The organism is Polaromonas sp. YR568, assembly GCF_943371715.1.
GTDB lineage: Bacteria > Pseudomonadota > Gammaproteobacteria > Burkholderiales > Burkholderiaceae_C > Polaromonas.
In genome coordinates, this window is the sequence record NZ_CALRVW010000010.1 from 1 (window position 1) to 111,985 (window position 111,985).

Genomic DNA, 111,985 nt, shown 5'->3' on the forward strand with positions numbered 1-111,985 from the left:
CCCAGACCATCGGGTCGCCTTTCTTTTGGGTACTTTTCTTTGGCGAAGCAAAGAAAAGTGCCTCGCCCGCCGGGGCGAGTCCCGGCCAGCAGGCATACCCAGCGGCACGAGCAAACCAACATGGATCCCGGATCAAGTCCGGGATGACAAGTACGAGGAGGATTTAGCTATAAACTTCATAGCTGCCTCCGCCCGTATTCATGGGGCAAAAGCCGCAAAACACCAAGATCAAATCTCGATCTTGCTGCCCAGCTCCACCACCGAGTTGTTCGGCAGGTTGAGGAAGTCCGCCGCGCCGCTGGCGTTGTGGTGCATCTGCGCAAACAGCTTCTCGCGCCACGGCGCCATGCCGCTGCCTATGGTGGGCACCACCACGTCGCGCGAGAGAAAGTAGCTGGTGGTCATGTTGTCCAGCTCGCAGCCGCGTGTGCGCATCTGCTCGAGCGCCTTGGGCAGGTCCGGGTCATTCTTGAAACCGTAGTGGATCACCACCTGCCAGCAGTTGTGGCCCAGCGCCTCGATCGCGAGCCGTTTGTCCATGCCTACCCAGGGCACCTCGTGGTTGCGCACCGTGACAAACAGGTTCTGCTCGTGCAGCACCTTGTTGTGCTTGAGGTTGTGCAGCAGCGCATTGGGCACGGCGCCCGGCTCGGCGGTCAGGAACACCGCCGTGCCTTCCACGCGGGCCGGCGGGCTGATGAATACCGCTTCCAGGAAGCTGGGCAGGTCAATGGCGTCGGCACGCAGTTTCTCGTTGAGCAAGGCCCGCCCCTGCTTCCAGGTCATCATCAGCGTGAAGATGATCCCGCCAATGACCAGCGGAAACCAGCCGCCGGCAAACAGCTTCATCAGGTTGGAGGCGAAGAAGGCGAAATCCACGACAAAAAAGACACCCGTGGCGGACAGGCAGAGCCACAAGGGGTACTTCCAGCCATAACGGATCACATAGAAGGTCAGGATGGTCGTGATCAGCATGTCGGTGCAGACGGCGATGCCGTAGGCGGCCGCCAGGTTGCTTGACGAGCGGAACATCACCACGGCCAGCACGATGGTGACAAACAGGCCCCAGTTCACCAGCGGAATGTAGATCTGCCCGGTGTCACGCACGCTGGTGTGCTCGATGTTCAGGCGCGGCAGGTAACCCAGCTGGATCACCTGCTTGGTGACGCTGAAGGCGCCCGTGATCAGTGCCTGCGAGGCGATCACCGTCGCCATGGTGGCCAGCAACACCAGCGGCACCAGCGCCCAATCCGGGGCCATCAGGTAAAAGGGGTTTTTCACGGCCTCGGGGTTGCTCAGCAACAGCGCGCCCTGGCCGAAATAGTTCAGGGTCAGGGCGGGCATGACCACGGCAAACCAGGCCAGGCGGATCGGCTTCTTGCCGAAGTGGCCGAGGTCGGCATACAGGGCCTCGGCGCCCGTCACGCACAGCACCACCGCGCCAAGAATGATGAAGGTCGTCCCCGGGTTGAACCACATGAACATCACGGCGTAATGCGGGCTCACCGCCTTGAGAATGATCGGATTGGTGATGATCTGCGCCGCGCCCAGCAGTGCCAGCACGGCAAACCAGACCAGCGTGATGGGGCCGAAAAACTTGCCAATGCCGGCGGTACCGCGCTTTTGCACGGCAAACAGCGCAAACAGGATCACCAGCGTCGCGGGGATCACGTATTTTTCGAAGGCCGGGGAGATGACCTCCAGACCCTCAACCGCAGACAGGACCGAGATGGCCGGCGTGATCACGCCATCGCCGTAAAACAGCGAGGTGCCGAAAATGCCGATGATCAGGAGGATGCGCCGCAGTTCCGGCTTGTCCTTGACCGCCTGCGAGGCCAGCGCGAGCATGGCGACCAGCCCCCCCTCGCCGTTGTTGTCGGCGCGCAGCACCAGCAACACGTACTTGATCGAGACGATCACGGTCAGCGTCCAGAAAAAGATGGACAGGATGCCGTAAACGTTTTCAGGGGTGAATTCGACGTGCCCGGAGCCGAAGACTTCCTTGATGGCATACAGGACACTGGTTCCGATGTCGCCGTAAACGACGCCAACGGCGCCCAGAGTCAGCGCCGCAAGTGATGATTTTTTACTGGACACAAAAAAATTCCCGCTTGGGCTGGATCAGTCAGGTGCCAGCGGCGGGAAGGGTTGCCATGAGGAACGCTATTTTGCGCCTCGTCCGGCACTTGGCAAGTCAGCGCAGACCCCTAATCGCGAGAATCCGGCATTTTGTTGCACTGCAACAACTTGTAACTGCGGCGCAAAGCGGCCGCCTTTTCCCTCCGCCTGGAAGGGCGCCGAATTCGCTCTTTTTTTGATAGCTGCCTGCGCCCGTCCCCATTGGGCTGGGTGGCAAAAAGGCATGAAAAAAGGGCCGCTCGGGCCCTTTATCAGTCGTAGACCTCGGCGTCCGGGTCGGTGGCTTCCAGCTCGTAACTGGCGGCCAGCATGGCGAGCCGGCCGATCACGCCGTACATGTAGAAGCGGTTCGGCCCGCTGGAGCCGGGTTTGACGCCCGGCTGCGGCAGGCGGCCGCTGTCGGCAAAGGCCAGCGGCACGAAGCTGGCGCCGGGGGCATTGAGGTTCTCGTCGATGCCGCGGTCGGCGTGCACGCGGTAGAAGCCGCCCACCACGTAGCGGTCCATCATGTAGACGACGGGCTCGGCCACCGCGTCGTTGATGCGCTCGTGGGTCTGCACCCCTTCCTGGATGATGACCTCGGACAGCTGCTGGCCGTCCTTGGTGGTGCTCATCTTGTTTTTGGTCTTGCGGTTGAGCTCGTCGAGGTCTTTCACGTCGCGCACCGTCATGATGCCCATGCCGTAGGTGCCGTTGTCGGCCTTGACGATGACAAACGGCTTTTCGTTGATGCCGTATTCCTTGTACTTGCGCTTGATCTTGGTCAGCAGGGCATCGACGTTGGTGGTCAGGCAGTCCATGCCCGTGCCTTCGGCGAAGTTGACCTCGCCGCACTTGGCGAACATCGGGTTGATCAGCCACGGGTCCACGCCCAGCAGCTTGCCGAACCGCTTGGACACCTCTTCATAAGCCTGGAAATGGCGCGACTTGCGCCGCACCGACCAACCCGCATGCAGCGGCGGCAACAGGTACTGCTCGTTGAGGTCTTCCAGCATGCCGGGAATGCCGGCCGACAGGTCGTTGTTGAGCAGGATGGTGCAGGGGTCGAAATTTTTCAGCCCCAGACGCCGGTCGGTGCGCACCAGCGGCTCCAGCGTGATCTGTTCGCCGGTGGGCAGGGTCAGCGTGGTCGGCTCGGTGATGTCCGGGCTCAGCGAGCCAAAACGCACATTGAGCCCGGCCTGGTGAAAAATCCGCTTGAGCTGCAGGATGTTGGCCAGATAAAACGTGTTGCGCGTGTGGTTTTCGGGGATGACCAGCAGGTTGCGCGCCTCGGGGCAGATCTTCTCGATCGCCGCCATCGCCGCCTGGACGGCCAGCGGCAGCATCTCGGGCGTCAGGTTGTTCCAGCCGCCGGGGTAGAGGTTGGTGTCCACCGGCGCCAGCTTGAAGCCGGCGTTGCGCACATCGACCGAGCTGTAAAACGGCGGCGTGTGCTCCATCCACTCCAGGCGAAACCAGCGCTCGATCGCCGGTGTGGTGTCCAGGATGCGCTGCTCGAGTTCGTTGATCGGGCCGTTCAGGGCAGTGATGAGATGCGGAACCATGCGGCCCTCTTTATAAGTATTGGAAGCGAATTCTAGGAGGTGGAGGCGATCACGCCGCATTCAAGGCGAGGCACCTAGCCGTCAGCCCCGGGGCCGGCCACCGACCGACGCGGGCTATTTTGCGCCCTCGACCAGCCAGTGAAATAGCGCTCTGGCGGTTTCCGGGCTGATCCGCTCGTGGGCATCGATGTGCTCCAGCCATTCGCCCTGGCGCCACTTGTCCATTTGCTTCTGCTCGCTGGCCGCATCGCCCTTGAGCCCCGCGAACTTCGCGGCAAGCTGCTCGAAAGCGGGGGCTTCGCCGCGGCGGTAGGCGCCGTGGCAGTTGTAGCAGCCCATGTCGACGGCCAGCGCCGAACCTGCCTGGCTCGCCATCGGCACGGCGAGAAGCGCGGCCAGGAGAGCGGCCTTCACAGCCGCACCTCGCCGTTGCCCAGCACCACGTATTTCAGCGAGGTCAGGCCCTCGATGCCAACCGGGCCGCGGGCATGGAACTTGTCGGTGGAAATGCCGATTTCGGCGCCCAGGCCAAACTCGAAGCCATCGGCGAAGCGGGTGCTCGCATTCACCATGACGCTGGCCGAATCGACCTCGCGCAGAAACTGCTGGGCATGCATGTGGTCGCGCGTGAGGATGGCGTCGGTGTGGTGGCTGGAGTACTGGTTGATGTGGGCAATCGCTTCGTCCACACCGGCCACGACCTTGATGCTGATCACCGGCGCCAGGTATTCCTCGTACCAGTCCTGCTCGCTGGCGGGCTGAACCACGGCCTGGGGCACGCCTGCAAGCATCGCCGAAGCTTCGGCGTCGCAGCGCATCTCCACGCCCTTGGCGGCGTAGATGGCGCCGATTTTCGGCAGGAAGTCCGCCGCCACGCCACGCGCCACCAGCAGCCCTTCGCTGGCGTTGCAGGGACTGTATTTACTCGTTTTGGCGTTGTCGGCCACGGCCACGGCCATGGCCATGTCGCAGGGATCGTCCACATAGACATGGCAGTTGCCGTCCAGGTGTTTGATGACCGGCACTTTCGCGTCGCGGCTGATGCGCTCGATCAGGCCCTTGCCGCCGCGCGGAATGATCACGTCCACATACTGCGGCATGGTGATCAGCAGGCCGACCGCCGCACGGTCGATGGTGGGCACCAGCTGCACGGCGTCTGCCGGCAGGCCGGCGTCCATCAAGGCCTGGTGCACCAGGGCTGCCAGCGCCTTGTTCGACTCGATCGCCTCGGAGCCACCGCGCAGGATGCAGGCGTTGCCGCTCTTGATGGCCAGCGACGCGGCTTCGATCGTGACATTCGGCCGGCTTTCGTAAATCATGCCGAACACGCCGATCGGCACACGCATCTGGCCGACGCGGATGCCGCTGGGCTGTTGCTTCATGCCGATGATCTCGCCGATCACGTCCGGCATGGCGGCGAGCTGCTCGCAACCCGCGGCCACCGTGGCGATGTCCTTGGCCCCCAGCTTGAGGCGGTCCAGCAGGGGACCGGCCAGGCCGGCCGCCGCCGCCCGCTCGTGGTCGCGCTGGTTGGCCGCCTGCAAGGGCGCGATGTTCTGCCGCAGCAAGCCGGCCAGCGCCAGGAGCGCTCTGTTTTTGATAGCTGCCGGCGCACGCGCCGTCTGGGCCGAGGCCGCTTTTGCCTTGGAACCCATGACCGCCATCAGGCCTGCCAGTTCGGCGTCGGTTTCGCTGCTTCGGGTCAGCGTGTGGGAAAGATCAGGCGCGTTCATGACCCTATTTTGCCCGTATTCATGCGGCGGGGAGCACGGCCGTCACTTCCCGGCGGGCACGCCGCGGCGCTGCATCATGTCCTGGCTCATGGCCCGCAGGGCGTCGCCCGTCAGCGTGGCCTGCGCCGCGGGATAGGCCAGCTGGTCCTCGTCGGCCAGGTGGCGCACGTACAGTGCGGCAAACCGGTCCAGCGCCGCGGTCCGGGCGGGGTCCAGCGGCGTCCAGTCCGCAGCCGGGCTGTCGGCAACGGCCTGCAGCACATGGCGCGCCGCGGGCCAGGCGGCTTCCATGTCGCGGTGGTCTTGCAGCAGGCGCTGCACCAGGGCGCGCAGGGCAGTGTCCGGCCCGGCCAGCAGCGGCGGGAACACGTGGAGCTCCTCGTCCTGGTGGTGCAGGGGCGCGGCGAGGTCGAAGTAACGCATCACGTCTCGCGCGGCCTGCCGCGCGGCATCGTCGCAGCCGTGAGCCAGCAGGTGCTGCTGCAGGCGTACCTGCAAGGCCAGCATGCGCTCGACCCGCTCGTGGCAGGCGCCCAGCATCTCGAACGGCGCTTCAAAACCCGCCCCGGGCGCATGAAAGCCGGGCAAGGCCCCGGTTCGCGCACTGCGGCGCACCGTGCCCATGTCAGCCGAACTGCACCGGCTGGCCCTGCGGGTCAAACGGGATGAAAGCGCCAATCTGGCCCTGCTTGATGGACTCGACCATGCGCTGCAGCGGCTCCTCGGCATCTTCGGTGGTGGGCGCGCGGTTCACCGAGCCCCCCAGCGCAGCCGCAAACACCAGGCCCCAGTTGTGGCCGAACTGGCTGGACTCCTGCACCAGCGCAGCAAACGAGCTCAGCTCTTCCGGCCGCTTGTCGACACACATCAGCGGCACCAGCGCGCCGCCCTGGCCGGCTTCAAAACGCTCGCGTTGCACCGGCGTGCTGTCCTCGGGCAGCTCCACGCCGGTGAACACAAACAGCAGGCGCTGCGGCTCGGGCTGGGCCCGGGCTGCCTGCAGCAGGTCGTCAAAACTCAGAATGTCCATGAATCCATCCAGTCACAGGGAATAAAAAGAATCCGCTGGTTCGCGCCCCGGCGCGTCCCCGTCGGCAGAAAGGCTGCTTACAAAATCCGGCGGCGCAGGGCGCAGGCGCGCGGGCTTGCGCGACTGGGCCGTGCCGATGCTGACAAAACACAGCGCCTGTTCGCTGGCCGCCAGGCCAAACAGGGTGCGCAGGCCGGCAGACTTCAGCGCCTTGCCGCTGGTCAATGCCGAACCATACCCCAATGCGGTGGCCAAAAGCAGCATGTTCTGGATCGCACAGCCGGCGGACACGGTGCGTTCGGCCAGGTCGATCTCCGCATCGCCGCGCTGGCCATCGACGATCACCAGCATCAGCAAGGGGGCACGGTGCGCTTTTTCGCGCGCCTGCGCCAGCTGTTCCGCAGTAGCCTGGGCGTCACGCGCCATCAGCGCCGCACCGAACACCTCGGCCAGCCGCGCGCGCGCCGCCTGCGGCACCAGCACCAGGCGCCAGGGTTGCAGTTGCCCGTGGTCAGGCGCCGTGGCCGCCGCGTTCAGGATCATGCCGAGCTGCTTCGCGTCGGGACCGGGTGCCAGCAGGCGCTTGGGCAAAATGGTCTGGCGTGACTGCATCAGCGTCGCCGCCAGGATGGCGGGATCCTGGTCTGGCGCGGTAGATAGTGGCAATGGGGCCGGGACGGCAAGCAGGTTCATCTTGAATACTCCCCTCAGCCGGGCCGCGCGTCAGCACGCAGGCGGCCATACCAGTTGCCCAGCCGCACACCCCACACCCCCATGACGCCGGCCCACAACAGGGCAGCCGCCAGCAGCAGCCAGCCCGCGAGGGCCGTTTGCGCGGCAGCCGCAATGCGCAGCAGCGTCGCGGCCTGCAGCAGCCAGAACAGCGTCCAGATCAGGTTGTCGGCCACCAGCGCACGGCCGCTGTGGCCACAGGACACCCGCGTGACCATGGCCAGCATCAGCGACGCCAGGCAGCCCATGGTCAGCGCATGCAGCGAGCCGAGGGCCAGCACCGGCGCGTCCTGCACCATGCCCAGCCATTGCGACACGCCCCCGAGCACCAGCGCCACGCCGAGCCAGAAAAACCCGATGTGCAGCATGGCCAGCAGACGGTTCTTGAGGCTTTGCACCAGCCCCCAGACGACAGCGAGCCAGAGCAGCACGCTGCCCGCGGCCAGCTCGAAGGCCCCGCGGGCCACCCGCCAGAATGTGCCCGCCGTGCCTTGCAGCGGACCGTCCAGCTCGACCCACACGGCCACGACCTCGGCGACCGCGACGGCCAGCATCAGCCACAACACCCAGAACGGGCGCCACGCGTCGATGCGCGGCAGGGCGCTGGAGGTAAAAAACGGAATCATGCGGTGCGCCACCGAGACATAGACCACCACCACAAACCCCCACAAGCCAGTGAGCACGCAGGCGCGCGCCACGTCGGGCTCGCCCAGCAGCAGGCTGAGCGCCAGCCCCGCCAGACTCAGGCAGCCCACGATACAGGCCACACCGACCGTGCGCGCATGCACCTGGTCGTCGGCCCGGCTGCGCAGGATCAGCCCCCAGAACAGCGCCGTCACCCAGGACAGCCCCGCGCCGGCCAGCATCAGCCCGGCCAGGGCCGTCAGGCCATGCAGGTGCGCGCCGGCCAGACACAGTAGCCAGCCGGTGACCTGCAGCAGCAGTGGCCCGCGCAACTGGCGGGACAACAAAGGCGGCACGCCCAGCCATTTGGGCCCGGCCGTGAACAGGAAACCGGAGAAAAACAGCGGAATGAAACCAAAGGTCATGACCGCACCATGGGCCAGCGAGGGCGACAGCGCATAAGGCAGGCTCAGCGCGGGACTGAGGCGGTCCAGCTGCACCAGCGCCCACCAGCTACCGGCGGCCACCAGTACCACCATGGCCAGGAAAAAACCCAGCCGGTGCGGCGCCAGCAGCAGATGGATGGCGCGCCAGCGGCGGTCCACCCCGGCCCGCTCGCTGGCCGTAGGGCGGCCCGGCCTCACCCGCAGGGCGATGACCGGGCGCTCACTCATCCGCAAACGCCCAAGTGGCCGCACTGGGTGCAGTAGTCGCAACCGTCCTTGCGGATCACCGCGTGGGCGCCACATTCACTGCACTTCTTGCCCGCCATCACCGGCGGCGCAAGCGCCATGTCGACCTGGGGCTCCACCACAGGTGCTGCGCTGGCCACGCCCTGCCGGGCGCGGCGCGCAATGATGTTCTGCACCGCATAGGCAATGGCCGCAACTTCCGAGTCGTGCCACAGCGGCACACGTGTGCCGTCGGCCTTCTCGTAGGTGCCGAGCCGCACCGGGCCCCGGTCCCAGGCCACCTTGCGCATGTCGCTGAGCGCGCGTTCGAGGAAACCGCCACGCGCGGCCAGCGACAACATGCGCATGCTGGAGGTGATCCACTGCTGCGACTCGCCGCTTTGGCCCACCGGCATGAAAAATTCGATGGCCCGTTCGACCGTGCCCTCGCCGCTGGCCGACGGCACCGGCAGAAAAGACACCACGATGTACAGCGTCTTGTGCCCTTCCTGCGTCCAGTAGTCGACCTTTTCGGCCACCGCCGACAGGGCGCCCTTGGGACGGCTCTCGATCACCGTGCGCATCGGATCCATGGGCACCGGCGCGGCCGGCGCGGCGGCGGGACCCGGATGGGTTTCCAGCACCGAGCCGAGAATCGCATTGGGCCGGTAGGTGGCCAGGCCCTTGAGTTTGGCGCGCCAGGCCTGCTGGTACAGGCTCTTGAAATCCTCATAGGCGTAATCGGCCGGCACGTTGACGGTTTTGGAGATCGCCGTGTCCACAAAGGGCTGCACGGCTTCCATCATCCCAATGTGGCTGTCCGCCGACATCTCGAGCGCCGACACAAAGTAGCCGGGCAGTTTGTCCACGTTGCCGCCGAGTTCGCGGTACAGGCGCCAGGCATGGTCTTCCACCGCGTATTCGGTGGTGCTGCCATCCGACTCGCGTTTCTTGCGCCGGTACATCCAGGAGAACGGCGGTTCGATGCCGTTCGACGCGTTGTCGGCAAACGCCAGGCTGACGGTGCCGGTCGGTGCAATCGACAGCAGGTGGCTGTTGCGGATGCCGTTGGCGCGGATGGATTGCTGCAGTGCGGCCGGCAAGCGGCTGGCAAAGGTGCCGGCGGCGAGATACCCGTCGGCGTCGAACTTCGGAAACGCGCCTTTTTCCTTCGCCAGCGCGACCGAGGCAGCGTAGGCTGCATCGCGCATGGCGACGGCAATACGCGCCGCCATCTCGCGGCCCTCGGGCGCGTCGTAACGCAGGCACAACATGGCCAGCGCATTGCCCAGGCCGGTGAAACCGACACCGATACGGCGCTTGGCGGCCGACTCGGCCTGCTGCTGCGGCAGCGGCCAGAAGGTCACGTCGAGCACGTTGTCGAGCGCACGCACCTGGGTGGTCACCGACTTCGCAAAAGCCTCGAAATCAAAGTCCGGCACGCCATTGAAGCCGAAGGGGTGGCGCACAAAACGCGTGAGGATGATGGGGCCGAGGTCGCAGCAGCCGTAGGGCGGCAGGGGTTGCTCGCCACAGGGATTGGTCGCCGCGATGTCTTCGCAGTAACGCAGGTTGTTGTCCTGGTTGATGTGGTCCAGGAACAGGATGCCGGGCTCGGCAAAATCGTAGGCCGAACGCATCACGGTGTCCCACAACTCGCGGGCCGCCACCGTCTGGTAAACCCAGAGGCCGTCGGCACGCTGGAACGCGCCCTGCGCGATCAGCGGCGCGCCGGGTTTGGCCTTGTGCACCAGTTCCCAGGGCTGGTCTTCGGCCAGGGCGTGCATGAACGCGTCCGGCATGCCGACCGACACATTGAAGTTGTTCCAGCGGCCGGGCGTGCGCTTGGCGGTGATGAACTCGTGCACGTCCGGGTGGTCGATGCGCAGCACGCCCATCTGCGCGCCGCGCCGCGAACCCGCGCTTTCCACCGTGGAACAGGACTGGTCAAAAACGTTGATGTAGCTGCACGGACCGGAGGCCATGGACGCTGTCGCCTTGACCTCGGCGCCGCGCGGCCGGATACGTGAAAAATCGTAACCGACGCCACCGCCGCGCCGCATGGTTTCGGCGGCTTCGCGCAGGGCCTCGTAAATTCCGGGGTAGCCGCCGTCATCGACGCCCTGGATGCAGTCGCCCACCGGCTGCACAAAACAGTTAATCAGCGTCGCCTGGATGGAGGTGCCGGCCGCACTCATGATGCGGCCGGCACCGATGGCGCCGGCGTGCAGGTTTTCGAGGAACAGGGCCTCGTGTTTGGCGCGTTCCGCTTCCGGCTCGACCGAGGCCAGGGCCCGCGCCACGCGCCGGTACAGGTCTTCCACACCCGACTCGCCGGGCTTGAGGTATTTTTCCTTCAGCACGTCCTGGCTGATGGGTTGGGTGGCCGTCAGGTCCTGGGGCCGCCCGAATTGATCGCGTTTCATGCTTGTGCTCCTGCGCTGGACGCTGCCGGCCGAACGCCGCCGAGCAGCCACTGCATCAATTCTTGCACCGAACGGATCTGGTCACCAAACGGCAGGCGGGCAGCACCACGAAAGAAAAGGCCTTTGCGCGTATTGCCGTCAAACGCATGGCCGAGTTGCTGGTCGATGCAGAACTGGCCCATGCTGGCCACACCGTCGCGCAGGCCGCAGTGGGCCAGGCAGTCAAACGACATGTTGCATTTGGCCTTGACATGGGCCGCCGCCTGGAGTTTGGGCTCGAGCCGGATGTATTTGTCCAGCCAGGGCGTGCGCACCGCGCGCGCCGGCAGGCCCGCCACACTGACGAACTCCACCATGTCTTCCGGCTTGGCTTCGGCCAGCACCTTCTTGAAGGCGGGATCGGCATCACACTCCTGGGTCACGGCAAAAGCCGTTCCGAGCTGCACGGCGGAGGCGCCCAGGGCCTGCAGGCGCAGGATGTCGTCCCGGCAGTTGATGCCGCCGGCGGCAATCAAAGGGACCTCGCGCTCGATGCCCGCCGTCTTGAAGAATTCCAGCACCTGCGGGATGACCACCGCGAAGTCAAAACGCGAATCATGCAGGTCCGCGACCTTTGCCGCGCCCAGATGACCGCCCGCCAGACCCGGGTGCTCGATCACGATGGCATCGGGCAGTCGCCCCTTTTTCTGCCACTTGCGCACCAGCAATTGCACGCCCCGCGCATCCGACAGGATGGGGATCAGCGCGACTTGGGGATAGTCACGCGCCAGCTCCGGCAAATCCAGCGGCAGGCCGGCGCCGACCACCAGGGCATCGGCCCCGCTGGCCAGCGCTTGGTGCACGTAATCCTCGTAGGCGCCGAGCGCCTTCATGATGTTCACGGCAATCAGGCCGCGGCCCTGCGCCAGCTGGCGCGCCCGGCGGATTTCCCGGTCCAGCGCCTCGAGATTGGCCGCATTGATCACGGCTTTCGCATCGGGCTCCTTGTCCAGGTGGCCCGTTTTGGCCATCAGATCCGGATGCAGGCGCCGCAAGTCCACGGAAGACACCGTGCCGACCCCGCCCAGGCGGGCCACCGCGCCGGCCAGGCCACCGGCCGAGACACACACGCCCATGCCGCCCTGCACCACCGGAACCAGCTCCTTGCCGCCAATCTGCCAGGGCCGCAGGCCCGAATCGTGGGCAAGTGTCTGCAGGATCGCGGCGGCGGCCGCCGCCGAATCGACACTTGCCTGGACGGCCAGGTCAGTCGCTAATGATTTGTCCATCGTGCTCCACATAAGGTTGGTACGGGCCAGTGCCGCTGTTGGAGGCTATCGCAGCAGGCACAAAACTTCCTTGCCGTACATCAAAGATGTGGATTTCACCGTCCTCAATCACGTAATGCCAGCCATGCAGCGTCAAGGTGCCCTTCTCGACTTCGCGCCGCACCATGGGGTAGGCCATCAGGCGCTCGAGCTGCAGCACCACGACACGCTGCTCGGTGCGGCGCAGGGCCTCGGGGCTGGCCTGGACCGGCAGCAGGGCCTCGGTGGCCAGCTTGAGCCAGGCCTGCAGGGCCACGGCTTCCTCGGGCACACCTTCGTAGGCGGCCCGGATGGCGCCGCAGTGGCTGTGGCCGCAGACGATGATGCGCTCGACATGCAGGCTGAGCACCGCGAACTCGATCGCCGCCATCGTGCCGTGCAAGCCATGCGAGCCATCGTAAGGGGGCACAAACGCCCCTACATTGCGCACGATGAAAAGCTCGCCCGGGCCAGCACCGGTCAGCAGGTAGGGCACCACGCGCGAATCCGAGCAGCCGATGAACAGCGTCTTGGGATGCTGTCCCTGCGCCACCAGGTCCTGGAAGCGCTGCTGGTGCAGCGGAAAATAGTCGGAATGAAAACGCCGCAAGCGAAGCAGCAACTCGTCCGCGCTTGCGACGTCTTCGGTCATTGGACCAGCGGCGAATCAGCCCCTTCCAGGGCAATGCCTTCGACCTCCGCCTCCCCCACAAGCAGGCTCATGTACTGGTGCAGGGCCCGGGCGCGCGATTGCATGGTCAGCAGGGCCGCGATGCGCTCGCGCACCTCCTCATAGGCGGGCTGGGTGCCGCTGCGGCGCTCCAGCACGTCGATGATGTGAAAACCGAACCGCGTGTGGAACAGGCGTGGATGCACGCCGGTGCCGGTTTGCGCATGCTGGAGGTGAAACAGTTCGGTCGCCAGTTCGGGCGCGCAGTCCTCCGGCGTGATCCAGCCGAGGTCGCCGCCCTGCGCGCTGCTCGGGCAGTTGGACAGCTCGGTGGCCAGTTGTGCAAAACGTCCGGGAGCCACCCCCTTGTGCGACAGCTCCAGCAGGGCACGTTCGGCATGCACGGTCAGCGCCTGGACGTTGACGCCGGGCGTGACGGCAAACAGGATGTGCCGCACATGCAGTGCCTGGCCCACCAGAAACTGCGCCTTGTGGGCTTCGTAATAACGCCGACCTTCGTCGTCGCTCGGCTGGGGACTGACCACCTGCCGGTCCACCATGGCCTCGATGATTTCGCGGTCGGCCTGACCCAGTTCCGGGGTCGTCAGGCCGGTGTGGCGCGGCAGCAGGCCTTGCGACACCGCCTGCTGGCGCAGCAGTTCGGTGTAGGCCAGTTCGCGCAGCGTGGCCGTGTCCGGGCGCTGCCCCGGTGCATGCAGGGCGATGCCATTGACCAAGGCCGTGGGCTGAACTGGCTGGTCGGCTGCAGGGCCGCACTGGCAGGAACCACTGCCGCAGCCCTGGGCGGCGACGGGTGAAGAAAGCGTTTGTGTGGTCATGGAGGGTCCCTGGTTCATGGTGAGGGTTCAAGGAGCACCGGGCGACTTGGCCCGGGCAACACCCAGGCGGCGGCTGCGCACGACCTGGTAGGGACGGAAAATGTAAGCCACCGATCCGAAACCGCTCCACACATGCACCAGGCGGCTGAAGGGGAACAGCAGGAAGATGGTCATGCCGAACACGATGTGGAACAGGTAGGGCCAGGGCAGGACGGCCAGGGCTGCAGAGTCCACCTCGCGCAGGGTGAGAATGCGCTGCGCCCATTCGGCCAGGATCAGCATCACGCTGCCGTCGGCGTGTCCCCACGAATACGGCAAGGTGATCAGGCCCACCACCAGCTGTGTCCACAAAATCAGCAGGATCGCGAGATCGGTCTTGTGGCTGGTGTAACGGATGCGCGGATCAAACACGCGCCGGTAGATCAGCATCGACAGGCCGATGAAACAGATGATGCCGGCAATGCCGCCCGCGTAGATCGCCATGCGCTGCTTGGTCGCGGCGTCCATGAAAAAGCCATACACCGCGTGGGGTGTCAGCAGGCCGACCAGATGGCCGAAGAACAGGAACAGGATGCCCACGTGGAACAGGTTGCTGCCCCAGCGCAGCAGGCCGGTGCGCAGCAACTGCGACGAGTCGCTTTTCCAGGTGTACTGGTCGCGGTCGAAGCGGATCAGGCTGCCGAGCAGAAACACGGTCAGGCAGATGTAGGGATAGACACCAAAAAGAAATCCGTGAAGTCCGGGGCTCATGCTTGTACTCCTTGGGTGGGCCGTGCCTTGCGTACGTGCGGCACGATGTGAATCGGTTGCGGCTGGTCCGGCCTGGCCTGGCCCTTGGACGAACAGCCGTCAAAAACCACCGGCTCTTCCCAGACCGCATCGACAGGTTCTTCCGCCGCGATCTGCACCGGCTGGGCCTTCTCTCCGGCCAGCTCCAGCAAGGCGCCCAGCACGGAGGCATAGGCACTCTCGCGCTGCTGCAGGGCCGCAAAAATGGCATTGAAGATATGCGCCATCTCGGCCAGAAATTCACGCGCCTCGCGCGGCGGCTGGGTCGAGGTGAATTCGAGCACCACCGGCAGGAAGTCCGGCATCTCGCCCTCGGCCAGGTACATGCCGGCCTTCTCGTAGGTCTGCGCCAGATCGATCATGGCCGGCCCGCGGTCACGCGAGTCGCCGTGCACATGTTCGAACAGGTGCAGCGAGGTGGCGCGGCCCCGGTCGAACAGCTCGACATAAGCCGCCTCGGTCTCCAGAGCCGGCGCAAGCGCGAGCGCTTCGATCAGGGCATCGAGCTCGGCCAGCCGCAGCGGCGCCAGCGCACGCTCTTCGTGCAGCGCCTCGCTCAGTGCGCCCAGATGGCCGCGCAGCTCGGCGTCGGGATAACCGAGCAGCCGGGCCAGCACGCGCAGGCTCTTCGAAGCCACCGCGGGGGTGTTGTTGAAAAGTGCCATGGTTCAGACCTCCACCTTGATGGGAATAGTGCGTTTCTTGTTGCCGCCAAACAGGCTGACATCGCTGGCGCCGTCGGAGCAGCCATTGCCGAAAGTGAAGCCGCAGCCGCCACGCATGTCGAACGCGTTCTCTGCGTATTCCCGGTGGGTGGTCGGAATCACGAAGCGGTCTTCGTAGTTGGCAATCGCCATGATGTGGTACATCTCCTCGACCTCGGCCACGGTCAGCCCGGCCTGTTCCAGCACCGCCAGGTTCTGCACCTGGTCCACATGTTTGCTGCGCTGGTAGGAGCGCATCGCCAGCATGCGCTGCAGGGAGCGGATCACCGGCGCCGTGTCGCCGGCGGTCAGCAGGTTGGCCAGGTACTGCACGGGAATGCGCATCTGCGCGATGTCGGGCAGCTCGCCGTTGATGCCGATCTGGCCGGCGTTGGCCGCCGAGGTGATCGGCGACAGCGGCGGCACGTACCAGACCATGGGCAGCGTGCGGTACTCGGGGTGCAGCGGCAGCGCCACCTTCCATTCCACAGCCATCTTGTAGACCGGGCTGCGGCGGGCGCCTTCCAGCCAGGCCTCGGGAATACCGTCCTTGCGCGCCTGTTCAATCACCTTGGGATCGTTCGGGTCCAGGAAGATGTCGAGCTGGGCCTGGTACAGGTCCTTGTCGTCTTCCACGCTGGCCGCTTCCTGGATGCGGTCGGCGTCGTACAGCACCACACCGAGGTAACGGATGCGGCCCACGCAGGTTTCGCTGCAGACGGTCGGCTGGCCGGCTTCAATGCGCGGGTAGCAGAAGGTGCATTTCTCGGCCTTGCCGCTTTTCCAGTTGTAGTAGATTTTCTTGTACGGGCAGCCCGAGACACACATGCGCCAGCCGCGGCACTTGTCCTGGTCGATCAGCACGATGCCGTCTTCCTCACGCTTGTAGATCGAACCCGAGGGGCAGGAGGCCACGCAGGCCGGGTTCAGGCAGTGCTCGCACAGGCGCGGCAGATACATCATGAAGGTGTTTTCGAACTGGCCGACCATGTCTTTCTGGACCTGGTCGAAGTTCGCCAGGTTGGCGTCCTTGCTGCGCTTGGAAAACTCGCCGCCGAGAATCTCTTCCCAGTTCGGGCCCCATTCGATTTTTTCCATGCGCTTGCCGGTGATCAGGCTGCGCGGCCGCGCCGTCGGCGTGGCCTGCATCTCGGGCGCCGACTGCAGGTGGTCGTAGTCGAAGGTGAAAGGCTCGTAATAGTCATCGATCTGCGGCATGTTCGGGTTGGAGAAGATGCGCATGAGCAGCTTCCACTTGCCGCCCTGGCGCGGCTCGATGGATCCGTCGGCCTTGCGTACCCAGCCGCCGTTCCACTTGTCCTGGTTTTCCCACTCCTTGGGGTAACCGATGCCGGGCTTGGTTTCGACGTTGTTGAACCAGGCGTATTCCATGCCGGGCCGGCTGGTCCAGACGTTTTTGCAGGTGACCGAACAGGTGTGGCAGCCAATGCACTTGTCCAGGTTCAGCACCATGCCGATTTGTGCGCGTACCTTCATGCTGCTTCTCCCATTTGTTGTACAGCGAATGCCCGCTCGTCATCGCGCGGCGTGTCCAGCCAGTCCACTTTGTCCATCTTGCGCACCACAACGAATTCGTCGCGGTTGGTGCCTATGGTTCCGTAGTAGTTGAAGCCCCAGGAAAGCTGCGCGTAGCCACCAATCATGTGCGTCGGCTTGAGCACGATGCGTGTCACCGAGTTGTGGATGCCGCCGCGCTGGCCGGTGATCTCCGAACCCGGGGTGTTGACGATTTTTTCCTGCGCGTGGTACATCATCACCATGCCGGGCTTGACGCGCTGGCTGACGACAGCCCGTGCGGCAATCGCGCCGTTGACGTTGTAGGCTTCGATCCAGTCGTTGTCTTCCACGCCGATCAGCTTGGCATCATCTTCACTGAGCCAGATGATGGGTCCGCCCCGGCTCAGCGTCAGCATCAACAGGTTGTCGGTGTAGGTCGAGTGAATGCCCCACTTCTGGTGCGGCGTGATGAAGTTCAGCAGTATCTCGGTATTGCCGTTGGTACGGATGCCATGCACCCCGGCGGTGGCCTTCAGGTTCACCGGCGGCCGGTAGCTGGCCAAACCCTCGCCGAAAGCCAGCATCCATGGATGGTCCTGGTAGAACTGCTGGCGGCCCGTGAGGGTGCGCCATGGGATCAGTTCATGCACATTGGTGTAACCGGCGTTGTACGACACGGTTTCCGATTCGATGCCGCTCCAGGTCGGCGAGCTGATGATCTTGCGCGGTTGCGCCTGGATGTCGCGGAAGCGGATCTTTTCGTCCTCGCGGTGCAGCGCCAGATGGGTGTGCTCGCGGCCGGTCTGCTTGCCCAGTGCCGCCCAGGCCTTCACCGCCACGTGACCATTGGTTTCAGGTGCGAGTTGCAGCACCATTTCGCAGGCATCGATGTCGCTGTTGATGCGCGGCATGCCCTGGGTCACACCGGGCTCGGTCACCAGGCCGTTGAGTTCGCCGAGCTGCCGCACCTCGGTTTCGGTGTTCCAGCCGATGCCCTTGCCGCCGTTGCCCACCTTGTTGAGCAGGGGGCCGACCGCCGTGAAGCGTTTGTAGACGTTGGGGTAGTCTCGCTCGACCACCTGCATCTGGGGCGCCGTCTTGCCGGGCACCAGCTCGCACTCGCCGCGCTTCCAGTCCTTGACGTCAAAAGGCTGGGCCAGCTCGCCCGGTGAGTCGTGCATCACCGGGGTCAGCACCATTTCCTTTTCGACACCGAGATGGCCTTCGCAGAGCTCGCTGAATCGTTTTGCGAAGCCCTTGTAGATCTCCCAGTCGCTTTTCGATTGCCACACCGGGTCCACCGCGGTGGACAGCGGATGGATGAAGGGGTGCATGTCGCTGGTATTGAGGTCGTTCTTCTCGTACCAGGTCGCGGTCGGCAGCACGATGTCGGAGTACAGGCAGGTCGTGCTCATGCGGAAGTCGAGTGTGACCAGCAGGTCCAGTTTGCCCTCGGGCGCCTTGTCGTGCCAGACCACTTCCTGGGGCTTGCCTTCTTCGGCGCCGAGGTCCTTGCCCTGAACGCCGTTGTCCGTTCCGAGCAGATGTTTGAGGAAATACTCATGGCCCTTGCCCGACGAACCGATGATGTTGGAGCGCCAGACAAACATGTTGCGCGGCCAGTTGTCCGGATGGTCCGGATCCTCGCAGCTCAGCTTGAGCGAGCCGTCCTTGAGCGACTTGACGACATAGTCTTTCGCATCCAGTCCCGCGGCCTGCGCGTCCTTGACCACCTGCATCGGGTGGGTCTGCAACTGCGGTGCACTTGGCAACCAGCCCATGCGTTCGGCGCGCACGTTGTAGTCGATCATGCTGCCGCCGTAGAGCTTCTTGTCGGCCAGTGGCGACAGCACCTCGTCCACGCCGAGCTTCTCGTAGCGCCACTGGTCGGTGTGCGCGTAGAAGAAGCTGGTGGAGTTCATCTGCCGCGGTGGTCGGATCCAGTCGAGCGCGAAGGCCAGCGGTGTCCAGCCGGTCTGCGGCCGCAGTTTTTCCTGGCCCACGTAGTGCGCCCAGCCGCCACCGCTCTTGCCGATGCAGCCGCACATCATCAGCATGTTGATGACGCTGCGGTAGTTCATGTCACTGTGGTACCAGTGGTTCATGCCGGCGCCGATGATGACCATGGACCGGCCTTCGGTCTTCTCGGCATTGTCGGCAAACTGGCGGGCGACGGCGATGATCTGGTCGCGTGGCACACCGGTGATCTGCTCCTGCCAGGCCGGGGTGTAGGGCGTGTTGTCGTCAAAGTCGGCAGCGGCCAGTTCACCGGGCAGGCCGCGGGGAATGCCATATTGCGCCACCTGCAGGTCGAACACCGTCGCCACCAGGGCCGAGCGCTCCTCGCCGGCCTTGCCAAGTGAAATGCGCTGCACCGGCACCGTGCGCACCAGCACGTCGCTCTGCTCGTTGTTCTGGAAATGGTCATGGTGGATGCCACCGAAGTACGGAAAGCCGACCTTGGCGCTGTCTGAACTCGGCGCATCACCCTCCATCACCGACAGCTTGAGCGTGACCTCGTCACCCTGGCGCGCTTCCTTCGACTCCAGGTTCCACTGCCCGGCGTCGGCCCGGCCATCCGGACCCCAGCGAAAGCCGATGGCACCGTTCGGCAGCACGACCTTGCCCTGCGCATCGAAGGCCACGGTTTTCCACTCGGGGTTGTTCGCCTGGCCCAGCTTGCCGTTGAAGTCGGACGCGCGCACATAGCGGTCCGGCACCATGACGGTTTCGCCGTTTTCCAGCTGATGCTCCTTGAGCATCACCAACATGGGCAGGTCGGTGTAGCGGCGTGCGTAGTCGTCGAAGTAGGCGGAGCGCGGCTTGCCGTTGCCGCCGAAGTAGAAGTCCTTCAGGATCACATGGCCCATGGCCATGGCGACCGCAGCGTCGGTGCCCTGCTTGGGGTGCAGCCACAGGTCGGAGAGTTTGGCGACCTCGGAATAGTCGGGCGTGATCGCAACCGTCTTGGTTCCCTTGTAACGGACTTCGGTGAAGAAGTGCGCATCGGGGGTGCGCGTCTGCGGCACGTTGGAGCCCCAGGCAATGATGAAGCCGGAGTTGTACCAGTCGGCCGATTCCGGCACGTCGGTCTGCTCACCCCAGACCTGGGGGCTGGACGGAGGCAGATCGCAGTACCAGTCGTAAAAACTCATGCACACGCCGCCTATGAGCGACAGGTAGCGTGAACCGGAGGCGTAGCTGACCATGGACATCGCCGGAATGGGCGAGAAGCCGATGATGCGGTCAGCGCCATGCTTCTTGATCGTGTGGACATTGGAGGCCGCAATGATCTCGTTGACCTCGTCCCAGCTGGAACGGACAAAGCCGCCCAGGCCACGCACGCTCTGGTAGTCACGCCGCTTGGCGTCGTCCTGCACCACCGCCGCCCAGGCCTCGACCGGCGGCAACGTCAAACGCGCCTCGCGCCAGTGCTTGAGCAGGCGCGCACGCACCATGGGGTACTTGACGCGGTTGGCGCTGTACAGGTACCAGCTGTAGCTGGCGCCGCGCGAGCAGCCGCGCGGCTCGTGGTTGGGCATGTCCCAGCGCGTGCGCGGGTAGTCGGTCTGCTGGGTTTCCCAGGTGACGATGCCGCCCTTGACATAAATCTTCCACGAACAAGAGCCCGTGCAATTCACGCCGTGGGTGCTGCGCACGATCTTGTCGTGCGCCCAGCGGTTGCGGTAGGCGTCTTCCCAGGTCCGGTCTTCAGCGGTGGTGACGCCGTGCTCCCCGGAGAAGGCCTCCCTGGGGTTGGAAAAGTGGCTCAGTCGATCAAGAAAATGACTCATTTGATTCTCCGGTAAAGCGGTAAAAGCGGGCCCAGCGGCGGGTCAGGGGTTTTTGATTTCGGCGCCACGACGCAGGTAAAACCACCAGTTCAGCACCAGGCACAGGGCATAGAAGATGGCAAAACCGTACATGGCGTTTTCCGGCGTGCCGGCCTTGATCTGCGCACCGATGACCACCGGGGCGATGAAGGCGCCGTAGGCGGCAATGGCCGAGGTCCAGCCCAGCACCGGGCCGGCCTGCTGGCGGTCAAAGATGACACCGATCGTGCGGAAGGTGGAGCCGTTGCCGATGCCGCTGGCGGCAAACAGCACGACGAACAGCACCATGAAGATCAGGAAATACTGCTCGGGTGTGGCCGACTTGTAGGCCAGCAGCATGACGTAGCCCACGGCCACGGAGGCCACCACCATGACGGCGGAGATGATCTGCGTCACGATGGAGCCGCCGACCTTGTCCGAGACCCAGCCGCCCACGGGCCGGATCAGCGCGCCGACAAACGGGCCTATCCAGGCAAAGGTCAGCGCCGACGGAGCGTTCGGGTTTTTCAGCGTGTGCTGCATGACGCCGGCGGCGTCCGGCACGTGGCTGATGCCGAAGATCACCGTGATCGCCAGCGGCAGGGCCATCGAAAAACCGATGAAAGAACCGAAGGTCACGATGTAGAGCAGGGTCAGCGACCAGGTATGCTTGTTGCTGAAAATGGAGAACTGTTTGGCAATGGCTTCCTTCATCGGGCCGAAGGCCGTCACCTTCAGCACCATCAGGGTGCTGACCACGATCAGCGGCATGGCGATCCACATGTTGAGCAGGCCCAGCCCGGTGGGTTTGGGCAGGTAGAGATACAGCCCGACGCCGGCCGGCACAAACGACAGGGTGTACAGCCAGATGATCTTGAGGAAGGCCGGGATCGTGCCGCCGATGGCGGGCGAAACGGTGGTCAGGTTGTTCATGCCGAAGAAGCAGATGACCGACAGCGGCACCAGCGACAGCAGCCAGGCGAAGCCGGCGTTCTGGATCCAGGTGGGTGTGCCCGCCGTGATTTTTCCGAGGATCCAGCCGCTGTCCTTGACCAGCGTCATCGATTCGCCCCCGAAGCTGCCGAAGAGGCCGACGGTCATCACCAGCGGAATGACAACCTGCATGGCGGTGACGCCGAAGTTGCCCAGACCCGCATTGAGACCAAGCGCCGTGCCCTGCAGACGCTTCGGAAAGAAGGTGCTGATGTTGGACATCGAACTGGCGAAGTTGCCGCCCCCCACGCCCGACCACAGCGCCATCAGCTGGAAGGACCACAGCGGCCACTCGGGATGCTGCAGCACGATGCCGGTGCCGATGGCCGGCGCCAGCAGCATCGACGTCGTCAGGAAAATGGTGTTGCGCCCGCCCGCCAGCCGGATCAGGAAGGAGGCCGGAATGCGCATGGTGGCGCCGGCCAAGCCCGCAATCGCCGTCAGTGTGAAGAGTTCGGCCTGGGTGAAGGGAAAACCCAGGTTGAGCATCTGCACGGTGATGATGCCCCACATGCCCCAGACGGCAAAGCCGCACAGCAGGCTGGGGACGGAGATCCAGAGGTTGCGGTAGGCAATGCGTTTGCCGGTGCTTTCCCAGAACTGCTCGTCCTCGGGACGCCAGTCGGTGATGTCAACGCTGGAACTGGTTTTGGTATTCATGGTGCTTCCTCGAAAAAGGGTCTGTTTCAGGCCTGTGCGCCGGACGCGTTTTTGCCCATGACTTCGGTGCGGCGCACCTCGGTCCAGTACATCCAGATCAGCGAGACCCAGACGATGCCGTACATGAACATGAAGGCGCTGGAGCGGATGCCCGTCAGGTCCATCAGGCCGCCGAAGATGATGGGCAGCACGAAGCCGCCCAGGCCGCCGGCCAATCCGACAATGCCGCTGATCGCGCCGATGTTGGCGCCGTAGTCGTCGCTGATGTACTTGAAGACGCTGGCCTTGCCGAAGGCCCAGGCAATGCCCAGGATGAACATCAGCGCGGTGAAGGTGTAGACGTTCAGACCGAGGTGGAAGGTCGCCGGGCCATTGACCGTGAGAATGGTGAAGTCGGTCTGCGGATAGGACAGCAGGAAGAGGCAGACCCAGCTCACCCACATCACCCACCAGGTCACGCTGTGCGCGCCAAATTTATCGGACAACACGCCACCAAAGGCGCGCAACACGCCGCCCGGCAGCGAGAAACACGCCGCCAGCAGCGCTGCCACGCGGATGTCGAGGCCGAACTCACCCACGTAGTACTGCACCATCCAGAGCGACAGAGCCACATAACCGCCGAACACGATGCTGTAGTACTGGCAGTACTTCAGGACTTTCGGATCTTTCAGGGCCTTGAGCTGGTCGCTGAACTTGACGTGGCTGGGCACCAGGTGCGACGGGTCGCTGTAGCTGAACAGCCAGAACAGCACCAGCGCAGCCAGCATGATGACCGCATACACCTGCGGCACCATGGCCCAGCCAAAGGCCACCAGCAACACCGGCGCCACGAACTTGTTGACGGCGGCACCCGAGTTGCCGGCGCCGTACACACCCATCGCCATGCCCTGGCGATTTTTCGGGAACCAGCGCGCCACATAGGGCGTACCCACCGAGAACGAGCCACCGGCCAGGCCGACAAACAGGCCAATCACCAGAAAGTGCCAGTAGGCCGTGGCGTAACTCATGAGCCAGATCGCGGGCACGGTGATGGCCATCAGGATCGCCATGACGATGCGGCCGCCGTAGCGGTCGGTCCAGATGCCCAGCGGAACGCGGATCAGGGAGCCCGTCAGCACCGGCGTGGCCGCGAGCAGGCCGAACTCGGTGGCGTTGAGGTTCAGCATCTTCTTGATCGGGATGCCGATCACGCCGAACATCATCCAGACCATGAAGCAGACGGTGAACGCCAGCGTGCTGACAATCAGCACCGACCATGCTTTTCTTGAATTGCCCAGTTCAGAGGCCATGTTGTTTCTCCAGACACATGGCATGACTGTCGGCCTTTTCGACGTCCTTGAATATCCTCCTTTGGAACGTGGTGATGGGGCCGGGAGGCGATGGCGGTGCGCACCGCCATCGTTCTGAAGAACTACTACCGGGTCAAGCTGCCCCGGGCTTGATCTTTGTCAACCAAGCTCCCGGCCGGCCGCGTATACGGCCGCCTGCACCCGCGAGCTGAGCTGCAGCTTGCGCAGGATGTGCTGGACGTGAATCTTCACCGTCGTCTCCGCGATGTCGAGCTTGCGGGCAATCACCTTGTTGCTGTCGCCGCATGCAATCAGCGCCAGCACCTCGCGCTCGCGCGCCGACAGCAGCGCGATGGCCGACGCCTCCTGCAGGCCCGGCACCGGGGACTCCCCGTTGCGACCACCATTTCCCGCAGCGACCTCGCCATTGGCCATCGGTGGGGCCTTGGACCGGAAGGCGGCCACCAGCTTGGTCATCATTTCCGGGCTGACCACCGATTCCCCATCCAGCACCTTGATGATGGATTCCGACAGCCGATCGAGTTCCACGGTTTTCAGCAGGTAGCCGTCGGCGCCGGCCTGCAGCGCAGCCGACAGGTCGTCCTCGTTCTCGCTCACCGTCAGCATCAGGATGCGGGTGCCGGGCGCCGCGTCCTTGAGCGTCGCGATGCCATCCACCCCCAGAACGCCCGGCAGGTGGTTGTCCAGCAGGATCAGGTCCGGCTTGCTGCGCTCCACGCAGCGCAGCGCCTCGCCGATGTCGCCGGCCTCGCCCGCCACGTGGAAACGCCCGTCCTGCGAGAGCAGCGCGACGAGACCGCGGCGAAACAGGGTGTGGTCGTCGACCACCAGCAGGGCAATGGGCATGGTCATGTCTTGTCCTCAGTCGCCGTCCGCGCCAGCCGTCATGGCCGCGACGGCCGGGGTCTTGGCAGCGACGCCGCTGCCGACCTCCGGATGCGGTGGCAGCGTCAGTATCACGGTGGTTCCCTGGCCCGCTTTGGAAACGATCTCGACCTCGGCGCCTATGCGCCCTGCCCGCTCACGCATGATGTTCAGGCCGACATGGGACTGTCCAGGGTGCTTGCCGGTGTCAAAACCGGCGCCGTTGTCGCGCACCACAAAACGCCAGCGCGCGCCCTTGTGCACCTCGAGGCCGACCTGCGTGGCGCCGGCATGTTTGCGTATATTGGACAGGGCTTCCTGGAGCACATGCAGCACCTGCACCTGCACGTCGGAAGGCAGCGGCAGGCCCTGCCCCTGCACCTGCAACTGGGCAGGAAGGCCGGTCTGGCTCTGGAACTTCTGCAGGGTTTCCTGCAGGGCCTGCTCGATGTCGTCGGTGTTGGTGCGCGTGCGGAAATGCACCAGCAGTTCCCGGACATCGCTGATGCTTTCACGCAGGCCGACGTCCAGCTCGTCCAGCGCCCCCTGCACCTGGGGCGCCTGGTCCTTCTGTACGGCGGCCCGCAGCAGCTGCACCTGGATCTTGAGAAAGGCCAGGGATTGCGCAATCGAGTCATGCAGGTTGCGCGCCAGCAGCGCGCGTTCCTCCGCCACCGCCGCCTCGCGGTCCAGGGCGTCGGCGCGCAAACCTTCCAGCGAACTGGCCAGGTGGCTGGCCAGCGCGTCCAGCAGTTCGATCTCGTCGACGCTCAGCAGGACGGGCGTGCGAAAGAACAGGTTGAATTCGCCGAGCAGGCGCTGCTGCAGGCGTATCGGCACCGTGACGACACTTTCGTAGCCCGCCTTGGCGCAGTGCCGCACCGGCGCTTCGTCGTGGCTGAGGATGGGAATCACGCGGGTGCGCGCGTCCGGCCGCAGGTTGCCGCAGGCGCAGGCGCCGGCCAGCAGGCTGCGCTCTTCCTCCACCAGCTCCTGCGGGAAACAGTCGGAAGCCAGCATCAGGTAGCGCTGGTTGGCATCGTCGGACCAGCGCACGGCGGCAGCGTCGGCCTTCATCACGGCGCGTACGCGCTGGGCAAAGCCGCGTGCCAGCTCGTCGATGCTGTCGGCCTGGGCCAGAAAGGCGCTGACCTTGTAGAGCGCCTCCAGCCGAGCGCGTTGCGCCTCGATGCGCCGGGTCTTGGCCTCGACCTTGGCTTCCAGCCCCTCGTACAGCGACTGCAGGGTGATGGCCATGTGGTTGAAACCGGCCGCCACCTGGCCGAATTCGTCCACGGTATCGACCTCGATGCGTGTCCGGAAATCGCCGGACTCCAGCTTGCGCAAGCCCTGCCGGAGCTGGGCCAGGGGATTGATCACGTACATGTAGCCGGTAAACAGCATGATGACCGCCCCGCCGATGGCCAGCACCATCATCAGGAACTGGAACAGGTTCAGGATGGCGGTCAGCCGGGACAGGTGCTGCTCGATCACCAGCACCAGCCGGTCGCTGGCGTCCACAAACGCCCCCCCGGCCTTCAGCAGGTCCTGCGCCGCCGGCGCCGGCTCGGCCAGCCACAACGGCCGCTGGGTGCGCCACAGGGACTCGACATCGTTGAAACGCGCGCGCACCTGGTCGTCCCAGGGCACGAACAGCGGCCGGGACGGGTCACCCTCGCGCAGCAGGGCCAGGCTCTCGTCGAACCGGGCCACCAGCGCCTGCAGTTCGGCGCGTTCCACACCGGCCTGCACCGCGCTGGCCAGGCGCCAGGTCTGCATGCGCATGCGCCCGGCCTCGTTGACGGCCGCGGCGCCGCCTTCGAGCTGCCAGGTCACCCACAGGGTCAGCCCGATGGAGACCAGGGCCACCACCAGCAGGCTGGCCCCGATGCGCATGAGTTTTTTGGAGAGCGAGGCGGTGTGCTGCATGGCTCAGGGCCGCGTGCCGGTCTGGCGTGCGCCGCGGGCGGCGGCGGCCGGCGCCGCACAGGCGCTGCACACCATGGCGGCCAGGCGCTGCAGCGCCTGCCAGCCCTCGGCCGGCCAGTCGGGCTGCTTCAGGCCCTTGACGATGCCGTCAACCTTGTGGGCGGCATGCAGTAAATTGGCCAGCGTGGTGTCGCCCATGTGCGGAAGCACACGTTCAAATAGCTTTTCCTTGACACCCCAGACGCGGTTCTCGCGCAGGGCCATCGGCATGGGTCGGCCCGCGCCCAGGGCGTCCTTGACCCGCTTCATGCTGCGGATGTCCTCGCTCAGGGCCCAGTGCACCAGTACCTCGGACTCGCCCTCGGACTGCAGGCCGTCGAGCATGCGCTGCACGCGCAGGGCCTGGCCGCCGAGCACCGCTTCGGACAGCTTGAACACGTCGTAACGCGCAACATTGAGCACGGCGTTTTCGACCTGGTCGAAGCCCAGTTCTGCCGACGCCCCGGCGCCGGGGGGATAAAGCAGGCCCAGCTTCTGGATCTCCTGATGCGCAGCCAGCAGGTTGCCTTCGACGCGGTCGGCAAAAAACTGCAGCGTGCGCTGCCCCTCCTCGCCTGGCGCGACGCGCTGGCCCTGCTGCTGCAGGCGCTGCGCGATCCACTGCGGCAGGTTGCGGCGGTCAATCGGGTCGAACTTGACCGTGGTGCCAAAACTTTCCAGCGCGCCAAACCAGGCGCCCTTGGTCGTCATGCTGTCCAGGCGCGGCAGCAGCACCAGGGTCAGCGTGCTGTCGTCGCCCTGCGCGCGTTCGGCGATCTGCTGCAGCGCGACCGAGCCGTCCTTGCCGGGCTTGCCGCTGGGGATGCGGATCTCCACGATCTGCTTGTCGGCAAACAGGCTCAACGAGCCGCCGCTGGCCAGCACCTCGCTCCAGTCGAAATGGGCGCCGGCCACGGTGTGCACCGTGCGCTCGGTGTAACCCTGCTCCCGCGCGGCGGCGCGCAACGCGTCGGCGAACTCCTGCACCAGCAACGGCTCGTCGCCGTGCAGGGTGTACAGGCTCTTGAGCCCGCGCTTGAGGTGGTCGGACAGTTGGGCGGGCGCCAGGTTCATGGTGGCCCAAGTTTAGCGGCTGGGGGGTTTGCATCAAGTCCTCCTGGACTGGCAGGCGCGGGCTGCTGGCGGCATACTCCTTGCCATGACACCACGCATTCGCCTGATTGGCGCACCCACCGACATCGGCGCCGGCACCCGCGGCGCGTCGATGGGCCCCGAGGCGCTGCGCGTGGCCGGCCTGCAAGCCACACTGGAAGGCCGTGGCCTGCAGGTGAAGGACGACGGCAACCTGAGCGGCCCGCCCAACCCGTGGCAGGCGCCGGTTCAGGGTTACCGCCACCTGGCCGAAGTGGCCGCCTGGAACCGTTCGGTACACGAGGCCGTGTTCTCGGCCCTCAGCGAAGGCGACCTGCCCTTGCTGCTGGGCGGCGACCACTGCCTGGCCATCGGGTCCATCAGCGCAGTGGCACGCCGCTGCCGCCAGACCGGTCACACGCTGCGGGTGTTGTGGCTGGACGCCCACGCCGACTTCAACACCGACCGCCTGACCCCCACCGGCAACACCCACGGCATGCCGGTAGCCGTGCTCTGCGGGCACGGCCCGGCCGAGCTGACCGGCATCGGTGGTGTGGTCCCGGCGATCCAGGCCTCGGCCGTGCGGCAGATCGGCATCCGCAGCGTCGATGAAGGCGAAAAACACTTCATCCGGCAGTCGGGGCTGGAAGTCTTCGACATGCGTTACATCGACGAGCAGGGCATGCGGCAGACCATGGAAGCGGCGCTGGCCGGCGTGGATGCGCAGACCCACCTGCATGTGAGCTTCGACGTGGATTTCCTCGATGCGATGATTGCGCCCGGTGTGGGCACGGCCGTCAAGGGCGGCCCGACTTACCGCGAAGCCCAGCTGTGCATGGAAATGATCGCCGACACCGGCCGCCTGGCCTCGCTGGACGTGATGGAGCTCAACCCGGCCCTGGATGTGCGCAATGCCACGGCCGAGGTGGTGCTGGAACTGGTCGAGAGCCTGTTCGGCAAAAGCACGCTGATGCGCTGAGCTTCAAGAGCCCGGGCCGCGCCGGCGCTGCGCGTGCTACTGAATTCATAGCTGCTTGCGACCACTCCTATTGGACTCAGGCCATATTTCGTCATGTATTCCGGCCTGCAGCGCAGGCGGCCGCGTCAGATCGCCTTGACGGCCGCCAGCCGGCGCAGGATCTGCTGGACGATGTCGCTTTGCATGTCGCGGTACAGCAGCGCCTCCTCGGTTTCCTTGGCCAGCACCGCGGACTCGTTGAAGCTGATGTCGCGCTGCAGCACGATTTCGGCGGGCGGGATCAGCAACTTGCCCTTGAGCGTGCGCAGCTGGAACCTGAAACGTGTGCGCAGCTGGAACTCGCGCACCTGGCCCGAGGCGTTGATGCCGACCACGGTTTTTTCGCGCTGGTCGAGCAACACATCGAGAATCACGTCCGCCTGAGCGATCAGGCGGGGGTCGCGGATCACCTTCACCGTTCCGCCGGATTCCAGGTTGCGGTTGAGCTCGGTGCCCAGCGTCGAGGTTTCGGCCGCACCGCTGTAAATGGTCTTGAACGCATAGTTGGGGGCCTTGCGCAAGGCAAAACCGCAGGCACTCAGAACGGAGACCGCCGCAGCGGACAACAGGAAAACGCGACGTTGCATGGTGGCTTCCTTCAGAGAACGATGTTGACCAGGCGGCCCGGCACAACGATGACTTTTTTGGCCGGGGCGCCGGCGGCCTGCTTGACAAACGCGTCACAGGCCAGCGCCGCCGCCTCGATCGCGGCCTTGTCGGCGCCGGCGGGCACGGTGACCGAGCCGCGCAGCTTGCCGTTGATCTGCAGCACGAGTTCGATCTCGTCCTGCACCAGGGCGGATTCATCGACCTCCGGCCAGGGTGCATCGAGCAGGCCGCCCTGGTCTTTCGCGAAACCGAGCTCCTCCCACAGCGCGTGCGCCACATGCGGCGTGGCGGGGTAAAGGCAACGCAGCAGGATGCTCATGCCTTCGCGCAAGGCAAACGCCGCGCCGGCCGACAGCTGGCCCTTGAAGTCTTCGAGCGCATTGAGCAGTTTCATGGTGCCCGACACCACGGTGTTGTATTGCATGCGCTGGTAGTCGTAATCGATCTGCCTGAGCACGGTGTGGATCTCGCGGCGCAGCGCCTGCGTTTCCTTGTCAAATTGGGCTCCAGCCCTCTGGGGACGGGCGCTGCCAGCTCCCAATTGCATAGCATCGAGCTTGACACCGAAGTTCCAGACGCGGCGCAGGAAACGGTAGGAGCCCTCGACACCCGCGTCGTTCCACTCCAGCGTGGCCTCCGGCGGCGAGGTGAACATGGTGTACAAACGCGCAGTGTCGGCGCCGTATTTCTCGATCAGGTCCTGCGGATCGACACCGTTGTTCTTGCTCTTGCTCATGGTGCCCACGCCTTCGTAGGTGACCATGGAGCCGTCTTTCCGGAGCCTGGCGCCAATGACCTTGCCCTGTTCGTCATGCACGTCGTCCACATCGGCCGGCCAGAAGTACTCGACGCCGCCTTTCTCGCCCTTGCGCGAGTAGATGTGGTTGAGCACCATGCCCTGGGTCAGCAGCTTGGTGAAAGGTTCGTCCACCTGGACCAGGCCCATGTCGCGCATGACCTTGGTCCAGAAACGCGCATACAGCAGGTGCAGGATGGCGTGTTCGATGCCGCCGATGTACTGGTCCATCGGCATCCAGTAGGCCGCGCCCTCGGCGACCATCTTGTCGTCGTTCTTCGGGTCGCAGTAACGCATGTAGTACCAGGACGAATCGACGAAGGTGTCCATGGTGTCGGTCTCGCGCCGCGCTGGCTTGCCGCAGACCGGGCAGGTCACGCCGGCGTGGAAACCCACGTGTTTGTGCAGCGGGTTGCCCGAGCCATCGGGCACGCAGTCCTGTGGCAGCACCACCGGCAGGTCTTTTTCGGGCACCGGCACCGCACCGTGTTCCTCGCAATGGATGATGGGGATCGGCGTGCCCCAGTAACGCTGGCGGCTCACACCCCAGTCGCGCAGGCGCCAGGTGGTTTTTTTCTCGCCCAGGCCCTTGGCGGCCAGGTCAGCGGCCACGGCATCCACGGCCGCTTTGAAGGTCAGGCCGTCGTATTTGCCGGAGTTGATCGCCACGCCCTGCTGCTTGTCGCCGTACCAGTCGGCCCAGGCCTCGGTGCTGTAGGTCTTGCCGGGAACGTCGGTGACCTGCTGGATCGGCAGCCTGTATTTCTTCGCGAATTCGAAGTCGCGCTCGTCGTGCGCCGGCACACCCATCACCGCACCGTCGCCGTAACTCATGAGCACATAGTTGCCGACCCAGACCTCGACCTGGTCGCCGGTCAGCGGGTGCGAAACAAACAGGCCGGTGGCCATGCCCTTTTTCTCCTGCGTCGCCAGTTCGGCCTCGGTGGTGCCGCCGGACTTGCAGTCCTCGATGAAGGCGGCGAGTCGGGGGTTCGCCACCGCCGCGTGAATGGCCAGCGGGTGTTCGGGCGCCACGGCGCAAAAGGTCACACCCATGATGGTGTCGGCGCGCGTGGTGAAGACGTACATCTTCCCGTCGCCGATCAAGGCGCCAGAAGCGTCCTTGATGTCGTGCGTGAACGCAAAACGCACGCCTTCGCTTTTGCCTATCCAGTTTTCCTGCATCAACTTGACGCGCTCGGGCCAGCCCGGCAGCTTGTGGCTCACGCTGTCGAGCAGTTCCTCGGCGTAGTCGGTGATTTTCAGGTAGTAGCCGGGGATCTCGCGTTTTTCCACCACAGCACCAGTGCGCCAACCCTTGCCGTCAATCACCTGCTCGTTGGCCAGCACGGTCTGGTCCACCGGGTCCCAGTTCACGACCTGGGTCTTGCGGTAGGCAATGCCCTTGTCCAGCATCTTCAAAAACAGCCACTGGTTCCACTTGTAATAACTCGGGTCGCAGGTGGTGACCTCGCGGCTCCAGTCGATCGCCAGCCCCATCGCCTGCATCTGCTTTTTCATGTAGGCGATGTTGTCGTAGGTCCACTGCGCCGGCGGCACGCCGTTTTTCATCGCGGCGTTTTCGGCCGGCAGGCCAAACGCGTCCCAGCCCATGGGCATCAGCACGTTGTAACCCTTCATGCGCAGGTAACGCGTGAGCATGTCGTTGATGGTGTAGTTGCGCACATGGCCCATGTGCAGCTTGCCGCTGGGATAAGGCAGCATGGAGCAGGCGTAATACTTCTTTTTGGACGAGTCTTCGGTGACGCGGTAGGCATCCGCGGCGGTCCATTGGGTTTGCGCACTGCGCTCAACGTCGAGGTGGTTGTATTTGTCTTGCATGGCGCACGGAAGATGAAAAAAATGAAGCAGCCCCTGGCTGCCGGTTGCAGGGATTTTAGGCGCTGGACCGGGCTGGCCCCACCGGAGCCGCCTTCAGGGCCGGGTCGCAGGGGCTGGCGTTGCGGTGGCGGGGGCGTTGGCGACGAAGCCGATGCGGTTCAGGCCGGCTTTCTGCGCGATGCCCATGACCTCGACGATGCGGCCATAAGGCACGGCCTCGTCGGCCCGCAGCTGCACTTCCGTGTCGGGATTCAGCGCCGCGTTTTGCCGCAGGCGCTGGTCCAGCTGGTCGCCGGAGACCGGCTGGTCGTTCAGGAAGGCCTGGCCGGCCTTGTCGACCACCAGCGTGACAAATTGCGGCGTCTCGTTGGGCCGGGCGGCATCACTTCTGGGCAGGTCCAGCTTGATCGAGCTGGCCAGCAGGGGCGCGGTGATGATGAAGATCACCACCAGCACCAGCATCACGTCCACCAGCGGGGTGACATTGATTTCGCTCATGGGCTGGGCGCCCTGGGTGCGTTCAAGGCGACCGAAGCTCATGTTAACTGGCCCCCACGCTTGTCGCTTCGCGTACTACGCTGCCCACCGAGGGGGCGCTGCGCCTGCGGCCCGGCGAAGCCGGTTCCGCGGCCCCTGCTGGGGAAGAGGAAATTCCCACGCCGGTCGCTTTGCAGGCTTTGGTGCACATGGTTAGTCTTTGCGACTGAGCAACAGCTCGCGCAAATCGTAGGCAAACCCTTCCAGGTCCGCCTCGATGCGGCCGATGTTGCGGCCGAAAATGTTGTAGGCCAGCACGGCCGGGATGGCCACGGCCAGGCCGGCGGCGGTCATGATCAGCGCCTCGCCGACCGGGCCGGACACCTTGTCAATGGTGATCTGGCCGGCCGCGGCAATGCCGGTCAACGCGTGGTAAATGCCCCAGACGGTGCCCAGCAGGCCGACAAAGGGTGCGGTGGAACCGACGGTGGCCAGCAGGACCTGGCCGTATTGCAGCTTGTGCAGCACCGCATGCAGCGCATCGCGCAGGACACGCGTCAGCTGCTGGGACCTGTCGCCGGCCGAGGCCAGCGTGCCGCCGGCCTGGAGTCGGGTGGCGGCGATCAGGGGCAGCACCAGCGCCTCGCGGTCGAAGGCGGCCACCTTGGGCTGGGCCTCCTCGACGGAGGCGGACTGCCAGAACACGGCCGTGCTGCGCGCCACATCGCCGACCGCGCGCTTGAGCAGCCAGGCTTTCCAGACAATCACCACCCAGCTGGCCACCGACATCAGCAGCAGCAGCGCCGCCACCAGGCCGGTCACGGCATCGCCCTGGGTGATCAACGCGAGCACGTTCACTCAGGTGCTCACTTCAGGTTCAGCACATCGAACATGTCGTACAGGCCGGCCGATTTACCGGCCAGAAAACGCGCGGCCCGCAGGCTGCCCTGGGCGTAGGTGACGCGGCTGGAGGATTTGTGGGTGATTTCGATGCGTTCACCGGTTCCGGCGAACAGCACCGTGTGGTCGCCGACGATGTCGCCGCCGCGAATCGTCGCAAAACCGATGGACGAGGGGTCACGCTCGCCGGTCACGCCTTCGCGGGCGTACACCGCGCAATCCTTGAGGTCGCGTCCGAGCGCGCCGGCAATCACCTCGCCCATTTTCAGCGCGGTGCCGGACGGTGCATCGACCTTGTGCCGGTGATGGGCTTCGATGATCTCGATGTCGTAGCCGGTGTTCAGGGCCTTGGCTGCCATCTCAAGCAGCTTGAGCGTCACGTTGACACCGACACTCATGTTGGGCGCCATCATGATGGCGATGTCCTGGGCGACGGCGGCGATCTCGGCTTTTTGCGCGTCGGAAAAACCGGTGGTGCCGATCACCAGCTTGACGCCGAGTTCGCGGCATTGGGCCAGGTGGGCCATCGTGCCTTCCGGCCGGGTGAAGTCGATCAGCACCTGGGCGCCGCCCAGGCCAGCGGCCAGATCCGCGGTGATCAGGACACCGCTGGCCTGTCCGAGGAAGGCCGCGGCATCACTTCCCAGGGCCGGGCTGGTGGCCACATCCAGCGCGCCGGTCAGCTGGCAGTCGCCGCTGGTACGCACCGCCTCGACCAGCATCTGGCCCATGCGGCCGCTGGCGCCGGCCACCGCGATGCGCAGAGGGGCCTGCTGCGGTGCGCTCACCGGGCCGGGCTTTCCAGCGGGGGGTAGCTGGCGGCCGACGGCGCGGACACGGGAGGTGTCACCGGGGTGGTGGCCGTCGCGGCCGGTTTCTTTTCGGCGGCCTTGAGCTGCTCTTCGGTCAGCTCCAGCACCGGCACCTTGCCGAGCTTGCGACGCGAGTCCAGCTTGGCGACGAAGTCCGATTCGCTGGGCATGGTGTCGCCCTCAAACCGCTCGAGGGCATCACCCTTGAAAAAGACGGTGAGCCTGAGCGCCTGCGGCTCCACGCCCTGGCGCTTCAGAGTGAACACATAGTCCCATCGGTCCGCATGGAACACGCTGGCCAGCAGCGGCGTGCCCAGCACCTGGCGCACCTGGTCGCGCGACATGCCGGGCTTGAGCAGTTCGACCTGCTCCCTGGAGACGAAGTTGCCCTGGACAATCTCGACCTTGTAGGGCGTGATCCAGTTGACCGGGTTGATCCTGCTTTCGCTCAAGCCCCCGGTCATGCCTTTGCTGCTGCCGCAGGCAGCCAGTCCGGCGCAGGCCAGGACGGCGAAAGCGGCTTGGAGGCCGCGACGGTAATTTGCACGCATGGCTGACATAGTAGGGGGGTGTAGCGATATGATTGGCCATTGTAGCGGCAGGGTGCCGCCGCGTACGCGCCTCCCGCCCCCTGACTGCCGAGCCTGCACAGGCCCCGACTGCGGCCCCTTTTCCTCAGGAAGCCTCCCCCATGAGCAACATCGACGAACTCAAGAACACCGGACTGAAAGCCACCCTGCCCCGCCTGAAGATCCTGGAGATCTTCCAGGCCGGCAAGCAGCGGCACATGACGGCGGAAGATGTTTTCCGGGTGCTGCTGGAAGACCGGTCCGACATCGGGCTGGCCACGGTGTACCGGGTGTTGACCCAGTTCGAGCAGGCCGGCCTGCTCAACCGCAGCAACTTCGAATCCGGCAAGGCGGTCTATGAAATCAACGAAGGCCAGCACCATGACCACCTGGTGTGCCTCGATTGCGGCAAGGTCGAGGAGTTTTACGACGCAGAAATTGAAAAGCGCCAGCACGCGGTCGCCAAGGCCAAGGGGTTTGCGATTGCCGACCACTCGCTGTCGATGTACGCCAACTGCACCAAGGACAAGTGTCCGAACCGACCGGTGTCGCCGCGGCATCCTCAGCACCACGGCTGATTTTTATGGAAATGGTCAAAAACCCCTGACTGGCAGGCGCAAGCAGCTATTAATTCAATAGCAAATAGTGGGCGAGGGTTTCGCGTCGGGCCGCTGGCGACCTGACATTTCAATGAAATGAGGCGGTTTTTCCCGTGCCTATTGCGCAACCAGCTACCAAATAGATAGCAAAATCCGGCCTAGCCGCCCCGCTCCATGGCCTGGCGATGCCGTTCGACAAACTCCTGGTAGGTGTCGATGCCGCGCAGCTGCAGGATGACATTGCGTACCGCAGCCTCGACCAGCACCGCGATGTTGCGCCCGGCCACCACCTGGATGATCACCTTGCGCACCGGAATGCCCAGCACGTCCTGGGTCAGCGGCTCGTAGGGGATGCGCTCGTACTCGCGCTCCAGCGTTTCGCGCCGCACCAGGTGCACAATGAGCTTGAGCCGCATCTTGCGCCGCACCGCCGTTTCGCCAAAAATCGCCTTGATGTCGAGCAGGCCGATGCCGCGCACCTCGAGCAGGTTCTGCAGCAGCTCCGGGCAACGCCCCTCGATGGTGGTCTGGTTGATGCGGTACAGGTCCACCGCGTCGTCGGCCACCAGGCCGTGGCCGCGCGAGATCAGCTCCAGGCCCAGCTCGCTTTTGCCCAGGCCCGATTCGCCGGTGATCATCAGGCCGACACCGAGGATGTCCATGAACACGCCGTGCATGGAAGTGCGGTCGGCGAAATGTTTGGACAGGTAGGCGCGCAGCACGTCGATCACAAACGCAGCCGATTCCTTGGTCGCAAACATGGGGATCTGGGCGCGCTCGCACATGGACAGCAGCGTGTCGGGCGCCACCTGGCCGTCCGCAATGATCAGCACCGGCGGCTCCAGCGTGACGATACGCGCGATGCGGCGGGCGCAGTCTTCGGGGGAGCCCCGGCTCAGGTAGGCCACTTCGCGCTCGCCGAGCAGCTGCACGCGGTAAGGGTGGATGTAGTTGAGATAACCGACCAGGTCGGCGCCGGAACGGGCCGCACGCACGGCGACCTCGTCGAAGCGCCTTTCCGAGGCGCCCAGCCCGGCCACCCATTCCCACTTCAGCGCGGCGCGGTGGTCCTCAAACAGGACGTCGGCGCTGACGACGGTGGGCTTCATGCCGCGCGGGAGGGGAAAATCTGCGTCACGGTCACGCGCGCGGGTCAGGGGCTGACAGCGTGGCTGGACTGCCAGGAGGCAATCAGCTGGTGCAGCGCAGCCGCGTCGGTGCTGGCCTTGAGCCGCTCGCGCAGGCCGCTGTCGCTGAGCAGTTCGGCAATTTCGGACAGGATCTCGAGGTGTTTCTGGGTGGCCGCTTCGGGCACCAGCAGGAAAATCAGCAGGCCCACGGCCTGCTCGTCAGGCGCGTCAAAGCCGATCGGGGCGTGCAGCTGGAACACCGCCGCCATCGGGGCCTTCAGGCCCTTGATGCGTCCGTGCGGGATCGCCACGCCATGACCCAGCCCGGTCGAGCCGAGTCGCTCACGCGCGAACAGGCTGTCGGTGATCAGCGCCCGGTTCAGGCCATGCAGGTTCTCAAACAGCAGGCCGGCTTCTTCAAAAGCACGCTTCTTGCTGGTGGCCTCGACACTGACCAGAACCTGGGTAGGGGGCAATATTTGCGAAAGACGGTTCATAACAAGGTGAGAGTCGCCGAATTATGCACTTTCGTGTGCAATGGCGGCCATCCGGGCCATAAAAAAGCCGCCTGAGGGCACAGGCGGCCTTCCGCAGAGGGATCTGGAGGCAGCACGGGGTGGCACTTTCCGCCAGCCGCCTGCAGCGTCGCTCACATCTCCCGCTTGGCAGTCGCGTGGTGGTGATCCTGGGTTTTGGTCTTGTAGCGGCCGACCTGGCGGTCCAGCTTGTCGGCGAGTTCATCCACCGCGGCATACAGGTCCGCATGCGAACTTTCGGCGAACAGGTCACGTCCCTTGACATGCACATTGCACTCGGCTCTCTGGCGCAACTCCTTTTCCTTCATGTTGTCCACTGTCAACAGGACCTTCACATCCACCACCTGGTCAAAATGCCGCGTAATCCGATCCAGTTTGCTGGTTACGTAACCGCGCAAGGCGGGGGTAACTTCAAGGTGGTGACCGCTGATCGTCAAATTCATAAAGAGACTCCTTTTCCATGGCTGGAGGGGGGTTAAAAACACCGCTCTGGCAGGCCTGCCGGGCGGCGGACGGACAACTCCCTGCTTTTCACTATGCGCCCGAACCGGGGTAAACGCAACCGTGCACCGCAACAATAAATGAAACGGTCGGAAAAGGGCCTTGACCCTCTGGCGGAAACCTGGCGGCGGGCCGGAACAGGTAGTGAAATCCGGACCAAAATGCCATAATCGCAGCTTGGTCAATACGGAGAAATCCTTGGAAAGCAGCCCCAGTCGCTAGCTTTCAGCACCGCAGACTGACGCCAGTGTCATCCCGGGGTTGAAAGCGATGCCACCATCCGCAACCCCGCCATTGCCGGGCAGACGCCTGCCCGGTGCCGGCGCCCCCAAACCGATTGGGAGCCCCTCATGCTCAATATTTTCACGCTCGCCAACGGGCGCCTGTTCCAGGAAGAGATCGAATCGCTGGAGGAGCTGTCCCGGTTCCAGCCGATCTGGGTGGACCTGGAGTCACCGACGCTGGAAGAAAAGCGCTGGATCAAGCAGTATTACGGTCTGTCGATTCCCGAAGACGTGATGGACGAGGACATCGAGGAGTCGGCCCGCTTTTACGAGGAAGACAACGGCGAGCTGCACATCCGCTCCGACTTCCTGATTGCCGACGACGAGGAGCCCCGCACCGTGCGGGTGGCCTTCATCCTGAACCTGGTCAATGACAACCTCAAGAGCAAAGGCGTGCTGTTTTCGATCCACGACGAGGATGTGCCGGTCTTCCGCCTGCTGCGCATGCGCGCGCGCCGGGCTCCGGGCCTGATCGAGGACGCCAAGGAGGTGTTGCTCAAGCTGTTCGACGCCGATGCCGAATACTCGGCCGACACGCTCGAAGGCATTTACATCGACCTGGAAAAGGTCAGCACCAAGGTGCTGTCGGGCGACGTGACGGACGTGATGGCCGGCGAGGTGCTGGGCGCCATCGCCCGGCATGAGGATTTGAGCGGACGCATCCGCCGCAATGTCATGGACACGCGTCGCGCGGTCAGCTTCATGATGCGCAGCAAGATGCTCAACAGCGAACAGTTCGAGGAGGCGCGCCAGATCCTGCGCGACATCGACTCGCTGGACTCGCACACGGCTTTTCTCTTCGACAAGATCAACTTCCTGATGGACGCCACGGTCGGTTTCATCAACATCAACCAGAACAAGATCATCAAGATCTTCTCGGTGGCCAGCGTCGCCCTGCTGCCGCCCACGCTGATCGCCAGCGTGTACGGCATGAACTTCAAGCTGATGCCGGAACTCGACTGGGCGCTGGGCTACCCGTACGCGCTGCTGCTGATGGCGGCAAGTGCGGTGGTGCCGATGTGGTACTTCCGGCGGCGTGGCTGGTTGAAATAAGGCCCCCACGCTCCCCCACTACGTGTGGGTCGCTGCCCCCCGAGGGGGCCGCTGCGCCTGCGGACTGGCAGAGCCAGATCCGCGGCCCCGGCTGGTCTGAAGAGTCCACACGGCTGTCGGTGACAGTCTGACCGACGATTTTTAGCCGAATCGGCCTCCAGCCCTTGCTTGACGGACGCCAGCAGCTACTTTATTGATAGCGAAAGCAGAAATCGCTCAACAATGGCCTGCGCGTAATGGCTGGCCACCTCGTCCACAAAGCGGGAGAAGTCGACATGCGCGCTGTCATCGGCCCGGTCTGAAATCGTGCGCATGGCAGCAAACGGTACGCCGTAATCCAGGCAGACCTGGGCCACGGCGGCGCCCTCCATCTCGACGGCCAGCACCGCGTGCCCGGCGCCGGCCAGCGCGGCCTGCAGGGCCAGCGACTCGGCCGAACCCGAGACAAAGCGGTCGCCGCTGGCCAGCAGGCCCTGGTGGACGCGGGCCTGCGGAAAACGCTGCGCGGACTGGCCCGCCTCCACAGCGTCCAGCGCGGCGCAGGCCGCCGCGTAGAGCAGCGCGGTGAGGGCCGTGTCACCGTCGAACCGGGCTTTCCCGTAAAACGGGACCTCGTAGCGTGGGAACAGCGGCGAGACGTCGAGGTCGTGCTGCAGGAAATCGGTCGCCACCACCACATCCCCGACCTGCACACCTTCGCCCAGCCCGCCGGCCACCCCGGTGAACACCACGCGGCCGACACCGAAACGTTCGATCAGCGCCGTCGCCGTGGTGGCCGCGGCCACCTTGCCAATTTTGGACAGCGCCAGCACCACCGGCTGGCCATGCAGCTCACCCTGCCAGAAGTCACGGCCAGCATGGCGGGTTTTCTGCGGTCGCTGCAGCAGTTCGAGCAGGCCCCGCTGTTCTTCGGCGAGGGCACTCAGGATGGCGGTAGGTTTCATGGTCGCCAGTTTGCCCGAACGGATGCCCGCTGCTGGCCGCACCCATAAAAAAGGCAGCCGGAGCTGCCTTTATTTTTCACCTGCCGGGCCTGAGCCGGCGCCTACTTCTTGTAGCTCCGGCATGACAAGCCCTGCCAGCAGGGCAGTTGTCAGCCTGCGCTGAAAGAAGCAAGGTTTTGCCTTACTGCCTTACTTCTTGTCGCGCAATTCCCGGCGCAGGATCTTGCCCACCGGGGTTTTCGGCAGGTCGGTGCGGAACTCGACCACCTTGGGCTGCTTGTAGCCGGTCAGGTTGGTTTTGCAGAACTCGCGCACCTGGGCTTCGGTCAGGTCCGGGTTTTTCTTGACGATGACCAGCTTGACGGCCTCGCCCGACTTGTCGTCCGCCACCCCGACGCAGGCGCATTCCATCACACCGTCCATGCCGGAGACCACGTCTTCGACCTCGTTCGGGTAGACATTGAAACCGCTGACCAGAATCATGTCCTTCTTGCGGTCCACGATCTTGAAGAAGCCGTGCTCGTCAACGATGCCAATGTCGCCCGACTTGAAGTAACCGTCCGGCGTCATGACCTTGGCGGTTTCGTCAGGACGCTGCCAGTAGCCAGCCATCACCTGCGGACCCTTGATGGCGATCTCGCCGGGCTGGCCGGGCGGCACCTCGTTGCCGTCGTCGTCGAGCAGCTTGAAATACGTGCCGGGAATCGGCACACCAATGGTGCCGGTGAAGACCTTGCTGTTGGTCGGGTTGCAACTGGCCGACGGCGAGGTTTCCGACAGGCCGTACCCTTCACAGATCGGGCAACCGGTCTTTTCCAGCCAGAGTTTGGCGACCGCGCTTTGCACCGCCATGCCACCGCCCAGCGACACCTTCAGGTGCGACCAGTCCACGGTGTTGAAGTCGGGATGGTTGGCCAGCCCATTGAACAGCGTGTTCACCGCCGGGAAGCTGTGCACCTTGTGTTTGGACAGCTCCTTGAGCACGGCCGGCAGGTCGCGCGGGTTCGGGATCAGGATGTTCTTGCCGCCGGTGCGCATGCCCAGCATCATGTTCACCGTGAACGCGAAGATGTGATAAAGCGGCAGCGCGCAGACATAGGTCGGCTGCACACCCGACGCCATGCCGGCCATGGCCGGACCGTTCCAGGCTTCGGACTGCAGCACGTTGGCAATCACATTGCGGTGCAGCAGCACGGCGCCCTTGGAAACGCCGGTGGTGCCGCCGGTGTACTGCAGCACCGCCACGTCGTCAGGCTTGATGTCGGGCCGCTTGAGGCTGCCGCGCGTGCCCTGGGCCACCGCGTCATTGAAGCGCACGGCCCCCGGCAGATTGAAGGGCGGCACCATTTTCTTGACGTTGCGCACCACGTAGTTGACCAGCGCCCCCTTGAGCACGCCGAGCTGGTCGCCCATGGCCGTGAGTACCACGTGTTTGACCGGCGTATTCGCAATGCACTGTTCCAGCGTGTTGGCGAAGTTCTCGATGATGACGATCGCCTTGGAGCCGGAATCCTTGAGCTGGTGTTCCAGCTCTCGCGGCGTGTAGAGGGGATTGACGTTGACCACCACATAACCGGCGCGCAGGATGGCCGCCACCGTAACCGGGTACTGCGGCACATTGGGCATCATGATGGCGACCCGGTCGCCCTTGACCAGCCCCAGGCCCTGCAGGTAGGCGGCAAAAGCCTGCGACAGGCTGTCAGTCTGGCCGAAGGTGATGTCCTTGCCCATGAAGCTGTAGGCCACGGCCGAAGCGTTTTTGGAAAAACTTTCTTCCATCAGCGCTACCAGGGAAGCGTATTGCGACGCATCGATATCGGTCGGCACGCCCGGCGGATAAGCTTTCAGCCAGGGTCGGTCTATGGTGGATGCATTCATGCTTGTCTTCTCCAGATGACGATTGAACAACTGCCACGGATTGTCGTGGCGCGACCCTCTGCGGGGCTATTGCGTTTTCCCTAGGAAACGGCCAAATCAGAGGGGAATTCCCTCTAACTCGTGTCTTTTATGCGGAAAAAGCGGCGAACGGCCGACGGATTACTCAATCGCCTTGCCCATGTCCTCAATGACCTTTTTGGCATCGCCGAAGACCATCATGGTCTTGTCCATGTAGAACAGCTCGTTGTCCAGACCGGCGTAACCGGCGGCCATCGAACGTTTGTTGACGATGACGGTCTTGGCCTTGTAGGCCTCGAGGATGGGCATGCCGTAGATGGCGCTGCCCTTGACGTGCGCCGCCGGGTTCACCACATCGTTGGCGCCCAGAATGATGGCCACGTCGGCCTGGCCGAACTCGGCATTGATGTCTTCCATCTCGAAGACCTGGTCGTAAGGCACCTCGGCCTCCGCCAGCAGCACGTTCATGTGGCCGGGCATGCGGCCCGCCACCGGATGGATCGCGTACTTGACGTTGACACCGCGTTCGGTGAGTTTTTGCGCCAGTTCCTTGACCGAATGCTGGGCACGCGCCACCGCCAGGCCGTAGCCCGGCACGATGATCACGGTTTCGGCATTGCCCAGAATGAAGGCCGCGTCGTCGGCCGAGCCGGACTTGACCGGGCGCTGCTCTTTCGCGCCGGCGGCCGCCGTGCCCGCCTCACCGCCGAAGCCGCCCAGGATCACGTTGAAGAAGGAGCGGTTCATCGCCTTGCACATGATGTAGGACAGGATGGCGCCCGAAGAGCCGACCAGCGAGCCGGCCACGATCAGCATGGCGTTGTTCAGCGAAAAACCGATGCCGGCCGCGGCCCAGCCCGAGTAGCTGTTGAGCATGGACACCACCACAGGCATGTCGGCGCCGCCGATCGGGATGATGATCAGCACGCCCAGCACGAAGGACAGCGCCAGCATCGCAAAAAAGGCCGTCCAGTTGCCGGTGAACATGAAGACCAGGCCGAGTGCCAAGGTGGCGATGCCCAGAACCAGGTTGATCATGTGCTGGCCGGCAAAGGTCACCGGCGCGCCCTGGAACAGGCGGAACTTGTATTTGCCGCTGAGCTTGCCGAAGGCAATCACCGAGCCGCTGAAGGTGATCGCGCCGATGGCGGCGCCGAGAAACAGCTCCAGCCGGTTACCGGCCGGAATCGCCGCCGTGGGCAGGCCCGCAGCGACGATGCCAAAGGCGTCGGGCTCGGCCATGGCCGCGACCGCGATGAACACCGCGGCCAGGCCGATCATGCTGTGCATGAAGGCAACCAGTTCGGGCATCTTGGTCATCTCGACGCGTTTGGCCATGATGGTGCCGGCGGTGCCGCCGACCAGCAAGGCGCCCAGCACGTACACCATGCCGAAGGCCTTGCCGCCGGAGAGCTCCACGATCAGGGCGCCGGTGGTCAGGACGGCGATCGCCATGCCCACCATGCCGAACAGGTTGCCGCGGATCGAGGTCGTGGGATGCGACAGGCCCTTGAGCGCCTGGATGAAACAGACCGAAGCCACCAGGTACAGCAGCGTGACGAGGTTCATGCTCATTTCGCGGCTCCTGCATCAGCGGCAGCTGTTTTCTTTTCTTTCTTGCGGAACATCTCCAGCATGCGGCGCGTGACCAGGAAACCACCGAAGACATTGACCGCAGCCAGCGCCACGGCGAGCACGCCCATGGTTTTGCCCAGCGGCGTGACGGTCAGCGCGGCGGCCAGCATGGCGCCGACGATGACAATCGCCGATATCGCGTTGGTCACCGCCATCAGCGGGGTGTGCAGCGCGGGCGTGACGGTCCAGACCACGTGGTATCCCACGTAAATGGCCAGCACGAAGATGATGAGGTTGATGATGGTGGGGGACACGGCATCCATGGTCTTCTTCTCCTGATGGGGTGGCGCGGCCGCCAGCCCCTGATAAATGTTTTCTTGAGATCCGCTGCTTACTTGCGCTTGACTTCGCCGCCCTGAGCCATCAGGCAGGCCGCCACGATGTCGTCTTCGAGGTCGATGTTCAGCGTGCCTTCCTTGCTGATGACCAGCTTGAGGAAATCCAGCAGGTTGCGCGCGTACAGCGCGCTGGCGTCGGCGGCGACCAGCGCCGGCACGTTGGTCTCGCCGATCAGCGTGACGCCGTGTTTGACCACGGTTTTGCCGGCTTCGGTCAGCGGACAGTTGCCGCCCTGCGGGGCGGCCAGATCGACGATCACGCTGCCGGGTTTCATGGCCTTGACCATGTCTTCGGTCACCAGCACCGGTGCGGCACGGCCCGGAATCAGCGCGGTGGTGATCACGACGTCGGCCTGGGCCACGCGTTTGGCGACCTCGGCCTTTTGCCGTTCCAGCCAGCTCGGCGGCATCGGTTTGGCGTAGCCGCCGACACCGACAGCGGCTTCGCGCTCTTCGTCGGTTTCATAAGGCACGTCGATGAACTTGCCACCCAGCGACTCGACCTGCTCCTTGACGCTGGGCCGCACGTCGCTGGCCTCGATCACCGCGCCCAGGCGTTTGGCGGTGGCAATCGCCTGCAGGCCGGCCACGCCGACGCCCAGGATCACCACGCGGGCCGCCTTGACGGTGCCGGCGGCGGTCATCAGCATCGGGAAAAAGCGCTGGTAGGCGTTGGCCGCCATCATCACGGCCTTGTAGCCGGCGATGTTGGCCTGCGACGACAACACGTCCATGCTCTGCGCGCGGCTGGTGCGCGGCGCGGCTTCCAGCGCAAACGCCGTCAGTTGGGCAGCGGCCAGCCGTTGCAGGCCGGCGGGGTCAAACGGGTTGAGCATGCCGACCAGCACCGAGCCGGCCTTGGCCAGGCCGATCTCGCTGTCCAGCGGGCAACGCACCTTGAGCACGATGTCGGACGCATAGGCACCGGCGGCATCGGTGATCTCGGCACCTGCGGCGACGTAAGCTTCATCGGGCACGCTGGCGGCCACGCCGGCACCCGACTGGATACACACGGTGTGGCCCTGGCTTTTTAGTTTTTTGGCCGTCTCGGGCGTGACGGCAACGCGTGTTTCCCCCGCCGTGATTTCGGCCGGTACCCCGATTCGCATGGGTGTCTCCTCGTTGCGTAAGTAGTTCTACGTGAAATTGTTACCTGTCAGCTAGCTTACATGACTTTCCCGGGCTTTTTCTGGACGCAACTCTCTGGAAGTCGCGCAGGCTTCAGTCCGGACAGAAGGCCCACGGATAATGCTGCGATGAATACACGATGGAAACCCAGTGTCACGGTCGCGGCCATCATCGAGCGCGAGGGCCGGTTTTTGCTGGTGGAGGAACACACGCAGGATGGCCTGCGCCTGAACAACCCGGCTGGCCACCTGGACCCGGGCGAAAACCCGATCCAGGGTTGCGCGCGGGAGACGCTGGAAGAAACCGCGTTTCACTTCACGCCGCAAGCGCTGGTAGGTATCTATATGTCGCGCTTCGAAAAACCGGTGCCCGGCCAGGCCATCCCGCTGGACATCACCTACCTGCGTTTTGCCTTTTGCGGGTCGCTCGGCGAGGAAGTGGCCGGGCAGGCGCTGGACGAAGGCATTGTGCGCACCCTGTGGCTGACGCCCGATGAAATCAGGGCGTGCGCTCACTTGCACCGCAGCCCCTTGTTGCTGACCTGCATGGAAGACTACCTGGCGGGCAAGCGTTACCCCGTGGAACTGCTGACCACCCACGCCAGCGTCTACGACATCAAGGCCTGAGCCTCTCCCGGAATCGCCTCACCACCTAAAATGCTGCAATGCACAAGCAACGTATCGTTGTCGGTTTGAGCGGCGGCGTGGACTCCGCGGTGACCGCGTACCTGCTGAAACAGCAGGGCCATGAAGTCATCGGCATCTTCATGAAGAACTGGGAAGATGACGACGACAGCGAGTTCTGCTCGTCCAACATCGACTTTGTCGACGCCGCGGCGGTGGCCGACGTGATCGGCATCGCCATCGAACATGTCAACTTTGCCTCTGACTACAAGGACCGGGTGTTTGCCGAGTTCCTGCGCGAGTACCAGGCCGGCCGCACGCCCAACCCCGACATCCTGTGCAACGCCGAGATCAAGTTCAAGGCCTTTCTGGACCATGCGATGCGGCTGGGCGCCGAAAAAATCGCCACCGGGCACTATGCGCGCGTGCGGAAAAACGAGGCCACCGGCCTGCATGAACTGCTCAAGGGGCTGGACCCGGCCAAGGACCAGAGTTATTTCCTGCACCGGCTGAACCAGGCACAGTTGTCGAAAACCCTGTTCCCGGTCGGTGAGCTCAAAAAAACCGAGGTGCGGCGCATTGCCGACGAGATCGGCCTGCCGAACGCGAAGAAAAAGGACTCGACCGGCATCTGTTTCATCGGCGAACGGCCTTTCCGCGAGTTCCTGAACCGCTACATCGCCAAGGCGCCGGGACCGATCAGGAACGACCAGGGCCGGGTGCTGGGTGAACATGTGGGCCTGAGTTTCTACACCCTGGGCCAACGCCAGGGCCTGGGCATAGGCGGCGTGAAAGCGCGCGGCGCCGAGCTCAAGGCCGCGCAGGCGCTGGGCCAGCGCGGCGTCGGCGAGCACGAGCCCTGGTTTGTGGCGCGCAAGGACATGGCGACCAACACCCTCTGGGTGGTGCAGGGCCACGACCACCCCTGGCTGCTCTCCACCGAGGTGCAGGTGCAGGACTGCAGCTGGGTCGCCGGTGCGCCGCCTCCGGCCGGCACCATGGCGGCCAAAACGCGCTACCGGCAGGCCGACGCCGCCTGCACGCTGGTGACGGCTTCCGCCGCACAGGCCGAACTTCACTTTGAGCAGCCGCAGTGGGCCGTCACCCCCGGCCAGTCGGCCGTGCTTTACCAGGGCGAGGTCTGCCTGGGCGGCGGCGTGATTGCCGCGAGCAACACACCGGCGCTGCCCTGAGTCCACTTTTCAGTTTTTACGGTCAAATCAGGACTCAGCCCTTGCTGTTCTTGCGCCGAAAGCTACTGATTTCATAGCAATCCAGGCGGCGACGCAGTTACGGAATCCGTATCTCTACGGCCGTTCGCCCTGGCCGGCTTTCGATGGCGATGGCCACGCCAATCGCGCTGGCCCGCTCGCGCATCGCCAGCAGCCCCTTGCGCGGCGCGGCGGCGGCGTCAAAACCGCGCCCGTTGTCGACGACACGCAGGCACACGCCAGCGCCGGCCATTTCCGCCTCGATCGCCAGCGTCGTCGCCTGCGAATGCTGCAGCACATTGGACAGCGCCTCAAAGACCATGAACTGCAGCTGGCGCATGGCATTGGCATCCATGTGGGCCACCGGATCGAGGGCGCCCACCACCCACTGCAGTTCGATGTCCGACGCGGCAAAACGCGGCTCCAGCCGGTAACGCAGGTTGGCCAGCAGCGAGCTGATGTCGCCCGGCAGCAAATGCATGGCGTCGATGGACAGCTTGAGCTGGTCCAGCGTGTAACGCAGCGTCTGCAACACGTCGTCGGTGCTGGCCTTGCCCGACTGCAGCTGCCGGATCGCGGCGCTCAGGTGCGCACCCACGCCGTCGTGCATGTCGCGCAGGATGCGCGTGCGCTCGCTGACCCGCTCCTGCTCGCGCGCCAGTTGCTCGACCTGGCGGTAGGTCTGGCCCAGCTCGCGCTCTTTCTGCGCGATGCGGGACGACAGGTTGATCATCAGGTCGCGCGCCTGGGCGCTGACCTCGCGAAAACGCGTGATCACGATATAGGCCAGCGCCAGCCCGAACAGCACCGACGAGTAACGCAGCAGGGTGTTGTCGGCGTAGGACGGGCTGATGCGGAACACAAACCAGTCACGCAGCCCCACCAGCACATTGACAAACAGTGCCGCGGCCACCACCCGGTGCGAAGGCGTGGCGTGGCGCAGCGCGCGCCAGCTGAAAAAGCCGATGAAGCCGGTGAAGGTCAGGGCGTAAGCGCCGTACCAGGCGGTCAGCACCTGCGGCGCTGCAAACACCAGCGCCCATGCGATCAGCGGCAGGCCCATGGCAAACAGGGTCCAGTTCATGCGGTTGAACCAGATCGCCGGCCTGAGTTCGGACCAGCCCGCCACCCGCACGCAAAAACTTCCCATGCAGGTCAGCCAGCCGCCCGCCGCCATCACCGTCACCATGCCCCAGGCCGGCCAGGGCAGCGGCGGGTTTTCAATCAGCGTGTCGCTGATGCGCACCGTCCAGAACAGCTCGGCCAGCCCGCCCAGCAGGTACATCGGGTCACGCACCGCGCGGTAGGCCCGCGTCGGGTCGGTCTGCGTGAACCACAAGGCCAGCGCCACCATGCCGACCATGAAGCTGAGCACCACCACCACCAGCGTCCCCGTTGCCCGCCAGTTGTAGTCGCTGAGGTACAGCCGCCGCACCTCCTCGTCCGGCCCCACCACCGGCGTTGCCAGCCCGCCGCGCCGGCCCACGTCTGCACGGACATGGATCAAAAGCCGGTTCGACGGCCGCAGGAGATCCGTCGCGACGGGCACAAAACGTGGCACCTTGGCATAGTCGCCCCCGTTGAACCTTGTCAGATCGCCATTTTTTTCCAGCAGATTGCCGTTAAGCCAGATTTCATAGGCGTTGCCCAGCCGGGGAATATAGATGGCATAGGATTTGGCGCTGGTGGCCGGCGGCCCGAAGTCAATTTCAAAGGTGGCCGCGCCGGCCAGCCCGGGATGGCGCCGGTCCCAGTGGTAGGGCAACTCGACGCTGGACGGCACCGGTGCCGCGCCCTGCAGGGTGACAAGGGCCCTGGCCCGGCCCAGTTCCTGCACCTCTGCCTGGGCGCTGCCCCAGCAAAGCAGAGCGCAGACCAGCCCACACCAGAGAGGGCGGCCGCGCATGTTCAGGCCACCACGGCTCAGGGCGCGTCGGCCGCCGACGGCGGCTGCAGCAGGCCCAGCCGGGTCGCCTCGTAAACCGCCTCGCTTTTGGAATGCACCGCGAGTTTGGTGTAGAGGTTCTTGATGTGGGACTGGACGGTGTGCACGCTCACACTCTTGAGTTTTGAAATTTCCGCATAGGAAAAGCCGCGCGCAATCAGTTCCAGGACTTCCTGCTCCCGCACGGACAGCAGCGCACGGCCGGGGCCAGCGGCAGCCGTCTCGCCCGCGCCGCGTACCCCCGCTCCGGCCGCCGCAGCGGCGGGGGCCTGATCGACCAGGTGCAGCGCCCGGTACTTGGCCAGCACCCGGCGCGCGATCATCGGCGAGATCGGCGAGGCGCCGTCCTTCATCTCCAGAATCGTGTGCGCAATGTTGTCCGGCGTGAAATCCTTCTGGATGTACCCGAGGGCACCGGCTTCGACACTGGACAACACACTGTCTTCGTCACCGAACATCGAAATCACCAGCGCCTCGCACGCGGGCCGCAAACGCCCGGCCAGCCGGATCAGGTCCAGCCCGTTGCCATCGGGCAGCGCCAGGTCGGTCAGCAGGATGTCGATGACCTGGTTCTGGTCCTCGATCAGCGCCCGGGCTTCCTCGAAGGTGCCCACGCCAGCGACCAGGTGCAGCTGCCCACAGCTAGAGACGCTGTCCGCGAAGAAGTCCCGCGTCGGAACATCGTCTTCAACAATCAGTACGCGCCATTCGGGCATGGGTGAAATCTTTGGAAGGGGCTGCACAGCAACCGATGATAAGGGCAGGCCTGAGGGGGCAGCAGGCGTGAAACCCGCTTGCGGCTTGCGCGGCGGCCTCCACTGTCAACGCTGGAGGTGCCGGCGGCAATCCCCCGTTTATGGGGCTGGCCGCGCTTGACCGCCGGCGCCTTCCGACGATTGAAAGGAATACAGGCTGTTTGCCCTTTTCAGACGGACGCCCTCAGCTCTTTTTTTGATAGCAAACCTGCACCCTACAGCACGGTTTCGAGGTAGGTATAAATGTAGTTGGAGCCGCCGTTGACGTTGCCCAGCAGACGTGAGGCGCCAAAGATCCCGGAACGGTGCGACACGCCGAAGCCGAGATAGGTGTTCTTCAGCGCGCGCGAACCGACCAGGTCGCCCAGGCTGACGTCAATGCTCGGGTCCAGGTAGTTGAGCAGCCGCGAGGTCTGGCGCCCACGCGCCGCCTGGCTGCTGGACTCGGTGTAGGGCACACGCTGTGCGAGCGACACCCCGATGCCCAGGCCGAGCCGGGTCTTGACGCGGTCGCTCCACGGAAAGCCGTAGTAATAGGCCTTCATGAAGGCGTCGAGCTGCAGCCCGTTGGGCGCCAGCCCGCGGTCGTCGTGCTGCAACAGGCCGACATAACCAACGATGTCCAGCGGCCAGCCATTGAGCTGCTCGATGAAAGGCTTGCCGATCTGCACGCCGGCGATGCGTGTCGAGTTGACCTTGGCCGTCGAAGCGCAGGTCAGCGTGATGATCTTGGCCAGGTGGCAGCCGTCTTCCGTGGACTTGCCGTACAACACCTTGACATGGGTGGGTGAACTTTCCTCGGCCCAGTGTTGCTTGTGGGTGCCGAAATCGTAGGCGGCGCCGAGGAACACCGCGGTCTGCGCCGACCTTCCGATAATCGGGCTGGCCTTGACCTTGCCGTCCAGCACGGTCCGGCTGATGCCGCCCAGCAGGCGCCATCCCTCGCTCAATTCATAGGTCCCGTACAGGCCCAGGGTGGTGTTGATGCCGCTACCGGGCTCGTAGGCAGGCCGGGTGGCCGTGGCTTCGCCGGGCCGCACGCCGTAGTAATAGTTGTTCAGCCTGGCGTTACGCGCCGACACCGTCAGGCTGGGGCGCAGCGCCAGCCGGCCGGAGCGCCAGTCGTAGCTGTAAGACAAACGCAGTTCGCTGCCCTTTGAAAAGCGGCTGACATCCTGCAGATATTCGGCCTGCAGCGTGCCCCAGGGCTGGCGGTAGCGGTAGGACACGCCGGCGTCCAGTCCGGAGCCGCGCTCGGCCATGCCGGCCAGGCTGGACGGAAGGCGGTCGTCGGCATAACCTTCGAAGCGCTGGTCAAGAAAAAGATCGACGCGCTGCGTTTCTTCGTCGAACAGTTTCAGCCCGGCGCGGCTGCCATGCAGAAACACGCGTTTGCCTTCGTAGAGGTACAGCGGCAGCAGGTCATAACGCGTGCCGCCGTCCACATAAGGCGATTGCTCGGCGCGCACGGCGAAACCCAGGCCCGCGCTGCCAGGCGCGCCGAGCAGATCGCTGAGGGGGTCGGTGTTGGCATGGGCCGGCAGTGGCGCCAACCCGCCAACTGCCAGCAGGGCCGCACCCAGCAGCGATTGCAGGCGGATCATTACCGGGGCGTTGTTTTTAAGGTGCTTGGAGCTCATGACGACGCCCTGTGGTTGGCAAAGTTCGATCCTAGCCAACAATGCGCACTCGCGGCAGCACACGCCGGCAAACAAGGCAAGCGCCTACACGGCGCCAGGGCGCCGGTTGACAAAAAGCGTTGTTTAAAAATGCATCTGCCCGGCCTGTTCGAAAGGCAGGCCAGGCAGAGGGTAGGCCCAGGGTTCTAAAACGGTCATACCCATTTTAGAAACGCAAACAAACACGAATGGCCTGGATGTTGAGGTTGTAAAAAATCCGACTGGAAATTTTGGTTCTGTCGCCATAGGGTCCTGTCGCAATAACCCACGAATGGTGGGACCCCAAGAGGCATGATGAAAGCACTTTGCAAAGATGCAGTTCAATGCACGTTTTCAACCTTCAGGCCTTGCAGCAACACTCCCAGCCCGAGCGCAAATGTGCGGTCGAATTCAGTCGGCACGAAGTACTGACCTGCCTGGTACACAAGCGGGTGCTGCTGCTGCACGTCCGCTTCGCTCATCGGGTCAAGCGATGAGGGGCCTTGGGCATAACCGCTGGTTTCGTCCAGGGTAGCGCCCAGCACGTAGTAGCCCAAAGCGCGAAACCCCCGCGCCGCGCCCTCTGCCTCCAAACCCGCGTCGTAAAAACAGTCCAGCACCTCTGCCATGAAGCCAACGCCCGTGGCTGAGTTCCAGCGGTGCAAAGCCATCCAGAGATAAAAGCGCGGGTATTGCCGTGCCATCGTGCGCCAGCTCTGCACCAGCGCACGCAGGCGTTGGGCCGGCGCATGGTCTTTGGGAGGGACGGACAAGGCGCCGAGCAATCGGTCTACCAAGGCGTCCAGAAGGTGCGCCTTGCTGGGGAAGTGGTAATAGATGCTCATGGCCTCGCAGCCCAGGCGTTCACCCAGTTTTCTGGTCGTAAATGCGTCCAGACCCTGCGCTTCAATCAGCGCCAGTGCCTCGCTTTCAATGCGCTCACGGTGCAGTGGTACGCGCGTGCCACGCGGCTTTTTCTCGGCGAGGTCCTTCGCAGTACTTTTACGGGATTTCGGGGGTTGGGCGCGCGTGGATGCCATAAACAGAGTGTCGCTCAAAAAATTTATTTTTTATTCTTACGATGTACGTTTTACAGTGTAAGGTAACTGCTTTTTACGTCCACTCGCAAGGAGCTTTTATGCCTGTTACCTCTGTCACCGCATCGGTGCTGGTGCTTCTGCTCGCAGCACTTTCCATCAACGTTTCGCGCTTGCGCATACGCTACAAGGTCAGTTTTGGATTTGCACAACACAAAGACCTTGAAGTCGCAATCCGGGCGCACGGGAACACCCTGGAGCAGGCGCTGGTGTTTTTGCCGTTGTTACTTTTGGCCGAAATGCAGCAACCGGCTTTGCCGTGGCTCGGCGGCATGGGACTGGCTTTTGTCTGCGCCCGCCTGACACATAGCGCAGCCGTTTTCTCACGCCAGCTGCGCCTGCGCCAACTGGCCCATATGGTCACCCTGGGTTTGCAACTCGCTCTTGCGTGCAAGCTGCTATGGGTACACCTGCCATGAGCCCGCGTATTGGCGACTGGCAAGCGGGCGGCAGCTTTGCCACCATTGGCACACACCGTTATTTTGTTCGCCGCGGTGGCTCGGGGCCGGTGCTGCTGCTACTGCACGGCTACCCGGTGGGCTCTTACGACTGGCACGCCATCTGGCCGCATTTGCAAGCCCACTTCACCCTGATTGCACCCGACATGTTGGGCCACGGATTCTCCGACAAACCACCCAAGGGCGACTACTCGGTCCAGGCCCACGCGGCGCTGCACGACGCGCTCCTGATGCAACTTGGGGTCGCTGAATGCCACATCGTTGCGTTCGATCTGGGTGTGAGCGTGGCGCAGGAGATGTTGGCCCGAAGGCTGGAGCAGCCGCAGCGCAGCTGGCCGCGAATTAAATCGCTGGTGCTCCTGAACGGTGGCCTGTGCCCCAAGGCCTACCAACCCCGTTTGATTCAGCGCCTGCTGGTTTCCCCAATGGGGGGCTGGATCGCCGCGCGTGTCAATCAGCGCCTGTTTGAGAAACCCATTTCCCGCATGTACGGCGACACGCCTGCGCCAAGCAAAGAATTGCTGGAAGACTTCTGGGCCTTCGTGAATCTGGGCAACGGGCGACAGGTGGCCCACCGCGTAGGGGCTTTCTGGAAGTCCCGCATGGCGCACAGTGAGCGCCTGATCGGCGCGCTGCTGCACTCCGGAGTGCGCTTGCGATTGATCAACGGCGCAGCAGACCCCAATTCCGGGGCGCACATGGTGCGCGCGTTTCTGCGACACCAACCCCAGGCCGATGTGGTGAGCCTGAAAACACTGGGTCACTGGCCCCACATACAAGACCCGGTCACGGTAGCACGGCACCTGTTGACGTTTGTGAAAGGAGGTGCACAGGCTGTTGTGTTGTGATGCACCGAGTCGTGATGTGACCACGGAACGTCCAGCTGCGACAGAGCCACGTGACCGGGACTGCAGCATTGGCTCGAACAAACCGAGTCCAGTCTCAGAATTTAGAAGAACGGGCATGCTCTCCCTGAGTCCATGGGAACGGTCACAACCCGGTACTCACCAATCATTGTTTACATTTTGTCGAACTGCGCTACAACAATTTCCAACACGGAATTCAATCAGAAAACGTAAACAAGAAAAAAGCCATCCAAGTCAAAGACTTGAATGGCTCAAATACTAATCCCACTAGGTGTCAGAACGGGATGTCGTCGTCCATGTCGTCAAAGCCGCTGGCGGCCTTGGTCGGTGCAGGCGCGGGTGCACGGGGGGCCGGCGCCGGCGCACGCGGCGCGGCTGCCGGTGGACGAGAATACTGGCGTTCGCCACCATCGCCGTCACCGTCGCCGCCGGGCGAACCCATGCCTTCGCGGCTGCCGAGCATCTGCATTTCGCTGGCGATGATGTCGGTGGCGTATTTCTCGACGCCGTCCTTGTCGGTGTACTTGCGCGTTTTCAGGCGCCCCTCGATGTAGACCGAGCGGCCTTTCTTGAGGTATTCACCGACGATTTCAGCCTGGCGGCCGAAAAAGCTGACACGGTGCCATTCGGTCTCCTCGACCATTTCACCGGCCTTGTTCTTGTACTTGCTGCTGGTGGCCAGCGCGATGTTGGCCACGGCGTCGCCGCTGGGCAGGTAACGCACTTCGGGGTCGCGGCCCAGGTTGCCGACGAGAATGACTTTGTTGACGGATGCCATGGCATGTTCTCCTAATTTTTCACAGTTTAACTGGCTGCGCGGCCAGGCCGGCATCCGGGGTGGCGGCATGACGACCGGGCGCCCGCATGGGCCAGGCCACCACCAGCCACAGCAGCATGAGCCCGCCGCAGGCCGCAAACAGGGCTTGCGCGCCCGCGGTTTTGGCCAGCCAGCCGCCCAGGGCGCCGCCGGCGAAAAACCCGAGCGACTGCAGCGTGTTGTAAACCCCGAGCGCCGCGCCGCGGGAATGGGCCGGCGCCAGCCGCGACGCCAGGCTGGGCTGGCTGGCTTCAAGCACATTGAAGCCGCAAAAAAACAGGAACAGCAAGGCGCCCAGCACCGCCAGGCTGGGGCTGCCCTGCATCGCCGCGCCCATCAGTCCGAACTGCACCAACATGATCAGGCCCACCGCGGCCAGGAACACGGCGCGCAGGTAACCGCGTTTTTCCAGGGGGAACAGCGTGAGCCCCATCACCAGGAAGGAGGCCAGCACCGCCGGCAGGTAGACCTGCCAGTGGCTGTCCTTGCCCAGCCCGGCCTGCACCAGCAGCGCGGGAACCGCCACCCACATGGCCAGCTGGACGGCGTGCAGCACAAACACGCCGACATCGAGCCGCAGCAAGGCCGGGTGTTTGAGGACTTCGGCGAGACTGCCGCGCGGCCGGTTCACATGCTGCGCCGGCTCGGGCGGCACCCACCAGATCACCACCGCGATGCCGGCCAACGCCAGCAAACCGGTGAAAGCAAACAGCCCGCCCAGGCCGACCTGTGCGGCCAGCAGCGGCGCCAGCACCAGGGACAGCGCAAACATCAGGGCGATGCTGGCGCCCACCAGCGCCATGGCCTTGGTGCGCACCTCGTCGCGCGTGGTGTCGGCCAGCAGCGCGGTGACGGCGGCCGAGATGGCGCCGGCGCCCTGCAGCGAACGGCCCAAAATCAGCCAGTTCAGGTCGGGCGCCCAGGTGGCGACAAAACTGCCCAGCGCAAACACCAGCAGGCCAAACACAATCACCTTCTTGCGGCCCAGCCAGTCCGAGGCCATGCCAAAGGGAATCTGCAGCAGGCCCTGGGTCAGGCCGTAAATGCCCATGGCCAGGCCGACACGCGCCGGGTCGTCACCGCCCGGGTAACGCGCCGCCTCCAGCGCAAACACGGGCAGCACCAGGAAAAGCCCAAGCATGCGCAACGCAAAAATCGAGGCCAACGACGCGCTGGCGCGCCGCTCGGTCGCGGTCATGGGGAAGGAAGGCAGGTCGGGGCGGGTTGTGGACACGGTCGGGCCATGAAAATTGGGTCGGGGAAGCTGGCCGTCTAGCCACGGCCGAAGCCTCTATTGTCTTTGAAACGGGCGCCGGGCCGGACGCCCCGTCATGCGTACAGCAGGAAACGGGCCAGCCCGACCGGGCGGGAAGGCCATGGAACACCATGAAAGCCCCATGCCAGGCCGCGTCAGTGTTGCGCGAAAAAGCGGGCAATCTCGTCGTTCACGACGGCCGGATGGGTCACCGGCCCCATGTGCCCCAGATCGGGAAATACCCGCGCCGTGACGTCCGGCAGTACCTCCGTCAACAGCCTGGCAACGCCCAGCGACGAAGCCGGCGAGCGCGCGCCCGTCATGTACAGCACGGGGATGTCGAGTGACCGGAACAGCTGCAGGGGGGTGGCATCGCCGAACAGGGCGCTGGCCCAGCCGCGGACATTGACCATGGCGGCGGCGATCGGCGCCTGCCGCGCCTCTGGCATGCTGTCCCAGGCGCCCGGCGCCATCCAGTAGTCGATGAAGCGCCGGGCCGCCGCCCCCGGGTCCCCGGCGTCTATCGCGCTCGCCGCGTCCGCTGCGGCGGCTCGGATGCCGTGAGCGGCGTCCCCGCCCGGCGCTTCTTCCTCCAGCAGCGAGAACAGCGTGGACTCGTACAGGGCCATGGCGCGCACGCGCCCCGGATGCGCCATGGCCGCCACCAGCGCCACCGAGGCGCCATAAGAATGGCCGACCAGGAAAAACGGGTCGCCCGCCAGGGCCAGGACCGGTTCGAGCAACGCCACCTCGTCCCGCAGCGACACCGCACGCCCCGCCGGCCAGGCGGGGCTCTTGCCGGCGCCCAGCGCGTCGGGCGCCAGCACCCGGAAACGCCCGGACAGCTGGTCCATCAACCCGCGCCATTGCGACGAGCTGCTGGCATTGGAATGCAGGCACACCACACCCGGGCCGGCGCCGGCTTCACGGAAAAACGGACCCTGGTTGTGCATGGCTGCGAGCTTAACGAATCATGCGCGGTCCGCCCGGCAGCGCTGCCGAGACGATGACAAACTCCCCGGGCACGCGGTAACCCGGACCATGGCGCCACGGCGCGATGGCTTCCAGATAACGCCTGCGCACCCGTTCCCGCACGACCTCATCAAAACGCGCCCAGGCCAGCGCCACCGGGCCGCCGACAAAAGCCGCATCGCAGGCCTGCCCGGCATCCGCATAGGCCAGGGTGGTGGTGAGGCGGTGTTCGGTGACGTCCCCGAATCCGGCGTCTGCACACAGGCGCGCCAGCACACCTTGCTGGCCGAGGCGAAAAAACAGCGGGCAGACCTCGCTGGCCACTTCCGCATCGACGATGGGAAACACCGGCGCCCATCCGCAACGTGCGCGCTCTCCCCACACGGCCAGCCCCAGCCGCCCGCCCGGCCGCAACACCCGCCGCATCTCGCGCAGGGCCTGTTCCGGCTCGGGCATGTACATCAGGCCAAGGGCACACAGCGCAACATCGAAACCGGCGTCCGGCAAGGCCATGGCCTCGCCGTCCATGCGTGCAAAACGCGCCTGGGGTAGCCCGCATTCGGCGGCGCGGCAGGCGGCGGCCTCCACCATCTTGCCGGACAGGTCGATGCCGAGCACGCCGCCGCGGTCGCCGACGGCACGCGCCGCATCGAGGCTGACGAGGCCGGTGCCGCAGGCCACGTCCAACACCTGCTCGCCCGGCCCCGGCGCCACCTGCGCCAGCAACCCGGCCCGGGCAGCGGCCAGCTGCGCCTGCCAGAGCGCTTCATAGTCGCCGGCCGCCAGGTCCCACCCGTAGCGCTGAACGCGCCGCTGCAGCCTCGGCTCCATGCTCAGCGCCGCGTGACGACCACTTCGAGGTATTCGCTGGGCACGACCAGCGCGCCCGGGCCGGCCCGGTTCAAGCCGTTGAGCAACCCGGTCATGTCGGCTTCCAGTGCCTTGGCCTTGTCTTCTGCCAGCGCGGCAAAAGCCTTGTGCACCGGCCCGTACCAGGTGCGGAAGACCTCGATGAAATGCGCTGCCGACCGGTAACGGAAGTTGAAATGCCGGGGCGTCACGGCGATGGCGGCCGCGGCATCGCCAAAGAGTGAACGCAGGTGCGCCTCGACGCCCCACAGCGAGGGCGGCTGCACCCCCGGGGGTGGCGGCAGATGGCGCCCGAGTGTCTTGAACAGCTGGCCGATGAACCCTTCCGGGGTCCAGTTGGCCAGGCCGATCCGTCCGCCGGGGCGGCACACGCGCGCCAGCTCCGACGCCGCCCGGCCGTGGTCGGGGGTGAACATCACGCCGAAGGTCGACAACACGGCGTCGAAGCTGCCATCGGCAAACGGCAACGCTTCCGCATCGGCCGCCTGGAACTGCACCGCCAGGCCTTCGGCGCGTGCACGTTCGGCGCCGCGCTCGAGCAGGGCGGCAACATAGTCGGTCGAGGTCACGCTGCAGCCGCGGCGCGCCGCGGCGAGCGTGGCGTTGCCGTTGCCAGCTGCCACGTCCAGCACGCGCTCGTCCCAGCGCAGGTCGCAGGCTTCGGCCAGTTGTTCTCCCACCAGCTGCAGGGTGGTGCCGATCACGGCGTAGTCTCCGCTGGCCCAGGCGGTTTGCTGGCGTGTCTTCAGGGCATTGAAATCGGTCGGTGCGTTCATGGTGTCTCCTTGAGTGGGTCGAACGCCGAAGTGTCCGGCGTGCACGGGGCCGGCGTCCTGTCAGCGCGTCGCCGATGTTTGCCCCGGCGTCCGGTTCTTGCCACCGGATCGACTCGCTCTGGCCCGGCGTCCGCCATTGCTGACCATTCGTCCGGCTGGTTGCATGGCGTTACTACATCACACGCCTTGGTGCAGGCCGGTCCCTAAAATTCATGACCGAAGATCTCTCAGGAGGCACCCATGACCAGTCAGGACATTGCGGCGGCATTGCAGCGGGTGGAATCGGTATTCCACCGCCGCCCCGAGGCGGCATTTCACGACGATGCGCCCGGCACGGTCCGCTGGGAAAGCGGCCTGCGCCTGGTGGCCACCCATGCCAACGGCAAGCAGGTCCTGACCGACATGCCGGGCGAGTTCGGCGGCACCGGCGACCAGGTGTCGCCGGGCTGGCTGGTGCGTTCCGGCCTGGCGGCCTGCACGGCCAGCTGCATTGCGCTGGCCGCCGCGCGCGAGGGGATTGAACTGCAAGCGCTGGAAGTGACGGCCAGCAGCCGCTCGGATGCACGCGGCATGCTGGGCATGGCAGATGCCGACGGCCAGGCCGTGTACCCCGGGCCGCACGACGTGCAGATGCATGTTCGCATCTCGGCGCACGGGGTCTCCGCACAGCGGCTGCGCAGCCTGGTGGAAGACAGCAACCGCCGCGCGCCCATGACGTCCGCCTTCAAAAATGCGCTGCCGGTGGCCTTGCACATCGAGGTGGGGGACGCATGATGGATGCCCTGTCGGAAACGCTGCGTGTCGTGCACCTGACCGGCGCGATTTTCATCAACGCACGCTTCACCGCACCCTGGTGTTACCAGTCGCCCAGCGCCAGCACCGCCGCGCCTTTTCTCGAGCCCGGTGCCGGGCGTGTCGTGATTTTTCACCTGATCACCGAAGGCGAGTGTTATGTCGAGCTGGGTGACGAAGCGCCGCTGCGCCTGACGGCCGGTGACGCCGTCATCTTTCCCCAGGGTGACGCCCACCGCATGGCCTCCCAGCCCGGGCTAGCGCCGGCCAGCGGGGCGCGCCTGGATGTGGTGCTGGCGCGCCGGCCGCGCCAGCTGGCCTACGGCGGCGGCGGCCCGGTCACGCGCCTGGTGTGCGGTTACCTGGCCTGCGATGCACGCCTGGCCGGCATGCTGTTGGCGGGGCTGGCGCCGCTGGTGCGCGTCAATGTGCGGGGCTCCAACGCAGGCATCTGGCTGGAGGCGTCGGTACGTTATGCGCTGGCCGAGGCGCGTTCGCCCCGGCCAGGCGGCGCCGGGGTGCTGGCCAAGCTGGCCGAAGTGCTGTTCATCGAGGTCCTGCGCCTGTACATGAACGAACAGGGCGAAGGCCGCACCGGCTGGCTGGCCGGTGTGGGCGACCGGGTGGTGGGTGCCGCCCTGAATGCGCTACACCAGCGTCCCGCCCACGCCTGGACGCTGGACGAACTGGCCCGCACCGCCAATACCTCCCGCTCGGTGCTGGCCGAACGTTTTCAGCTGCTGGTGGGCAGCTCCCCCATCCAGTACCTGACGCAGTGGCGCATGCAGCTGGCCTCCAACCTGCTGTGCCGCAGCAACGCGCCCATGGCGCGGATTGCCGAGGAAGTGGGTTACCAGACCGACACCGCCTTCAGCCGGGCGTTCCGGCGCCAGTTTGGTGCACCACCCGCCGCCTGGCGCCGGGACCAGCTCGCGCGTCTTTCCGCCCCCTGACCCCACGGCGCGAAAAGCCCGGCAGCAGTCTATGATGGAGGGTTTTGCGGCGCCCCTATACAGTGAACTCTTCCACCGACGGCCAATACCTCGCTCCCACCGCCGCTGAAGGCCGCGTGGCAACCGAGCCTGATACCAGCCGCTACCTGGCCCAGGCCCTCGCGGCGCAGCGCATCAGCATCCGCGGCGCGCGTACGCACAACCTCAAGAACATCGACCTCGACATTCCGCGCAACCAGCTGGTGGTGATCACCGGGCTGAGCGGCTCGGGCAAGTCATCACTGGCTTTTGACACGCTGTACGCCGAAGGCCAGCGCCGTTATGTGGAAAGCCTGAGCACCTACGCGCGCCAGTTCCTGCAGCTGATGGACAAGCCCGATGTGGACATGATCGAGGGCCTGTCGCCGGCGATTTCCATCGAGCAGAAGGCCACCTCGCACAACCCGCGCTCCACCGTGGGCACGGTGACCGAAATCCACGACTACCTGCGCCTGCTGTTTGCGCGCGCCGGCACGCCCTTTTGCCCCGACCACGACCTGCCCCTGCAGGCGCAAAGCGTCAGCGAGATGGTCGACCATGTGCTGGCGCTGCCCGAAGACACCAAACTGATGATCCTGGCGCCGGTGGCGCGGGAACGCAAGGGCGAGTTCGTCGACGTGTTCGCCGAGATGCAGGCCCAGGGGTATGTGCGTTTTCGCGTGGACGGCACGGCGTATGAGTTCGACGAGCTGCCCAAGCTCAAGAAAGCCGAAAAACACAACATCGACGTGGTGATCGACCGCCTCAAGGTGCGGCCCGACATGCAGCAGCGCCTGGCTGAAAGTTTTGAAGCCGCACTGCGCCTGGCCGACGGCAAGGCGCTGGCGATGGAAATGGATTCCGGCCAGGAGCATTTGTTCAGCGCGAAGTTTTCCTGCCCGGTCTGCAGCTACTCGCTCAGCGAGATGGAGCCGCGCCTGTTTTCTTTCAACTCGCCGGTGGGCGCCTGCCCGAGCTGCGACGGCCTGGGCCACATGGAGTTTTTCGACCCGGTCCGTGTGGTGGCCTTCCCCTCGCTGAGCCTGGCCAGCGGCGCCGTCAAGGGCTGGGACCGGCGCAATGCCTATTACTTCGCCATGCTGGAGAGTCTGGCCAAACACTACAGCTTCGACATCGACACCGCCTTTGAAAAGCTGCCCGAGGCGGTCCGCCAGGTGGTGCTGCACGGCTCGGGTGAGGAAGACATCAAGTTCAGCTACGTGATGGAGTCGGGCCAGTCGGCCGGCCGCAAGGTCAGCAAGAAACACCCGTTTGAAGGCGTGATCACCAATTTCGAGCGGCGCTACCGCGAGACCGACTCGGCAGCGGTGCGCGAGGAACTGGCGCGTTACCGCAGCCTGCAGCCCTGCCCGGAGTGCAAAGGCACGCGCCTGCGCCGCGAGGCGCGCCATGTCTACCTGGTGGGCAGCACGCCGGCCGACGGTGGCCGCGCCAGCCGCAAGGCGATTTACGAGATCAGCAACACCACGCTGCGCGAGAGTTTTGACTACTTCAACACCCTGGTCATGGACGGCGCGAAAGCCGAGATCGCCGGCAAGGTGGTGCGCGAGATCGGCCTGCGCCTGAAGTTTCTCAACGACGTGGGCCTCAATTATTTGAGCCTGGACCGCAGCGCCGAGACGCTCTCGGGCGGCGAGTCGCAGCGCATTCGCCTGGCCTCGCAGATCGGCTCGGGCCTGACCGGCGTGATGTATGTGCTCGACGAGCCCAGCATCGGCCTGCACCAACGCGACAACGACCGCCTGATCGGCACGCTCAAACACCTGCGCGACATTGGCAACAGCGTGCTGGTGGTCGAACACGACGAGGACATGATCCGCGCAGCCGACCATGTGATCGACATGGGGCCGGGCGCCGGCATCCACGGCGGACGCGTGATGGCGCAAGGCAGCTACGAGGACGTGCTGGCCAACCCCGATTCGCTGACCGGCAAATACCTGTCGCAGGTCCTGAAGATCGAGGTGCCCAAGCACCGCACGCCGTGGTTGCCGACGGTGGTGAAAGCCCCCTACCGCGACCCCAAAAAGCCGTCGAAGTTTGCGCCCAGTGCGGCCGGCGTGAAACGCGCCGCGCGTGAAGCCGAACACCTGCTGACCCAGGGCGACCTGCAGGCCATCAAGGTCATCCACGCCAGCGGCCACAACCTGAAGAACGTCAGCGTCGATTTCCCGGTCGGCCTGCTGACCTGCGTGACCGGCGTGTCGGGCTCGGGCAAGTCCACGCTGGTCAACGACACGCTGTACGCCGCCGTGGCGCGCACGCTGTACCGCGCGCACGAAGAGCCGGCGCCACACGAAAGCATCGAGGGCATCGAACATTTCGACAAGGTCATCAATGTGGACCAGTCGCCGATCGGCCGCACGCCGCGCAGCAACCCGGCCACCTACACCGGCCTGTTCACGCCGATCCGCGAGCTGATGGCCGAGATGAACACCGCACGCGAACGCGGCTACGGCGCCGGGCGTTTCAGTTTCAACGTGGCCGGCGGGCGCTGCGAGGCCTGCCAGGGCGACGGCGTGGTCAAGGTCGAGATGCACTTTCTGCCCGACGTCTACGTGCCCTGCGATGTCTGCAAGGGCATGCGTTACAACCGCGAGACGCTGGAAGTGCAGTACAAGGGCAAAAACATCGCGCAGATCCTGGACCTGACGGTGGAAGACGCCGCCGAGTTCTTCAAGGCCGTGCCGGTGATTGCGCGCAAGCTGCACACCCTGCTCGATGTCGGCCTGTCTTACATCAAGCTCGGCCAGGCGGCGACCACGCTGTCGGGCGGCGAGGCGCAACGTGTCAAGCTCGCGCTCGAGCTGTCCAAACGCGACACCGGCCGCACGCTCTACATCCTCGACGAGCCGACCACCGGCCTGCATTTTGCCGACATCGACCTGCTGCTCAAGGTGCTGCACCAGCTGCGCGACGCCGGCAACACGATTGTCGTGATCGAGCACAACCTCGACGTCATCAAGACCGCCGACTGGCTGATCGACATGGGGCCCGAGGGCGGCGCCGGCGGTGGCATGGTGGTGGGTGTGGGCACGCCCGAAGACATCGCCGCCAACCCGGCCAGCCACACCGGGCGTTACCTGAAGCGGCTTTTATAGAAAAAGAGCCGCAGCCCTTGATGGATGGGCGTAAACAGCTATTGTTTTTATAGCATTCACAAGGAGCCGTATGTCGTCGATCACCCTGCGTTTTCTGGCCGAACCGAGCACCATCAACTTTGGCGGCAAGGTCCACGGCGGCACCGTCATGAAGTGGATCGACGAAGCCGGCTACGCCTGCGCCACGCGCTGGGCCAAGCGTTACTGCGTCACGGTGTCGGTCGGCAGCATCCGCTTCCAGCGCCCCATCATGATCGGCGACCTGGTGGAAGTGCAGGCGCGGCTGGCCTACACCGGCAGCACCAGCATGAACATCGCGGTCGAGGTGCGCGCCGGCGACATGAAGACCGGCCAGATGGAAGTCATCACCGAATGTGTGGTGGTGTTTGTGGCGGTGGATCCGAACGGAAAAACCATTCCCGTGGAAGCCTGGCTACCCGAAACGCCGGGCGACATCGCCCTCGCGCAGCATGTGCGCACCCACCTGAACGCCGCACGCGCCGCGCTGCCGGGCGTTTGATGCGGCCCGCCGTCCTGAGCGGCCGCGACCTGGCGGCCGCCCTCGTGGTGGTCGTGGTCTGGGGCGTCAACTTCGTGGTCATGAAATTCGCGCTGCGCGACTTCACGCCCTTCCAGCTGGGCGCCGCGCGTTATGTGTTTGCCGTGCTGCCGCTGCTGCTGTTTGTCCGGCCGCCCGCCATCCCGTGGAAATGGCTGGTGTTGTACGGCCTGTTCCAGGGTGTCGGGCAGTTCGGCATCCTGTTTCTCGCGCTGAAAGTCGGCATGACGGCGGCGCTGGCCTCGGTGTTGCTGCAAACCCAGGTGTTTTTCACCGCGCTGTTCGGCTTTGTGCTGCTGCACGAACGCGCCAGCCGGCCGCTGCAGGCCGGCATGGTGCTCGCGGCGCTGGGCCTGGCTTGTTTTGCGCTGAACTACCTGACACCGGCCGCCGGCGGCGTTGCCGCCGCCACCACGCTGGCGGGTTTTGTGCTCACACTGGGCGCCGCCGCCATGTGGGCCATGTCCAACATCGTGGCGCGGCACGTGCAGCAGGGCGGGACGGCCTACTCGCCGATGGCCTTTGTGGTCTGGAGCAGCCTCTTTGCCATCCTGCCCTTCATGCTGCTGTCGTTGGTGTTCGACCCTGAAGCGACGCGCTGGCAGTGGACCCAGGCCCGCGCCTCCAGCTGGCTGGCCGTGGCCTACCTCGGCTGGGTCGCGACCATCCTGGGTTACAGCCTGTGGACCGGCCTGCTTAAGCGCCACCCCGCCAACCGCGTCGCGCCCTTCAGCCTGGGCGTGCCGGTGGTGGGCCTGACCACCGGCATGCTGGTGCTCGGCGAAGCCATCACGCCCTGGCAGTGGGCCGGCATCACCCTGGTGGTGGCGGCGCTGGCCTGCGTGATGGTGGGCGGGCTGATCAAGCCGCGCTGAGACGCGTCGCCCCGGCGGCTGGCTGGCTGAAATGCGCGGCCAGCAGCTCCAGCGCATGCCGCACCTTGGCGGGCTGCTCGCCGCGCCGCGGCGTTACCGCATACACCGGCAGATCGGCGAGTTGCCAGCCGGGCAGCACCGGCAGAAGGCGGCCGTCGGCCAGCGCACGGCGGTCGTCGTCACTGACCACAATGCTGATGCCCCAGCCCGCCACACACAAGGCGTGCAGGGCGGTCACCTGCGTGGCCTGCACCCGCCCCTGCATGCGCACCGTCTGGTGCTCGCCGTCCGGGCCCTGCAAGTCCAGCAGTTCGCCGCCGGCCGCGCCGGGCCGGCCGCCCAGCCAGTCGTGTTGCAGCAGGTCTTGCGGCTGGGCCGGCCAGCCACGCCCGGCCAGATAGGTCGGCGATGCGCACAACTGCCGCTTCATGGTGCCGAGCTTGCGCGCCACCAGCGTTGAATCCGCCAGCGCACCGACGCGCAGGGCGATGTCCACGCGCGCAGCAATCAGGTCGATCACCGCGTCGTCCAGCAGCAGGTGCAGCGCCAGCTTCGGGTGGGCGCGCAGGGGCGCAAGCGCCGTGGCAAGCAGGCCGCCAAAACCGATGGGCGCCGCCAGCCGCAACTCGCCTTCGGGCTCGTCACGCAGACGCGCCAGGGCCTGCTCGGCCGAGCGCGCCGCGGCCACCATGGCGGCACAACCCGTGTGGTAACGCTCACCGGCTTCGGTCAGCGTGAGCCGCCGGGTGGAGCGGTGCAGCAAGGCCAGGCCCAGCGACTCCTCGAGCTGGCGCAAATGCTGGCTGACCGCCGACGGTGTCATGCCCAGCTGGCGCGCCGCAGCCGTCAGCGAGCCCGCGGCCACCACCTCGGCAAAAATCGCCATGCGTTTATAGGGGTCCAGTTTTGGCTCTATTGGTTAGTTGAGCTTCACAGTATTAGCGATTTTTGCCGTCTATTCAATTGTTTATGAAGAAATCAGACTACAGGCTTCTTCAATCACTCTGGAGTTTTTCATGAAGATCGCATTGATTGGCGCCACCGGCTTCGTTGGCTCCCCCGTCCTTTCCGAGCTGCTGGGCCGCGGCCACCAGGTCACCGTGCTGGCCCGCACCCCGTCCAAGCTGCCCGCCCAAACAGGCCTGACCGTGGTGAAAGCCGACGCGCTGGATGCCGCGCAGGTCGCCCAAGCCGTCGCCGGCCATGACGCCGTGATCAGCGCCTACAACCCCGGCTGGAGCGAGCCGGCCATCCACGACCTGCACCTGCAGGCCAGCCGGGCCATCGTGCAAGGCGTCAAGGCAGCAGGCCTCAAACGCCTGCTGGTGGTCGGCGGCGCCGGCAGCCTGTATGTCGCACCCGGCTTGCAGCTGGTGGACACGCCCGAGTTTCCGGCCCAGTACAAACAGGGCGCGCTGGCGGCCCGCGAGGCCTTGAGCGAACTCAAAAAGGAAACCACGCTGGACTGGAGTTTTGTCTCGCCGCCGATCGCCCTGGCACCGGGCGAGCGCACCGGGAAGTACCGCGTCGGCGCCGACGACCTGCTGCCCGGCCAGGGCGGCCAGCCGGCCGGCATTTCAGTGGCCGACCTGGCCGTGGCCATCGTCGATGAAATCGAGACGCCGCGGCATGTGCAGAAACGGTTTACCGTCGCTCATTGAAGCAAATCGGTCTTCAGCCCTTTAAAAAAGGGCGCTGACAGCTACCAAAAATATAGCAAACCAACCCGCTGCGACGCCTGCAAAAACCTGCAGCAATGCAGCGCGGCCTTTTACAAAGGCCGGCGGTGGGCGAAACGAACCACGGTGACACCGGCGCGGGCCTGGCGCACCGAAGGCATCACCAGCACACAGTCGTCGTACGGCGTGGTCACAGGCTCGCTATCGTTCCAGCCAATCACGGTGCCGGCGTGTTCTATCAGCTCCAGCCCCTGGAAGGCGTGGGTAAAACGGAACCGGTCGTTGCGCGCCACCACCGGACCGGTGACTTCCAGTACCCACTGGCGCGGGGCATCTCCTTGCAGCCAGCCCGGCAGGACGCGTTGCAGGGACGCCTCGTCCAGCACCCCGGCGGCCAGCAGGAAACGCACACACATGTCCTGCGCCACCACGCGGCTGCCCAGGTCGCCATGAAAGCCGCATTCCAGCAGGAGCGAACAGGCCACGTCCTCGCCCTGCGGGTTGAGTTCTCCAAAACGGCCGAAGTCGCGCATGCGCACGCCGTCCTTGTGCCCGGCATCCACCACCACGTGGCCGGGTGCGCGCAGACGGCGGGCCAGCGCCAGGTTGCGTGGCTGCATGCCGGCCAGCAGCAAGGGGGCGGCGCGTTCGTGCATGGAGTGCAGATCCAGCAGCCAGTCGGCCTGCTCGACAAACGGCCTGAGTTCTGCAACGCGGCGACGTTCCAGCGTGGTGCCACTGGCCATGCGACTCACCAGCCATTGGCGATTCATGTCCTCATCGACAAAACGCGAGGCGTCGTGATCGGCGGGGTCAAAGCGGTCAAAGGCCGCCAGGTTGCACAAGGCCAGTGTCAGACTGCCGCGTTGTGGCCGCAAACCGGCTTCCAGCAGCCCCTTGATCGCCCACGCCCCGCACAACTCGTTGCCATGCACCAGCGCGCTGATCATCACCGCCCGCCCGCTTTGCCCGGAGTCGAAGTGCCAGACCCCTTCCACACCGGTGTTGCCGGCGCGCCAGGCAGACAGGTCGGGCACCTGCAGTTCAAAAGCCGGCGCTTCAGTCATTCGTGATCCTCGCGTGGTCGATGATCTTCTTGTACTTCTCGGTTTCTGCATTGAGAAACTGGGCCAGATCGATGTTGGCCGGCGCCAGGGTGGAGCCGCTGTCTTCCAGTTTCTTGCGCAGCTCGGGCGACTGCAGGGCTTCGGCAAACGCCTTTTTCAACCGGGCCAGCACGGGCTCAGGCAGTTTGGCAGGCCCCATCAGCGCAAACCACACGCCGATATCCACCCCCTTGAGCTTGAGGTTGTCTGCCAAGGGGGCAATATCGGGCGCCACGGCAGACCGCCTGGCCTCGGTGATGCCCAGCGCAGTCACTTTGCCGCTGCGGATATGCGGCAGGCCACTGGACAGCACAAACACGCCGAAGTCGATGTTGTTGCCCAGCAGATCACTGGCCAGGGGCGCCACGCCGCGGTAGGGAATGTGGGTCATGAACAGGCCGTCCTTTTCCTTGACCATCTCGCCGGCCAGATGCAGGGCCGTGCCCACGCCGGAGCTGCCGTAGCTGAACTTGCCGGGGTTCTTCTTGACCAGGCTGAGAAACTGCTCCACGGTCTTGACGCCGGACTTCTGCGAGGCCACCAGCACCATGGGCTGCGAGGCGATCATGCCAATCGGCGTGAAATCCTTGATCTGGTATTTCACTGCGGGGGAAACCAGCCGGCTGATGGCGATTTCGTTGTTGGCCCCCACCAGCAGGGTGTAGCCGTCGGGCAGGGCGTTGACCACTTTCTGGGCGCCGATCGCGCCGCCGGCACCGCCCACGTTCTCGATCACCACCGGCACGCCCAGCCGTTTGGAAAGTTCATGCGCCAGCGTCCGGCCCGTCAGGTCGGTGCTGCCGCCGGGTGGGTAGCCGACCACGATGGTGATCGGCTTGGCGGGGTAGCCATCGGTCTGGGCCGCCGCGGGAACGGGCACCAGCAACGACAGGCTGGCGAGGACAGCAGCGCAACGCAGGATATTCAAAGTGGCCATGGCAAATCCTTGGGTGTAATGGTGAGCCCATTCTCGGCACCACGCATTCTGGATTTGTGCCGAAAAAGCACAATCTCGTGCTTTTTCGGCAAGCCACCGGCTAACCGGTTTCCAGCCTGCGCCAGATGTTTTCCGCCAGCGGGCCAAGCCGCCGCTTGGGGCGGTAGATACGCGCCTCAAACCGTATCTCCAGCCGCTTGTCCCCCACACAGGCGAGTTGCCCGGCCTTGACCGCGCCGGCCACCATGGCCCACGGCAACCAGGCCACGCCCAGGCCCTTGAGCGCATATTCAAACAGCGCATCGGCCGAATCACACTCCACCACACGGCGCAGGTCAGGCGCGTCCGGATGGTTGGCGAGGTGGTCTTCCACCAGCCGGCCCAGGGCCAGTGTGCCGGCATAGGCCAGATACGCAGTGGACTGACCTGGCTCGAAACGGTGTTTGGCCTGGCCATGGGCATTGGTGCGCGTGACGGGAACCAGCCGGTCCTGCCCCAGGGTCAGGTGGCTGTACTGCCGGGCGTTGAGCTGCACCGCCAGCAGCGGGTGGTGGTAAGTCAGCATGAAGTCGGCGTCGCCGCGCTCAAGCAACTGGGCCGTCTCGGCCAGCGCCCGCGTCAGGACGCGAAACTCGCCTCCGGCCTGCGTCAGCAAGGGTTGCAGCTTGGCCAGCCAGTCGGCCACCAGCGTGCGCGCCAGCGTACGGCCCGTCGCCAGCGTCACGACACCCTGCTGGCGCCCGGCCACGCCGAGCAAATCTTCGCGTGCATGGCCGAGGCTGCGCATCATCTGCTGGGCATTGTCCAGCAAGCTGGCACCGGCGGCGGTCAGGGTGACCGGGCTGCTGCCCCGCTCAATCAGCGGCGTGCCGGCCCAGGCTTCCAGCGCCTTGATGCGCCGGCCAAAGGCCGGATGGGTGACATTGCGCGCCTCCGCCGCACGGCTGAAATTGCGTGTCTGCGCCAATGCAACAAAATCTTCCAGCCACTTGGTTTGCATGGGGCTCGGCTCCCGGCCTGCTTGCCGGGGCTTCAGCCCCGCGCAGCCTGCAGCACGTCCCGCGTCTTGATCGCTTCGCGCCGCGCCGCTTCGGCAAAATCATCCGCCGACGAGGCGTAAAGGATGGCGCGTGAGGAGTTCACGATGATGGGCGCGCCCGGCCGCCAGCCGGCTTTCACGGTCGCCACCGCGTCGCCGCCCTGCGCACCGACGCCGGGAATCAGCAGCGGCAGGGTGGGTGCCACGGCGCGCACGCGTTCGATCTCCGCCGGGTACGTCGCGCCCACCACCAGGCCGAGCTGGCCGTTGAGGTTCCACGGGCCCTGCGCGAGCCGGGCCACGTGTTCGTAGAGCAGCGGCTGGCCGTCGATGGAGGCCAGGCGCTGGTTCTGCAGGTCGTCGCCGCCGGGGTTGGAGGTGCGGCACAGCAAAAACGCGCCCTTGCCTGCATGCTTGAGATAGGGCGCGACCGAGTCAAACCCCATGAAGGGCGAGAGCGTCACCGCGTCGGCGCCGTAGCGCTCGAAGGCCTCGACCGCGTACTGCTCGGCGGTGCTGCCGATGTCGCCGCGTTTGGCGTCCAGGATGATGGGCACCTGCGGCGCGACGCGGCGCATATGCTCCATCAGGCGTTCGAGCTGGCCTTCGGCGCGGTGGGCGGCGAAGTAGGCGATCTGCGGCTTGAAGGCGATGGTCAGATCGGCCGTGGCGTCCACGATGGCCGCGCAGAAGTCGTAGATCTTGTTGGAGTCGCCCTTCAGCTTGCCCGGGAACCTCGTCGGTTCCGGGTCCAGGCCCACACACAGCATCGATTGGTTCTGGCGCTCAGCCGCGCCCAGCATCTCGAGAAAGGTCATCCCTTATTGTAAGAAGGTGGCCAAAGCGCCCCTCTGCGCCAAAGCGGGACAATCAACCCACTTGCTACAACGGAGACCGGGAAACATGCGTCTGAGCCGACAACAACTCGTCCTGCTGGTTTTGCTGACACTGGCCTGGGGCATCAACTGGCCCATCATGAAAGTCGGTGTCGCCGACTTTCCGCCGCTGAGCTTTCGCGCGCTGTCGATCTGGCTGGGCATTCCGGTGCTGGGCGCGGCGATGCTGCTGATGAAGGTGCCGTTTTTTGTGCCGCGCGAGAAATACCGCGAGCTGTTCTGGCTGGCCTTTGCCAACATGTTTGTCTGGCACGGGCTGATCATTCTGGCGGTGAAAAACCTCAGCAGCGGGCGGGCTGCCATCCTGGGCTACACCATGCCGATTTTTTCGGCGCTGTTCGGCGCCTGGTTCTTCGGCAACCAGCTCCAGCGCCGCAGCTGGCTGGGTGTGGCCGCCGCCGCGCTGGGCGTGTCGCTGCTGCTATGGCATGAGTTGACCAACCTGTCGGGCCGGCCCATCGGGGTGCTCTGCGCGCTGGCGGCCGCAGCCACCTGGGCCGTCGGCACGCAGAAGCTGCGCAACACCACCATGCCGGTGGCCACCCTGACGATTTCCTTCTGGATGACGGTGATGACGGCGGTGGTGATGACCGCGCTGAGCGCGGCCTTCGAGATGCCGCAGTGGAAAGCGCCATCGGCCGTGAGCTGGGCCTCGATTCTCTACAACGCCGTGATCATTTTCGGTTTTGCCCACGCGGCCTGGTTTTTCCTGGCGCGCAGCCTGCCGCCCATCGCCTCCACCCTGAGCGTGATGATGATTCCCATCCTCGGCGTATTCACCGGCGCGCTGGGCCTGGGCGAGGTCCTGCACTGGCAGGACTGGGCTGCGGTGGTGCTGATGGTGGTGGCGATTGCTTCGGTGCTGGCGCCCGCGCGCGCCCGCCTGTCATCCCGGACCTGATCCGGGATCCACGCTGGCATCACGCAACGCAAGGGGTCATCGCAGCATGGATTGCGGGTCAAGCCCGCAATGACAGCTAACTCGCCAGTTGCGCCTGCGCGAGGCAGAGGTCGTCCCAGGCCTTGGCCTTGTCACCCAGGCTGCGCAGCAAGTAAGCTGGGTGGTAGCTGACCACTACCGGCACGCCGAGGTAGCTGTGCACCTGCCCGCGCAGCTTGCCGAGCGGGATTTTCTGCACCTCGGGCACGCTGTCCTGCAGCAGCGACTGGGCCGCGAATTTGCCCAGCGCCAGAATCATTTTCGGCTGCAGCAGCTCGACCTGGCGTTTCAGGTAAGGCTCGCACTGTGCGACTTCGGCCGGGTCGGGGTTGCGGTTGGCCGGCGGGCGGCACTTGAGCACATTGGTGATGAACACGCTGGTCGAGACACCTGCCCGCGGCGCGGTGGTGTCGGCATTACCGCGTTGCAGGCCGATGGCCAGCAGCATGTTGTCGAGCAGCTTGCCGGCCTGGCCGACAAAAGGCTCGCCAGCGATATCTTCGTTTTCGCCGGGCGCCTCGCCGACAACGAGCCAGTCGACCTGCGGCGCAGCGCCGTCGGCGGCCACCGGTCCGATACCAAACACCGTGTTCTTGCGGCTTTCGCACAGGACGCAGGCGCGGCAGCCGGCCACCGCAGCCTGCAGGGCGGGCCAGTCCATGCGCTCCACGCCCGCCGGACGCGGCTGCAGGCCGGGCGCCGGGCGCGACACTGGCGCCTGGGCCGGTGCCGGGCGCAGCGCCGGTGCGGCGGGCGCACCCCGTGCCGGTGCAAGCTCGGCATCAAATCGTGCTTCAGCCCTTTCAAGACGAGCGTCAACAGCTACTGCATTGATAGCATCATCCGCGACCACCGGCGGTGGCGATGGCGGCTGCCAGAGGCGCACGCCCATCTCGCGCAGCATGGCGCGCTGGCGCTTGTCCAGGTCCAGGCTCACGGCAGCCCCTTCATGGCTCGCTGTGTCCAGCTTGCAGCGCCATGCTCATGACGACGGCATCTTCGCGGGCGGCATTCGCCGCGGGGTAATACTGGCGCCGGGTGCCGACATGGCGAAAGCCGTAACGCTCGTACACCGCCCTGGCCCGGCCGTTGCTCACGCGCACTTCCAGCCACAGCCACTGCGCGCCCTCGCCGCGCGACCAGAGCGCCAGCGCATCGAGCATCACGCGGGCCCAGCCCTGGCGCTGATGCGCCGGCGCCACCGTGATGTTGAGCAGGTGCACCTCGTCCACCCCTTTCATGGCCACAAAATAGCCCAGCAGCTCCGCGCCCGGCCCGCTGCCGCCGGTGAGCACCAGCGCCTGGTAACCGGCCTTGAGCGAATCGCTGAAATTGCCGCGTGACCACGGATGGGCATAGGCACTTTGCTCGACCCGCAGCACCGCATCGAACCACGACTCGGTCATGGGTTCGAACTGGGCTTCGAGGGGTTCGAGAACGGCGCTCATGGCTCATTATCGGCCGGCCGCCGCGGCGATGCCGGCCTTGACGCGGGCGCGCTCCTCGGTGGTCAGCGCCACCTTGTCGCGCACGTACAGCGGCAGCGCCAGGCGGGCCGGCACGCCGTGGCCGGCGGCCAGCAGCGCGGGCGCCAGCCGCAGCATCGCCGCCGCCGTCGGCAAGGCGGTCAGGCGCGGCAGGCTGTCCGGGAACACCGGCAGACGCGTCGCGTAGACGCTGAACACATTGCCGGCCAGCAGGCTGTCCGCCGGATCCAGCGGCAGGTGTTCCGGGCGGATCAGGGTGCAGTCGGCCAGCGCGGTCCAGCGCCCGGCGTCGCAGGCGAAGCGCTGCACATACATCTCGTCCATGCGCGCATCCAGCAGCGCCGTGACTTGCAGGCGGGCTGCGGCCTGCGCTCCTTCGTGCTGGAAGCGGGCCTCTTCGGCGACCGCCATCAAGGTATCCAGCGGCAGCACCGGCAGGCGCGCGCCCAGCGCCAGGCCCTGCGCCACCGAACACGCCGTGCGCAGGCCGGTGAAGGAGCCGGGGCCGCGGCCGAACACCAGCGCGTCCAGCTCGGTCAGCGCCAGCCCGGCCTGGCCGAGCAGGTCAAGAATCGCCGGAATCAGCGTGCTGGAAGCCTGCGCGCCGCCGGGGCCGGTGTGCTGCCAGGTGCGCGCGCCGTCGGTGAGGGCGAGCGACATGCTGTCGGTGCTGGTGTCAAAAGCCAGGAGTTTCATGGGTTGATGCATCAAATCAGGCCTTGGCCCTTGGGGTGTCTGCGCCACCAGCTATCAAATCAGGAGCGGGCGCGGTGACGCGCTGGGCCTGCACGCGCACGCCGAACACAATACCCAGGGTCACCAGCGCCAGCCCGGCAAGCAGGTTCCAGTAGAGCGGCTCGCCGAGGAAAATCACCGCGCCCAGCGCCGACAGGCCGGGCACGACCGCCGTGATCATGGTCGAGCGCACCGGGCCGAAGGACTGGACCATCTTGGTGAAGGTGATGCCCGAGATCACGACTGACCCCACGCCCTGGAACACCATCTGGAAAACAATCTCGCTCCAGGGCGCGCTGGCCAGCCGGGTGGTGATGGCGCCCGAATACGCCAGCAGGCTGTAGACCGGCACGTAGGTCACGAAGGCAAACACGCTGATGGCAATGGTGGCGGACACCGCCTGCAGCGCGTGTTTGCGCACCAGCACCGAATACACGGCCCAGCAGGTGGAGGCGCAGAGAAACAGCAGATCACCCTTCCAGACCTGGCTGCCGGCCTCGGTCCAAGCCTGCAGCAGACTGGCGCCGCCCACCATCACGTCGCCCAGAAAAATCAGGCCCAGGCCGATGGCGCGCACCCGCGTCACCCGATCTTTCAGGATCAGCACGGCCATCAGGGTGGTGCTCAGTGGCAGGGTGCCGGGCAGCAGCACCGAGGCATGGGCCGCCGGCGCGAAATAAAAACCGCTGTAGGCCAGGCAGGCGTAACCGACGCCGCCGACCAGGCCGATCAACGCGGTGAGCCGAAAGCCCAGCGGCGACAGGCCCAGCCAGCTCGGTGGCGCCAGAGCCGGGCGGCTGTCGCGCGCGCGGCGCCAGACCAGCCAGGCACCCCAAGGCAGCAGCACCAGCGCCGCGCCGGTGAAACGCAGCAGGCTGATGTCCAGCGGCGTGAGGCTGCGGTGCGCGGTGGCGCGGGCAATCACGATGAAGGAGGTCCAGATGGCGACGGTCACGATGGCGGCAAGCACGCCGACCGTCTTGGGAGAAAAACGCATGGGTCGATTATCCGGGCAAGCGGCGGGTTGGCAGGGCAAGGCCGATAATCAGCCATGCTCCCCTCCCCCCTGATGTTCTGCCGGCTGGCTGCCGCGCTCGCCCTTGGCCTGGCCCCCGGCTGGGTGCTGGCCCAAAAAGCCGTGCGCGCCCCCAAACCGGCGCTGCCACCCGCCATCGCCAAGGCCCTGGTGCGTGCGCAGGTGCCGCCCGACGCCGTCACGCTGCTGGTGCTGGACGCCTCGGGCCGGCAGCCGCCGCGCCTGGAGCACCGCAGCACGGTGCCCATGAACCCGGCGTCGGTCATGAAGCTGGTGACCACGTACGCCGCCCTGGATGTGCTCGGGCCCGACTACACCTGGAACACCCGGCTGACGCTGGACGGCAGCCTGTCGGACGGCATCCTGCACGGCAACCTGGTGGTGCGCGGCGGCGGTGACCCCAAGCTGGTGGTCGAACGCCTGCAGGCGCTGCTGGGGCAGGTGCAGGCCAGCGGCGTGAAGGTGATACGCGGCGACATCGTGCTGGACCGCAGCGCCTTCCTGGTGCCGGCAGCGGACGCCGGCGAGTTTGACGGCGAACCGCTGCGGCCCTACAACGCGCGGCCTGATGCCCTGCTGATCAACTTCAAGTCACTGGTGATGCGCTTCACGCCCGACCTCACCAATGGCCACGCGCGGGTGCAGACCGAACCACCCATGGCCGGCCTGCTCGTCGATGAGACGGTGCCGCTGGCCCGCGTGAGCCGCTGCGGCGACTGGCGCAGCGAGCTGCGCGCCAGCGTGCACAGCCCCGACCGCATCCAGTTCGCCGGCAGCTACTCGTCGGCCTGCGGTGAACGCCTCTGGCCGACGGCTTATGCCGAGCCCGCCACCTTTGCGGCGCGCGCCATCGAAGGCTCGTGGCGCGCACTGGGCGGGCTGCTGACAGGCAGCGCGCGCGACGCCACACCGGCCGAGCTGGCCATGCTGCGCGCCCGCGGCACGCTGTCAGGTGAAAAAGCGCCGCTGCGCCTGGACGCACCCTCGCTGCCGCTGCGCGACATCGTGCGCGACGTCAACAAGTTCTCCAACAACGTGATGGCCCAGCACCTGTTCCTCACGCTGGGGCGCAAGGCCCAGCCGGGCGAGCACCCGCAGGGCACGCCCGAAACCGGCCGTGCCGCGCTGGCGGCCTGGTGGAAAAAACTCCTGCCGCGGCAGGAGGCCCCGGTGATGGACAACGGCTCGGGCCTGAGCCGCGTCGAACGCATCAGCGCCGCCAGCCTGGCGGCCATGCTGCAGGTCGCCGCGCAGGGACGCGTCGCGCAGGACCTGCTCGACTCCCTGCCGATCGCCGGCGTGGACGCCACCATGCGCAGCCGCGCCACCGCGGTTACCGGGCAGGCCTTCATGAAAACCGGCTCGCTGCGCGATGTGACGGCCGTGGCCGGTTATGCCAACGGCGCGAGCGGCGCGCGTTACATCGTGGTGGGCATGGTCAACCATCCGAATGCGGTCGCGGCACGGCCCGCGCTCGATGCGCTGATCCAGTGGGCGGTGCAGGAACGGTAACGCCGCGTTGGGTTGTTGCATCACGCTGCGGCTACGGCCTGCCTTGGACAGTAGGCGCGACTCCCCACTCCCACCCCTATCCCCTCCCTCGCCCCGCTGGGCGATGGCGGGGGACTTCATTTGGCCGCGTGTGCTGCACCCGCGTGCATACATGACCGCCTCTTGGTTTCGACATGACGCGCTTCGCGCGTCATGTCTCCCCGAACCCGCAATTGTTTCCCCCACCCGTCGGGCTGGGCCGAGGAGCGCAGCCGAAAGCGGATCAGGGCGAGCGATTGTCTGAGCCGAAGGCGAGTTCGAGCTCGACCCCGCTCTCGGCGAGCACCGGAGGTTGCCCGCAGCGAAGCGGAGGGGCCCAGACCATCGGGTCGCCTTTTCTTTGGTGACTTTCTTTTGGCGACGCAAAAGAAAGTTACTTGCCGCCGGGCAACCCCCGGCCAGCAAGCGCCGGCATAAGCACTGACTGCGGAGAGAATCCGCAAGCCTTCAGGCCCCTGGCAAGGTGAAGTAGATCGTCGCGCCCTGCTCAGGCTCGGCCTCCGCCCAGACCCGCCCGCCATGCCGCATGACGACACGTTGCACCGTGCTCAACCCGGCACCAATGCCGGGAAAATCCGAACTCACATGCATGCGCTGGAAAATGCCGAAGAGTTTTTCGGCATGGGCCATGTCGAAACCCGCGCCGTTGTCCCTGAAGAAATAAACCGTCTCGCCGTCCGGCCCGGCCTGGCTGCCGACAGCAATCACGGCGTGTGCCTTTTTTGAGGTGAATTTCCAGGCGTTGCCGGCCAGGTGATCGACCAGTTGCTTGAGCAGCGCCGGATCGCCCTGTGCCACCAGCGCCGGCTGCACACGGATGTCGGCCGCCCGCCCGGGGTCGGCCTCCTGCATCGCTGCAAACGCGGCCCGGGCCAGCGCGCCCAGGTCCACCGCCTGCAGCGCCAGGGGCGCGCGCAGCAGGCGCGAGACGGCCAGCAACGCGGCGATCAGCTCGTTGATGTTGCCCACGCCCAGGCGGATGCGCTGGAGGTAGTGCGTGCTGCGTTCCGCATTGCCCTTGGCCACGGCGCCCTCGAGCAGCCGGCTGAAACCGTCGATGGTGCTCAGCGGCGCGCGCAGGTCGTGCGAGACCGAATAGGAAAAGTTTTCCAGTTCCTTGTTGGCAGCCACCACCTGGGCACTGCGCTGGTTCAGCTCGTCTTCGAGAAGGCCGGTGATGCGCAGGATTTCCTGTTCGGCCGCGGCCACATCGTTGCCATCACGTATTTTCTGCAGCAGCGCGGCCATGGCGGGCACGGCGCTGACGGCGACGGGTTCGGGGGGCTGGGTCATGACAGGCCTTGTGCTGGAGGGGTCGCTGCATCCGGGCGGCGGGTGCACGTTGTGGAAAGTGAGAAGGTCATCGGTGTCCCTGGATAACAGCGGGTGAATGGGCCACTATGCATGGTGCCGGGCCCGGGCGTCAAGCAGCGGCCCCGCGAGGGGGCGGGAAACCGGCGCCGGCTCAGGGCGCATCTTTGTCGCCCGGCGCCCTGCCGGCACGGCGCGTGGCAGGCGGGCTGCACTCGTCCGGGTTGGCCACAAAAAGCCACCCGACAGCCAGCGCCGCCGGAATGGCGAGAAACCAATACGGGTTGTCGGTGAACCAGGTGCCCACCATGCCGGCGGCGGCGCCTGCCGACAGGCACGCGACGAACCAGGCCAGGCGGTTTCGGAGGCTTCGGGGTCTTGGTGAAGCGGACATGGGCCAGGCCGTTCTTGCCGCAACAAGCATCAGCTCGCGGCGGCGCGCTGCAGCCGGTCACGGACGCCATCCCAGGCCGGGTCGGCCGGCAGGTTTTCAATCCAGATCAGCTTGACGCCCTGGGTGTCGAAATCGCGCAGCACGGCGAACAGCTGCTGCGCGGTGGCAGCGGCATCGTCGGGCATGCGGCGGTACAGCACCCGCACCGAGGGGATGCGCACGATGCTGCGGGCATACACGGCGATGTGTGCGGCCTCCGCGCCGAGCAGGTCGAGTGCGGTCTGGATCGCACCGGCATCCATCAGGCGCACCCGGGCGTTGGGCGCGTAGTGCGAGGCCAGTGTGCCGGATGCCCGTGGTGCGTCGCCCAGCCGAGCTTCTTCCTGCTGCCATTCATCCTGATCGAGCACCGGCTCGCCGCAGGCGGCTTCGAGCTGCGCGCGTGTCAGCAAACCGGGGCGCAGCAGCACCGGACGGCCGCGCGTGCAGTCGACGATGCTGGACTCGATGCCGACCGCGCAGGGGCCGCCGTCCAGCACCAGCAGGCTGTCGCCGAATTCTTCGGCCACATGGCTCGCGGTGGTCGGGCTGACGCGGCCAAAACGGTTGGCACTGGGGCCGGCCACCCCGGTGGCGCAGGCCTGCAAAAAGGCCAGCGCCACCGGGTGTGAGGGGCAGCGCAGTCCGATGGAGTCCTGCCCGCCGGCGGCAGCGGCGGCCACGCCCGGCTTGCGCGGCAGGATCACCGTCAGCGGCCCGGGCCAGAAGGCCTGCATCAGGCGTTCGGCAAACGGCGGCACGCTGCTGGCGTAATCAAGCACCTGCGCGGCCTCCGCCACATGCACGATCAAGGGGTGGTCGCTGGGCCGGCCCTTGGCGGCGAAGATGCCGGCGACGGCGCTGTCACTCGACGCATCGGCGCCCAGGCCATACACCGTTTCCGTGGGAAAACCGACCAGGCCGCCGGCGCGGATCACGCGCGCGGCTTCCAGAAGGGCCGCCGGGTCGGTGCCGTCGCGAATCATGCCAAGGCGTCCAGGCCGGGAAGACCCAGCAGCTGCGCAGCCTGGCGCGCGACCGCGCGGACACCGGCGCTGTCGGCACCGGTGATGGTGAGGTGGCCCATCTTGCGGCCGGCGCGCGCTTCGAGCTTGCCGTACAGGTGCAAATGTGTGCCTGGCAAAGCCAGCACGGCCTGCCAGTCGGGCGCCTGCGGCCGGCCCGCGGCATTGAACCACAGGTCACCCAGCAGGTTGAGCATGATGGCCGGCGAATGCTGGCGCGGCAGCGGCAGCGGCAAGCCGGCCATGGCGTGGACCTGCAGGTCGAACTGCGAAACGTCGCAGGCGTCCATCGTGTAGTGGCCGCTGTTGTGCGGCCGCGGCGCCATTTCGTTGACCACCAGCGCGCCGTCGGCGCTGCCGTCGTCGATCACAAAAAACTCCACGCACAACACGCCGACGTAACCGATGTGATTTGCTATGGATTCAGTAGCTGCACGCGCCCGCTGTGCAAGGGCTGGCGGCATGTTTCCCTCATAAGCCGCGGTGACCGCGAGGATGCCGGCCACATGCACGTTGTACTGTGGCGCAAAACCGGTGATGGCGCCATCCCAGCCGCGTGCCACGATGACCGAACACTCGGCCTTCAGCGGCAACAGCTTTTCCAGCACGCAGGACACGCCCTTCAACCCGGCCCAGGCCACCGCGAGTTCGGCCATGTTGGCGACACGCACCTGGCCCTTGCCGTCGTAGCCCATGCGTGCGGTTTTCAGGATGCCGGGCAGCAGGTCGGGCGGCACGGCGGCCAGCTGCGCCGCTGTTTCGATCACGGCGTACGGCGCGCAGGTCACCCCCGCCACGCCGGCGCTGGCCGTGAAATGGGCTTTTTCCTCGATGCGGTTTTGCGCAATCGCGACGGCCGCCGCACCCGGCGCAACCGGCCGGGTCGCGGCCAGGATCTGCAACGCGTCGGCCGGGACGTTTTCAAATTCGGTGGTGATGGCGGCACACAGCGCGGCCAGCTGCTTCAACCCATTCGCGTCGCTGTAGGCGGTCTGGATATGGTGGTGGCTGACGCGGCCGGCCGGGCTGGCCGGATCGGGGTCGAGCACCGCGGTGAAATAACCGAGCCGCTGCGCCGCATGCACAAACATGCGGCCGAGCTGGCCACCACCCATCACGCCCAGGGTCGCAGGCTGGCCCGAAGCATCCACAGAGCCCGGAAAAATCGGCAGCCTCATGCCGGCGGCAAGGTCATGGCGCGCGCAGCGGCGGTCTGCTCGGCGCGGAAGGCCTGCAGCTTGTCGGCCAGGGTCTTGTCGTGCAGGGCCAGCATGGCCACGGCGAACAGGGCGGCGTTGGCCGCCCCGGCGTTGCCGATGGCGAACGTCGCGACCGGCACCCCCTTGGGCATCTGCACGATGCTGTGCAGTGAATCGACCCCCTGCAGGTGGTTGCTGGCCACCGGCACACCAAGAATCGGCACCGCGGTTTTGGCGGCCAGCATGCCCGGCAGGTGCGCGGCGCCGCCGGCACCGGCAATGATGGCGTGCAGACCGCGCCCGCCGGCCTGTTCGGCATAGGCGAACAGCTCGTCGGGCATGCGGTGGGCCGAGACCACGCGGGCCTCGTGCGCCACGCCGAATTGCTGGAGAATCTGCACGGCATGCTGCATGGTGGTCCAGTCGCTGCTGGAGCCCATCACCACACCCACGAGGGGCGGCTTCTGATTTTGCGTTGTTGTCATGTGTTGCCTTCCAGGCCTGCTGTGCGGTCCATCGTTCGCTGCCAGCGCTGATTTTACGGGCTGGTGGGCCGCCGGGCCGGCCGCCGCATGCTATCGTGCCAGCGCGGCACCGCCGTGCCTGTTGAAAACACCTTCACCCACCCCTATGTGTCCAGCACCATGATCGACGTCACCATTGCCAATTTCGAAGAGGAAGTCGTTGCGGCCTCCATGACCACCCCCGTGCTGATTGATTTCTGGGCGCCCTGGTGCGGGCCCTGCAAATCCCTCGGCCCGATTCTGGAGAAGGTCGAGATCGCCTACGCCGGCCGCTTCAAGCTGGTCAAGATCGACTCCGACCAGGAGCAGCAACTCGGCGCCGCCTTCGGCATCCGCAGCATCCCGACCTGCATCCTGATGATGAACGGCCAGCCGGTCGACGGTTTTGCCGGCGCGCTGCCCGAGGGCAAGGTCAAGGAGTTTCTCGACAAACACCTGCCGCCGGCCGAAGAACAACCACCCGCCGAAGAAGAAATCGCCGAGCCGGAAGACACCAGCCCGGCCGCCGTGCTGGAAAAACTGCAGGCGGCCGTCGCGACCGACCCGGCCAACGACAACGCCCGCTTTGACTACATCCGCCTGCTGCTGCAGCACGGCCAGGTTGACCACGCCAAGGCCGCTTTTGCGCCGGTGGCCAGCAAGGCGCCGACGGTGCGCAAGTTCGAGGCCCTGCAGCACTGGTTTGATGCTATTGAATCAGGAGCTGCTCACGCAGACCCGGCAAGCGCTCAAGCCGGATTTGATGCCAAGCTTGCGGCCAACAAGCGGGATTTCGAAGCCCGTTTCGCGCTGGCGCAGCTCCACATGAGCCAGCAGCGCTGGGTGCCGGCGATGGACGAGTTGCTGGAAATCCTGATGCGCGACAAGTCCTGGAACGGGGAACTGGCACGCAAGACCTTTGTATCCATCCTCGACATCATCGAGCCGCCCAAGGTCAAGGTCGCCGACGGCCAGATTCCGCCGGATGATCCGACCGTGGCCACTTACCGGCGGCGGTTGAGCAGTGTGGTGCTGAGCTGATTTATTTCTTTGCGGCATCACGCTGCGCCTGGGGTCTGCCCTGGACAGTAGGACGGACTCCCCACTCCCACCCCTAGCCCCTCCCTCGCCCCGCTGGGCGATGAAGGGGGACTTCATTTGGCCGCGTGTGCTGCTCTTGCGTGCAAACATGACGGTCCCGTACTCCGACGATGACGCGCAAAGCGCGTCATCGTCTCCCCGAATCCGCTCCCGCTTTCATCCACCGCCCGTCGGGCTGGGCCGAGGAGCGCAGCCGAAAACGGATCAGGGCGAGCGATTGTCTGAGCCGAAGGCGAGTTCGAGCTCGACCCCACTTTCGGCGAGCACCGCAGGTTGCCCGGAGCAAAGCGGAGGGACCCAGACCATCGGGTCGCCTTTCTTTTGGGTACTTTTCTTTGGCGAGACAAAGAAAAGTGCCTCGCCCGCCGGGGCGAGACCCGGCTTGTTGGCACACCTCAAAGCGTGAGTTAGCAAACATGGATCCCGGATCAAGTCCGGGATGACAAACCCGGCCAGGTTCAGCGTCTCAGGCCGCTTCCTTGTAGAAGTAGTCACGCTGGATGCCGCGCGGCGCCAGCGGCTCGACCGCCTGGTGAATCGCCCCGATATGCTCCGGCGTGGTGCCGCAGCAGCCCCCGACGATGTTGACCAGGCCCTCTTCGGCAAACTCACGCAGCAGGCGCGAGGTGACGTCAGGGGTTTCGTCAAAACCGGTGTCGCTCATCGGATTCGGCAGGCCGGCATTGGGGTAGCAGCTGATGAAGGTGTCGCCGGCCACACGGGCCAGCTCCTGGATGTAGGGGCGCATCAGCGCAGCACCGAGCGCGCAGTTCAGGCCCACGGCCAGCGGCCGCGCGTGGCGGATGCTGTGCCAGAAGGCGGTGACGGTCTGCCCGCTCAGGATGCGGCCGGAGGCATCGGTGACCGTGCCGCTGATGATCAGCGGCAGGCGTTCGCCGGAATTCTCGAAATACTCGTCAATCGCAAACAGCGCGGCCTTGGCGTTGAGGGTGTCGAAAATGGTCTCGACCAGCAGCGCATCGGCGCCGCCTTTGACCAGCGCCTCGGTCTGTTCGTAATAGGCCTTGCGCAGCTCCTCGAAGCTGGTGTTGCGCGCGCCCGGGTCGTTGACATCGGGGCTGATGCTGGCGGTTTTGGGGGTGGGGCCGAGGGCGCCGACCACAAACCGCGGCTTGTCCGGCGTGGAAAATTTGTCGCAGGCGGCGCGCGCGATGCGCGCCGATTCGTAGTTCATCTCGACCGCGAGGTCGGCCATGTCGTAATCGGCCTGGGCCACCGTGGTGGCGCCGAAGGTGTTGGTTTCGATCATGTCGGCGCCGGCGGCCAGGTAGCCTTCATGGATGTCCTGGATCACATCGGGCCGCGTCAGGCTCAGCAGCTCGTTGTTGCCCTTGACGTCCTTGGGAAAGTCCTTGAAACGCTCGCCGCGGTACTGCGCCTCGTTCAGCTTGAAGCGCTGGATCATGGTGCCCATCGCCCCGTCGAGGATGGCGATGCGTTTTTCCAGAATGGCAGGGAGCGCGGCTCCGCGGGTGTAGATGGCTTGCTTCATGGCCCGATTTTAAGGCGCAGGCCATACACGGGCAAACCCACGGTCAATTGGAAAGGTGGGACGGACCCCCTCCTTCAAGCAGGGGCCGCGGAACCGGCTTTGCCGGGCCGCAGGCGCAGCGCCCCCGCGGGGCTGGAGCCTGCGGCTCCAAACCTGCTTGAGCAGGTTTGGACAGGTGCCAGAAGCGAAGCCTCTGGCGAGCGGCGGCCTGCAAGGCCTCGCGCATTACACGAAGTGAAAAGCGTGGGGGCTCCATTTTCCCCTGACAATAGCGCCTACATCCGAGCCCGACCCATGAAACACCTCCAACCCAAAGAAGCCTGGGACTACCTGCAGCAACACCCCGACGCCTTGTTTGTCGACGTGCGCATGGAAATCGAGTCGCTGTATGTGGGCCGACCGCCGGGCGTGGTCAACGTGCCCTGGTACGAATACCCCGACCTGACCCCTGACGCGCAAAAGTTTGCGGCGGCGGTGGAAGCCGAAGCCAGCGGCAAGGACCAGCCGGTGTTGCTGATCTGCCGCTCGGGCCAGCGCACGCTGGCGGCCGGCCAGGCGCTGGAGGCGGCGGGTTTTGCCGAGGTCATCAACGTGGTGCACGGTTTTGAAGGCGAACTCGACGAGCAGTTCCAGCGTTCCACCCTGAGCGGCTGGCGTTTTGAAGGCCTGCCCTGGGAGCAGATGTAGCCGCGGATTCAAATCCGGCTCCAGCCCTTGCGACAACTGCGCCAACAGCTCCTTTTTCTATAGCACCTTTACCCTCCCCTGCCTTGTCCCTGCCGCAACCCACGCCCTCTCTTTCCCCGCTGGACATCCTGGGCCAGGTTTTCGGCTATCCGGATTTCCGCGGTCCGCAGCAGGCCATCGTCGAGCATGTGGTGCGCGGCGGCGATGCGCTGGTGCTGATGCCCACCGGCGGTGGCAAGTCGCTGTGTTACCAGATCCCGGCCATTGTTCGGCAAAACGCCGGCCACGGCGTGACGGTGGTGATCTCGCCGCTGATCGCGCTGATGCACGACCAGGTCGGCGCGCTGCACGAAGCCGGCGTGTCCGCCGCCTTCCTGAACTCGACGCAGACGCAGGAAGAAAGCAGCGCGCTGGAAAAACAGCTGCTGCGCAACGAACTCACCTTGCTGTACGCCGCGCCGGAACGCATCAACACGCCGCGCATGAAGGGCCTGCTGGGTTCGCTGCACGAGCGCGGCCTGCTGAGCCTGTTTGCGATCGACGAGGCGCATTGCGTGAGCCAGTGGGGCCACGATTTCCGGCCCGAGTACCGCTCGCTGAGCCTGCTACACGAGACCTTTCCCGACGTGCCGCGCATCGCGCTGACGGCGACCGCCGATGCGCTGACGCGGCAGGACATGATCGAGCGGCTCAAGCTCGAGGACGCGCGCGAATTCGTCAGCAGCTTCGACCGGCCCAACATCCGCTACACCATCGTCGAAAAAACCAACGCGACGCACCAGCTGCTGCGTTTCATCGAAAGCGAACACGCAGGCGAGGCCGGCATCGTGTATTGCCAGTCGCGCAAGCGGGTCGAGGAAGTCGCCGGCATGCTGGAAGACGCCGGCCTGAAGGCCATGGCCTACCACGCAGGCCTGGACAGCAGCCTGCGCCAGCAGCGCCAGGACCGCTTCCTGCGCGAGGAGGGCATGGTGATGGTCGCGACGATTGCCTTCGGCATGGGCATCGACAAGCCCGACGTGCGGTTTGTCGCGCACCTGGACATGCCGAAAAACATCGAAGGTTATTACCAGGAAACCGGCCGCGCCGGCCGCGACGGCCTGCCGGCCAATGCCTGGATGACCTACGGCCTGCAGGACGTGGTCAACCAGCGCCGCATGATAGACACCAGCGATGCGTCCAGTGAAGAGTTCAAGCAGGTCATGCGCGGCAAGCTCGACGCCCTCCTGACGCTGGCCGAAGACACGCGTTGCCGCCGCGTCAGCCTGCTCGGGTATTTCGGCGAAGCCAGCCAGCCCTGCGGCAACTGCGACAACTGCCTGGCTCCGCCCAGGGTCTGGGACGCGACCGAAGCGGCGCGCAAGATGCTCAGCTGCATTTACCGCGTACAGCAGGCCAGCGGCATCAGCTTCGGCGCCGGCCACCTGATGGACATCCTGCGCGGCAAGGCGACCGAAAAAGTGCTGCAGCACAGCCACGACCAGCTCAGCACCTTCGGCATCGGTGCGGATCTGGCCGAGGTGCAGTGGCGCGGCGTGTTGCGCCAGCTGATCGCCAAGGGCATGGTGCGGGTCGACCCCGACGCCTTCAACACCCTGCAGTTGCTGCCCGATGCGCGCCAGGTGCTCAAGGGCGAGGTCAGCGTGATGCTTCGCGAACAGGCGCTGGGGAGTGCGGCCGACCGCCGCAAGAGCAGCACCAAGAAAGGCAGCAAGACCTCCGTCAAAGGCCTGGCCGAAGCCTCGCTCAACGCCGGCGCACTCGAGCGGCTGGCCCGGCTCAAGGCCTGGCGTGCCGAGGTGGCGCGCGAACACAACCTGCCGGCGTTTGTGATCTTTCACGACGCGACGTTGCGCGCGATTGCCGAGCGGGCGCCGCAAAACACGGCCGACCTGGAGGGCATCAGCGGCATCGGGGTGAAAAAGCTCGAAGCCTACGGCAGCGAAGTATTGCGCGTTTGCACCACTGACACCTGACCAGCCGGCGCCGCGACTGCGGCAAGCCGCCCGTCAAGCCAGCGGCCCCGGCAGTCCATGTCAACCCCGGTCTGCTACAGACCCTGCGGCACAATACCGGCCTGTGGGTGCCAAGAGAAAGTTCACTGCCGCGGGAGTGCTGGCCGCCTTTGCCCGGGGGTTGCTGGCCTTGCTCTGCCTGCAATCTGCCCTGCTCGCCGGCACCGCGGCGGCCGGCGAGTTGCTGACGCTGGACCAGCGCCGCGGCCCGCCCAACATGCTGGCGGCCCTGGAGGCCTGGGTCGATGTGAGCGGCCAGGCATCGGTGGAAAAAGTCGAAGCCGGTGCCCACACCCTCGGGTTTGCGCCGGTCCAGAGCGGCCGGCCGTACGAAATCGATAACGGGGCGCTCTGGCTGCGTTTTAACGCCGTGGTCCAGAACCCGCTGACGCGCTGGAAGCTGGAGCTTCCCCTGGCCGGTGTGGACAAAGTGGCCCTGTATTACCGGGACAGCCTGGGTCGCTGGGTGGTCCAGCAAGCCGGCGACAGCCTGCCCATGAGCGCCTGGCCGCAGCCGGGCCGCTACCCGGTGTTCTCGCTGAGCCACGAGGTCGGGCTGCGCGTCCCCTACTACCTTCGCATCGAACAGGCCCGTACCCCCTTTTCCACGCTGCCGCGTATCCTGGGCGACGAACAGCTGGCGGCGTCCCGCCAGCAGGAGGACCTGTGGCTGGGGGCCTATTTCGGGCTGGCAGCCCTCGCAACGCTGCTGGCGCTGATCAACGCCATGGCCTACCGCGACTGGGGTTTTGCCACCTACGCCCTGCATGTGGCCACCATCACCGGCGCGCAGGCCGCCGTGACCGGGGTGGCCGGCCTGTTCTGGTGGCCGCAGTGGCCGGAACTGAACAACGTGGCCATCGTGTTGCTGCGGCTGGGCGCTGCCGCCTCGGCCCTGCTGTTTGTGCGCACCATTGCCAAACCCAAACGCTTTTCCCGCGCGCTGGACTGGTTTATCCTGGCCCTGATCGGGCTGCTGCCGACGATCGCGCTGATCGACGCCGCTTTCCCGACCATCGACAGTTTCGCCATCATCCACATCCTTCTCGGCGCCGGCATCGCTGTTCTGATGATGGTGGTGGGGGTGTCCCTGTTTGAGGGTGACCGCCACGCGCGCTGGATTGTTCTCGGGTTTTCGCCCATCCTGCTGGCGGCGCTCTTTCCCATACTGCGCAATGCAGGCGTGTTGACGACCGGTTTCATGACCCAGCATGCGCTGATGCTGGGCTCGGCTCTGGAAGCTCCCATCCTGTTTTACGGCCTGTTGCGCCGCGTCACCCAGCGGCGCGAGTCCGAAACGCGTGCGACGGCCTTGCGCACGACCGACCCCTTGACCGGGCTGGGGACGGCCAGGCTGCTGCTTGGCAGGCTGAGCCAGGCCCTGCGTACCGCCGAACGTTACCAGCAGCCCTGTGCGCTGCTGCTTGTCAACCTGAGCAACCTCGCCAGCCTGCAGCAGCAGCACGGCCGCGAGACGGGCGACCGCGCCATGGTGCTGGCAGCCGCCTGCATTCGGGCCGGGGCCCAGCCCACGGACACGGTGGCGCGGGTCGGCGACAGCGTCTTCGCCTTGCTGATGGAAGGGCCCATGAGCAGCGATTCGGTCACCCAGGTGGCCACCAAGATTCTGGCCAGCGGCCTGCGCCCATCCCGAAAGCTGCCCGAGGCTGACCCCTTGCAGTTCCATATCGCCATCGGTTATGTGGCCGAGTCGGCACGGCTGGGCCCGAATCAGGCCCAGGCCTGCTTCGAGCGCATGGTGCAGGCGGTCAAGGACATGAACGACGGCTCGCGCAAGGCGATTCGCCTGACCCATCTGTGACTGGACTGACGGCGAAATCAGCCGCCAGACCTCGCCGACACTGCGGAGATCGCTACCTGTTTCGTAGCATGCGCCGCTTACTGCATGAACCCCATGCCGCGGGCGTCACGCACATCGGGCTTGATGCGGTGCTCGGCTTCGAGCTGGCTTAAAAACTCGTCCGCCGTGAATTCGACCGACAAAATGTCGGTCTGGCGCTTGACGGCGGCAAAGTCACCGGGGCAGAGCTGGCTCAGGCGGGCCAGTCGTTCGCGCAGGGCAGCGGTCAGCGCCGCTGCGTCGCCGGCCAGCGCTTCCGTGACGAACATCTGCTCGCGCTGCAGCGGTGTCAGTGGCATGAACTTGATCTTGAAGGTGAAACGCCGCAGCGCCGCCTGGTCCAGGCTCTCGAGCAGGTTGGTCGTGCAGACAAAAATGCCGCTGAAGCGCTCCATGCCCTGCAGCATTTCGTTGACCTCGGTGACCTCGTAGGTGCGCTGCGCGCCGCGCCTGTCCTGCAGGAAGCTGTCGGCTTCATCGAGCAGCAGCACGGCTTTCTCCTGCTCGGCCTCTGCAAACATCGCGGCCATGTTCTGCTCGGTCTCGCCCACGTACTTGCTCATCAGGTCGCTGGCCTGCTTGATGATCAGCGGGCGGTCCAGCGCCTGGGCCATGTGTTCGGCCAGGGCCGTCTTGCCGGTACCCGGCGCACCATAAAAACACAAGGTGCCGTGGCCGCGCGCCTTGAGGGCCTCGACGATGCGCGGCACGTCGAAGCGCGACTCCACATGGAGCATGGACAGGTCGTAGGTAGTCACGCTGCGCCGCCCACCGGCGCCCGCCCGGTTGCCCAGCGCCTGGTCGGCGTTTTTGAGCTGGCGCTCGATCAGGGACTCCATGAGGGCCGTGTGGCCGCCGGACAGGATGGCGTCCATCCCGGCGGCATCGGTGCTCGCGCCCGGGCTGCTTGCCAGCTTGGCAAAACGCACCGCCGTGCGGATTTGCGCCGGTGTCAGGCCCTTGCGGCCGGTCAGCCTGGCCACCAGGGCGTCGCTGACCGGCACGCCTTCGAGCGTCTTGCGCACCAGGATCTCGCGCGCGCCCGGCGGCGGCGACTTGAGTTCCAGGTGGTAGGCAAAACGACGCCGGAAGGCCGGGTCGATCTGCTCGATGCGGTTGGTCACCCACAGGGTGGGCACGGTGTTGGACTCCAGGATCTGGTTGACCCAGGCCTTGCCGTTGACCGAGGCGGCCGCCGGAGCCGTCAGCTGCTCGGAGCGCGCCATCAGCTGCGCTGCCTCACTGGTGAGTGGCGGAAATACATCCTCGACCTCGTCAAAAAGCAGGGCCGCATGAGCACTGCCCTTGAGGAAAACCTGCGCGATCTGCAGCGAACGGTAGCGGTCGCGCCCGCTCAACGAGTTGCCGTCGCGGTCGGCATACTCCACCTCGAACAGGTCCAGGCCGGCCGCCTGTGCGACCACCTTGGTCAGCTCGGTCTTGCCGGTGCCTGGCGGTCCGTACAGCAGCACGTTGACCCCCAGCTCCTTGCCGGCCACGGCATTGCGCAGCAAGGACACCAGCACCTGAACATCCTCCTGCGCGAAGGAGAAATCAGCCAGCCCGAGGCTGCTGCGCTCCACCGGCCGGGTGAACACCGCCATCAGCTCGTTCTGGTCGCGGTACTCGCGCATCAGCACCGGCGGCAGTTTTTCACTGACCTTCATGAGGTCGGCCAGGTCGGTGATGTTGTGCTCGGAGATCAGGTTTTCGACCATGCCGATGCGCTCCAGCCGCGAGCCGGCGCGCAGGGCCTCGGCCACTTCGTTGGCTTTCACGCCCGCCACCTCGGCCAGAGCGGCGTAGGCTTCCGGCGCGTTGCTGACCTTGAACTCCACCAGCATGGAGCGCAGGTCGCGCTGGTAACGCGCCAGGGTGCCGTACAGCAGCAGGGCGCGTTCGGCCTGGTTCAGCTGCAGCAGATTGGCCAGGGCGTCGATGTTTTTCTCGACGAGCGTGGACTGCTTTTTCAGCGCCTGGGTCAGCCAGTCGCCGGTGGCCGACAGCACCGACAGCAGGTCCTTGGGCTGGTCCTTGGCGTATTCGTCGAGGTAGAAAAACAGCGTGCCCTCCTCATAAGGCCCGCGCCAGGCGCCATGGCGGCTCATGAAGTCGGCGTCGCCCAGGGCCTCGTGGCCCTGCCAGAATTCATTGCCCTTGCAGCGGCGGCCCAGGAATTCACGCAGGCGCTGCAGCGCGGGCAAGGGCCACACCAGGTGCCGGCCCGACAGCGACAAAAGGCTGTTCAGGTCGCGCCGCACATTGAACTTGGCGCCCTGCCGGGCCGCCAGCGTCAGCACAAAATGCGAACACATCAGGTCCAGCACCGGCGCCTCTTTCAGGCCGGGAGAAAGCAGCAGCGGACCATGCCTGTCAGCACTACCCGAACGCTTGCTCATTGAAACACCTCCGGCCTGAAAAAAGGCCACAGCAGTTACACATCCACCCCGATGATTTATGCCTAACCATAACGCAGCTTCATGCCCGATGGAAGACGCTAATTGAATACCCGCGTGTGAATTGCGCCACAAAACCGCGCCACAATCGGCACTTCTCCCGGAGACTTTTCCCATGCTTGCTTTGACCGATATTGAGGCTGCGGCGCTTCGCCTGCAGGGCCAGTTGCTTGATACCCCCTGCGTGGCGTCCAAAACCCTGTCGCAAATCACCGGCGCGGACGTTTTCCTGAAGTTCGAGAACCTGCAGTACACCGCCTCCTTCAAGGAGCGCGGCGCCTGCAACAAGCTGGTGCAGCTATCGGCCGAAGACGGCCGCCGCGGCGTGGTGGCCATGAGCGCGGGTAACCACGCCCAGGGCGTGGCCTACCATGCGCAGCGCCTGGGCCTGCGCGCGGTGATCGTGATGCCGCGTTTCACGCCCGGCGTCAAGATAGAACGCACGCGCGGCTTTGGCGCCGATGTCGTGCTGCATGGCGACACGCTCGAGGAGGCCCGCAGCCACGCCCTGGCCTTGGCCGAACGTGAAGGCCTGGTGTTCATCCACCCCTATGACGATGAAGCCATCATTGCCGGCCAGGGTACGGTGGGCCTGGAGATGCTGCACGCCGTCCCCGACCTGGACACGCTGATCGTGGCCGTCGGCGGCGGCGGCCTGATTGCCGGCATGGCAACGGCCGCCAAGGCAATGCGGCCGGGCATCGAAATCATCGGCGTGCAGACCTCGCGCTTCCCGGCGATGGTCAATGCGATCAAGGGCACCCACTACCCGCAGGGCAGCAGCACGATTGCCGAGGGCATCGCCGTCGGCACGCCCGGCGTGATCCCGCAAGCCATCATTGCGCACCTGGTGGACGACCTCGTTCTGGTGGATGAAGGCGACATCGAGCAGGCCATCGTCATGCTGCTCGAAATCGAAAAAACCCTGGTCGAAGGCGCGGGCGCGGCCGGCCTGGCGGCGCTGCTGAAGTACCCCGAGCGTTTCAAGGGAAAAAAGGTCGGCCTGGTGCTGTGCGGAGGCAACATCGATCCGCTGCTGCTGGCGGCCATCATCGAGCGCGGCATGGTGCGCGCCGGCCGGCTGGCGCGCATCCGCGTGAGTGCGCGCGACGTGCCCGGCTCGCTGGCCAGAATCACCGCCACGGTCGCCGATGCCGGTGCCAACATCGACGAGGTGCATCACCAGCGGGCGTTCACCATGCTGGCTGCGCAGAACGTCGATATCGAACTGGTGATCCAGACGCGCGGGCGCGCGCACATTGCGCAAGTGCTGGAGGTGCTGCAAACCGCCGGCTTTGAGGCCGCGGAGCAACAATGATGAACCTCGAAACCCTGCAAGCCGCCCTGCCCGACTATTTTGCACCCTGGGTACAGGCCCTGGGCCTGCAAGTCGCCTCGTCGGACAGCCAGGGGGTGACCTTGCGCCTGCCGCAGAACCCGCAGCTCTCGCGGGTCGGCGGCATGCTCTGCGGCCAGGCCATGATGGCCGCCGCCGACACGGCCATGGTGCTCGCGCTGATCAACCATTTTGGTGCATTCAGACCCTGCACCACCGTCCAGATGAACAGCAGTTTTCTCAAACCGCTGTCGAACCAGGACGCCTTGGTCGAGGCGCGCGTGATACGCGCCGGCAAGTCGCTGGCCTTTGGGGAGATCGACATCCGCGGCGCAGACGACGGCAAAAGTGTTTGCCGCGCCACGACGACCTATGCCTTGCTCTAGGTCTTCTAGCGCAGGTGTTTGCCCATTTTGGCGGCAAACAGCTGGGGAATGCTCACACTGCGCCGGCCCGGCACAAGTTCGAAGCCTTCCCCCGCGCTCAGGGTGCCGGGCGTGAGAACCGACAGGTAAAAACCGCAAAAGCCGCTTTGCGCCATCAGCCTGGAAGCCCGCGCAAACCCCATGGCGGCATTGAATTTGTAGCAGGGCTCGCGCGGAATGCGCACCTGCAGTTCGCAGTGCGGGAAGCTCAGCACGTCTCCGGCCCACACCTCGCTTTCCAGCAGCCCCTGCAGCGTGAGGTTTTCCCCCAGGCTGCCAAAGGGCAGGCTGTCGTCAATCTGGTCCAGGCCCTGTTCGCTGCGCGCAGCCTGCCAGAACAAGTAATGTTCTGCGGGGTAGGCATACACGGCTTTTTCGAGCCCGCCGTGTATCGAGAGATCGGCCTGCTCGTCACCGAACAGGCCCAGAGGCAACACAGGCACCGGTCCAGCCACGGCCTGCTTGCCCATGGCAGTGAGCACTTGGCGCCCGCCCATGCTGACGCGCCGGGCGGCGGCAAGTTGCACGGATAGCAACTGGAGCGAGGGGGCCAAGTTCAGTTCCAGCCAATCACATCGAAACCTTTGTCGGCCAGACAGCGCTGCACATACGTGCGGTAGGTACTGCTGGGCCGGTCGTTGCGGAAAGCGCCCTGAACCGCACCGGCCGAACCGCCAACCGCGGCGCCGCCTGCTCCGGCGCGGATCACCCCTTCCGTGCCGCGGCCGGTGATCAAGGCGCCGACAGCAGCGGCCACGCCGCCAGTGGCCGCGCCGACCCCGGCCCCCCGCGCCACCGCGTTCGTGTTCTCGGCAGGCGTCAACCCTGCAGCTGCAGCCCGGGCCATGCAGGCATCGGCCTCGGCACGGCCCTGCGCGTCACCCACACGATGCAGCGTCGCGTTGGGATACAGGACAGGCCGCGCGGACGGGCTGGCCGAGCCGGTGCTGGCGCAGCCCGGCAAGACACCCAGCACCAGCGCCAGAACACAGCCGCCGCCCCAACGGGTCCAATCATGATGCATGCTTTTTGACTCCGGAATTGAATTGCAACAACGCCCGCGGCAGGCCACCGGCTGACGGGCGATCGCCCTTCCGTTCGTGCAGACGCAGCGCGACCATGCGTGCGGCTTGTGGCCATGCGGGCCGAAAAGGTAAAATCAGCAACCTATTTCCCTCCGTTTGCAGGAACCACCATGTCAAGCCCCGCCGATCGCTCTACCAACGCCGCCCACAGCAGCCCCACGCCCGCCCAGGAACAGGACGCGGTAGAAGCCATTGTGCCGCTGATGCCCATCGTGCTGCCCGTCGCTGGCGCCGTCCTGATGTTCCTGCTGGCCTTTATCGCCATATACATGGCTTGAGCCCGGCGCGACTTTTCAAACCGCGTGAGGCGGTTGACGTTTTCGCTCGCCTGATTGAAATCCGCCTGCCACGGCTCGCGTAGCCTAGGGAAACTCTGGTCAACTCCAAGATCATGGCCGCTTGAACGTTGCTACACAGCATTTCATGTCGCCGCAAATCCGTCACTCTACGGTGACGGATTTCGCCAGGTTTCTTGGCTTGTCCACATCCGTACCGCGCGCCACGGCCGTGTGATACGCCAGCAGCTGCAGCGGCACCACGTGCAGCAGCGGACTCAGGACGCCGTAATGCTCGGGCATGCGAATGACGTGAACACCTTCACCACTTTCTATTTTTGTGTCGGCGTCGGCCAGCACGTACAGCACGCCGCCGCGGGCGCGTACTTCCTGCATGTTGCTCTTGAGTTTTTCAACCAGGGTGTCGTTGGGCGCCACGGTGACCACCGGCATGGCGCTGGTCACCAAGGCCAGCGGGCCGTGTTTGAGCTCACCGGCCGGGTAGGCCTCGGCGTGGATGTAGCTGATTTCCTTGAGCTTGAGCGCGCCTTCGAGCGCAATCGGGTAATGCAGGCCGCGCCCCAAAAACAGCGCGTTTTCCATCTTGGCAAAATCTTCCGCCCAGCTGATGACCTGCGGCTCCAGCGCGAGCACGGCTTGCAGGGCGGCCGGCAAGTGGCGCATGGCCTTGAGGTGGCCCTCTTCCTCCTGCTCACTCAGCCGGCCTTTGCTTTGCGCCAGCGCCAGCGTGAGCAGGAACAGGCCCGCCAGCTGGGTCGTAAAGGCTTTCGTCGATGCCACACCGATCTCGACGCCGGCGCGCGTGATGTAGGCCAGCTTGCACTCACGCACCATGGCGCTGGTGGACACGTTGCAGATGGTCAGCGTTTGCGTCATGCCCAGTGATTGCGCGTGGCGCAACGCGGCCAGTGTGTCGGCGGTTTCGCCGCTTTGCGTGATGGTGACCACCAGCGTCCTGGGGTTGGGGACCGAGGAGCGGTAGCGGTATTCGCTGGCCACTTCCACCTGCGTCGGAATCCGGGCGATGGATTCCAGCCAGTACTTGGCGGCGCAGCCGCTGTAGTAGCTGGTGCCGCAGGCCAGGATGAGCACGGAGTCGATGTCCTTGAACACGCGGTAAGCGTCGTCGCCGAAGAGTTCGGGAACGATGCCCTCGACGCCTTCGAGCGTGTCGGCAATGGCGCGCGGCTGCTCGAAGATTTCCTTCTGCATGTAGTGGCGGTAAGGGCCGAGCTCGGCCGCGCCGCTGTGCGCCTGCACAGTCTTGACCTCGCGCTGGACGGCCTTGTGGTCACGGTCAATGACCCAGTATTTGCCCAGCTGGATGTCGACCATGTCGCCTTCCTCCAGGTAGAGGATCTGGTCCGTCACACCGGCCAGAGCCATTGCGTCGCTGGCCAGAAAGGTTTCGCTGCCGTCCTTGCCGACCCCCAGGATCAGCGGCGAGCCCGAACGCGCGCCCACCACACGGTGCGGCTCGTCCTTGCAGAACGCGGCAATCGCATAGGCGCCATGCAGGCGGGCGGTGGTGGCCTGCAAGGCCTCGAACAGGTCACCGTCGTAGAGGCTGTCCATCAGGTGCACGATCACTTCGGTGTCGGTCTGGCTGGCAAACACATACCCCTTGGCCTGCAGGGCGGCACGCAGCTCGTCGTGGTTTTCGATGATGCCGTTGTGCACCACCGCCACCCTGCCGGGCTTGTGCTCGGCCGCTCCGGTGCCATGGCTGAAATGGGGGTGAGCGTTGTGCACTGCGGGCGCGCCATGCGTGGCCCAGCGGGTGTGGGCAATGCCGGTGCCACTTTCGAGCTGCTCCGCGTTGACCTGTTCCATCAGCTCGGCCACACGGGACGTGCTGCGTGTGCGCTTCAGCCCACCGGCATAAACGGCGACCCCGCAGGAGTCATACCCGCGGTACTCCAGCCGTTGCAGGCCCTGCACGAGGATGGGAACAATATTTCTTGTCGAAACCGACGCCACAATGCCGCACATAAACCGCTCCTGAAAAAACAATAGGCGGATGCTAGGCCTTTCCTGTTTTCTATATCAATCTAAATTTCAGTTTTAATGGAATTTAATTCCACGAAAATGAAATTCTGGAATAATATTTCTTTTTCAATTGAAATGTGGAATAAATATGGATATTTCCCTCGACACGATTGACGTCAAACTGCTTGAAGCCTTGCAGGACGATGCCTCGCAGAGCAACCAGGCCTTGGCAGCACGGGCGCATATCTCACCGCCCACCTGCCTGCGGCGTATCAAGCGGCTGCGTGACGCCGGCCTGATCGAGCGCGAGATCGCCATCCTCCACGCCGACAAGCTGGCCGCCACCCTGGGCCACGGCCTGACAGCGCTGGTCGAAATCACGCTGGACCGGCAAGGCAGCGAGCAGCAGGAAGCGTTTGAAGCCCGGGTGCTGCCCGACGGCGCCGTGCAGCAGTGTTATCGCGTCTCGCCGGGCCCGGACTTCATCCTGGTGGTGCATGTGCGCGACATGCCGGCTTACCTGGCGCTCGCGCAGCGGCTGTTCACCAGCGACGCCAATGTGCGCAATGTGAAGGCATTTTTCAGCGTGAAGCGCTCGAAGTTTGAGCCAAAACTGCTTCTATCCCAGTAGGGACGTGCGCTATCAGCCATGAATTAAATAGCACAATCACATGACCCGGCAAGCGCACGGCCACAGCCAAGTCCCCCAAGCCCGACAGGCTGCTAGGCGCCAGGCTTGTTTTTGACCGGCCGCTGCCAGTTCGCAATGTTGACCTGCTTGCCGCGCGCCACGCTCAGGGCGCCGGGCGGCGTGTCCTTGGTGATTGTCGAGCCGCCGCCCACGGTGCCGCCTGCGCCTATCGTGACGGGGGCCACCAGCACGCAGTTGCTGCCGATGTGCACGTCGGCTTCGATCACGGTACGGTGTTTGTTGGCGCCGTCGTAGTTGGCCGTGATGCTGCCGGCGCCGTAGTTGACGCGTTCGCCCACCGTGGCGTCACCGAGGTAGGCCAGGTGGTTAGCCTTGGCGCCTTTGGCCAGCGTGGAGTTTTTCACTTCAACGAAATTGCCGATGTGCACCTCGGCGCCCAGCTGCGCGCCGGGACGCAGGCGGGCAAACGGGCCAATCAGCGCGCCTTCGCCAACCCGCACGCCGAGCTTTTCACCGTCGATGTGTGTGAAGGGGTGGATCACCGCGCCGGCGGCAATCGTGGCGTTGGCAATGCAGCAGTTGGCGCCTATGCGCACATCGTCACCGAGGGTCACCCGGCCTTCAAATACACAGTTGACATCGACTTCCACGTCCCGCCCGCACGTCAGCGTGCCGCGCACGTCAAAACGCGACGGGTCGCTGATGCGCACGCCCTGCTCCATCAGCGCCGTGGCCTGGCGCAGCTGGAACGCGCGCTCCAGCTCGGCCAACTGCACCGGGCTGTTGACGCCGTCGACCTGCACCTTGTCGGCAATGCAGGTGGCCACCACCTCGGCGCCCTCCTGCACTGCCAGCTTGACGATGTCGGTCAGGTAGTACTCGCCTTGGCTGTTGTCATTGGACAAGCGCGACAGCCAGTTTTTCAGGCGCGCGTTCGGCACGGCCATCACGCCGGTGTAGATCTCCCGGATCTCGCGCTGCTGGGCAGTAGCGTCCTTGTGTTCCACAATGCTTTGCACCGCGTCGCCGTGGCGGATGATGCGTCCATAACCGGAAGGGTCGGGCATTTTCACCGTCAACAGGGCCAGGCGCGTGCCGCCGCAGTCGGCCAGCAGGCCACGCAAGGTGGCCGCCTCGATCAGCGGCACATCGCCGTTGAGAATCAGGGTGACGCCGTCGTCAGGCAGGCAGGGAACGGCTTGCTGCACCGCGTGGCCGGTGCCCAGTTGCGGTTCCTGGCGCACGAAGCGCAGGACCAGGGCATCGCCGGACGAGACCCCCGCCTCCACCTGCGCAGCGCCGTGACCGGTCACCACCACCGCCTGGCGCGGCAACAACTGCACCACGCAGTCAACTACATGCTGAAGCAATGCACGCCCGCCCAAACGGTGTAACACTTTGGGCAACGCGCTTTTCATCCGCGTGCCCTTGCCCGCGGCCATGATGACGACATCAACTGGAACTGAAATGGCCATGAAGTTTCCTGTGAATTGGGGATCTCGGAGGTGGCGTCCGGCCAGGCCGGAACTGAAACGCACTACCCGGATTATCGGTGTGCTGCTGCTGAGCGGGACACTGCTGGCCTGCAGTGCGGTGAAACTGGCCTACAACCAGGCGAGCGAGCTGGCGTACTGGCAGCTCAACAGCTACTTCGAATTCGACGACACGCAAAAGCCGCTGATCCGGGACGAACTGGCCCGCCTGCATCAGTGGCACCGGCAGACACAGCTGCCGGCGTATGTCGAAACCCTGGAGAAATGGAAGGCCTGGTTGCCCGCCGAGATTGACGAGGCTCGGGCCTGCAGCATCTTCGAGGAGGTGAAAACCCGGCTGCAAGCCATTTCGGACCGCGCCGTGCCCGCCATGGGTAGCGTGGTGGGTACGCTGGGGCCGGAGCAGCTGGACGCCCTGAAGCGGAAATTCTTGAAGCTCAACGCGGAGTACCGCGACGACTTTCTCGAGGGCAGCCCCGACGACCTGGTCAACCGGCGCCTGAAGAAAGCGGTCAGCCGCGCCGAGATGCTGTACGGTGCGCTGGATGACAAACAACTGGCCGTGCTGCGCAGCCGGATCACGCAGTCGGTGTTTGACGCGCGGCTTTCGCTGGCTGAATACCAACGCCGCCAGCGGGATGCCCTGCAGAGCCTGGGGCCGCTGATCGCCAGCCGCGCCAACTCCGAGCAAGCCAGACCGATCATGCAGGCCTACATCGAGCGCGCCGTCAATTCGCCCGATCCTGCCTACCGCAGCTACCAGGAGCGGCTGACGCGTGACAGCTGCAAAACCTTTGCCGCCCTGCACAACAGCACCACGGCGGCGCAACGCGCCAGGGCGGTGCAAACCCTGCAGGGCTACGCACAGGACTTCGGCATTCTGGTCGCCCGGCGCTGATCGCCAGGGCCGCTGCCTCGCTTTTGATGGGGAGTCCTCGATGGCAGGGCCGGCAGCGGCAAAGGGCACACCGGCCGTCACAGTTGCGGGGGATGGGTGCCGGCCACGAACGCAGAAGAAGATTCTCCCGCCTGCCTGAGGCGGCGTGGCTGGAACTCGCCGGAGCCGCTGCTTTGCTGCTGCTGCCGGTTCGAGGGATGCTGCGGTTGTTGCTGCAGGCGGCGCGGTGGGGAAATGCTTTTGCTGTCCAAGAAAAACTCCCGAGGCGGGCAATCCATGTGTCAGAACAACACATCGAAGACACCTCAAGGCCTAGCCTAAAAAGGTCGGCAGGCCATCCCTGTCATCACGCCTTGCCGCTTGCCGTCAGACCTGTCCTACAGGCCTCACAGCATCGGCACTTTGCGCATCGGCAGGTCGTAATAATCGGCAATCCGGTGCAGGGCCTTGGGGTTGAGCAGGGACAACTGCCCGCCCTTGAGTTCATGCAGCCCCAGTTGCTGCAGGCGCCTCAGGGTCTTGTTGGTGTGCACCAGTGAGAGGCCCAGCGCATCGGCGATGTGCTGCTGGTTGATGGGGAAAGCCATGGCCTTGTCCTGCACCAGCCCCAACTGCTCGGCCCGCCGGTAGAGATGGATCAGCAGCATCGCCACCCGCTCCGTGGCATTGCGCCGGCCCGTCGTCAACAGATTTTCATCGACCATGCCCTCCTCGCGCGCCGCCAGCCAGGTCACGTCATAACCCAGACTGGGAAACTGCCGAAACAGGTCCCACAAACCGTCTCTGGGAAACACGCACAGGGCGGCATCCGTCAGCGCCTCCACACCATGCGAGGCCCCGTCGGCAAACTCCTGCTGCAGCCCGATGAAGTCGCCGGGCAGCAGGAAGTTGAGAATCTGCCGCCGCCCGTCGCTCAGGGTCTTGTAGCGAAAGGCCCAGCCGGCATACAGGGTGAACAGCTTGCCGTTGGGGTTCTGCTCCGAAATGATGGCACTGCCGGCCGGGGCCAGGGCCGAACCGCTTCGGAACGATTCGATGAAAGCCAGCTCCTGCGGCGACACCGGCTTGAAGGCCTGGGTGGCGCGCAGCCTGCAATCGGCACAGCGGCGGGGACAGGGGCTGGCGCCGGACAGGGGGATGAGGTTCACCGGAAAATTTTAATACCGAAACCCAGTGTCTTTTGACATTGTGGCGCCCGGGGCCGCTGGCTACATTACACGCCATCCATGAACAAAGTATCCGAATTACATGAAGTGCTGTACCTCAGCACTCTCGCCCCCGGCGCGCCTCTGAAGGTCATTTCCGACATCGCATCGAAGTCACGCAAGGCCAACCAAGCCGCTGGCATCACCGGTCTGCTGGTGTTTGACGGCATGCAGTTCTGCCAGCAGATCGAGGGCCCCCGCAAGGCGGTGCTGGCATTGACCGAACGCATCCGCCAGGATCCGCGGCATGTCGATGTCGACATCCTGTACCACGGCCCGCTCGCACAGCGCCGCTTCAGGCATTTTGGCCTCGCTTACACCGCCGTCGAGGACGTGGATGTGCTGGTCCGGCTGCGCGACGTCGGCGCCGAAGCGGCGCTGGCCCAGTTTCTGGCGCTGGTATCGACACTGGATCTGGACGGCTGACACCGCAGGCGGCCGGGCACATTGCCGCAGTCACGGCAGACCGCTATATTGCATGCAGCCATGCCTCATACCGATCACCCCGCCGAGCTGCACGAAGTCATCTACGTCAGCACCCTTGCCCCCGACGCACCCACCAGCGTGGTGGCGGACATCGTCGGAAAAGCCCGCCTGCACAACCCGTGGATGGGCATCACCGGCCTGCTGATCTTTGACGGCATGCGTTTTTGCGAACAGATGGAAGGCAGCCAGAAAAACGTTCTGGCGCAACTTGAGCGCATCCGGCAGGACACGCGTCATATCAACCTGCGGGTCGTGCACCAGGGGCCGCTGGCCGCGCGCAGGTTCCGGCGCTTCAGCATGGGTTACACCACGCTGGACGATGACGACGCCCTGGGCCGGCTGGAAGCACTGACCGGCCAGGACGCCATCACCGCCTTCCTGGCCATGCTGTCAAGCCTGGACCTGGACGCCTGAGACTTCCGCCTGGGGTGTGAATCAGGCTAGCAGTGCGGCCCACATCTCTTTGTCGCGTTCGACCGTCCAGATGCGTGGCGAACAGTTTTTCGACCTGCGAGGGGTCCCGATTGCGGGGATCGAAGCGAAAAACTGTGAGGTTAATCCGCGCGCCGCCGGGAACCAGGGTCAGGCTTGCAGTGCGGCCCACATTTCCTTGTCACGCTCGGCCGTCCAGATGCGCGGATTCTTGATCCCGCTGGCTTCGTCATATGCCCGGCTCACGTCGAACGGCAGGCAGTGTTCGTAAATGAAGACCTGGCCAAAGATCGGGTCCATGCTCTTGCGGGTGTGATCCATCGCCGCCTTCAGGTCCATCTTGGCGGCGGCAGCTTCCTTGCCGCAGCGAAACAGGGTTTCGACCCACTGCTTGGTGTAGTCAATGGCCTTGTTGACCTCGGCCGCCCCTTTCATCGCCTCGCCGCGGCCGGGCACGATGGCTTGGGCCTGGAGCGCGCGCAGCGCTTCCAGCGTGGCGGGCCACTCTTCGAGCTGGGCATCACCGGTGTAGACGCCGGCGTTGTACTCGACCAGGTCGCCGGAGAACAGCACTTGTTCCTCTTCCACCCAGGCGATCGTGTCGCCGCGCGTGTGGCCCGGGCCCGGGTGCCAGATCTGTACCCGCACGCCGCCGAGGTCGATCACCAGTTTGCCGGGGACTTCGCCCTTGACCGGGTTGCCGCCGGAAATCACCATCGTCGGCCATGTCAGGCCGGGCACGCTCTCGGCATTGCGGAACAGGCGCGGGAAACGCTCCATCTCGCTTTGCATGTCCTGGGCGCCGCGCTCGACGATCAGCTCGTAGGTGCCCTGGCTGGCGATGACTTCTGTTGCGCCTTCGGCGATGTAGGCGCTGGCGCCCAGCACCCGCACTGCGTGGTAATGCGTCAGCAGCACGTACTTGATCGGCTTGTCGCTGATGGCGCGGATGCGCGCAATCAGGTCCTGCGCCATGGCAGGGGTGGCCGTCGCATCGCTGACCATGATGAACTTGTCGCCGATGATCACGCCGGAGTTGGGGTCACCCTCGGCGGTGTAGGCCCAGCAATGCGCGCTGAGCTGTTCGAAGGTGATTTTTTTGTCCGTGAGGTCGGACTGCGAAGCAAAGGCTTTGGACATGGGAAAGTCTCCGTTGAGGAAGGGCCGAGAGCACGGCCTGAATCGCAGTGATTTTACTATACGTAATCTATTACGAATAGTAAAACCCCAAAAGCCCTCCCCTTCTGCGCTGCATTCAGGACAAACCGCGCTCGAGCATGGCGACCACCTCCTGCGCATAGTCGCGGTAACTCATGGGCCCGTCGGGACGCATCCAGGTGAAAGTCCAGTTGATCATGCCGAACAGCATCATGGTGACCGCCGTCTGGTTGTCGGGTGTGATGCGCTGCGGGTAAGCGCGCTTGAGAAAACGCGTCATGGCCGAGACCACGTCGCGCTGCCGGTCCAGGATCAGCTCGCGCTGCACGTCCCCGAGGAACTTGGTGTCGCCCAGCAGGGCGCTGTGGCGGGTGGCCGAGGTCTCGTACTGGTCCAGGAAGTTGCGGATCAGTTCGTGCAGGGCGGCACGGTCGTCCAGGTTCTTGCGCTGGGCGCTGGCCTCGGTCTGGCCGATGATGGCCAGCAGGTGCTGGGTGTAGCGGTCCAGCAGGTCGAACAGGATGGCTTCCTTGCTGCCGTAGTAGTGGTACAGCCTGGCCTTGGAGGTGCCGCAGGCCGCGGCGATGTCGTTCATGCTGGCGGCCATGTAGCTGCGTTGTGCAAAACACTGGGCGGCCACGTCGAGGATGGCTTCGCGCTGGAGCTCGTGGGTGGCGGATTTGGGGCGGGCCATGCGCCTATTGTGAAGCACGCGCGCCGCGCTAAAGTAGCGCCATGCCTGCCGACCTGTCCTTTGCCCACTACTGCTGCGAGCTGCTCGCCAGCGCCGGCCCGTGCACGGCACGCCGCATGTTTGGCGGCTTTGGCATCAGCACCGGCGGCCTCAACATCGCGCTGCTGGCCGACCTCGGCGGGGGAGACACCCTCTGGCTCAAGGCGGACGACGACACCCGCGGTCTTTTCGAGGCCGCGGGCTGTGCGCCTTTTGTCTACCAGGCCAAAGGCAAGGCCATGAAGCTGAACTACTACAGCGCGCCCGCAGACGCGATGGAATCGCCTCAGCTGATGGCGCAGTGGGCCCGGCTCTCGCTGGAATGTGCCTTGAAAGCACGTGCCGCCAAGGCGGTGCGGGCGCGACCAGCTACTAAATCGATAGCAAAACGCGGCGCCACCGCCAGCACGGTGGCCGTCAAGGCGCCCGCCAGCCCGGCCAGCAGGCGGCCCGACGCGGTGGCGGCCAGGCCGGCAGCCAGCCGCAAATCACGCAGCGGCTGAAGCACACCGGCGCGCCACTGCGGGCTGCGGGCAAGCACCCTGGCGCGCCGCTCGGCGATGGCCAGACCCGCCGTGGCCGGCAGCGGATCCCAGCTGAAGTAGGCGGCCGTGTTCTGCGCAGCGTTCCACGACTCCATCACCAGCGCCTGGCCGGGCAGCAGCTGGAGACTGTCGCCCGCGCCCAGGAAATGGTCGCCGCCGCGGACACCGTCGTCGCGCTGCGCCTGGTCGAAGGTGATCCATACCCGGCCATGCGCAATGCGCAACACACCGGGGCGCGTGGGCCGCAGCGTCAAGGCCCGGCCGTCGCCCAGCTTCCAGCAGCCCGACACCGCGTCTGTGCCGGCGAGGGGTTTCAGATCCTGGTGGTGAAGGTGGTTCATGCTGCTCTCCTGAAGGACAAAAGTCGTTGATGGGAGTGAATGATCGCGCCCCGGGCCTTGGCAGTCCAATGAAATCGCGCTACGCTATTCATTCCAGAATCGCATCAATCACAGGATCTCCCCGTGCAGTATTCACAAACCCATTTGCGCACCCGCCCGATCTCCGCCGGCCAGCTGCGCGCCTTCGAGGCCGTCGCCCGGCACCTGAACTTTCGCGCCGCTTCCGAGGAGCTGGCTCTGACCCAGTCGGCCGTGAGCCGGCAGATCCAGGCGCTGGAAGAGGAAGTCGGCCTGAGCCTGTTTCACCGCCACACGCGCTCGGTGGAGCTGACGGGCGCCGGCGGCGTGCTGCTGCGCGCCGTCTCGCCTTCGCTCGAACGCATCGACGGCGCAGTGCGGCAGATCCGCCAGAGCGCGGGCCGCAAAAGTGTGTCCCTCACCACCTTCGCGTCGTTCGCCTCAATGTGGCTGATCCCGCGGCTCGAAGCCTTCCAGCACGACAACCCCGACATGGACATCCGCATTGATGCGTCCGACGTCGCCATTGACCTGGATACCTCGGACCTGGACATCGCCTTGCGTTATGGCCCCGCCAGCCGCATGGCGGGTTCCGGCGCGATCCGCCTGTTTGGTGAGCAACTGACGCCGGTGATCAGCCCCTGGCTGCTCAAAAGCAGCCCCCCGCTGAAAAAACCGGCCGACCTGGCGCATTTCGCATTGATCGAGGCCGGCGATTCGCATTCCACCCACATGGAGTGGCTGACCTGGCGGCGCTGGCTGGAAGTCAACGGCACGCCCAAGCTCGAAGGCAAGCGCTGGCTCTACTTCAACTATGCCTACCAGATGGTGCAGGCCGCCCTGACCGGCCAGGGCATCGTGCTGGCGCGCCTGCCGCTGATCGCCGAAAGCCTCGCCTCGGGCGACCTGATCGAGCCGCTGCCGCATTTGCGGCTGGAGTCGCCAATGGCCTACTGGCTGGTCGTAAGCACGCGCAGCGCCGTGCGCCCCGAGGTCAAGGCTTTCTGCGACTGGCTGATGGCCCAGAGTGCGCTGACGCGCCAGGCGATTGGCGACGTGCCGGACCCGGATACGGTGGACAACATCGATTGATCTCCGGCGCCACGCTGCGGTCTGCCCAAGAGGACCTCTGGCGGGAGCAGACCCGGTTGTTTTCAACGTTTGAGGTGTGCCAGCAAGCCGGGTCTCGCCCCGGCGGGCGACTTCCTTTTCTTTGCGTCGCCAAAGAAAAGGAAGCAAAAGAAAGGCGACCCGATGGTCTGGGTCCCTTCGCTTCGCTACGGGCAACCTGCGGTACTCGGTAAAAGCGGGGTCTCGCTCGAACTCGCCTTCGGCTCAAACAATCGCGAGCCCTGATCCGCTTTTACCTGCGCTCCTCGGCCCAGCCCGACGGGTTGGGAACGAATGCGGGTTCGGATACATGGAGACATGACGCGCTACGCGCGTCATGTCGGAGAACGTGGCCGTCATGTTTGCACGCGCTTGCAGCACACGTTGCCAAATGGAGTCCCCCTCCATCGCCCAGCGGGGCGAGGGAGGGGCTAGGGGTGGGAGTGGGGAGTCCGTCCTACTGTCCAAAAAGAATCGCAGGCGCAGCGTAAAGCAAATAAAAAACAAACTCACACCGGCCAAACCACCCCTTTGTCATTGAGGATTGCATCCAGCGCCACGTCATGCGGCTCGGGCTCCAGGTCGGGCAACCAGCCGTGGCTGTAGCCCAGCCCGACGGTGAAGGGTTTGGGCTGCAGCGTTGCCAATGTGCGGTCGTAGAAACCACCGCCGTAACCGAGGCGAAAGCCACCCGGTCCGTAACCGACGCACGGCACGAACAGCAGCGTCGGCACGATGATCTCGGTGTCCTTGGGTTTGGGAATGCCGTAGGCGTCTTCCTCCATCGGGCAGCCGGGGTACCAGGCATGGAAAGTCAGGGTTTTGTGGACCTTGTTCACCACCGGCAGGCCGATCTTGCGTGGCGACCGGTTTGCTATGTTTTCAGTAGCTGCCTCCGCCCGTCCCTCAAGGGCCAGGCCTTGATTTCCTTCGGACTCCTGGCTTAAAATGGCATCTTCCTGCCAGCGGTACAGCGCGGGTAGCGGATCAAACTCCCCCTTGATCGGCCAATAGGCCCCAATCACGGCGTCTTCGCGGCCCACCAGCCATATCCGCATGACCCGTTGCAACAGTTCGGCGCGCTGCATCCGGTCGGGCAGGTTCAGGCGTTCTTCGATCAAGTCTCTTCGCGCAGTTAATTTGTCCATAATGACCCGATGCTATCCAAATTTATTCTGAAGGCCCTGATTTCCGGCCTGTCGTCCTGTCTGCTGCTCGCGCCGGCCTGGGCACAAACCAACAATAACAGCTCCGCCCGCGCCGACGACGTGCTGCTGGAGATGAACAAGGCCTTCAAACGCGGCGACAAAGCCAGGCTGGCGCAACTGCTGCCACAGGTCCAGGGCCATGCGCTGGAGCCCTGGGCCGCCTACTGGGAACTGCGCGCACGGCTGGACGAAGCCAGCACGCGGGAGGTGCAGGATTTTCTGGCGCGTTACGCCGGCAGCTACCAGGAAGACCGGCTGCGCAACGACTGGCTGCTGCTGCTGGGCCAGCGCCGCGACTGGGGCGCCTTTGCTGCCGAATACCCGAAATACCGCATGGGCGATGACAAGGACGTGCGTTGTTACGCGCTGCTGGTCGACGGCCTGACCAACCCGGCCGCGGCCCCGCGCGACGCCGACGAAGTCCGCAAGAACTGGTACGCCCAGCGCGAGGCCAGCGACGGCTGCACGTCGGCGGCCTACCGGCTGGTCGGCAACAAGAGCCTGACCACGCATGACGTGTGGGTCAAGGCCAGGCTGGCGATGGAGGCGAACCGGCCGCGTGCCGCCCGCGATGCGGTCGAGATCATCGCGCCGGAAGCATTGGGGCTGGTGGCAGAACTGAACGCCAATCCGGTGAGGTTTCTGAGCAGCAAAATGGTTGCGATCAGGGATGTGCGCCGGGAAATCATTGTGCTGGCGCTGGTCAAGCTGGCCAGCACCGATGCCGACGGCGCCGCCCGCTTCGTCGAGGACAAATGGGGCATGCAGCTTAGCGGCGAAGAACGCAACTGGGTCTGGGGCGCCATCGGCAAGCAGGCGGCGACGCGGCTCAGCAGCGACGCGCTTGGCTACTTCGCCAAGGTCAGCAAGGACAGCGACCTGAGCGACGACATGCTGGGCTGGAAGGCACGCGCCGCCCTGCGCGCCGGCAGCACACCGCGCTGGCCGCTGGTGCTGGGTGCCATCAACGCCATGAGCGAGGACGCACGCAAGGACCCGACCTGGGTCTACTGGAAAGCGCGCGCCCTGCTCAGCAACGCGCCGGCCGCCGTCGCCAGCGCGCCGATGCCGCCACAGCGCGCGGAAGCCCTGGCACTACTGCAATCGATCGCCTCGGTACGCGGGTTTTACGAACAGCTGGCGCTTGAAGAGCTGGGCCAGAAAATCAGCGTTCCGCCGCGGCCCACCCCCCTCACACCAGAGGAAAAGGAAGCGGCCCGCCTGAATCCCGGACTGAACCGCGCCGCGTACGCGATCGCGCTCGGCCTGCGTAGCGAGGGTGTGCGCGAATGGAACTACAGCACCAACCTGCACCAGCGCGGCGGCATGGGCGAACGCGAACTGCTGGCCGCCGCCCAATTCGCCTGCGACCGCGCCATCTGGGACCGCTGCATCAACACCAGCGAACGCACCCAGACCGTGATGGACTTCGAGCAGCGCTTTCCCACGCCCTACCGCGACGCGGTGACCCAGCGCAGCCGCGAGATCAATCTGGACCCGGCCTATGTCTATGGCCTGATCCGCCAGGAGTCGCGCTTCATCATGGATGCGCGCTCCGGCGTCGGCGCGTCGGGCCTGATGCAGGTGATGCCCGCCACCGCGCGCGAGACGGCTCGTTATATCGGCCTGACGGGGTTCACCGCGGGCCAGATCAACGACCGCGACACCAACATCGTGATCGGCACGGCTTACCTCAAGCGTGCGCTCGACGACTTTGGTGGCTCCATGGCGCTGGCCGCCGCGGCCTACAACGCCGGCCCCGGCCGGCCGCGCAGCTGGCGCAACGGACCGGTGATGGAAGCGGCGATCTGGGCCGAAAACGTGCCCTTTGGTGAAACCCGCGACTACGTGAAAAAAGTGCTGTCCAACACCACCAACTATGCGGCGCTGCTGAGCGGGCAGCCGCAATCGCTCAAGGCGCGCCTCGGTACCGTGGGGCCGCGCGACGCGTCGGCGCCACCATCCGACGAGAAGATGCCCTGAAGCACCCGACCCGGGCGCATGCTGCGCTGTTTGTAGGTTTTGGCCTATGTCCTGGTCGGCCCGGCCGGGCTACATTGGCAGCTCATCCCCAATCAGGAGCGCACAGATGAACCCGTGGTGGCAACAAGTCGGCAACACCATCGTTACCGAATTCTCGGACCTGACCGATCCGACCCAGGTGACACGCGCCGTGCTGCGCCTGCTGGTGGCGGCCCTGCTGGGCGGCCTGCTCGGCTGGGAACGCGAACACCAGGGCAAGGCCGCCGGCGTGCGCACCCACATGCTGGTGGCGATGGGCGCCGCCCTGTTTGTGCTGGTGTCACAACAGGCCGGCATGGCGGCCGACGACCTGAGCCGGGTCATCCAGGGCATCACCGCCGGCGTGGGTTTTCTCTGCGCGGGCACCATTCTCAAAGGGGACCGGCTCGATGACGTGAAGGGGCTCACCACGGCGGCGGGGCTCTGGCTGACGGCGGCGGTCGGCGTGGCCGCCGGCATGGGACGTGAATCCACCGCCGTGCTCGGCACCGTGCTGGCCCTGACCGTGCTGGCGGTGGTGCCCTGGCTGGTCAGGTCCGGCGAGAAGCCTGCGCCCCTGCTGGCAGCGGATGAACCGCCCTCCCCCAGAAAGCGTTGAGTCGCCGGTTCAGGCTTTCAGGCGCTGCGAGACAAATTCGCCTTCGTAGTCCTTGGCCAGCGAGAGCTTCTCGGCCTCGCTGAGCACCTTGCCGGCGAGCTGGAAAATGCCCTGCTCTTCGTCCTTCAGGTGATGGAAGACCTTGTGGTGCAGCTCCTTGGCGATGGCCAGCCAAGCCGGCGAACTGAAGTCCGTCGTCTGCAGTTTCTCGACCAGTTCGTCCATCTCATGGTGTTCGGCAATGCCGTGGCGCGAGGGCTCCTGCGTCATGTCGTGGGCGATCAGCGGCACGTAGAAAAATCGTTCTTCCGCCGCCGCGTGGGCCGCCAGTTCGATGGTCAGTTCCCTGAACAGCAGTTCACGTTCACTGCTGTCGCCCGAGGTCTTGATCAGGTTGTCCGCCAGCTCGCGCTGGGTGTCGTGGCTGGTGCGCAGGGCTTCAAAAATATTCATTCATCGATTATCCTGAGGCCCTGCAAAAAACGGTGTAGGCCAGGAGGCCGGGCCAGCTTCAGGCCGGGACCTACACCCAAGCTTCTTTTTGCACGGACTTTTTGCGCCCGCCCGTGTGAAAGCGTCTAATCATGCTTATGAAGAAAATACTGATTCTGGGCGGCACCGGTTTTGTCGGCCGCCATGTCTGCGAGAAACTCACACAGCTGCAGTGGCGGGTCACCGTGCCGACCCGGCACGAAGCGAACGCCAGGGACATCCAGATGCTGCCCGCACTCGACGTGGTGCAGGCCAATGTGCATGACGAGGCGGCACTGACGCAGCTGGTGGCGGGGCACGACGCGGTGGTCAACCTGATTGCCATCCTGCACGGCACGCAGGAGGCTTTTCATCGGACCCATGTGCAGTTGCCCGAAAAGCTGGCGCGCGCCTGCGCCGCCACCGGTGTGCAGCGCCTGGTCCACGTCAGTGCGCTGGGTGCCGACATGCGCAACCCGGACGTGGCGCCGTCCATGTACCTGCGCAGCAAGGGCCGCGGCGAGGTAGCGCTGCACGCGGCGGCCCTCGAGCTGACGGTGTTGCGGCCCAGCGTGATGTTCGGCGCCGACGACAAATTCCTCAACACCTTCGCGCGGCTGCAGAAAATCTTTCCGGTCATTCCGCTGGCAGCCAGCCACGCGCTGTTCCAGCCGGTATGGGTCGAGGATGTGGCCAGTGCCATCGTGTTCTGCCTGCAGGATGCCCACACCCATGCCACCGTCGATCAGACTTTCGAGGCCTGCGGTCCGGGCGTTTTCACGCTCAGGCAACTCGTCGAGCTGGCCGGCCGGTTGAGCGGCGTCAACGAGGGCCGCGGCCGCCCGGTGATCCCGCTGCCGGCGGCACTCGGCCGCCTGCAGGCGCGCCTGATGGAGCTGGCGCCCGGCGAGCCCCTGATGAGCCGCGACAACCTGGACTCCATGCGCCTGCCCAACATTGCCAGCGGCAACCTGCCGGGGCTGGAAGCCCTGGGCATCACGCCGGCGGCCGTGGAAGCGGTGGCGCCGACTTACCTTGGCCCGCTCAGCGGCGGCTGGGGCCTGCGCAGCCACCTGACGCTCAAGCGCAAGACCGCGGGACGCTTCTAGAGGCAGTTCCGCCGCGGCGGCGGCGGTCGCGCATCAATTTCAGGTTTTTATTGCATCAATGCCCGGCCTGCCGCGCGTTAGCATGGCCGCTTGTTCACAAGGGAAACAACATGCTCAAGCTCTACATCGCCAACAAAAACTATTCCTCCTGGTCCATGCGGCCCTGGGTCTTGCTGAAGCAGACCGGCATTGCGTTCGAGGAAACCATGGTGCGGTTTGGCACGGACACCTTCGCGGACGATTCGGCTTTCAAGCAGAGCATTCTTGCGGTCAACCCGTCGGGCCGGGTGCCGGTGCTGGTGGACGATGGTTTTGCGGTCTGGGACACGCTGGCGATTGCAGAGTACGTCGCCGAGAAGTTTCCCGACATGCGGCTTTGGCCGCAGGATGTCAAAGCCAGGGCACGCGCGCGCAGCGTCTGCGCAGAAATGCACTCGGGCTTTGGCGCGTTGCGCAGCGCCTGCCCGATGAACATTGAAGCGCCCCTCGCCCAAACCGGGGCCATCATCTGGCGCGACCAGCCGGCCGTGCGAAAGGACGTTCAGCGCATCGTGACCATGTGGACCGAACTGCTGGAGCAACACAGGGGCCCCCTGCTTTTTGGCGAGTTCTCGATCGCTGACGCCTACTTCGCGCCGGTGTGCATGCGCCTGAAGACCTATGCCCTGCCGGTTCCGGGCGTCATCACGGACTACATCGGCCGTGTCTGCGCCTTGCCCGGCGTCAAGGCATGGATCGCGGATGCCCTGGCCGAGAAAGACTTTGTCGTTGTCGACGAACCCTACCGGATGTCGCGCTGATCATGGCCAGAAGCACCCTGGTCACGATTTACCTGCGTTACGTGCTCGACACCACCAAACTCAAGGAATTCGAGCATTACGGCAAGCTGTGGATTCCGCTGGTGGAAAAGTTTGGCGGAAAACACCACGGCTACTTCATGCCCAGCGAAGGTGCCAGCAACATCGCGCTGGCCATGTTCACCTTCGACAGCCTGGCTGCCTATGAAAGTTACCGGCAGCGGTCTTTTGACGACCCTGACTGCCAGGCCGCCTTCAGGTATGCCGAAGAAACGCGCTGCATCCTGAGCTACGAGCGCAGTTTTTTCCGCCCGGTCTTTTCCTGACCCAGCCCCAGGCCTGCGCCACCCCAGCCGCTAAACTGCCCCCATGGAAATTTTCATGGTCGGTGGTGCGGTGCGCGATGCCTTGCTGGGCCTGCCGGTGCAGGACCATGACTGGGTGGTGGTTGGTGCCACGCCCGACGAACTGACGGCCCTGGGCTACCTGCCGGTCGGCAAGGATTTCCCGGTGTTCCTGCATCCGCAGACGCGCGAGGAGTATGCGCTGGCCCGCACCGAACGCAACACGGCGCGCGGCTACCGCGGCTTTGCCATCCACGCCGCGCCCGACGTGACGCTGGAGGAAGACCTCGCGCGCCGCGACCTGACTATCAATTCCATAGCAGCTCCCGCCCTGCCGCAAAGGGCTGGCGCCGGATTTGAAGCTGATTTGGATGCCCTCATCGATCCTTACGGCGGGCAGGGGGACATCCGGGACAAGGTCCTGCGCCACGTGACCGACGCCTTCCGCGAGGACCCGGTCCGCATCCTGCGGCTGGCGCGTTTTGCCGCGCGTTTCGCCGATTTCACGGTGGCGCCTGAAACCATGACGCTGATGCGCGAGATGGTGACGCACGGCGAGGTTGATGCCCTGGTGGCCGAACGCGTCTGGCAGGAGCTGGCGCGCGGCCTGATGGAGGACACGCCGTCGCGCATGTTTGACGTGTTGCGCGACTGCGGCGCCCTGCAGCACCTGCTGCCCGAGGTCGAAAAACTCTGGGGTGTGCCGCAACGCCCCGAGTACCACCCCGAAGTGGACACCGGGGTGCACCTGATGATGGTGCTGGACATGTCGGCGCAACTGCAGGCCAGCCTGCCGGTGCGCTTCGCCTGTCTGGGCCACGACCTCGGCAAAGGCAGCACAGCGGTCGAGCTGCTGCCCCGACACATCGGCCACGAGGAGCGCAGCGTGCGTCTGCTCAAAGATGTGTGTGCGCGGCTGCGCGTGCCCACCGACTGCCGGGAACTGGCCGAGGTGGTGGCGCGCGAACACGGCAACATCCACCGCAGCGCCGGATTCGGTGCGGCCGCCCTGGTCCGGCTGCTGGAGCGATGCGACGCATTTCGCAAGCCGCAACGTTTCGACGAGATCCTGCTGGCCTGTGAATGCGACGCGCGCGGCCGCCTGGGCTTTCAGGACGCGGCCTATCCGCAGCGCCAGCGGCTGGCGCAGGCCTTGCAGGCGGCGCAATCGGTGGTGACGGCTTCGATTGCGGAAGCAGCGCAGGCAGCCGGCCTGAGCGGCCCCAGGATCGGCGACATGATCCATGCCGCCCGCGTGCAGGCCGTCCAGGCGTGGATCGACAATTCGGCGGCACAGGCCGATACGGCCCCACCCGCCTGACGACCGCGGGACCAGCCTGCGGCGCGGCGGGGCCAAAAGGGAAACCGGCCTACAGGTGCCGCAGGAAAATTCTGCTAAGGTAAAAACTGATGCACATGCCTTACGACACGCTTCCCCGTATTGCGCAGGATACGGCGCTTTTTCTGGACTTTGACGGAACCCTGGTTGAGCTGGCCGCCCGGCCCGAAGCCGTGGTGATTGCGCCCACCCTGACCAGCACGCTGGCTGCGCTGTATGGACAACTCGGCGGCGCGCTGGCGCTGGTATCGGGTCGCCGCCTGAGCGACCTCGACGCTTTTCTGGCGCCGCT

The 111,985-nt window shown here is 65.2% G+C and carries 105 protein-coding genes and 1 pseudogene (1 of these 106 cut by a window edge); 35 read left to right on the forward strand and 71 right to left on the reverse strand.

What is annotated here, in order from left to right:
- Window positions 1-228: 228 nt before the first annotated feature.
- The 21 genes from AAG813_RS09195 to holA form a co-directional block, all read right to left on the reverse strand.
- Entirely contained in the window at window positions 229-2,097 is a 1,869-nt protein-coding gene (locus AAG813_RS09195; RefSeq protein ID WP_341914138.1) for a potassium transporter Kup, read from the reverse strand.
- Window positions 2,098-2,390: 293 nt separating this feature from the next.
- Window positions 2,391-3,686 carry a glutamate--cysteine ligase gene (gene gshA / locus AAG813_RS09200; protein ID WP_341914140.1) on the reverse strand — a complete coding sequence of 432 codons (1,296 nt, stop codon included), beginning with the start codon at window positions 3,684-3,686 and terminating at the stop codon, window positions 2,391-2,393.
- Window positions 3,687-3,800: 114 nt separating this feature from the next.
- Complete coding sequence (locus tag AAG813_RS09205; RefSeq protein ID WP_341914143.1) at window positions 3,801-4,100, reverse strand: c-type cytochrome; 300 nt, start codon at window positions 4,098-4,100, stop codon at window positions 3,801-3,803.
- On the reverse strand, window positions 4,097-5,350 hold the full coding sequence (locus AAG813_RS09210) for a glutamate-5-semialdehyde dehydrogenase (protein ID WP_341914372.1): 1,254 nt from the start codon (window positions 5,348-5,350) through the stop codon (window positions 4,097-4,099). Before AAG813_RS09210 ends, AAG813_RS09205 begins: the two co-directional genes overlap by 4 nt.
- Window positions 5,351-5,461: 111 nt before the next feature.
- The gene (locus AAG813_RS09215) at window positions 5,462-5,959 is read right to left on the reverse strand and encodes a hemerythrin domain-containing protein (protein WP_341914375.1); all 498 of its coding nucleotides are present in this window, start codon (window positions 5,957-5,959) and stop codon (window positions 5,462-5,464) included.
- 85 nt (window positions 5,960-6,044) lie between these two features.
- The gene (locus AAG813_RS09220; protein WP_096696502.1) at window positions 6,045-6,449 is read right to left on the reverse strand and encodes a ribonucleotide reductase subunit alpha; all 405 of its coding nucleotides are present in this window, start codon (window positions 6,447-6,449) and stop codon (window positions 6,045-6,047) included.
- 12 nt (window positions 6,450-6,461) lie between these two features.
- Complete coding sequence (locus AAG813_RS09225) at window positions 6,462-7,142, reverse strand: nitroreductase (RefSeq protein ID WP_341914149.1); 681 nt, start codon at window positions 7,140-7,142, stop codon at window positions 6,462-6,464.
- Window positions 7,143-7,156: 14 nt separating this feature from the next.
- Window positions 7,157-8,479 (reverse strand): NnrS family protein, encoded by a 1,323-nt coding sequence (locus AAG813_RS09230; protein WP_341914151.1) that lies wholly within the window; start codon window positions 8,477-8,479, stop codon window positions 7,157-7,159.
- Window positions 8,476-10,902 (reverse strand): adenosylcobalamin-dependent ribonucleoside-diphosphate reductase, encoded by a 2,427-nt coding sequence (locus AAG813_RS09235; protein ID WP_341914153.1) that lies wholly within the window; start codon window positions 10,900-10,902, stop codon window positions 8,476-8,478. Before AAG813_RS09235 ends, AAG813_RS09230 begins: the two co-directional genes overlap by 4 nt.
- Window positions 10,899-12,170, reverse strand: coding sequence for a nitronate monooxygenase family protein (locus AAG813_RS09240; protein WP_341914155.1), 1,272 nt, complete (start codon window positions 12,168-12,170; stop codon window positions 10,899-10,901). Before AAG813_RS09240 ends, AAG813_RS09235 begins: the two co-directional genes overlap by 4 nt.
- A complete protein-coding gene (locus AAG813_RS09245) occupies window positions 12,148-12,840 on the reverse strand; it encodes a carbonic anhydrase (RefSeq protein WP_096667615.1) in 693 nt (230 codons plus the stop codon). Before AAG813_RS09245 ends, AAG813_RS09240 begins: the two co-directional genes overlap by 23 nt.
- Window positions 12,837-13,697 (reverse strand): peptidylprolyl isomerase, encoded by an 861-nt coding sequence (locus AAG813_RS09250; protein WP_341914159.1) that lies wholly within the window; start codon window positions 13,695-13,697, stop codon window positions 12,837-12,839. The genes AAG813_RS09245 and AAG813_RS09250 overlap by 4 nt, the downstream gene beginning before the upstream one ends.
- Before the next feature lie 27 nt (window positions 13,698-13,724).
- The gene (gene narI / locus AAG813_RS09255) at window positions 13,725-14,447 is read right to left on the reverse strand and encodes a respiratory nitrate reductase subunit gamma (RefSeq protein WP_341914161.1); all 723 of its coding nucleotides are present in this window, start codon (window positions 14,445-14,447) and stop codon (window positions 13,725-13,727) included.
- The gene (gene narJ / locus AAG813_RS09260; protein ID WP_341914163.1) at window positions 14,444-15,151 is read right to left on the reverse strand and encodes a nitrate reductase molybdenum cofactor assembly chaperone; all 708 of its coding nucleotides are present in this window, start codon (window positions 15,149-15,151) and stop codon (window positions 14,444-14,446) included. The genes narI and narJ overlap by 4 nt, the downstream gene beginning before the upstream one ends.
- A 3-nt stretch (window positions 15,152-15,154) precedes the next feature.
- Window positions 15,155-16,687, reverse strand: coding sequence for a nitrate reductase subunit beta (narH, locus tag AAG813_RS09265; protein ID WP_341914165.1), 1,533 nt, complete (start codon window positions 16,685-16,687; stop codon window positions 15,155-15,157).
- Window positions 16,684-20,502 (reverse strand): nitrate reductase subunit alpha, encoded by a 3,819-nt coding sequence (locus tag AAG813_RS09270; protein ID WP_341914167.1) that lies wholly within the window; start codon window positions 20,500-20,502, stop codon window positions 16,684-16,686. The genes narH and AAG813_RS09270 overlap by 4 nt, the downstream gene beginning before the upstream one ends.
- Window positions 20,503-20,544: 42 nt before the next feature.
- A complete protein-coding gene (locus AAG813_RS09275) occupies window positions 20,545-22,173 on the reverse strand; it encodes an MFS transporter (RefSeq protein WP_096667603.1) in 1,629 nt (542 codons plus the stop codon).
- A gap of 26 nt (window positions 22,174-22,199) precedes the next feature.
- Window positions 22,200-23,462: a nitrate/nitrite transporter gene (locus AAG813_RS09280; RefSeq protein ID WP_341914170.1), complete on the reverse strand. Its 1,263-nt coding sequence runs from the start codon at window positions 23,460-23,462 to the stop codon at window positions 22,200-22,202.
- Between the two features lie 159 nt (window positions 23,463-23,621).
- Window positions 23,622-24,335, reverse strand: a complete 714-nt coding sequence (locus tag AAG813_RS09285; protein ID WP_341914172.1) for a response regulator — start codon at window positions 24,333-24,335, stop codon at window positions 23,622-23,624.
- A 9-nt stretch (window positions 24,336-24,344) separates the two neighbouring features.
- Window positions 24,345-26,276: a type IV pili methyl-accepting chemotaxis transducer N-terminal domain-containing protein gene (locus AAG813_RS09290; RefSeq protein WP_341914175.1), complete on the reverse strand. Its 1,932-nt coding sequence runs from the start codon at window positions 26,274-26,276 to the stop codon at window positions 24,345-24,347.
- A 3-nt stretch (window positions 26,277-26,279) separates the two neighbouring features.
- A complete protein-coding gene (gene holA / locus AAG813_RS09295; protein WP_341914177.1) occupies window positions 26,280-27,389 on the reverse strand; it encodes a DNA polymerase III subunit delta in 1,110 nt (369 codons plus the stop codon).
- An 85-nt stretch (window positions 27,390-27,474) separates the two neighbouring features.
- Between holA and rocF the strand changes: the two genes are divergently transcribed.
- Entirely contained in the window at window positions 27,475-28,386 is a 912-nt protein-coding gene (gene rocF / locus AAG813_RS09300; protein ID WP_341914179.1) for an arginase, read from the forward strand.
- A gap of 125 nt (window positions 28,387-28,511) precedes the next feature.
- On the opposite strand, the gene lptE is transcribed toward rocF, so the two are convergent.
- The 6 genes from lptE to AAG813_RS09330 all read right to left on the reverse strand — a co-directional run bounded on the left by lptE (window position 28,512) and on the right by AAG813_RS09330 (window position 34,325).
- The gene (gene lptE, locus AAG813_RS09305; RefSeq protein ID WP_341914181.1) at window positions 28,512-29,012 is read right to left on the reverse strand and encodes an LPS assembly lipoprotein LptE; all 501 of its coding nucleotides are present in this window, start codon (window positions 29,010-29,012) and stop codon (window positions 28,512-28,514) included.
- A gap of 11 nt (window positions 29,013-29,023) precedes the next feature.
- Window positions 29,024-31,672 carry a leucine--tRNA ligase gene (leuS, locus tag AAG813_RS09310; RefSeq protein WP_341914183.1) on the reverse strand — a complete coding sequence of 883 codons (2,649 nt, stop codon included), beginning with the start codon at window positions 31,670-31,672 and terminating at the stop codon, window positions 29,024-29,026.
- Between the two features lie 93 nt (window positions 31,673-31,765).
- On the reverse strand, window positions 31,766-32,212 hold the full coding sequence (locus AAG813_RS09315) for a biopolymer transporter ExbD (protein WP_341914185.1): 447 nt from the start codon (window positions 32,210-32,212) through the stop codon (window positions 31,766-31,768).
- Window positions 32,213-32,362: 150 nt separating this feature from the next.
- Window positions 32,363-33,007 (reverse strand): MotA/TolQ/ExbB proton channel family protein, encoded by a 645-nt coding sequence (locus AAG813_RS09320; RefSeq protein WP_341914187.1) that lies wholly within the window; start codon window positions 33,005-33,007, stop codon window positions 32,363-32,365.
- Window positions 33,008-33,015: 8 nt separating this feature from the next.
- Entirely contained in the window at window positions 33,016-33,837 is an 822-nt protein-coding gene (dapB, locus tag AAG813_RS09325) for a 4-hydroxy-tetrahydrodipicolinate reductase (protein ID WP_341914189.1), read from the reverse strand.
- Window positions 33,834-34,325 carry an outer membrane protein assembly factor BamE gene (locus AAG813_RS09330; RefSeq protein ID WP_341914377.1) on the reverse strand — a complete coding sequence of 164 codons (492 nt, stop codon included), beginning with the start codon at window positions 34,323-34,325 and terminating at the stop codon, window positions 33,834-33,836. Before AAG813_RS09330 ends, dapB begins: the two co-directional genes overlap by 4 nt.
- 227 nt (window positions 34,326-34,552) lie before the next feature.
- On the opposite strand from AAG813_RS09330, the gene fur reads away from it, so the two are divergent.
- The gene (gene fur, locus AAG813_RS09335) at window positions 34,553-35,008 is read left to right on the forward strand and encodes a ferric iron uptake transcriptional regulator (RefSeq protein WP_341914191.1); all 456 of its coding nucleotides are present in this window, start codon (window positions 34,553-34,555) and stop codon (window positions 35,006-35,008) included.
- Window positions 35,009-35,187: 179 nt separating this feature from the next.
- Here fur and hprK read toward each other — a convergent pair whose 3' ends face one another.
- From hprK to raiA, 3 genes are all read right to left on the reverse strand, one after another.
- Entirely contained in the window at window positions 35,188-36,138 is a 951-nt protein-coding gene (gene hprK, locus AAG813_RS09340; protein WP_096696524.1) for an HPr(Ser) kinase/phosphatase, read from the reverse strand.
- Window positions 36,139-36,182: 44 nt separating this feature from the next.
- Window positions 36,183-36,656: a PTS IIA-like nitrogen regulatory protein PtsN gene (gene ptsN, locus AAG813_RS09345; protein WP_341914195.1), complete on the reverse strand. Its 474-nt coding sequence runs from the start codon at window positions 36,654-36,656 to the stop codon at window positions 36,183-36,185.
- Window positions 36,657-36,808: 152 nt separating this feature from the next.
- Complete coding sequence (gene raiA, locus AAG813_RS09350) at window positions 36,809-37,138, reverse strand: ribosome-associated translation inhibitor RaiA (protein ID WP_300541696.1); 330 nt, start codon at window positions 37,136-37,138, stop codon at window positions 36,809-36,811.
- A gap of 408 nt (window positions 37,139-37,546) precedes the next feature.
- On the opposite strand from raiA, the gene corA reads away from it, so the two are divergent.
- A complete protein-coding gene (gene corA / locus AAG813_RS09355) occupies window positions 37,547-38,533 on the forward strand; it encodes a magnesium/cobalt transporter CorA (protein ID WP_300515879.1) in 987 nt (328 codons plus the stop codon).
- Window positions 38,534-38,718: 185 nt separating this feature from the next.
- Here the strand turns inward: corA and AAG813_RS09360 are convergent, their stop codons facing one another.
- From AAG813_RS09360 to AAG813_RS09380, 5 genes are all read right to left on the reverse strand, one after another.
- Window positions 38,719-39,477: a 5'-methylthioadenosine/adenosylhomocysteine nucleosidase gene (locus AAG813_RS09360; RefSeq protein ID WP_341914201.1), complete on the reverse strand. Its 759-nt coding sequence runs from the start codon at window positions 39,475-39,477 to the stop codon at window positions 38,719-38,721.
- A gap of 189 nt (window positions 39,478-39,666) precedes the next feature.
- Complete coding sequence (locus AAG813_RS09365; protein ID WP_300515874.1) at window positions 39,667-41,355, reverse strand: long-chain-fatty-acid--CoA ligase; 1,689 nt, start codon at window positions 41,353-41,355, stop codon at window positions 39,667-39,669.
- A gap of 159 nt (window positions 41,356-41,514) precedes the next feature.
- Complete coding sequence (locus tag AAG813_RS09370) at window positions 41,515-42,948, reverse strand: NAD(P)(+) transhydrogenase (Re/Si-specific) subunit beta (RefSeq protein ID WP_341914204.1); 1,434 nt, start codon at window positions 42,946-42,948, stop codon at window positions 41,515-41,517.
- Window positions 42,945-43,271 (reverse strand): NAD(P) transhydrogenase subunit alpha, encoded by a 327-nt coding sequence (locus AAG813_RS09375; RefSeq protein WP_096667566.1) that lies wholly within the window; start codon window positions 43,269-43,271, stop codon window positions 42,945-42,947. The genes AAG813_RS09370 and AAG813_RS09375 overlap by 4 nt, the downstream gene beginning before the upstream one ends.
- A 68-nt stretch (window positions 43,272-43,339) precedes the next feature.
- Entirely contained in the window at window positions 43,340-44,455 is a 1,116-nt protein-coding gene (locus tag AAG813_RS09380) for a Re/Si-specific NAD(P)(+) transhydrogenase subunit alpha (RefSeq protein ID WP_300515870.1), read from the reverse strand.
- Window positions 44,456-44,602: 147 nt separating this feature from the next.
- On the opposite strand from AAG813_RS09380, the gene AAG813_RS09385 reads away from it, so the two are divergent.
- Complete coding sequence (locus AAG813_RS09385; RefSeq protein WP_341914206.1) at window positions 44,603-45,100, forward strand: NUDIX hydrolase; 498 nt, start codon at window positions 44,603-44,605, stop codon at window positions 45,098-45,100.
- A gap of 38 nt (window positions 45,101-45,138) precedes the next feature.
- On the forward strand, window positions 45,139-46,290 hold the full coding sequence (gene mnmA / locus AAG813_RS09390; protein WP_341914208.1) for a tRNA 2-thiouridine(34) synthase MnmA: 1,152 nt from the start codon (window positions 45,139-45,141) through the stop codon (window positions 46,288-46,290).
- A gap of 97 nt (window positions 46,291-46,387) precedes the next feature.
- On the opposite strand, the gene AAG813_RS09395 is transcribed toward mnmA, so the two are convergent.
- The 4 genes from AAG813_RS09395 to AAG813_RS09410 form a co-directional block, all read right to left on the reverse strand.
- Entirely contained in the window at window positions 46,388-48,214 is a 1,827-nt protein-coding gene (locus AAG813_RS09395) for a sensor histidine kinase (protein ID WP_341914211.1), read from the reverse strand.
- Between the two features lie 17 nt (window positions 48,215-48,231).
- Complete coding sequence (locus AAG813_RS09400) at window positions 48,232-48,969, reverse strand: response regulator transcription factor (RefSeq protein ID WP_341914213.1); 738 nt, start codon at window positions 48,967-48,969, stop codon at window positions 48,232-48,234.
- Window positions 48,970-49,223: 254 nt separating this feature from the next.
- Window positions 49,224-50,648, reverse strand: coding sequence for a MipA/OmpV family protein (locus AAG813_RS09405; protein ID WP_341914215.1), 1,425 nt, complete (start codon window positions 50,646-50,648; stop codon window positions 49,224-49,226).
- Window positions 50,649-51,007: 359 nt separating this feature from the next.
- Window positions 51,008-51,724: a TetR/AcrR family transcriptional regulator gene (locus AAG813_RS09410; RefSeq protein ID WP_341914217.1), complete on the reverse strand. Its 717-nt coding sequence runs from the start codon at window positions 51,722-51,724 to the stop codon at window positions 51,008-51,010.
- A gap of 80 nt (window positions 51,725-51,804) precedes the next feature.
- Here AAG813_RS09410 and AAG813_RS09415 point away from each other — a divergent pair, with 80 nt between their 5' ends.
- Together AAG813_RS09415 and AAG813_RS09420 are read left to right on the forward strand one after the other, a co-directional pair.
- Complete coding sequence (locus AAG813_RS09415) at window positions 51,805-52,182, forward strand: MAPEG family protein (RefSeq protein ID WP_341914219.1); 378 nt, start codon at window positions 51,805-51,807, stop codon at window positions 52,180-52,182.
- Entirely contained in the window at window positions 52,179-53,069 is an 891-nt protein-coding gene (locus AAG813_RS09420; protein ID WP_341914221.1) for an alpha/beta hydrolase, read from the forward strand. The genes AAG813_RS09415 and AAG813_RS09420 overlap by 4 nt, the downstream gene beginning before the upstream one ends.
- 292 nt (window positions 53,070-53,361) lie before the next feature.
- Here the strand turns inward: AAG813_RS09420 and ssb are convergent, their stop codons facing one another.
- From ssb to AAG813_RS09445, 5 genes are all read right to left on the reverse strand, one after another.
- Window positions 53,362-53,865, reverse strand: coding sequence for a single-stranded DNA-binding protein (gene ssb / locus AAG813_RS09425; protein ID WP_341914223.1), 504 nt, complete (start codon window positions 53,863-53,865; stop codon window positions 53,362-53,364).
- Window positions 53,866-53,884: 19 nt separating this feature from the next.
- Entirely contained in the window at window positions 53,885-55,102 is a 1,218-nt protein-coding gene (locus AAG813_RS09430; protein WP_341914379.1) for an MFS transporter, read from the reverse strand.
- Window positions 55,103-55,314: 212 nt separating this feature from the next.
- Window positions 55,315-56,112 carry an alpha/beta hydrolase gene (locus AAG813_RS09435; protein WP_341914225.1) on the reverse strand — a complete coding sequence of 266 codons (798 nt, stop codon included), beginning with the start codon at window positions 56,110-56,112 and terminating at the stop codon, window positions 55,315-55,317.
- Between the two features lie 10 nt (window positions 56,113-56,122).
- Window positions 56,123-56,962, reverse strand: a complete 840-nt coding sequence (locus AAG813_RS09440) for a methyltransferase domain-containing protein (protein WP_341914228.1) — start codon at window positions 56,960-56,962, stop codon at window positions 56,123-56,125.
- A 2-nt stretch (window positions 56,963-56,964) separates the two neighbouring features.
- A complete protein-coding gene (locus AAG813_RS09445) occupies window positions 56,965-57,777 on the reverse strand; it encodes a class I SAM-dependent methyltransferase (RefSeq protein WP_341914230.1) in 813 nt (270 codons plus the stop codon).
- Between the two features lie 240 nt (window positions 57,778-58,017).
- Between AAG813_RS09445 and AAG813_RS09450 the strand changes: the two genes are divergently transcribed.
- The 5 genes from AAG813_RS09450 (at window position 58,018) to AAG813_RS09470 (ending at window position 64,093) form a co-directional block, all read left to right on the forward strand.
- Complete coding sequence (locus AAG813_RS09450) at window positions 58,018-58,551, forward strand: OsmC family protein (RefSeq protein ID WP_341914232.1); 534 nt, start codon at window positions 58,018-58,020, stop codon at window positions 58,549-58,551.
- Window positions 58,548-59,522 carry an AraC family transcriptional regulator gene (locus AAG813_RS09455; protein WP_341914234.1) on the forward strand — a complete coding sequence of 325 codons (975 nt, stop codon included), beginning with the start codon at window positions 58,548-58,550 and terminating at the stop codon, window positions 59,520-59,522. Before AAG813_RS09450 ends, AAG813_RS09455 begins: the two co-directional genes overlap by 4 nt.
- Window positions 59,523-59,638: 116 nt before the next feature.
- A complete protein-coding gene (uvrA, locus tag AAG813_RS09460; RefSeq protein ID WP_341914380.1) occupies window positions 59,639-62,659 on the forward strand; it encodes an excinuclease ABC subunit UvrA in 3,021 nt (1,006 codons plus the stop codon).
- Between the two features lie 70 nt (window positions 62,660-62,729).
- Complete coding sequence (locus tag AAG813_RS09465) at window positions 62,730-63,179, forward strand: acyl-CoA thioesterase (protein ID WP_341914236.1); 450 nt, start codon at window positions 62,730-62,732, stop codon at window positions 63,177-63,179.
- The gene (locus tag AAG813_RS09470; protein ID WP_341914239.1) at window positions 63,179-64,093 is read left to right on the forward strand and encodes an EamA family transporter; all 915 of its coding nucleotides are present in this window, start codon (window positions 63,179-63,181) and stop codon (window positions 64,091-64,093) included. Before AAG813_RS09465 ends, AAG813_RS09470 begins: the two co-directional genes overlap by 1 nt.
- On the opposite strand, the gene AAG813_RS09475 is transcribed toward AAG813_RS09470, so the two are convergent.
- Window positions 64,080-64,979 (reverse strand): LysR family transcriptional regulator, encoded by a 900-nt coding sequence (locus AAG813_RS09475; RefSeq protein ID WP_341914241.1) that lies wholly within the window; start codon window positions 64,977-64,979, stop codon window positions 64,080-64,082. The genes AAG813_RS09470 and AAG813_RS09475 overlap by 14 nt on opposite strands.
- 130 nt (window positions 64,980-65,109) lie before the next feature.
- On the opposite strand from AAG813_RS09475, the gene AAG813_RS09480 reads away from it, so the two are divergent.
- A complete protein-coding gene (locus AAG813_RS09480; protein WP_341914243.1) occupies window positions 65,110-65,754 on the forward strand; it encodes an NAD(P)-dependent oxidoreductase in 645 nt (214 codons plus the stop codon).
- Between the two features lie 110 nt (window positions 65,755-65,864).
- On the opposite strand, the gene AAG813_RS09485 is transcribed toward AAG813_RS09480, so the two are convergent.
- From AAG813_RS09485 to pyrF, 4 genes are all read right to left on the reverse strand, one after another.
- On the reverse strand, window positions 65,865-66,839 hold the full coding sequence (locus AAG813_RS09485) for a succinylglutamate desuccinylase/aspartoacylase family protein (protein WP_341914245.1): 975 nt from the start codon (window positions 66,837-66,839) through the stop codon (window positions 65,865-65,867).
- Complete coding sequence (locus AAG813_RS09490; RefSeq protein WP_341914247.1) at window positions 66,832-67,815, reverse strand: tripartite tricarboxylate transporter substrate binding protein; 984 nt, start codon at window positions 67,813-67,815, stop codon at window positions 66,832-66,834. Before AAG813_RS09490 ends, AAG813_RS09485 begins: the two co-directional genes overlap by 8 nt.
- A gap of 100 nt (window positions 67,816-67,915) precedes the next feature.
- Window positions 67,916-68,815, reverse strand: coding sequence for a LysR family transcriptional regulator (locus AAG813_RS09495; RefSeq protein WP_341914249.1), 900 nt, complete (start codon window positions 68,813-68,815; stop codon window positions 67,916-67,918).
- A gap of 32 nt (window positions 68,816-68,847) precedes the next feature.
- A complete protein-coding gene (pyrF, locus tag AAG813_RS09500) occupies window positions 68,848-69,672 on the reverse strand; it encodes an orotidine-5'-phosphate decarboxylase (protein ID WP_341914251.1) in 825 nt (274 codons plus the stop codon).
- 85 nt (window positions 69,673-69,757) lie between these two features.
- Between pyrF and AAG813_RS09505 the strand changes: the two genes are divergently transcribed.
- Complete coding sequence (locus AAG813_RS09505; RefSeq protein ID WP_341914253.1) at window positions 69,758-70,651, forward strand: DMT family transporter; 894 nt, start codon at window positions 69,758-69,760, stop codon at window positions 70,649-70,651.
- A 76-nt stretch (window positions 70,652-70,727) separates the two neighbouring features.
- On the opposite strand, the gene AAG813_RS09510 is transcribed toward AAG813_RS09505, so the two are convergent.
- From AAG813_RS09510 to AAG813_RS09525, 4 genes are read right to left on the reverse strand one after another with little or no spacing between them, the layout of a single operon-like run.
- Window positions 70,728-71,621 carry a uracil-DNA glycosylase gene (locus AAG813_RS09510; RefSeq protein WP_341914382.1) on the reverse strand — a complete coding sequence of 298 codons (894 nt, stop codon included), beginning with the start codon at window positions 71,619-71,621 and terminating at the stop codon, window positions 70,728-70,730.
- Window positions 71,622-71,637: 16 nt separating this feature from the next.
- Window positions 71,638-72,138 (reverse strand): ribosomal protein S18-alanine N-acetyltransferase, encoded by a 501-nt coding sequence (gene rimI / locus AAG813_RS09515; protein ID WP_341914255.1) that lies wholly within the window; start codon window positions 72,136-72,138, stop codon window positions 71,638-71,640.
- Window positions 72,139-72,144: 6 nt separating this feature from the next.
- Window positions 72,145-72,873: a tRNA (adenosine(37)-N6)-threonylcarbamoyltransferase complex dimerization subunit type 1 TsaB gene (gene tsaB, locus AAG813_RS09520; RefSeq protein WP_341914257.1), complete on the reverse strand. Its 729-nt coding sequence runs from the start codon at window positions 72,871-72,873 to the stop codon at window positions 72,145-72,147.
- Window positions 72,874-72,889: 16 nt separating this feature from the next.
- The gene (locus AAG813_RS09525) at window positions 72,890-73,909 is read right to left on the reverse strand and encodes a DMT family transporter (protein WP_341914260.1); all 1,020 of its coding nucleotides are present in this window, start codon (window positions 73,907-73,909) and stop codon (window positions 72,890-72,892) included.
- A 54-nt stretch (window positions 73,910-73,963) separates the two neighbouring features.
- On the opposite strand from AAG813_RS09525, the gene dacB reads away from it, so the two are divergent.
- On the forward strand, window positions 73,964-75,460 hold the full coding sequence (gene dacB, locus AAG813_RS09530) for a D-alanyl-D-alanine carboxypeptidase/D-alanyl-D-alanine-endopeptidase (RefSeq protein WP_341914262.1): 1,497 nt from the start codon (window positions 73,964-73,966) through the stop codon (window positions 75,458-75,460).
- A 486-nt stretch (window positions 75,461-75,946) separates the two neighbouring features.
- Here dacB and AAG813_RS09535 read toward each other — a convergent pair whose 3' ends face one another.
- The 5 genes from AAG813_RS09535 to purE all read right to left on the reverse strand — a co-directional run bounded on the left by AAG813_RS09535 (window position 75,947) and on the right by purE (window position 79,952).
- Window positions 75,947-76,792 (reverse strand): ATP-binding protein, encoded by an 846-nt coding sequence (locus tag AAG813_RS09535; RefSeq protein ID WP_341914264.1) that lies wholly within the window; start codon window positions 76,790-76,792, stop codon window positions 75,947-75,949.
- A 172-nt stretch (window positions 76,793-76,964) separates the two neighbouring features.
- Entirely contained in the window at window positions 76,965-77,204 is a 240-nt protein-coding gene (locus tag AAG813_RS09540) for a hypothetical protein (protein ID WP_341914266.1), read from the reverse strand.
- Window positions 77,205-77,233: 29 nt separating this feature from the next.
- The gene (locus AAG813_RS09545; protein ID WP_341914268.1) at window positions 77,234-78,229 is read right to left on the reverse strand and encodes an L-threonylcarbamoyladenylate synthase; all 996 of its coding nucleotides are present in this window, start codon (window positions 78,227-78,229) and stop codon (window positions 77,234-77,236) included.
- Complete coding sequence (locus AAG813_RS09550; protein ID WP_341914270.1) at window positions 78,226-79,446, reverse strand: 5-(carboxyamino)imidazole ribonucleotide synthase; 1,221 nt, start codon at window positions 79,444-79,446, stop codon at window positions 78,226-78,228. The genes AAG813_RS09545 and AAG813_RS09550 overlap by 4 nt, the downstream gene beginning before the upstream one ends.
- Window positions 79,443-79,952, reverse strand: a complete 510-nt coding sequence (gene purE / locus AAG813_RS09555; RefSeq protein WP_341914272.1) for a 5-(carboxyamino)imidazole ribonucleotide mutase — start codon at window positions 79,950-79,952, stop codon at window positions 79,443-79,445. Before purE ends, AAG813_RS09550 begins: the two co-directional genes overlap by 4 nt.
- Window positions 79,953-80,111: 159 nt before the next feature.
- Here purE and trxA point away from each other — a divergent pair, with 159 nt between their 5' ends.
- Complete coding sequence (gene trxA, locus AAG813_RS09560) at window positions 80,112-81,011, forward strand: thioredoxin (protein WP_341914384.1); 900 nt, start codon at window positions 80,112-80,114, stop codon at window positions 81,009-81,011.
- A 526-nt stretch (window positions 81,012-81,537) separates the two neighbouring features.
- Here trxA and AAG813_RS09565 read toward each other — a convergent pair.
- A complete protein-coding gene (locus AAG813_RS09565) occupies window positions 81,538-82,584 on the reverse strand; it encodes a homocysteine S-methyltransferase family protein (RefSeq protein ID WP_341914273.1) in 1,047 nt (348 codons plus the stop codon).
- Between the two features lie 294 nt (window positions 82,585-82,878).
- Between AAG813_RS09565 and AAG813_RS09570 the strand changes: the two genes are divergently transcribed.
- From AAG813_RS09570 to AAG813_RS09580, 3 genes are all read left to right on the forward strand, one after another.
- Entirely contained in the window at window positions 82,879-83,271 is a 393-nt protein-coding gene (locus tag AAG813_RS09570) for a rhodanese-like domain-containing protein (RefSeq protein WP_341914275.1), read from the forward strand.
- 83 nt (window positions 83,272-83,354) lie between these two features.
- Window positions 83,355-85,247 carry a DNA helicase RecQ gene (recQ, locus tag AAG813_RS09575; protein ID WP_341914277.1) on the forward strand — a complete coding sequence of 631 codons (1,893 nt, stop codon included), beginning with the start codon at window positions 83,355-83,357 and terminating at the stop codon, window positions 85,245-85,247.
- A gap of 103 nt (window positions 85,248-85,350) precedes the next feature.
- Complete coding sequence (locus AAG813_RS09580; protein WP_341914279.1) at window positions 85,351-87,108, forward strand: 7TM diverse intracellular signaling domain-containing protein; 1,758 nt, start codon at window positions 85,351-85,353, stop codon at window positions 87,106-87,108.
- Window positions 87,109-87,185: 77 nt separating this feature from the next.
- Here the strand turns inward: AAG813_RS09580 and AAG813_RS09585 are convergent, their stop codons facing one another.
- Window positions 87,186-89,546 carry an AAA family ATPase gene (locus tag AAG813_RS09585; protein ID WP_341914281.1) on the reverse strand — a complete coding sequence of 787 codons (2,361 nt, stop codon included), beginning with the start codon at window positions 89,544-89,546 and terminating at the stop codon, window positions 87,186-87,188.
- A 172-nt stretch (window positions 89,547-89,718) separates the two neighbouring features.
- On the opposite strand from AAG813_RS09585, the gene AAG813_RS09590 reads away from it, so the two are divergent.
- Together AAG813_RS09590 and AAG813_RS09595 are read left to right on the forward strand one after the other, a co-directional pair.
- Window positions 89,719-90,921 (forward strand): threonine ammonia-lyase, encoded by a 1,203-nt coding sequence (locus AAG813_RS09590; RefSeq protein WP_341914283.1) that lies wholly within the window; start codon window positions 89,719-89,721, stop codon window positions 90,919-90,921.
- Window positions 90,921-91,325 (forward strand): PaaI family thioesterase, encoded by a 405-nt coding sequence (locus tag AAG813_RS09595; protein ID WP_341914285.1) that lies wholly within the window; start codon window positions 90,921-90,923, stop codon window positions 91,323-91,325. Before AAG813_RS09590 ends, AAG813_RS09595 begins: the two co-directional genes overlap by 1 nt.
- Window positions 91,326-91,330: 5 nt before the next feature.
- Here AAG813_RS09595 and AAG813_RS09600 read toward each other — a convergent pair whose 3' ends face one another.
- Together AAG813_RS09600 and AAG813_RS09605 are read right to left on the reverse strand one after the other, a co-directional pair.
- Window positions 91,331-91,861 carry an MOSC domain-containing protein gene (locus tag AAG813_RS09600; protein ID WP_341914386.1) on the reverse strand — a complete coding sequence of 177 codons (531 nt, stop codon included), beginning with the start codon at window positions 91,859-91,861 and terminating at the stop codon, window positions 91,331-91,333.
- 59 nt (window positions 91,862-91,920) lie between these two features.
- Window positions 91,921-92,388, reverse strand: coding sequence for a glycine zipper family protein (locus AAG813_RS09605; protein ID WP_341914287.1), 468 nt, complete (start codon window positions 92,386-92,388; stop codon window positions 91,921-91,923).
- A 171-nt stretch (window positions 92,389-92,559) separates the two neighbouring features.
- On the opposite strand from AAG813_RS09605, the gene AAG813_RS09610 reads away from it, so the two are divergent.
- Window positions 92,560-92,727, forward strand: coding sequence for a hypothetical protein (locus tag AAG813_RS09610; protein WP_300540895.1), 168 nt, complete (start codon window positions 92,560-92,562; stop codon window positions 92,725-92,727).
- 162 nt (window positions 92,728-92,889) lie between these two features.
- Here AAG813_RS09610 and glmS read toward each other — a convergent pair whose 3' ends face one another.
- Window positions 92,890-94,737, reverse strand: a complete 1,848-nt coding sequence (gene glmS, locus AAG813_RS09615) for a glutamine--fructose-6-phosphate transaminase (isomerizing) (protein WP_341914290.1) — start codon at window positions 94,735-94,737, stop codon at window positions 92,890-92,892.
- A 145-nt stretch (window positions 94,738-94,882) separates the two neighbouring features.
- Here glmS and AAG813_RS09620 point away from each other — a divergent pair, with 145 nt between their 5' ends.
- Window positions 94,883-95,365: an Lrp/AsnC family transcriptional regulator gene (locus AAG813_RS09620; RefSeq protein ID WP_341914291.1), complete on the forward strand. Its 483-nt coding sequence runs from the start codon at window positions 94,883-94,885 to the stop codon at window positions 95,363-95,365.
- Between the two features lie 92 nt (window positions 95,366-95,457).
- Here AAG813_RS09620 and glmU read toward each other — a convergent pair whose 3' ends face one another.
- A complete protein-coding gene (gene glmU, locus AAG813_RS09625; RefSeq protein WP_341914294.1) occupies window positions 95,458-96,861 on the reverse strand; it encodes a bifunctional UDP-N-acetylglucosamine diphosphorylase/glucosamine-1-phosphate N-acetyltransferase GlmU in 1,404 nt (467 codons plus the stop codon).
- Window positions 96,862-96,940: 79 nt separating this feature from the next.
- On the opposite strand from glmU, the gene AAG813_RS09630 reads away from it, so the two are divergent.
- Entirely contained in the window at window positions 96,941-97,777 is an 837-nt protein-coding gene (locus AAG813_RS09630; protein WP_341914296.1) for a DUF6279 family lipoprotein, read from the forward strand.
- A gap of 77 nt (window positions 97,778-97,854) precedes the next feature.
- Here the strand turns inward: AAG813_RS09630 and AAG813_RS09635 are convergent, their stop codons facing one another.
- Together AAG813_RS09635 and AAG813_RS09640 are read right to left on the reverse strand one after the other, a co-directional pair.
- Complete coding sequence (locus AAG813_RS09635; RefSeq protein ID WP_341914298.1) at window positions 97,855-98,028, reverse strand: hypothetical protein; 174 nt, start codon at window positions 98,026-98,028, stop codon at window positions 97,855-97,857.
- A 135-nt stretch (window positions 98,029-98,163) separates the two neighbouring features.
- Window positions 98,164-98,925, reverse strand: coding sequence for a Crp/Fnr family transcriptional regulator (locus tag AAG813_RS09640; RefSeq protein ID WP_341914300.1), 762 nt, complete (start codon window positions 98,923-98,925; stop codon window positions 98,164-98,166).
- A 78-nt stretch (window positions 98,926-99,003) separates the two neighbouring features.
- Here AAG813_RS09640 and AAG813_RS09645 point away from each other — a divergent pair, with 78 nt between their 5' ends.
- Together AAG813_RS09645 and AAG813_RS09650 are read left to right on the forward strand one after the other, a co-directional pair.
- On the forward strand, window positions 99,004-99,408 hold the full coding sequence (locus AAG813_RS09645; RefSeq protein ID WP_341914302.1) for a BLUF domain-containing protein: 405 nt from the start codon (window positions 99,004-99,006) through the stop codon (window positions 99,406-99,408).
- 60 nt (window positions 99,409-99,468) lie between these two features.
- Window positions 99,469-99,882, forward strand: coding sequence for a BLUF domain-containing protein (locus AAG813_RS09650; RefSeq protein WP_341914303.1), 414 nt, complete (start codon window positions 99,469-99,471; stop codon window positions 99,880-99,882).
- 168 nt (window positions 99,883-100,050) lie between these two features.
- On the opposite strand, the gene AAG813_RS09655 is transcribed toward AAG813_RS09650, so the two are convergent.
- A complete protein-coding gene (locus AAG813_RS09655; RefSeq protein WP_341914305.1) occupies window positions 100,051-101,040 on the reverse strand; it encodes an MBL fold metallo-hydrolase in 990 nt (329 codons plus the stop codon).
- A gap of 115 nt (window positions 101,041-101,155) precedes the next feature.
- Window positions 101,156-101,752, reverse strand: a complete 597-nt coding sequence (locus tag AAG813_RS09660) for a TetR/AcrR family transcriptional regulator (protein WP_341914307.1) — start codon at window positions 101,750-101,752, stop codon at window positions 101,156-101,158.
- 116 nt (window positions 101,753-101,868) lie between these two features.
- Between AAG813_RS09660 and AAG813_RS09665 the strand changes: the two are divergent.
- Window positions 101,869-102,060, forward strand: a pseudogene (locus AAG813_RS09665) (TfoX/Sxy family protein); the annotation flags it as partial.
- 17 nt (window positions 102,061-102,077) lie between these two features.
- Here AAG813_RS09665 and AAG813_RS09670 read toward each other — a convergent pair.
- Entirely contained in the window at window positions 102,078-102,677 is a 600-nt protein-coding gene (locus AAG813_RS09670) for a DUF2917 domain-containing protein (protein WP_341914309.1), read from the reverse strand.
- Between the two features lie 123 nt (window positions 102,678-102,800).
- Here AAG813_RS09670 and AAG813_RS09675 point away from each other — a divergent pair, with 123 nt between their 5' ends.
- On the forward strand, window positions 102,801-103,787 hold the full coding sequence (locus tag AAG813_RS09675) for a LysR substrate-binding domain-containing protein (RefSeq protein ID WP_341914311.1): 987 nt from the start codon (window positions 102,801-102,803) through the stop codon (window positions 103,785-103,787).
- Window positions 103,788-104,314: 527 nt separating this feature from the next.
- Here the strand turns inward: AAG813_RS09675 and AAG813_RS09680 are convergent.
- On the reverse strand, window positions 104,315-104,953 hold the full coding sequence (locus AAG813_RS09680; RefSeq protein WP_341914313.1) for a 5-formyltetrahydrofolate cyclo-ligase: 639 nt from the start codon (window positions 104,951-104,953) through the stop codon (window positions 104,315-104,317).
- Window positions 104,954-105,085: 132 nt separating this feature from the next.
- Between AAG813_RS09680 and AAG813_RS09685 the strand changes: the two genes are divergently transcribed.
- Both AAG813_RS09685 and AAG813_RS09690 read left to right on the forward strand, forming a co-directional pair.
- Window positions 105,086-106,996, forward strand: a complete 1,911-nt coding sequence (locus tag AAG813_RS09685; protein WP_341914388.1) for a transglycosylase SLT domain-containing protein — start codon at window positions 105,086-105,088, stop codon at window positions 106,994-106,996.
- A gap of 106 nt (window positions 106,997-107,102) precedes the next feature.
- Window positions 107,103-107,633, forward strand: coding sequence for an MgtC/SapB family protein (locus AAG813_RS09690; RefSeq protein ID WP_341914315.1), 531 nt, complete (start codon window positions 107,103-107,105; stop codon window positions 107,631-107,633).
- 9 nt (window positions 107,634-107,642) lie between these two features.
- Here AAG813_RS09690 and AAG813_RS09695 read toward each other — a convergent pair whose 3' ends face one another.
- A complete protein-coding gene (locus AAG813_RS09695; protein ID WP_341914317.1) occupies window positions 107,643-108,086 on the reverse strand; it encodes a hemerythrin domain-containing protein in 444 nt (147 codons plus the stop codon).
- 137 nt (window positions 108,087-108,223) lie between these two features.
- Between AAG813_RS09695 and AAG813_RS09700 the strand changes: the two genes are divergently transcribed.
- From AAG813_RS09700 to otsB, 5 genes are all read left to right on the forward strand, one after another.
- Window positions 108,224-109,213, forward strand: a complete 990-nt coding sequence (locus AAG813_RS09700; protein WP_341914318.1) for a complex I NDUFA9 subunit family protein — start codon at window positions 108,224-108,226, stop codon at window positions 109,211-109,213.
- A gap of 110 nt (window positions 109,214-109,323) precedes the next feature.
- Entirely contained in the window at window positions 109,324-110,013 is a 690-nt protein-coding gene (locus tag AAG813_RS09705; RefSeq protein WP_341914320.1) for a glutathione S-transferase family protein, read from the forward strand.
- 17 nt (window positions 110,014-110,030) lie between these two features.
- Window positions 110,031-110,336, forward strand: a complete 306-nt coding sequence (locus AAG813_RS09710) for an NIPSNAP family protein (RefSeq protein ID WP_341914390.1) — start codon at window positions 110,031-110,033, stop codon at window positions 110,334-110,336.
- A gap of 43 nt (window positions 110,337-110,379) precedes the next feature.
- Window positions 110,380-111,675, forward strand: coding sequence for a multifunctional CCA addition/repair protein (locus tag AAG813_RS09715; RefSeq protein WP_341914322.1), 1,296 nt, complete (start codon window positions 110,380-110,382; stop codon window positions 111,673-111,675).
- Window positions 111,676-111,770: 95 nt separating this feature from the next.
- A protein-coding gene (gene otsB / locus AAG813_RS09720) for a trehalose-phosphatase (protein WP_341914324.1) crosses the window boundary here: on the forward strand, window positions 111,771-111,985 show its 5' end (the start). 547 nt of this gene lie beyond the right edge of the window; 215 of the gene's 762 nt are visible here — the first part of the coding sequence; the start codon lies at window positions 111,771-111,773; its stop codon lies beyond the right edge, outside the window.

Excerpts from the sequence above, each read along its gene's own strand:
- AAG813_RS09505 (WP_341914253.1), top strand. The coding sequence starts at position 69,758 with ATGCGTCTGAGCCGACAACAACTCGTCCTGCTGGTTTTGCTGACACTG.
- AAG813_RS09525 (WP_341914260.1), bottom strand. The coding sequence starts at position 73,909 with ATGCGTTTTTCTCCCAAGACGGTCGGCGTGCTTGCCGCCATCGTGACC.
- AAG813_RS09365 (WP_300515874.1), bottom strand. The coding sequence starts at position 41,355 with ATGAATGCATCCACCATAGACCGACCCTGGCTGAAAGCTTATCCGCCG.
- AAG813_RS09535 (WP_341914264.1), bottom strand. The coding sequence starts at position 76,792 with ATGACCCAGCCCCCCGAACCCGTCGCCGTCAGCGCCGTGCCCGCCATG.
- AAG813_RS09595 (WP_341914285.1), top strand. The coding sequence starts at position 90,921 with ATGAACCTCGAAACCCTGCAAGCCGCCCTGCCCGACTATTTTGCACCC.
- AAG813_RS09545 (WP_341914268.1), bottom strand. The coding sequence starts at position 78,229 with ATGATTCGCGACGGCACCGACCCGGCGGCCCTTCTGGAAGCCGCGCGC.
- AAG813_RS09285 (WP_341914172.1), bottom strand. The coding sequence starts at position 24,335 with ATGACCATGCCCATTGCCCTGCTGGTGGTCGACGACCACACCCTGTTT.
- AAG813_RS09715 (WP_341914322.1), top strand. The coding sequence starts at position 110,380 with ATGGAAATTTTCATGGTCGGTGGTGCGGTGCGCGATGCCTTGCTGGGC.
- hprK (WP_096696524.1), bottom strand. The coding sequence starts at position 36,138 with ATGAAGCCCACCGTCGTCAGCGCCGACGTCCTGTTTGAGGACCACCGC.
- AAG813_RS09470 (WP_341914239.1), top strand. The coding sequence starts at position 63,179 with ATGCGGCCCGCCGTCCTGAGCGGCCGCGACCTGGCGGCCGCCCTCGTG.
- narI (WP_341914161.1), bottom strand. The coding sequence starts at position 14,447 with ATGAGCCCCGGACTTCACGGATTTCTTTTTGGTGTCTATCCCTACATC.
- tsaB (WP_341914257.1), bottom strand. The coding sequence starts at position 72,873 with ATGAAACTCCTGGCTTTTGACACCAGCACCGACAGCATGTCGCTCGCC.
- AAG813_RS09690 (WP_341914315.1), top strand. The coding sequence starts at position 107,103 with ATGAACCCGTGGTGGCAACAAGTCGGCAACACCATCGTTACCGAATTC.
- dacB (WP_341914262.1), top strand. The coding sequence starts at position 73,964 with ATGCTCCCCTCCCCCCTGATGTTCTGCCGGCTGGCTGCCGCGCTCGCC.
- AAG813_RS09270 (WP_341914167.1), bottom strand. The coding sequence starts at position 20,502 with ATGAGTCATTTTCTTGATCGACTGAGCCACTTTTCCAACCCCAGGGAG.
- AAG813_RS09660 (WP_341914307.1), bottom strand. The coding sequence starts at position 101,752 with ATGGCCCGCCCCAAATCCGCCACCCACGAGCTCCAGCGCGAAGCCATC.
- gshA (WP_341914140.1), bottom strand. The coding sequence starts at position 3,686 with ATGGTTCCGCATCTCATCACTGCCCTGAACGGCCCGATCAACGAACTC.
- AAG813_RS09670 (WP_341914309.1), bottom strand. The coding sequence starts at position 102,677 with ATGAACCACCTTCACCACCAGGATCTGAAACCCCTCGCCGGCACAGAC.
- narH (WP_341914165.1), bottom strand. The coding sequence starts at position 16,687 with ATGAAGGTACGCGCACAAATCGGCATGGTGCTGAACCTGGACAAGTGC.
- AAG813_RS09280 (WP_341914170.1), bottom strand. The coding sequence starts at position 23,462 with ATGGCCTCTGAACTGGGCAATTCAAGAAAAGCATGGTCGGTGCTGATT.
- fur (WP_341914191.1), top strand. The coding sequence starts at position 34,553 with ATGAGCAACATCGACGAACTCAAGAACACCGGACTGAAAGCCACCCTG.
- AAG813_RS09550 (WP_341914270.1), bottom strand. The coding sequence starts at position 79,446 with ATGAGGCTGCCGATTTTTCCGGGCTCTGTGGATGCTTCGGGCCAGCCT.
- AAG813_RS09465 (WP_341914236.1), top strand. The coding sequence starts at position 62,730 with ATGTCGTCGATCACCCTGCGTTTTCTGGCCGAACCGAGCACCATCAAC.
- AAG813_RS09315 (WP_341914185.1), bottom strand. The coding sequence starts at position 32,212 with ATGAGCTTCGGTCGCCTTGAACGCACCCAGGGCGCCCAGCCCATGAGC.
- AAG813_RS09590 (WP_341914283.1), top strand. The coding sequence starts at position 89,719 with ATGCTTGCTTTGACCGATATTGAGGCTGCGGCGCTTCGCCTGCAGGGC.
- AAG813_RS09455 (WP_341914234.1), top strand. The coding sequence starts at position 58,548 with ATGATGGATGCCCTGTCGGAAACGCTGCGTGTCGTGCACCTGACCGGC.
- AAG813_RS09610 (WP_300540895.1), top strand. The coding sequence starts at position 92,560 with ATGTCAAGCCCCGCCGATCGCTCTACCAACGCCGCCCACAGCAGCCCC.
- AAG813_RS09570 (WP_341914275.1), top strand. The coding sequence starts at position 82,879 with ATGAAACACCTCCAACCCAAAGAAGCCTGGGACTACCTGCAGCAACAC.
- lptE (WP_341914181.1), bottom strand. The coding sequence starts at position 29,012 with ATGCAACGTCGCGTTTTCCTGTTGTCCGCTGCGGCGGTCTCCGTTCTG.
- AAG813_RS09415 (WP_341914219.1), top strand. The coding sequence starts at position 51,805 with ATGCCTGTTACCTCTGTCACCGCATCGGTGCTGGTGCTTCTGCTCGCA.
- AAG813_RS09220 (WP_096696502.1), bottom strand. The coding sequence starts at position 6,449 with ATGGACATTCTGAGTTTTGACGACCTGCTGCAGGCAGCCCGGGCCCAG.
- AAG813_RS09250 (WP_341914159.1), bottom strand. The coding sequence starts at position 13,697 with ATGACCACACAAACGCTTTCTTCACCCGTCGCCGCCCAGGGCTGCGGC.
- corA (WP_300515879.1), top strand. The coding sequence starts at position 37,547 with ATGCTCAATATTTTCACGCTCGCCAACGGGCGCCTGTTCCAGGAAGAG.
- holA (WP_341914177.1), bottom strand. The coding sequence starts at position 27,389 with ATGAACCTGGCGCCCGCCCAACTGTCCGACCACCTCAAGCGCGGGCTC.
- AAG813_RS09330 (WP_341914377.1), bottom strand. The coding sequence starts at position 34,325 with ATGACCGGGGGCTTGAGCGAAAGCAGGATCAACCCGGTCAACTGGATC.
- AAG813_RS09480 (WP_341914243.1), top strand. The coding sequence starts at position 65,110 with ATGAAGATCGCATTGATTGGCGCCACCGGCTTCGTTGGCTCCCCCGTC.
- AAG813_RS09430 (WP_341914379.1), bottom strand. The coding sequence starts at position 55,102 with ATGACCGCGACCGAGCGGCGCGCCAGCGCGTCGTTGGCCTCGATTTTT.
- AAG813_RS09400 (WP_341914213.1), bottom strand. The coding sequence starts at position 48,969 with ATGCCCGAATGGCGCGTACTGATTGTTGAAGACGATGTTCCGACGCGG.
- AAG813_RS09655 (WP_341914305.1), bottom strand. The coding sequence starts at position 101,040 with ATGTCCAAAGCCTTTGCTTCGCAGTCCGACCTCACGGACAAAAAAATC.
- AAG813_RS09395 (WP_341914211.1), bottom strand. The coding sequence starts at position 48,214 with ATGCGCGGCCGCCCTCTCTGGTGTGGGCTGGTCTGCGCTCTGCTTTGC.
- AAG813_RS09290 (WP_341914175.1), bottom strand. The coding sequence starts at position 26,276 with ATGCAGCACACCGCCTCGCTCTCCAAAAAACTCATGCGCATCGGGGCC.
- raiA (WP_300541696.1), bottom strand. The coding sequence starts at position 37,138 with ATGAATTTGACGATCAGCGGTCACCACCTTGAAGTTACCCCCGCCTTG.
- AAG813_RS09380 (WP_300515870.1), bottom strand. The coding sequence starts at position 44,455 with ATGCGAATCGGGGTACCGGCCGAAATCACGGCGGGGGAAACACGCGTT.
- AAG813_RS09420 (WP_341914221.1), top strand. The coding sequence starts at position 52,179 with ATGAGCCCGCGTATTGGCGACTGGCAAGCGGGCGGCAGCTTTGCCACC.
- ssb (WP_341914223.1), bottom strand. The coding sequence starts at position 53,865 with ATGGCATCCGTCAACAAAGTCATTCTCGTCGGCAACCTGGGCCGCGAC.
- mnmA (WP_341914208.1), top strand. The coding sequence starts at position 45,139 with ATGCACAAGCAACGTATCGTTGTCGGTTTGAGCGGCGGCGTGGACTCC.
- leuS (WP_341914183.1), bottom strand. The coding sequence starts at position 31,672 with ATGCAAGACAAATACAACCACCTCGACGTTGAGCGCAGTGCGCAAACC.
- AAG813_RS09600 (WP_341914386.1), bottom strand. The coding sequence starts at position 91,861 with ATGGGCGGGCGCCAAGTGCTCACTGCCATGGGCAAGCAGGCCGTGGCT.
- AAG813_RS09405 (WP_341914215.1), bottom strand. The coding sequence starts at position 50,648 with ATGAGCTCCAAGCACCTTAAAAACAACGCCCCGGTAATGATCCGCCTG.
- AAG813_RS09245 (WP_096667615.1), bottom strand. The coding sequence starts at position 12,840 with ATGACCGAAGACGTCGCAAGCGCGGACGAGTTGCTGCTTCGCTTGCGG.
- AAG813_RS09650 (WP_341914303.1), top strand. The coding sequence starts at position 99,469 with ATGCCTCATACCGATCACCCCGCCGAGCTGCACGAAGTCATCTACGTC.
- AAG813_RS09565 (WP_341914273.1), bottom strand. The coding sequence starts at position 82,584 with ATGAAGCAAGCCATCTACACCCGCGGAGCCGCGCTCCCTGCCATTCTG.
- rocF (WP_341914179.1), top strand. The coding sequence starts at position 27,475 with ATGACACCACGCATTCGCCTGATTGGCGCACCCACCGACATCGGCGCC.
- AAG813_RS09375 (WP_096667566.1), bottom strand. The coding sequence starts at position 43,271 with ATGGATGCCGTGTCCCCCACCATCATCAACCTCATCATCTTCGTGCTG.
- AAG813_RS09370 (WP_341914204.1), bottom strand. The coding sequence starts at position 42,948 with ATGAGCATGAACCTCGTCACGCTGCTGTACCTGGTGGCTTCGGTCTGT.
- narJ (WP_341914163.1), bottom strand. The coding sequence starts at position 15,151 with ATGGCACTTTTCAACAACACCCCCGCGGTGGCTTCGAAGAGCCTGCGC.
- AAG813_RS09490 (WP_341914247.1), bottom strand. The coding sequence starts at position 67,815 with ATGGCCACTTTGAATATCCTGCGTTGCGCTGCTGTCCTCGCCAGCCTG.
- glmU (WP_341914294.1), bottom strand. The coding sequence starts at position 96,861 with ATGGCCATTTCAGTTCCAGTTGATGTCGTCATCATGGCCGCGGGCAAG.
- AAG813_RS09240 (WP_341914155.1), bottom strand. The coding sequence starts at position 12,170 with ATGGACAAATCATTAGCGACTGACCTGGCCGTCCAGGCAAGTGTCGAT.
- AAG813_RS09385 (WP_341914206.1), top strand. The coding sequence starts at position 44,603 with ATGAATACACGATGGAAACCCAGTGTCACGGTCGCGGCCATCATCGAG.
- glmS (WP_341914290.1), bottom strand. The coding sequence starts at position 94,737 with ATGTGCGGCATTGTGGCGTCGGTTTCGACAAGAAATATTGTTCCCATC.
- AAG813_RS09440 (WP_341914228.1), bottom strand. The coding sequence starts at position 56,962 with ATGGAGCCGAGGCTGCAGCGGCGCGTTCAGCGCTACGGGTGGGACCTG.
- AAG813_RS09620 (WP_341914291.1), top strand. The coding sequence starts at position 94,883 with ATGGATATTTCCCTCGACACGATTGACGTCAAACTGCTTGAAGCCTTG.
- AAG813_RS09695 (WP_341914317.1), bottom strand. The coding sequence starts at position 108,086 with ATGAATATTTTTGAAGCCCTGCGCACCAGCCACGACACCCAGCGCGAG.
- AAG813_RS09605 (WP_341914287.1), bottom strand. The coding sequence starts at position 92,388 with ATGCATCATGATTGGACCCGTTGGGGCGGCGGCTGTGTTCTGGCGCTG.
- ptsN (WP_341914195.1), bottom strand. The coding sequence starts at position 36,656 with ATGAACCGTCTTTCGCAAATATTGCCCCCTACCCAGGTTCTGGTCAGT.
- rimI (WP_341914255.1), bottom strand. The coding sequence starts at position 72,138 with ATGAGCGCCGTTCTCGAACCCCTCGAAGCCCAGTTCGAACCCATGACC.
- AAG813_RS09235 (WP_341914153.1), bottom strand. The coding sequence starts at position 10,902 with ATGAAACGCGATCAATTCGGGCGGCCCCAGGACCTGACGGCCACCCAA.
- AAG813_RS09450 (WP_341914232.1), top strand. The coding sequence starts at position 58,018 with ATGACCAGTCAGGACATTGCGGCGGCATTGCAGCGGGTGGAATCGGTA.
- pyrF (WP_341914251.1), bottom strand. The coding sequence starts at position 69,672 with ATGACCTTTCTCGAGATGCTGGGCGCGGCTGAGCGCCAGAACCAATCG.
- AAG813_RS09495 (WP_341914249.1), bottom strand. The coding sequence starts at position 68,815 with ATGCAAACCAAGTGGCTGGAAGATTTTGTTGCATTGGCGCAGACACGC.
- AAG813_RS09705 (WP_341914320.1), top strand. The coding sequence starts at position 109,324 with ATGCTCAAGCTCTACATCGCCAACAAAAACTATTCCTCCTGGTCCATG.
- AAG813_RS09360 (WP_341914201.1), bottom strand. The coding sequence starts at position 39,477 with ATGAAACCTACCGCCATCCTGAGTGCCCTCGCCGAAGAACAGCGGGGC.
- AAG813_RS09215 (WP_341914375.1), bottom strand. The coding sequence starts at position 5,959 with ATGCTGGGCGCCTGCCACGAGCGGGTCGAGCGCATGCTGGCCTTGCAG.
- AAG813_RS09275 (WP_096667603.1), bottom strand. The coding sequence starts at position 22,173 with ATGAATACCAAAACCAGTTCCAGCGTTGACATCACCGACTGGCGTCCC.
- AAG813_RS09645 (WP_341914302.1), top strand. The coding sequence starts at position 99,004 with ATGAACAAAGTATCCGAATTACATGAAGTGCTGTACCTCAGCACTCTC.
- AAG813_RS09680 (WP_341914313.1), bottom strand. The coding sequence starts at position 104,953 with ATGGACAAATTAACTGCGCGAAGAGACTTGATCGAAGAACGCCTGAAC.
- AAG813_RS09540 (WP_341914266.1), bottom strand. The coding sequence starts at position 77,204 with ATGTCCGCTTCACCAAGACCCCGAAGCCTCCGAAACCGCCTGGCCTGG.
- purE (WP_341914272.1), bottom strand. The coding sequence starts at position 79,952 with ATGACAACAACGCAAAATCAGAAGCCGCCCCTCGTGGGTGTGGTGATG.
- AAG813_RS09225 (WP_341914149.1), bottom strand. The coding sequence starts at position 7,142 with ATGAACCTGCTTGCCGTCCCGGCCCCATTGCCACTATCTACCGCGCCA.
- AAG813_RS09475 (WP_341914241.1), bottom strand. The coding sequence starts at position 64,979 with ATGGCGATTTTTGCCGAGGTGGTGGCCGCGGGCTCGCTGACGGCTGCG.
- trxA (WP_341914384.1), top strand. The coding sequence starts at position 80,112 with ATGATCGACGTCACCATTGCCAATTTCGAAGAGGAAGTCGTTGCGGCC.
- AAG813_RS09230 (WP_341914151.1), bottom strand. The coding sequence starts at position 8,479 with ATGAGTGAGCGCCCGGTCATCGCCCTGCGGGTGAGGCCGGGCCGCCCT.
- AAG813_RS09485 (WP_341914245.1), bottom strand. The coding sequence starts at position 66,839 with ATGACTGAAGCGCCGGCTTTTGAACTGCAGGTGCCCGACCTGTCTGCC.
- AAG813_RS09585 (WP_341914281.1), bottom strand. The coding sequence starts at position 89,546 with ATGAGCAAGCGTTCGGGTAGTGCTGACAGGCATGGTCCGCTGCTGCTT.
- AAG813_RS09435 (WP_341914225.1), bottom strand. The coding sequence starts at position 56,112 with ATGCACAACCAGGGTCCGTTTTTCCGTGAAGCCGGCGCCGGCCCGGGT.
- AAG813_RS09700 (WP_341914318.1), top strand. The coding sequence starts at position 108,224 with ATGAAGAAAATACTGATTCTGGGCGGCACCGGTTTTGTCGGCCGCCAT.
- AAG813_RS09210 (WP_341914372.1), bottom strand. The coding sequence starts at position 5,350 with ATGGCGGTCATGGGTTCCAAGGCAAAAGCGGCCTCGGCCCAGACGGCG.
- AAG813_RS09445 (WP_341914230.1), bottom strand. The coding sequence starts at position 57,777 with ATGAACGCACCGACCGATTTCAATGCCCTGAAGACACGCCAGCAAACC.
- AAG813_RS09685 (WP_341914388.1), top strand. The coding sequence starts at position 105,086 with ATGAACAAGGCCTTCAAACGCGGCGACAAAGCCAGGCTGGCGCAACTG.